This is a genomic window from Pseudomonas sp. MPDS (genome assembly GCF_013283895.1).
In the GTDB taxonomy this organism is placed as follows: Bacteria; Pseudomonadota; Gammaproteobacteria; order Pseudomonadales; family Pseudomonadaceae; genus Aquipseudomonas; species Aquipseudomonas rhizophila.
The window spans coordinates 115,343-229,477 of record NZ_CP054128.1; the positions used below are offsets into that span (position 1 = coordinate 115,343).

A 114,135-nucleotide genomic window follows, 5' to 3' on the forward strand; every position below is an offset into this window, starting at 1 on the left:
AAATGAATGATCCGTTCACAGGGTCAGACGCGAGGCACTCGTGGTTCGGGTTAACGACCACGATATTCTTTTAATACGCGAGCATGCCTAGCGGGACGGAATGGCCCGAAGGTCGTCGGCGATAAAGCCGCTCAAGTGGCCGGTGTAGAAGCCTTCGACATCCGAGTTACCTCTGTTGGTCAGAGCGCCCACCATGCTTCTCATGTTCTGGAATTGCCCGATCGCGCCGCCCGGCATCAGCCCCTGACGGGCCTGGGCAAAGTGCAAGACCTCGGCGCCGGCCTTCTTCACCTTGACCTGATAGCTGAAATCGACACTGGCGAGGAGCGTGCCATCGGCAACGATTTTGCTCATGAAGCCGCCTTGGGTGTCTTGAATACGTCGCGCGTAGACGCTGTTGACGTCCAGCAGATAGTCGGCAGCTTCCTTGCTGGAGGCATAGCGATTGTCCTCGAGCAGGCGGCCGATCAGGTCGGTGTGCAATTGCTCACGGACCTTTTCGTCAGACAAAAAGCGATCGTTCTTGCCTACGACTTCAACGTCGAAGGTGTCGATCCAGAAGGTGGCGGTTTTGGGAATCGTTACCGGAGTGGCGGAGACATAGTAATCGGGTTTGGAGGCACAGCCCGCCATAAGGCAGAGGGCCAGGAATATGGCAAAAACGCGCATGTCTGAATTCGTCCCTGAAAGGTAGTGGCATAGTGACAGCGGCATTCTACGGAGTTTGGACGGGTTCTCAAGTTTTGGCGGCAGCGGATGGCGGCAAAACCCCTGCCGTTGCAGACCGGGGCGATTTTATGGGTGCGGCTTCCGGATAACAGTTGCAGACCGCGTCACTCCCCCGCCATCTCTACCACCGTCTTCCCTTGCCCACGCCCCTGCGCTACTTGCGCAAACGCCTCATTCACGTCTCCCAGGCCAAACCGATGTGGGTCTACCTTGATGCGCAGTACCCCGGCCTCAACCAAAGCCGCCGCTTCGCGCAATATCCGACCATGGTGCTCGCGCCCCTTGCCGGTCAGCAACGGCATCAAGGTAAACACCCCGGAATAACTCGCCCCCTTGAACGACAACGGTGCCAGGCTGTGTTGTCCCCAGCCGAGACAACTGAGTACGTGGCCGGTATAGGTTTTCACTACGTTGAAGGACGCATCCAGTGTCGAGCCGCCGACGGTGTCGTAGACGATGTCGAAGCCTTCGCCGCCGGTGTGCTGGCGCACGTAACTGTCGGTGTCCTGCGCCCGGTAGTCGATAGGGGTCGCGCCCAGTTCACGGATGAAATCCAGGCTGGTGGCCGAGCCGGTGGCATAGACCTCGGCGCCGCGGGCCTTGGCAATTTGCACGGCCATTTGACCGACGCCGCCCGCGCCGCCGTGGATCAGCACTTGTTGGCCGGCCCGAACATTGGCCCGGTCTACCAACCCTTCCCAGGCGGTGATGAAGACCAATGGCAAGGCTGCCGCTTCGCGCATGCTCAACGAACCGGGCTTGAGCACAATCAGGTGAGCATCGACGGCAATGTATTCGGCCAGCGCACCCTGGGCGCCGCCGATGCCGCCGGCCATGCCGAACACGTCATCGCCGGGGGCGAAATCGTGCACGCCCTCTCCCAGCTCAACGACTGTTCCGGCCAGATCGATACCCAGTACGGCGGGCAGCGGCTGGCGGGCATGAGCGCCGCCACCTGCCGCGATCTTGGTATCCAGAGGATTGATCCCTGCGGCGTGAACCCTGATCAATACCTGTCCTTTGCCGGGAACAGGCCGGGGAATGTAGCGAACGACCAGCGGAGCCTGAGCGGTTTGGGCAATGGCGGCGAACATGGTGTTGTTCATGACAGTAAACCTCCAATGAGTGGGTGAGTACATGTTGCGGCCGTCGACGCATTCCGATAAGTAAGCAACTATGGATAGGATTTATTCCAACCAGAGGCCAAATCCCGATGGATCTATTCGACGCGATGCAGATGTTCGTGCGAGTGGTAGAGCGCGGTTCGTTCTCGGCGGTCGCCCGGGAGCTGAACCTGGGTCAACCAGCGGTCAGCAAGCAGATCCGCGCGCTGGAACAACACCTTGGCGGTGCGTTGTTTGCCCGCAGCACTCGCCATCTTGCGCTGACCGACCAAGGCCAGCGTTTCTATATCCACAGCAAGGAAATACTCAGCAGCCTCGACACGGCCCGGCTCAGTTTCACCCGTGGCCAGGAGCAGATCGCCGGCCCTTTGCGTGTGGCCGCCCCGGTGAGTTTCGGGCGGCTGTGCATTGCGCCCTTGATGAGGGAGTTTTTGGCGCGCCATCCACAGGTTCAAATCGACCTGAAACTGAACGACCAAAATGAAGATGTGCTGAAAGAAAACATCGACGTCGCCATTCGTATCGGCGTGGTGAAAAACGAAGGGCTGGTCGCGGTTTCCCTCGGCGATAGTCCGCGCCGGGTGTATGCCGCTCCCGCCTACCTGCAACAACACGGCACCCCGCTGGAGCCGGCGGATCTTGCCCGCCACAATTGCTTGGGCTTCACGCTGCTGGAGCATTACGACGTTTGGCGTTTCGACCAGCAGGACAAACAGCACCGCGTGACGATCAAGGGCAATGTCACCAGCAACAGCAGCGAGGCAATTCGCGAGATGGTTCTTAGCGGGCTGGGCATTTCGCTTTCACCGCAGTGGTTATTCGCCGCGGATGTTCGCCAGGGAACCGTGTCCAGCCTGCTGGAGGCTTATCAACCCGTAGCGCTGCCCATCAGCGCCGTGTTCAGCCAAGACCGGCGCCGCTCGGCAAGAACTCGCGCCTTTGTGGATTTTCTGCGCGAGCGTCTTTGAGCAGCCGGTTATGCGTAACGAACCTGACTGATATCAATCGCCACCAGCAATTCCCCCTCCACCGCCTGATCGTCCGCATCCCGCCGATACGCCCGGCGCTTGCTGGGCATGCACAGCCCATCGGCCTTGATGTAGTCCTCCACATACTGGGCCGCCGGCAGGCCACCGCTCACGTCCACGGTGTAATCATGCCGGCGCAGCAGATAGTCATCGCCAAAGTAGAAGTCCTGGACCGGGCAGTGAGTGGCGAGGGTGTCCGGGAAGTTCACCCGCAAGCGGCGCCAGACCTGGCCACCTTCCTTCCAGGGTTCCAGCTCCTGGCTGGTGACACCCGGAAAAGTAAACAGGAACGGCATGGTCAGGTAGGACCAGAGCGCATATCCATTGAAGTAGGCACGGTGAAGCGGATCCCACGGAGTGGTTTGCTCGTGCTTGAAGAACGAAGCCCTGGGGTCCGAACGCTCAGCGATCACTTTGCCCTCGGTGGTTTCGATGGCGATGCGATCAGGCGTGAAGGCGGTGCGCTGGTTCAGCGCACCGAACGGCATGACCGAGGCGCGCTGTTCATGCAGCCAGACAGTCATCTGCCGTGGAGCATTGTCTTGCGTTAACCCCTTCATGGCCCACAACGAACCGCCGGTCACAAGAGTGACCTGGACAGTGTTGAAAGTGTTCCAGCGCTCGAGACCGCCGTGGGCAATCAGGACTTGTTCCAGCAGGTCGTGCTTGTGCGCCTTCATGATGGCCGTCCTCCTCAAGTTGGAAACGGGGTCATTCATGAGTGTAGTCGTGCACCTGGGGCAGAGTCCTTACGATTCACAGGCCAACGAGGCCTGCGCGGTCTTCGAATGCCGGGCGGGAAAATACGCCGCCGCAGCCACACCCACCGCGCCCATCACCACGCAATACCCCACGCACACCCATGGGCTCCACGGCATCAGTGCGATCAGCACCAAAGGCGTCACGCTGGCCCACAAGGCATAGGCAATGTTGTAGGTGAACGAGATGCCGGACACGCGGATTTTCGGCGGAAACAGGCTGACCATCACCGATGGCACCGCACCGACCACGCCGCAACCCAGGCCCGCCACAGCGTAGGCCAGGCCCAGCCAGGCGCCGCCGCTGATCAGGCTGGCGTAGAGCACGGCGATGCCCATCGGCAACAGCAGGCTGTAGAGCATGACAGTGCGCCAGGCGCCGATGCGGTCGACGATGAGGCCGGCCAGAACGCAGCCGATGTTCAGGAAGACGATGCCCAGGCTGCTCAAAGCGAACGTGTGACTAGGGGTCATGCCGAAACTTTTTTGCATCACGGTCGGGGTGATGACCACGAACACCACCACGGCGGACGTCAGCACGCAGGTGAGGATGGCGGCGGGCAACAAGGCGTGGCGATGGTCCCGCAGCACGGTGCGTAGCGGCAGTTCCGTCGCGCCCTCGCGCTTGGCTTGCAGGGCCATGAAGATCGGCGTTTCGCTCAGCCAGCGGCGCAGCCAGACGCCGATTACACCGAAGACCCCGCCCAGCAGGAACGGCAAGCGCCAGGCGTAATCGAGAATTTCTGCTGCCGTGAATATCTGCGCCAGCGCCGTGGCGGTCAGGGCGCCCAGCAAATAGCCGAAGGTCAGACCAGCCTGGAGGAAACCCAGCGCGTAGCCGCGATGCTGCAGCGGTGCATGTTCGGCCACGAACACCCAGGCGCTCGGCACTTCGCCGCCCACCGCCGCGCCTTGCAGGATGCGCAGCGCCAGCAGCAGCAACGGGGCGAAATAGCCGATTTGCGCGTAGGTCGGCATCACGCCGATAAGCAGGCAAGGCAAGGCCATCATCAGGATGCTCAGGCTGAACACCCGCTTGCGCCCCAGGCGATCGGCGAAGTGCGCCATGAGGATGCCACCCAGGGGCCGTGCCAGGTAGCCGGTGGCGAAAATCCCGAAACTTTGCAACAGGCGTAGCCATTCGGGCATTTGCGGCGGGAAGAACAGTTGGCTGAGCACCAGGGCGAAGAAGACGAAGATGATGAAATCGTAGATTTCCAGCGCGCCACCCAGGGCGGCGAGGCCCAGGGTTTTGTAGTCGGATCGGCTGAATCGGGCGTCTGGCAGATGAGTTGTGGCAGTCATGGGCAGATTTAAACAAGAAAAGTTTTTGAGAAGGACGGTTCAGGCGTCTTGGCCGTCGTCCATGGGCTGTGCCGGTGGTTGGTCTGGCTCAGCGTCTTCGGCCTCTTCAGCAGGCAGGAAATCCTTGCGGCTCTGGGCGATGGCCCGGCGTATTTCGTCGCCTTTGGTGGGGCAGTTCTTGAGGCGGGCGATGCCGTCGGGTTTCTGCGTCATCGCCATCCTCCGGTATGAATGAACAGGGGCTCGATAGTGCTCGCTTTTGGCGCGTGATGCCAATTTTGTGGTTGAGGGTTGCTGCCCGACCCAGCGGGAGCAAGCTCCCTGGCCACAGGGAGCTGTTGCTTGGATTAGCGGTGGTAGCGACGCACTACGCTACTGTTGCGCAAGACGTGACCGTTGATTCTTTCCATCAGTTGAGGGCGTGTGAGGCCGGCTGGCAAGGCGTGCGGGGGCAGGTCGAGCGCGTATATCTGAATCAGGTAATGGTGAGCGCTGTCGCCGATAGGTGGGCAAGGGCCTATATAGCCGCGGGTGTTTTTACTGTTGGTACCGCTTACGCCTTCAAGGGCGGACTGGGTGCCCATGCCGGTCGGAATATGCCGCGTGCTGGCCTTGATGCCGTAATGAACCCAGTGGTCGACTCCCTGGCCTTTCTGGCCGTCCGGGTCGTGCATGACAATGGCGTAGCTGAGGGTGCCGGGCGGGCCCGCTGTCCAGCTCAAGGCCGGGGAAATGTTCTTACCGCCGCAGTTGTTGGCGTCACTGGCGGCCGCCGCGGTGAACAGCCGGTTATCCGACACACCTGGCATGCTGAGGGTGAAACGTTCCTGAGCCTGGGCCGCCCCTTGTGCGCACAGCACGAGGGCGATGGCCGCCAGCCAGGGAGTAAGGGAAGTCGATCGAGTCATACCGGGCACCTTATGCAGATCAGGCCATGGACGGCCTGCGAACTATAGCCGCAGCGCCTGCCAGGTTTCAGTGACAATTACGATGAACTTCGAATCCGCCACATCGATCTGCGTTGACCGTGATTCGCGACATCACCCATCCCCCTGTGGGAGCGAGCCTGCTCGCGATGGCGATGGTTCAGTTGGCATCCATGTTGACTGAAATACCGCTATCGCGAGCAGGCTCGCTCCCACATTTTGATTTGTGCTGACCGTACTCTGTGGGAGCGAACGCGGCGTTTTGAAGGAAATCTCCGAGGAACTGGAAAGCAACAAGATCAACAATCACAGCCTGCGGCAGCGCTTACACCGAGTGATCGACCGGCAGGTGAATCACCCGGGGCCTTTCCAGTGGTGCCAGTGGCGGCGGTTGCAGTTCCGGGCTCAGCAGATGGAAATGCGCCACGACGTGGCTGATATCACCGTCCTGGTTGTTATGGATGATCTTGGAGCCGGGCCGGCGCAACGTGTCCAGACGCGCGTCGGTCAATTTGAAGCTTTCGCTCAAGCTTTGATCGTCCACCACCGGCGCTGGCAGCCGACGCTGGGCGAAGCTGCGGCTTTTGCGCTGCTGATAGCGCGCCCAGGTAATCAGGATCACCGCATTGACCAAGGCGATCCAGCCATATATCTGCAACGTCCCGAGCGTGTCCATGAGCGAGCCACCGAGGCGCGGGCCTGCCTGGCTGTCAAACAGGGGCCAGAGCCCGTTGACCAACAGATACAACAGGCCCAGCCACGCCAGCACGGTAAAGAGCGCATCGATGACCACCAGAAAAGGTCTTTGTCGGGTCCTGATAATTTTCATCGGATCACTTCCTCTTCTTCGTCATCGAACGGTTTGATGCCGCGATCCGGGCTGACCCAGCGCGCGCGTTTCTGATGCTGCCCGAACAGCACTTTCGGGAAACTCACCAAGGTGGTGAACAGACTGATCAGCCAGAACACCAATGGGTACCACACCACCCAGAACATGATGTGCCACAAACCCTTTTCGTAACGGCGATCGATCAGGATGCTCACCGCGAACTGCATCAGGCACACCACCGCCAACAGCAACCCGGTGAAGGCCGGCGGCATGAGGTGATCGACCGCGATGGCCGCTGGCATTTCGACGAATTTACCGGCGCCCCAGAAGATCACCGACAGCAGGAACGTGAACGCCCAACCGGTGGACAGGCAGTATTCGAACAGCAGCGGCCACAGGTAGCGGTGGCGGTATTGCCAGATGCCGCGGATGTTCTTGAACAGCACTTCGGCCCCGCCCTGGGCCCAGCGCAGGCGCTGCCGCCACAGGCCGCGCAGGGTTTCGGGCATGAGGATCCAGCACAGGGCACGGGGTTCGTAGAAGATGCTCCAGTGGTCCAGTTGCAGCTTCCAGCTGATGTCGATGTCTTCGGTGATCATGTCCGGGCTCCAGTAGCCGACCCGGTGCAGGGCCGTACGACGGAAGGCGACGATCACACCGGAGACGGTGAAGATCCGCCCGAAGACGCGCTGGGTACGCTTGATCAAGCCAATGATCGAGGAGAACTCACCGACCTGCACCCGGCCGATCAAAGTCGAACGAGTACGGATACGCGGATTACCGGTCACTGCACCGAGGCGGGCATTGTCCAGCATCGGTGCCACCAGGTAGGCGCAAGTGTTGGGTGCCAACAGCGCATCACCGTCGATGCACACCAGGTATTCACTGCGCGCCGCGATGGCGCCCATGCGCAGGGCCACGGCCTTGCCCTGGTTTTCCGCCAGATGCAGCACGCGCAGGCGCGGGTCATCAGCCGCCAGTTGGTCGAGCACTTGGGCGGTGTTGTCTTTCGAGCCGTCGTTGATGGCGATGACCTCGATGTTCGGGTAATGCTGGCCCAGCGCGGCGTGTATGGTATCGGCGACGTTGTCGCCCTCGTTGAAGCACGGAATCAGAATGCTGATCAGCGGTTCCCCGGCCAGCGGCGGCGGCAGGGTGTCGTCCTTCCACGGCCAGTGACGCTCCCAGTGCAGCCAGAAATACAGGCCGCCGGCGATCCACAGCCCGGACATGAACAGCGGGTAAAAGAACACGAAGTCCATCAGGAATTGCCCGGTGACCAGGAAGATCAGGCCCAGGGGCACCCCAAGGACGATCGCCAGCACCAGCAGGGCGAGCAGTCTGTCGAGCATGTCAAGGATTCCACTTGTTGGAGAGCGCCGGCCGCACGGTTTTCACAGCGGGCTGGTCTTCGATGAAGTTGTCCGGGTAGTAGCCGAAACTGGTCACGCCTGAACGCTTGAGGCGTCCCATCCATTCGGCCAATTGTTCGCCGTCGATGTCGCTGACCGGTTTGCTGTGCCAGTCACGGGCCTGCAATTCGAACACCGTGCGCTTGAGCGCACCGGGGCGGGCCTTGACGGTCTCCACCAGGCGCTCAAGCCAGGGACCGGATTGCTCGCGGGTCTGCTTTTCCATCAACGGCATGGCCATCGGGGCCGTCCAGTTGTAGGCACCGAGGAAGTCGTCCAGGTTCTGGGCGAACCAGGCTTCGCTTTCGGGATTGAGCATCGGTTCGGCGAAAATATTGCGCGCTGTCAGCACCTGCGGACCACGAATCGCGCGGACCTTGGCAGTGAGCTCGTGGGTGAAGTCGATCAAGTAGCGGCTCTTGAAACGGGTCCAGCGCTGCATCGCCGCCGGGTCGTCCCGCAGGGCGGCGATGGACGTCGGCAGGCCGTTGGCGGCATAGACTTTCAGGGCAGCGGGGCCGGCGTCCTCGAAGTCAGAAAACACGGCATCGTCGTGGTACAGAACGCCGTCCACCGAACTCATCCGTGCCAGGTCTTCGTAGATTTCACCGATGACACGTCGCACGCTCGGATCGAAGGGCGACAAGCGTACGTACTGATCCGGGTCCACACCCGTGCGGCCGGTTTCCGGGTCCCAACGTTGTACGCGGGGCAGTTTCGAATCCAGGCCAAAACTGAGCACTGGCATCCAGGCGAAGACCTTGGCGTTGGCCCGGGTTTTCAGTTGCCACGCAACCCGATCGAACAGATCGGCCCGTACCGGCAGATGACGGTTGGGAAAGTACAGCGAATGCACCAGACCATCACCTTTCGGATCGGCAAAGGCTTGCAGGAAAACGGTGTTGGCGCCCAGGTCGTAGATGCGCTGGATCAGCTTGCCGACATTGGCTTCCTGCTGCACAGGATCCGGGTCATAGACGTAATCCAGGTCGACATGGACCACCCGCAGGGGGTCCATGGTCTGCACGCCGACGACGCTCTCGGCGAAGTGCGCACCATCCGGATCGGAGGCCACCAGAAAACGCGGGCCACTCATCAGGTTATTGAGGCTGTCCAGACCATCTTCCAGAGTCAGGGCCATTTGGTAGCCTTCGCTGCCAATCACCTGCAAGGCGGTGCCATCGGCGGCACCGTAGGGCCAGACCCACACGCGCGGACTGTAGCCGGTGACCTTGCGGATCTTCTCGGAAATGGCCACCACGTCCTTGCGCTGGCGAGCCTGGAAATCAGCTTCGCTTTCATAGCGACCGGTGGCGGGATCGTAGCGCCGGGTCGTCGCCGCCGGTTGCAGGTTGCCTTGCGGGTTGGCCAGTACCCCTTTGTGATTGGCGTCGGTGTGGGCGGCGATTTCCACCAGGCCCGATTTCGAGACCTCGCGAATTTGCTCCCAGGTCAAAAACTCGGAGCGCTTGCGCGGCACTCCAGCGAAGTCCACCGGCTGGTTCGACGGCGTGTCGATCCAACTACCGACCGGGGCCAATAGCGCCGGCCAGTTATAGGCGCGCAGGATCGGCATGACGCGGGTGTAAAAGCTTGAGTAACCGTCGTCAAAACTCAACAACACCGCCCGCGGCGGCAGTTCCGGGCCACCGTTGCGAGCGGTGATGATCTGGTCCACGGTTACCGGCTGGTAGTTGTTTTCCCGCAGCCAAGCCAATTGCTCGATCAGGCGCTCGGTACGCACGGCCACGAGCGCCTGGTCGGGGTCGCGGTCTTCCACGTCGTGATAGGCGATGCCGAGCACATGGTTTTTCGGCCATGGGGCGTCGTTGGCCGCCAGCGGGCGCTGTGAGGGCGCTGTGAACGCCGGGGCTTGCTGGGCACAAGCGCTGATCAGCAAGACCCCCAGCAGAAGGATGAATCGCGAAATGACAGGCATCTTCAAACTCTTCTAGAAGCGGTAGGTGAGGTCGACAAGCAGGCGCAGATCGCTTTCGCGGTCGCCGTCATAGGGGCGGTTGAGCCAACTCAGTGCAGCACCTGCCTCAAGCACGTCGTTCCAGATAAAACGCTGGCCGTAGCTGAGCAGGCCCATGGCACCGGTGCTGTGGTCGCGCTGGCTGTAGGTACCGGCGCCGGCCTGGAACTGCTGGCTCCACGTCGTTTCGTAGCGGCGGTACAACACATGATTGGCGCTGACGGTCGGCATGACGCTCAGATCTGACTTGGGGTTGAAGTAGGGGACTTCGTCAGAGCCGCTGTTGCGACTGGCACCCACTTCCAGGCCCAGCTCCACTTGCAGCCGCGGAGCGCTGTAAATGCCTTCGCGACCGGTGAGCAGGGTTTCGAGACGGTTGTTACCGTCACTGAAATGCGATGGGCTGACCGCCAGTTGCCACTCTCGGCTTTCGTGGGCACGCCAGCGAACGAAACCACTGCCGCCGTTGGCGCGAATACCGCTGTTGAGCGCCCGCAGCGGGGTGGCGGCCGAGAGGTAATCCAGGCTGCCACCGTACTGCCAGTGATCGTTGATGTCCCGGGCCACGGCCAGACGTGCCCCCTGCTTGTCACCGGAGCCGTACGAGTGGTTGGAGACTTCCGCTTCCAGCGTCATGTCACGGGTGCGGCGCTCCACACCCAGACGCTGCCAGCGATGGTGGCCGGTGCCTTCTTCGAAATCGCCGGTGGCGTAACCGACGCCACCGAATAGCCGCCAGTCTTCATTGATGGGTGGGCTGTAAAGCAGCGTTTCAATGCCGAAGTCGCGACTACCGGTGACTGCACCGGCATCGCCGCTGCCGCCGCCATAACTCTTGCCGGTGTAGGCTTCGATACGCAGTTCGGCCATGTCGTGCACTTCGCGCTGGCGTTGCAGGCGTTTGACGTGGGCGTTCTCCGGGTACCGGGCGACCACGTCATCGGTCAGCGCGTCCATCTGCCGCCACTCCTGCAGATCCATGGCGGCGCGGGCCTGGGCGACTTCCAGCTCACGGTTACGCGGGGTCGTGGTCTCGACTTCCTTGAGCAGGCTTTCAGAACGTCGCGGCCATTGCCGGGCCTGGTACAAATCAGCCTGGGCCAGTCGCAACCCGATGTTGCCGGGGCCTTGATTGACCAGGGTCGCCAGACGCGTCTCGGCGGTGGGCAGGTCGGCGCCATATGTGCCGGCCTGAGCGGCGAGTTGTTGTGCGTCCATCCATTCGTCATTGGGGTTGCCGATGGGCAGCCCCTTGAGCTCGACGCGTGGTTGCTGGGATTTGGCCAAGTCTTCAGCCAGGGCACGGGCCTCTTCGGATTTTTCACTTTCCAGCAGTGCGTAGTAGAGCGCGGTGCTGTCTTCGAAGCGGTCCGCCGGATCGGCGTCAGGTGCCGTCAGTACCCGGCGGTACAGGTCGACGGCAATCTCCGGTTCACGCTGCTCCAGATAGGAGGACGCCACCCAGCGCAAGGCATAAGTGGGAATGGCAACCCCTTCAGCGAGCAGCCTTTGGTATTCAGCAATCACTTCAGCTCGTCGAGCACGGGCGTTCAGGGCGCCGATACGGTCGATGCGCCAGCGCAGTACATCGTCATGAGCCTCGGCCACCGGAGTCCAGGTGGCGAGCAGCTTGTCGTAATCGGCCAGGGCGCGGTCTGCGATAACGAAGCGATCCTTCTCGCTGCGGCTCGCCATGTCCGCCAGGCGCACCCGTTCAGCCGCAACATCGCCCTCCAGTCGCCGCTGCACGCCCTGATCGATCAACCCGGGTTGCAGACGAGCCAGGCGCAAGGCCGGCTCAGGCAAGCGGGCACGTTGCAGCGCAATGATGTATTCGCGGGCGACCTCGAGATTGTTGCCGGCGCGAGTAAAGGCCTGGTCGTATTCGAACAGCGCCTCGTGTGGACTGTTGGCACGGGTCAGGGCATATCCCAAGGCCAGTCGACGCGTCGGGTCCTCAGGTTTGGCTGCGACCATAGTCCTGGCACGACTGACTGCTTCGTCGGGTTTACCGGCGTCGGCCTGGGTTAAGGCCAGACCCAGTTGCAGATGGGGATTCTGAGGTTCGACTATCAAAGCCTGGCGATAGAGCGCGGTGGCCGAGTCCCAACGCTTGAGATTGCGATAGGCACGTGCCGTTGCAGTCAGCGCCGCAACGGGCAGGTCGCGATAGCGGCCTTGGGCTTCATAGACTTTCACCACCTCGGCATCAAAACCGGCCCAGCTGGCAATCTGCAGATGGTCACTGATTTGCGCGGTGCTGGCCTGATCGGCCGGGACCTGGCGCAAGGCGGTCAATGCAGGCGTGTAATGGCCGGCGCGAGCGTCATGCACCATCTGGTCATAGGCGGTATCGGCAAACGCCAGCACCGGCCAGCACAATTGGCTGCACAGCGCGAGGCGAAACAACGGGCGCAAACCACATTGAATAAAGGGACCCACAGTACGCGGCATTCGTCAGCATCCTTACATGGCCAGCCGGGTCGCAGTGCCCCCTTGCCCATCAAACAGGAAGCCGGATCAAAGGAATCCAGCCAAGCTCTAATGGGCCTAGTTTTGCACTCTCGGGCCGCGCTTCTTCCAAAACGCCATAATTCTTCAGAATCGATGCAGATTTTCGCGGGCAAAAAAAACCGGCCTGTGCGCAATGCACAGGCCGGGCTTTGGATGTTGCTCCAGTCGATTACTGGATGGTTACGCCGCCACCCAACTTGTTCATCACAAACGCGGTGAATTGTTCGACTGTCATCTTCTGACCGTTGAAATCAACTTGATTGTTGGCGTAGTGCAGCTTGGTGACCACATCGTTGCCTTCAAGCGTTGCCAGCTCTGTGCCCACCGCCATCGCGCTGAACATATCGCTGGTGGCAGTGGCCTGATCGGCGATCAACTTGGCGTCGGTCTGGCCTTCCATTTGCGCCTGCACGGTCAACAGATCAACCAGCATCGGCTTGGAGACTTTCAAATTGAAATCCAGCAAGGCGAGCAACTGACGACCCAGTTGATCAGGCGGCAGGTCCATGGATTGCGGCTTGGTAAGGTCGATGACCAGCGTCGCGCGGCTTTCGCCATTGGCTGTAGTGAACGACAGATTTTCCAGTGCCACTTGCGGGCCGCCGGCCAGGAGTTTTTCCAGGTCGGCCTTGACCTGCGCCTCCTCAGCCTCGCTCAGCACCAGCTCTGGCGCTGGCTCACCGGCTGCTGCCGCTTCAGCCGCCGCCTGCTCGTAGGGTTGCAGCTTGGTTTGATAGACCTGCATGAGCGACATGGTGGCCGGGATGTCCAGGTTCTTCAGGCTGACCGCCATCTGCGCAGAACCGATAGCCTTATCGTTGAAGGACAACTCACCGACCTTGTAATCAGCACGCCCCGATGCGCTGGTGCCATTTTCGGTGCTGTTGTTCTTCATTTCGAAGTTCTTCAGGCCCAAGACCGACTTCTGCTCACCAAAAGTAGTCTTGCTGTTGCTGAGCATCAAAACGTTATCACCCATGTAATAACCATAAGTGCTCTTGCTCAGGTTGCTGGCGAGCGTCAGGCCGTTGAGCTCGACTTGCACCGGCGTCTGGTCTTCAGCAACAGTGGTCAGCTTGAAGCTGTCCATATAACCGTCAGCCTTGATTTTCTCTGCCTGGGCGCTGGAGGCCAGGTCGATCTTCAGACCAGAGAAACTGAGCTGGGACTGTTCATCCAGCTTGGTGTCCAGGGGCAGCAACTCGAACGTGCCGTGGGTCGACTGGTCGTAGCCCAAGTTGACCACACCTTTGAGCGGCGACTTGTCCTTGGCAGCGACGAACCATTTCTCGGTCAACGGCGTGCGTTCAAGTTCGGTGTGGCTGGTAGCCATGACCGGCAACCATTTGAGCGTCATCAGGCGCGAGAACGGCAGCGGGCCATGTTCGATGTTGTCGACGAACAGCAATTCAACCGGTTCATCACCAAACATCTCGCCTTCACCTTTGAGGCGATAATGGGCGGTGCTGCTGAAAGTCCCACGGTCCAATGACACCAGCTCGATCGAAGCCGTGCCATTTGACCCGGCCAGGGCCGTTTGCATTTGCTTGTTGCTGTCGGCTATGGCGGTTTGCAGCACTCCTTCGAGTTTCGTTCCGGTGTACCAGGCGCCACCCGCGCTGATTGCACCGACGACCACAACGATTCCCAGAAGTACGCTTGCTGATTTATTCATGAGTGATCCGATCAATATCCATGGTTGAAAAAGCCGTCGTCTTCCCTGACACCGCTAAGGGTGTGGCTCGACGCCGCGAAGTGGAGGGAGATTACCATCAGGCATGCCAGCGGGCCCAATGTTTAAAGGGGGGAAGCGTTTCTTGAGAGAGGGTCTACGAATATTGAACTTCAATCTCATCGAGTTGATGGTCGAACGTCTTCAGCCGTGCCGTCCAGGTGTACACCAACACTTCGAAATCACGATTGATCACCGTCGCGCCCGATGAGTCCGCGCGAGGATCGCAGAAGTCCAGTTGATAGCGCTCCCGCGCCATAGCGTTAGCGACGTCGCAGAGCTCACGAGCGTTGTTCAGCCAGTGCCAGTCGTCTTCGGCGACCTGTTTGTCCAATGCCGCACATTGGGTCTTCAAGGCCTCGAGACTTTTTTCCAATGGAGTACCGGTGAGTTCACCCATGACTTCCTGGAATGTGCGGCCAGGCTGCCAGTAACTGCCCCAGAAGTAACGATCGAAGACCGTTTCGACCCGGCGTAATGCAACCTTGGTATCCCAGATCAGCACCAGAGTCTTGCCCTGCTCAAGATGCTTTTTTTTGATGCGTTGGCCTTGGAGCGATGCCCAGGCCACGATTGCGATGGATATCACACCGATCAGCGCAGCCGCGCTATCGAGGAAGATCAGTGCTTTGTCGATCTGGTGAGTCAGCATGACGCCATAGAAATAAGTGGCCGAAAGCAACACCAACGCTGCGAGGGCGCACCAGAAGCCAGGAGCATAAGGGTTTTTCATTATTGGAATCCCCATGACCAGTGACGTCGCGGGCCATTTTTCAGATGCCCCGACTATCACAGCATAGCAATGGCCACAGGGTTTGCCGTGTGTGGACAGCAATCATGAGGGGCGATCCGATTACCGGCCCAAAACGACAGAACCCCTGTCTGCATCAGCAGACAGGGGTTCTGGGAATTCAATCTTGACGATGACCTACTCTCACATGGGGAAACCCCACACTACCATCGGCGATGCATCGTTTCACTGCTGAGTTCGGGATGGGATCAGGTGGTTCCAATGCTCTATGGTCGTCAAGAAATTCGGTAGCCAGCGCGTGCCTTGCGGTCACGTTCCAGCGAATGGGTATGCGATAGGTTTGTGTGTTGTGCGAACTTTCGGTTCATAGCGTCTTCACACACCGCAATCTGGTGCCCTGTATCGGGTCAGCAAATTGCTTGGGTGTTATATGGTCAAGCCTCACGGGCAATTAGTATGGGTTAGCTCAACGCCTCACAGCGCTTACACACCCCACCTATCAACGTCGTAGTCTTCGACGGCCCTTCAGGGGACTCAAGGTCCCAGTGAGATCTCATCTTGAGGCAAGTTTCCCGCTTAGATGCTTTCAGCGGTTATCTTTTCCGAACATAGCTACCCGGCAATGCCACTGGCGTGACAACCGGAACACCAGAGGTTCGTCCACTCCGGTCCTCTCGTACTAGGAGCAGCCCCTCTCAAATCTCAAACGTCCACGGCAGATAGGGACCGAACTGTCTCACGACGTTCTAAACCCAGCTCGCGTACCACTTTAAATGGCGAACAGCCATACCCTTGGGACCGGCTTCAGCCCCAGGATGTGATGAGCCGACATCGAGGTGCCAAACACCGCCGTCGATATGAACTCTTGGGCGGTATCAGCCTGTTATCCCCGGAGTACCTTTTATCCGTTGAGCGATGGCCCTTCCATACAGAACCACCGGATCACTAAGACCTACTTTCGTACCTGCTCGACGTGTCTGTCTCGCAGTCAAGCGCGCTTTTGCCTTTATACTCTACGACCGATTTCCGACCGGTCTGAGCGCACCTTCGTACTCCTCCGTTACTCTTTAGGAGGAGACCGCCCCAGTCAAACTACCCACCATACACTGTCCTCGATCCGGATAACGGACCTGAGTTAGAACCTCAAAGTTGCCAGGGTGGTATTTCAAGGATGGCTCCACGCGAACTGGCGTCCACGCTTCAAAGCCTCCCACCTATCCTACACAAGCAAATTCAAAGTCCAGTGCAAAGCTATAGTAAAGGTTCACGGGGTCTTTCCGTCTAGCCGCGGATACACTGCATCTTCACAGCGATTTCAATTTCACTGAGTCTCGGGTGGAGACAGCGCCGCCATCGTTACGCCATTCGTGCAGGTCGGAACTTACCCGACAAGGAATTTCGCTACCTTAGGACCGTTATAGTTACGGCCGCCGTTTACCGGGGCTTCGATCAAGAGCTTCGCGTTAGCTAACCCCATCAATTAACCTTCCGGCACCGGGCAGGCGTCACACCCTATACGTCCACTTTCGTGTTTGCAGAGTGCTGTGTTTTTAATAAACAGTCGCAGCGGCCTGGTATCTTCGACCGGCGTGGGCTTACGCAGCAAGTGCTTCACCCTCACCGGCGCACCTTCTCCCGAAGTTACGGTGCCATTTTGCCTAGTTCCTTCACCCGAGTTCTCTCAAGCGCCTTGGTATTCTCTACCCAACCACCTGTGTCGGTTTGGGGTACGGTTCCTGGTTACCTGAAGCTTAGAAGCTTTTCTTGGAAGCATGGCATCAACCACTTCGTCACCCAAAGGGTAACTCGTCATCAGCTCTCGGCCTTAGAATCCCGGATTTACCTAAGATTCCAGCCTACCACCTTAAACTTGGACAACCAACGCCAAGCTGGCCTAGCCTTCTCCGTCCCTCCATCGCAATAACCAGAAGTACAGGAATATTAACCTGTTTTCCATCGACTACGCTTTTCAGCCTCGCCTTAGGGACCGACTAACCCTGCGTCGATTAACGTTGCGCAGGAAACCTTGGTCTTTCGGCGTGGGTGTTTTTCACACCCATTGTCGTTACTCATGTCAGCATTCGCACTTCTGATACCTCCAGCAAGCTTCTCAACTCACCTTCACAGGCTTACAGAACGCTCCTCTACCGCATCACCTAAGTGATACCCGTAGCTTCGGTGTATGGTTTGAGCCCCGTTACATCTTCCGCGCAGGCCGACTCGACTAGTGAGCTATTACGCTTTCTTTAAAGGGTGGCTGCTTCTAAGCCAACCTCCTAGCTGTCTAAGCCTTCCCACATCGTTTCCCACTTAACCATAACTTTGGGACCTTAGCTGACGGTCTGGGTTGTTTCCCTTTTCACGACGGACGTTAGCACCCGCCGTGTGTCTCCCATGCTCGGCACTTGTAGGTATTCGGAGTTTGCATCGGTTTGGTAAGTCGGGATGACCCCCTAGCCGAAACAGTGCTCTACCCCCTACAGTGATACATGAGGCGCTACCTAAATAGCTTTCGAGGAGAACCAGCTATCTCCGAGCTTGATTAGCCTTTCACTCCGATCCACAGGTCATCCGCTAACTTTTCAACGGTAGTCGGTTCGGTCCTCCAGTTAGTGTTACCCAACCTTCAACCTGCCCATGGATAGATCGCCCGGTTTCGGGTCTATTCCCAGCGACTAGACGCCCTATTAAGACTCGCTTTCGCTACGCCTCCCCTATTCGGTTAAGCTCGCCACTGAAAATAAGTCGCTGACCCATTATACAAAAGGTACGCAGTCACCCAACAAAGTGGGCTCCCACTGCTTGTACGCATACGGTTTCAGGATCTATTTCACTCCCCTCTCCGGGGTTCTTTTCGCCTTTCCCTCACGGTACTAGTTCACTATCGGTCAGTCAGTAGTATTTAGCCTTGGAGGATGGTCCCCCCATATTCAGACAAAGTTTCTCGTGCTCCGTCCTACTCGATTTCATGACTAAGAGATTTTCGCGTACAGGGCTATCACCCACTATGGCCGCACTTTCCAGAGCGTTCCGCTAATCTCAAAGCCACTTAAGGGCTAGTCCCCGTTCGCTCGCCACTACTAAGGGAATCTCGGTTGATTTCTTTTCCTCAGGGTACTTAGATGTTTCAGTTCCCCTGGTTCGCCTCTTGCACCTATGTATTCAGTACAAGATAACCATCTTATGATGGCTGGGTTCCCCCATTCAGACATCTCCGGATCAAAGTCTGTTTGCCGACTCCCCGAAGCTTTTCGCAGGCTACCACGTCTTTCATCGCCTCTGACTGCCAAGGCATCCACCGTATGCGCTTCTTCACTTGACCATATAACCCCAAGCAATCTGGTTATACTGTGAAGACGACATTCGCCGAAAATTCGCATGCTCTAAGAGCAACTCACAAATTTTACCTTAGCCTGATCCGTTACCAGTGAAAGTAACGTTCAGTCTATCTTTCTATCACATACCCAAATTTTTAAAGAACGATCTAATCAAAAGACTAGAAATCAACATTCACCATCACATCGATGGAATGCTCATTTCTAAGCTTTCAGAAGCAGTTTATGGTGGAGCCAAGCGGGATCGAACCGCTGACCTCCTGCGTGCAAGGCAGGCGCTCTCCCAGCTGAGCTATGGCCCCATAACAAAATTGGTGGGTCTGGGCAGATTCGAACTGCCGACCTCACCCTTATCAGGGGTGCGCTCTAACCAACTGAGCTACAGACCCAATTTCGAGCGCGTAACTGTTAGCGTTGAGCTATCAGCTTGGAGCTTAAAGCTGCTTCTATCGTCTTCTTCAATGAATCAAGCAATTCGTGTGGGAGCTCATGAAGCAGCTGCGGTCGTCGATTAAGGAGGTGATCCAGCCGCAGGTTCCCCTACGGCTACCTTGTTACGACTTCACCCCAGTCATGAATCACACCGTGGTAACCGTCCCCCCGAAGGTTAGACTAGCTACTTCTGGTGCAACCCACTCCCATGGTGTGACGGGCGGTGTGTACAAGGCCCGGGAACGTATTCACCGCGACATTCTGATTCGCGATTACTAGCGATTCCGACTTCACGCAGTCGAGTTGCAGACTGCGATCCGGACTACGATCGGTTTTGTGGGATTAGCTCCACCTCGCGGCTTGGCAACCCTCTGTACCGACCATTGTAGCACGTGTGTAGCCCAGGCCGTAAGGGCCATGATGACTTGACGTCATCCCCACCTTCCTCCGGTTTGTCACCGGCAGTCTCCTTAGAGTGCCCACCATTACGTGCTGGTAACTAAGGACAAGGGTTGCGCTCGTTACGGGACTTAACCCAACATCTCACGACACGAGCTGACGACAGCCATGCAGCACCTGTCTCAATGTTCCCGAAGGCACCAATCCATCTCTGGAAAGTTCATTGGATGTCAAGGCCTGGTAAGGTTCTTCGCGTTGCTTCGAATTAAACCACATGCTCCACCGCTTGTGCGGGCCCCCGTCAATTCATTTGAGTTTTAACCTTGCGGCCGTACTCCCCAGGCGGTCAACTTAATGCGTTAGCTGCGCCACTAAGAGCTCAAGGCTCCCAACGGCTAGTTGACATCGTTTACGGCGTGGACTACCAGGGTATCTAATCCTGTTTGCTCCCCACGCTTTCGCACCTCAGTGTCAGTATCAGTCCAGGTGGTCGCCTTCGCCACTGGTGTTCCTTCCTATATCTACGCATTTCACCGCTACACAGGAAATTCCACCACCCTCTACCATACTCTAGCTCGACAGTTTTGAATGCAGTTCCCAGGTTGAGCCCGGGGATTTCACATCCAACTTAACGAACCACCTACGCGCGCTTTACGCCCAGTAATTCCGATTAACGCTTGCACCCTCTGTATTACCGCGGCTGCTGGCACAGAGTTAGCCGGTGCTTATTCTGTCGGTAACGTCAAAACACTAACGTATTAGGTTAATGCCCTTCCTCCCAACTTAAAGTGCTTTACAATCCGAAGACCTTCTTCACACACGCGGCATGGCTGGATCAGGCTTTCGCCCATTGTCCAATATTCCCCACTGCTGCCTCCCGTAGGAGTCTGGACCGTGTCTCAGTTCCAGTGTGACTGATCATCCTCTCAGACCAGTTACGGATCGTCGCCTTGGTGAGCCATTACCTCACCAACTAGCTAATCCGACCTAGGCTCATCTGATAGCGCAAGGCCCGAAGGTCCCCTGCTTTCTCCCGTAGGACGTATGCGGTATTAGCGTCCGTTTCCGAGCGTTATCCCCCACTACCAGGCAGATTCCTAGGCTTTACTCACCCGTCCGCCGCTCTCAAGAGGTGCAAGCACCTCTCTACCGCTCGACTTGCATGTGTTAGGCCTGCCGCCAGCGTTCAATCTGAGCCATGATCAAACTCTTCAGTTCAAACATCTTTGGGTTTTGAGAAAACCCTAAACTTGGCTCAGCAATCGTTGGTTACATCTTTGATTTCTCGCGGAGTAACTTGTGATGCTGATAATCTGTTGACTAGCAGTCTGACTCCACAAGCACCCACACGAATTGCTTGATTCAGTTGTTAAAGAGCGGTGGGTTGAGCCTTTCGTCTCAACCGAGGCGCGCATTCTACAGCGCCCAGTGTATCTGTCAAGCGGTTATTTTAAGAAGTTTTCAAAGTTTCCTCTGCAACTTCAACCACTTGCGCTTCCGATCTCTCGTTAGCGGGAGGCGAATTCTACAGCGTTACTCGCTGCTGTCAACACCTCTTTTTGACCGCTTTCGATCGAGAAGATCGAATCGTTAACGGAGCCAGGAAAACCGCCCCACCAACTGCTTCCCAAGCTTCGATGACCTGAAGCCCTGCGCTGCCGAAAATCGTTTAACTCATTGAAACTCAAGGAGTTTTTCGTTTCGACTGCGCCGGAAGTGGGGCGAATTATAGACTTCCAGAATTTGCCGTCAACCCTTAATTTCGTTTTTCTATCAATAAGTTGCAGGGCATTCGAAAAAGCCACCGCGCCCCTCAAAAAGCCTCTTCTATATAGAAGAGAGAATCAGAGCACCCCAGCCTCTCTCAACCCCGTCACCATCGCCTCATCCAACCCCAATACTCGCTGCAGGACATCCCGCGTGTGCTCCCCTAATAAAGGAGGCGCATTGCGATATTCCACCGGGGTCTCGGACAGCCGGATCGGGTTGGCAACCTGCGGCACTTTACCCGCCAGTGCATGAGGCAACTCCATCGCCAGCCCACGCGCCTGGACCTGAGGATCAGCAAACACCTGGGACAAATCGTTGATCGGCCCACAGGGCACACCAGCCTGCTCCAACTGAGCGACCCATTCGGCAGTGGTCTTGAATACCGTCGCCTGGCGAATCAAAGGTATCAATACTGCACGGTTCGCCACCCGCAACTTGTTTGTCGCAAAACGCGGGTCATCAGCCCACTGCGGCTGACCCGCGACCTCGGCGAACTTTCGGAACTGACCGTCATTGCCTACCGTAAGGATGAAGTCACCGTCAGCCGTAGGAAAGTCCTGATAAGGCACTATGTTCGGATGAGCGTTGCCCAACCGCTTCGGCGCGTTGCCCGTGGTCAGGTAATTCATCGCCTGGTTCGCCAGGCAAGCCACTTGAACGTCCAGCAAGGCCATGTCGATATGCTGCCCGCCGCCGGCATGATCGCGGTGAGCCAACGCTGCCAGGATGGCCACGGTCGAATAGACACCAGTCAGGATATCCGTCAGCGCCACCCCTACCTTCACCGGGCCCGCCCCCGCATCACCTTCAGGCCGGCCGGTGAGACTCATCAAGCCCCCCAACCCCTGGATCATGAAGTCATATCCGGCGCGCTTGGCGTAAGGACCGGTTTGACCAAACCCGGTAATCGAGCAATAGATCAGTTGCGGGTTGATCGCCTTCAGCGAGTCGTAGTCCAGGCCATAAGCCGCCAGCCCACCTACCTTGAAGTTCTCAATCAGAATGTCGGACTTGGCCGCCAACTCCCGCACCAACCTTTGCCCCTCGGGGTGCGTGAAATCGATGGTCACCGATTGCTTGTTGCGATTGGCCGACAAGTAATAGGCCGCCTCGGTGGTATTCTCGCCAGACGCATCCTTCAGGAACGGCGGTCCCCAGGCGCGCGTATCGTCGCCACCACCCGGCCGCTCGACCTTGATGACCTCAGCTCCCAGGTCCGCCAGGATCTGACCAGCCCACGGCCCGGCCAGCACCCTCGATAAATCCAGTACCCGCAGATGCGAAAGCGCGCCCATGCCGTTCCCCCTATTAATTGAACGCCTGGATACCGGTTTGCGCACGCCCCAGGATCAGTGCATGAACGTCATGAGTACCTTCGTAAGTGTTCACCACTTCCAGGTTGACGAGATGGCGAGCGATGCCGAACTCATCGGAGATGCCATTGCCACCCAGCATGTCCCGCGCCATGCGAGCAATATCCAGGGACTTGCCGCAGGAGTTGCGCTTCATGATCGATGTGATTTCAACAGCGGCCGTACCCTCATCCTTCATACGACCCAGACGCAGGCATCCTTGCAGGGCAAGGGTGATTTCAGTCTGCATGTCGGCCAGTTTTTTCTGGATCAACTGAGTGGCAGCCAAAGGACGACCAAACTGCTGCCGATCCAGGGTGTACTGGCGCGCGGTGTGCCAGCAGAATTCGGCAGCACCCAAGGCCCCCCAGGAGATGCCATAGCGAGCCGAGTTCAGACAGGTAAAAGGCCCTTTCAGCCCACGCACATCAGGAAAGATGTTTTCTTCTGGAACGAAGACGTTATCCATGACGATCTCGCCAGTGATCGAAGCGCGCAGACCGACCTTGCCGTGAATCGCCGGCGCACTCAGGCCTTTCCAGCCTTTCTCGAGAACAAAACCACGGATGTCACCGGCGTCGTCCTTACCCCAGACGACAAATACATCAGCAATCGGACTGTTGGTGATCCACATCTTGCTACCCGTGAGGCTGTAGCCGCCTTCCACTTTGCGCGCACGGGTAATCATCGCTCCCGGGTCGGAACCGTGGTTCGGCTCTGTCAGACCAAAGCAACCGATCCACTCGCCGGAAGCCAGCTTCGGCAGGTACTTCTGCTTTTGAGCTTCGGTACCGAACTCATTGATCGGCACCATGACCAACGAGGACTGCACGCTCATCATCGAGCGATAACCTGAATCAACGCGTTCCACTTCACGAGCGATCAAGCCATAGCTGACGTAGTTCAAGCCGCTGCCACCGTACTGTTCAGGAATGGTTGCGCCCAACAAGCCGACCTCACCCATCTCACGAAAAATCGCCGGGTCGGTTTTTTCATGACGGAACGCTTCCAACACCCGCGGCGCGAGCTTCTGTTGGGCGAACTGCTCGGCAGTGTCGCGAATCATGCGTTCTTCTTCGGTGAGTTGCTGGTCCAACAACAATGGATCAATCCAGTTGAAACTCGCTTTACCGGCCATGAAAGAATCCTCGCCAATCAGATTAAAAATCGTGGATTGATCCTAGGCGCGCTTTCCTATCAGAGCAAACGAGGATTACGCACGCTCTTGTGCTAATTTCTCACTCCGTAAACGCCCTGCACCCCGTTTACGACCCTGACGAGTGAGGTTGATGTACATGCGTAGAAAAATCCCCAGCACCGCCGCCCTGGTCAGCTTCGAGGCCGCCGCACGTCATGAGAGCTTCACCAAGGCCGCACAGGAGCTTTCCCTCACACAGGGTGCTATTTGTCGACAGATCGCCAGCCTGGAGGACTTCCTCGGTGTGGAGTTGTTCCGACGCTCACGGCGGGGAGTCAAACTGACAGAGGCCGGACTCTCCTACAGCCGCCGCGTTGCCACTCAACTGGACGCCGTGGAGCGCGATACTCTTTCAGTGATGGGGCATACCGGCGCCAACGTGATAGAGCTGGCAGTGGTTCCGACGTTTGGTACTCAATGGCTGCTACCGCGCCTCAAGGACTTCCAACAGCAGCATCCAGAAGTCACGGTCAATCTGACCAATCGCACGCGGCCGTTTCTCTTTGCGGATACGGATTTTGACGCAGCCATTTATTTCGGCGATGCGGACTGGTCCGGTACCGAATCCCACAAGCTGATGGGAGAAAACCCGATGCCCGTGTGCAGCCCTACCTTACTGGGCAACCGGAACAGCCTGACACCGCAAGCCATCGCCGAACTGCCCCTACTTCAGCAAACCACCCGCCCGTATGCGTGGCGCCAGTGGTTCAACTCACAAAACCTCAATATCGCGCGAGACCTGACAGGCCCGCGTTATGAACTATTCTCCATGCTTGCCCAAGCGGCGATGCATGACATGGGAATCGCCTTGATTCCACCTTTTTTGATCCAGCGCGAGCTGGCCGAGAAACGATTGGTCGTTGCCAATCGAAATGCCTTGTCGAGCATCAAGGCCTACTACCTGATGATCCCCGAACGAAAGGTCGAATCGGCCTCTCTGAGGGCTTTTCGCGATTGGCTGGTCAATCAAGCTAGTAGCTACAGCCTTGATTAACAAGGAAAAACTCTATATCCGACTCCGGTAGTAAGCTAATCAAAAGCGCTACAGATATAAATTTATGTCGCATACAGTCAATCTGTTACGAAATCAGTACCGTAGTCTCATAACCGTTCAAATACGTGGCTTTGAGCCACGTTACGCAGCTCATCAGGGTTCATTCACGTCGCCAATGGAAAAATCGTCAAATTTGGCCTGAAACCCTGGAAAGCCCAGCCTACAAGGGATATATGCCGATCATTGCGACATTCGGTCACAGGGTGACTTGTAGTTAATTTTCCGTCACCCGTCATAATCCCTTGAAGGGCTGAATTTTCGCCTGCAAAATGCCGCGCCCCGCCTGATTCGGCGGGATCGTGCTGATCGGCCGCCCCAGCCGCACCATCCGAAGTGCCTGGGTTTACTCAATAAGATCACGCAGGAGATTTGACGTGCACATTGGTGTTCCTCTCGAAACCCAGACGGGTGAAACGCGGGTTGCTGCAACCCCGGAAACCATCAAGAAGCTGATCGGCCAAGGCCATAAGGTCACTGTTCAAAGCGGCGCCGGCATCAAGGCCAGCGTTATCGACAGTGCCTATGAAGCAGCGGGCGCCACCATTGGCAGCGCCAGTGATGCTTTCGGGGCCGAACTGATTCTCAAGGTGGTCGCCCCCAGCGACAGCGAACTGACGCTGATCAAGAGCGGCACCGTTCTGGTGGGCATGCTCAATCCGTTCAATAACGAAACCATTGCCAAGCTGGCCGAACGCGGCATTACCGCTTTCGCCCTTGAGGCTGCACCACGTACCTCCCGTGCCCAGAGCCTGGATGTGCTGTCGTCTCAAGCGAACATTGCCGGCTACAAGGCCGTGCTGCTGGCCGCCCACCATTATCCACGCTTCATGCCGATGCTGATGACCGCCGCGGGTACCGTGAAAGCGGCGCGGGTGCTGATTCTCGGTGCTGGCGTGGCTGGGTTGCAGGCGATTGCCACGGCCAAGCGCCTGGGTGCGGTGATCGAGGCGTCGGACGTGCGTCCGGCAGTGAAGGAACAAATCGAATCCCTCGGCGCCAAGTTCGTCGATGTACCTTACGAAACCGACGAAGAGCGTGAATGCGCCGTCGGCGTTGGCGGCTACGCCCGGCCCATGCCTGCCAGCTGGATGCAGCGCCAGGCCCAGGCCGTGCACGAGCGCGCCAAGCAGGCTGACATCGTCATCACCACCGCATTGATTCCGGGCCGCAAGGCACCGACTTTGCTCAGTGCCGAAACCGTCGCACAGATGAAACCCGGCTCGGTGGTCATTGACCTCGCGGCAGCCCAGGGCGGTAACTGCCCGCTGACCGTGGCCGATCAGGTGGTGATCGAAAATGGCGTGACCATTTGCGGTCCGACCAACCTGGCCGGCGAAGTCGCGGCAGACGCTTCGGCGCTGTACGCCCGTAACCTGCTGGACTTCCTGAAGCTGGTCTTCACCAAGGAAGGTCAGTTCGACGTGAACCTGGAAGACGACATCGTCGCCGCGTGCCTGATGTGCCGCGACGGCCAAGTCATCCGCAAAAACGCCTAAGCAGGGATTCAGACAATGGAAGAGCTTATCTCCCCCGGTATCTACAACCTGATCATCTTTGTGCTGGCGATTTATGTCGGTTACCACGTGGTCTGGAACGTAACGCCCGCGCTGCACACACCGCTGATGGCGGTGACCAATGCCATTTCGGCCATCGTGATCGTCGGCGCCATGCTTGCCGCCGCACTGACCGTGACCCCGCTGGGCAAGACCATGGGCACCCTCGCCGTGGCCCTGGCCGCAGTGAACGTGTTCGGTGGCTTTCTGGTGACGCGCCGCATGCTTGAGATGTTCAAGAAAAAAGCCCCGAAAGCCGTAAAAGAAGAGGCGCCCAAGTAATGAGCATGAACCTGGTAACGACGCTCTACCTGATCGCGTCGATCTGCTTCATCCAGGCCCTCAAAGGCCTGTCGCACCCCACTACATCTCGCCGAGGCAACCTGTTCGGCATGCTCGGCATGGCGCTGGCGGTGCTCACTACCGTGGGTCTCATCTATAAGTTGGGCGCCGAGCTGGCTACCGCAGGCATCGGCTATGTGATCGTCGGTCTGCTGGTCGGCGGCACTGCCGGGTCGATCATGGCCAAGCGCGTCGAGATGACCAAGATGCCCGAGCTGGTGGCGTTCATGCACAGCATGATCGGCCTGGCCGCGGTATTTATCGCGATCGCCGCCGTGGTCGAGCCGCAGTCCCTGGGCATCGTCAAGCAACTGGGGGATTCAATTCCGGCCGGTAACCGTCTGGAGCTGTTCCTTGGCGCCGCCATCGGTGCAATCACCTTCTCCGGTTCGGTGATCGCCTTCGGCAAGCTGTCGGGCAAGTACAAGTTCCGCCTGTTCCAGGGCGCACCGGTACAGTTTGGCGGCCAGCACAAGCTCAACCTGATCCTGGGCCTGGCAACACTGGGTCTGGGCCTGATGTTCATGTTCACCGGCAACCTCGGGGCATTCGCCCTGATGCTGGCCCTGGCGTTTGTGCTGGGCGTGCTGATCATCATCCCGATCGGCGGTGCGGACATGCCGGTGGTGGTGTCGATGCTCAACAGCTATTCCGGCTGGGCTGCAGCGGGTATCGGCTTCTCGCTGAACAACTCGATGCTGATCATCGCCGGCTCCCTGGTGGGTTCCAGCGGTGCGATCCTCTCGTACATCATGTGCAAGGCGATGAACCGTTCGTTCTTCAACGTGCTGCTCGGCGGTTTCGGCAACACGGCGGATGCCGCTGGCCCGGCAGGCTCCAAAGAAGCCCGTCCGGTGAAATCCGGCTCGGCTGACGACGCCACCTTCCTGCTGACCAACGCCGATACCGTGATCATCGTGCCGGGCTATGGCCTGGCGGTGGCACGGGCGCAGCACGCGCTGAAAGAGCTGACCGAGAAGCTGACCCATCACGGCGTGACCGTCAAATACGCGATCCACCCAGTGGCCGGTCGTATGCCCGGGCACATGAACGTATTGCTGGCCGAGGCCGAAGTGCCTTACGACCAGGTGTTCGAGATGGAAGACATCAACTCCGAGTTCGGCCAGGCCGACGTGGTGCTGGTACTGGGTGCCAACGACGTGGTCAACCCGGCGGCGAAGAACGATCCGAAGTCGCCGATTGCCGGCATGCCGATCCTCGAAGCCTTCAAGGCCAAGACCATCATCGTCAACAAGCGCTCGATGGCCAGCGGTTACGCCGGCCTGGACAACGAGCTGTTCTATCTCGACAAGACCATGATGGTGTTCGGTGACGCCAAGAAGGTCATCGAAGACATGGTCAAAGCGGTGGAATAACGCTCACTGCTTCGCCACTAACGCCCCGACTTGTCGGGGCGTTTTGATTTGTATCAAGGCCGAACGTTACCGATCCGGTAATAATGTTTTGCCTGAAACGCCCGTAATAGACGCCTTAAATGCGACTTTTGTAGCGGGTCGGGCACGGCGCGAATTCACTAGACTGCGCATCCAGCTTCCAGCCCGAGATAACCACCCATGTACCGTGATCGCATCCGCCTGCCTTCGTTGTTGAACAAAGTGATGAGCGCTGCCGAAGCAGCCTTGCTGATTCAGGACGGCATGACCGTCGGCATGAGCGGTTTCACCCGCGCCGGAGAAGCGAAAGCAGTGCCCCACGCCCTGGCTGAGCGCGCCAAGGTCACGCCACTGAAAATCAGCCTGATGACCGGTGCGAGCTTGGGGAACGACCTCGACAAGGAACTCACCGAAGCCGGCGTACTGGCCCGGCGCATGCCATTCCAGGTCGACAGCACGTTGCGCAAGGCGATCAACGCTGGCGAGGTGATGTTCATCGACCAGCACCTGTCGGAAACCGTCGAGCAATTGCGTAACGCCCAGCTCAAGTTGCCGGACATTGCAGTGATCGAAGCCGTGGCCATTACCGAGCAAGGCCATATCGTGCCCACCACCTCGGTGGGCAACTCGGCCAGCTTCGCTATTTTCGCCAGGCAGGTCATTGTTGAAATCAACCTGGCCCACAACCCTGATCTGGAAGGGTTGCATGACATCTATATCCCGACCTATCGCCCGACCCGCACACCGATTCCCTTGGTGAAGGTCGACGACCGTATCGGCAGCACCGCCATCCCGATACCGCCGGAAAAAATCGCCGCCATTGTCATCACCAATCAGCCGGATTCGCCTTCGACAGTCATGCCGCCGGACAGCGACACCCAGGCCATTGCCGATCATTTGATCGGCTTCTTCAAACAGGAAGTCGCCGCCGGGCGCATGACCAATAAACTCGGTCCATTACAGGCCGGGATCGGCAACATCGCCAATGCCGTGATGTGCGGGCTGATCGACTCCCCATTCGAAGACTTGACCATGTATTCCGAGGTCCTGCAGGACTCCACATTCGACCTGATCGACGCCGGCAAACTGAGCTTCGCCTCTGGCAGCTCCATTACGCTGTCGGGCCGGCGCAATGCCGACGTATTCGGCAATCTGGAGAAGTACAAGGACAAGCTGGTCCTGCGCCCCCAGGAAATTTCCAACCACCCCGAGGTGGTACGCCGCCTTGGCATCATCGCCATCAATACGGCACTGGAGTTCGACCTCTACGGCAACGTCAACTCCACCCATGTCTGCGGCACGCGGATGATGAATGGGATAGGCGGCTCGGGGGACTTTGCGCGTAATGCGCATCTGGCGATTTTCGTGACCAAGTCGATCGCCAAGGGCGGCGCAATTTCCAGTGTCGTGCCGATGGTCAGCCACGTGGACCATACCGAGCACGATGTCGACATCCTGGTGACGGAGATTGGCCTGGCCGACCTGCGTGGCCTGGCGCCAAGGGAGCGGGCGCGGGTGGTCATCGACAATTGCGTGCATCCGTCCTATCGCCAGGCATTGAACGAGTATTTTGAAGCGGCGTGCGCCTTGGGCGGACATACACCGCACATCCTGCGCGATGCACTGAGTTGGCACCTGAATCTGGAAGAGACCGGGCAGATGCTGGCGGTTTAATACAGCTGGATCACCCTGGCAGCAAATACAGTTTTCACTGGCCATCGCTTTCAGCCCACAAACCACAAAAACTGTACTACTGTACCTGTGATTTCCTACAGCAAACTCCTACACATCTCCGCTTTCACAGCAAAAACGCACGAAAATAGTGCACACAGGTACAGTTGCCTCAATATTGACCAGTACACCACCGTTTAACAGTTAACTGGTCTCTCACATTACAGGTGAACTGTATCTAGAGAGACTGGCCAAACGAGAGGATCATGGGCACCAGTTAAACCACTACCTAATCCCGCCATAAGCGGAAGGATGTCAACCATGGAACGTACACTCAGTTCCGAGCTGTTCTTCGAAGACAAAGCTGAAAAAAACCAGGCTTCCCTGCCTCTTCGCGTTATCGCTAACCTGATGTTGTGGCAGCGCCGCATCGCCAGCCGCCACCAACTGGCCCGTCTGGATGCACGCCTGCTGGCTGACGCCGGTATCAGCGAAGCACAACGCTACGAAGAGCTGAGCAAGCCGTTCTGGCGCTAACTCAGCGTCGCTGGCCCTGACCCATCGGGTCCACCGCCAGCACCGAATTGAACAAACAAGACCCGTCGCGGGAAACCGCGACGGGTCTTGTCGTTTCAGAGGCCTGGTTTTGCCAAAAACCACGCACCTGCACAGTTAAGAATAGTTAGAAAATAACCAGTACAGTTTTATCGAGCTGTTGTAGAAGCGTGGAAATTGCCAATGGCCAAGCTGTCATCCACCTCGTTCTGACCTAATATCGAAACGAACGTGGCGAAGCGGGTCGAGCATGCGTCTTCTCTTCCAGCTACACGCACCGGCACCACTTCATTATTCAAGGAGTTTCATCATGATCCGTCTTCGTCTGCTCAGCGCCGCCGCCCTGCTGGCCGTAGCCGCCCACTCCAATGCCAGTAGTTTTATCGTCACCACCGACTCCCTCGTGGGTGCGCTCAAGGCCACTTCCGACGCAACGTCCGATATCACTTCGTCGTTTCGCGACGACAAAATTGTCCTGGCCGCTCGTGACGATGCTGCCAGTTTCGTCGCCACTAACGGCGCCATCCGTGGTGTGAAACTGGAAAGCGCTCTGGATTACATCCGTCAGCAGGCACCGCAGTTGAACGCCTCCGACGCACAGCTGGCCCAAGCCATCCTGGTGATCTGATTCCAGACATGAAACATCGGGACGCCAATGGTGTTCCGATGTTTCAGCGCTGGCTCTGGCGCAGTGGTTTGCGCTAGCCTTCGGACTCACCATCAACAGTCGAGTCCCATGCGTTTCTACTCAGATCTGTCCCTCGCTTTTTTCTTCAGCGCTTTATGCTGGTCCGTTCCGGCCCATGCTTTCGATGTCTCCACCCAGCAAGTCGTGATCAGCGGCTATGCCACGAGCATGGTGACCTCCGCGCCCTTCGACCATAAACTGATCGCCGCCGCCCACGATGACGCTGCGGCATTCGTTGCCAGCGATGGGCAGTTGAGAGGTGCGCAACTGGAGTCGGCCCTGGATTATCTACACCGGACCCAACCAAAACTTCACGTCAGCGACCTTGAACTGGCACAGGCAATTCTCGTCCAATAGTTATCTTTATTCTTCGGAGTCGTTCCATGCGTAGCCCGCTGATTGCTGCCACCCTAGGCCTGCTGGTGTTGGCCGATGTGGCCCAGGCACAAACCCTGGTAGCCACCAGTAACATCGTCGTTCGCGCCTCCCAGCGCACGATCGATTTCACCTCCGACACCACCACATCCATCCGTGACTCGAAAATCGTTCGTGAAGCCCATGACGATGCGGCCAGTTTCGTCGCCAGTAACGGGGAAATTCGTGGCGCTCACCTCGAGGCCGCCTTCGACACCTTGCGCACCCGCGTACCGGAAGCCCGCGACGCCAGTGACCAGGTTCTCGCCGAAGCCATCCTCGCATTGTGAGGCCGTTCGCCGTCTGGCTGACGGCCGGGGTCGTGCTGCTCTTGAGCAGCACCGCCCAGGCCGGCCTGCAACTGCACCTTAACGACGAAGGACTGACCCCGGCGCAACAGCAGGCCAGCCAGGCGCTGCTCGATGAAGCGATGCAGGCCCTGCCGCCGCGATTCATCGAACAGCTGGACCGACGCATCAATGTGGGCTGGACCGACCGGATGCCCACCAACGCCTACGGCCAGGCCTCGCTGGTGTCGCAGTTGGACCTCAATCGCAACCTGCTCGACAGCCTCACCGACGGCAGTGCCGCCGCGCAAAAGACCCATCGGCCCCACGGCACCGTGCGGCGGGAAATGCTCGCCACGGTCCTGCATGAACTGACCCACATTTATGATCGCTCGCGTTTATGGCCAAACGCCGAACGCGCGCTGATCCAACGCTGCACCCGACGCACCAGCAGCGCCGGGCTGATCGGCCTTCCCGATGAATGCCGGGGCCAGAACGACCGCCGCTTCACCCTCAGTGATGATCCCCGCTTGCTGGACCTCGCCGGCTGGCCGCAATACGTCGGCCGTCGTGGTGAACGGGAACAGCATAATCGCCAGGTCGCCCGCAGCCCGGACATCTACGAAACGAGCAGCCCCAAGGAGTTCGTCGCGGTCAACATGGAGTACTTTCTCCTGGACCCGAGTTATGCCTGCCGACGGCCAGCACTGTATCGCTATTATCAGGAACACTTTGGCTGGGCCCCCGCCGCCAAGAATACCTGCGCCCCGTCATTCGCGTTCCTCAACGCCGGCAACGACTTTGCCAAGACGCCACTGGGCAAGGTTGATCCAGAGCGGGTCTACGCCATCGATTACCTCTTGGCCGAAGCCAACCAGAACTGGGTCAGCCGCTGGGGCCACAGCATGCTGCGGCTGGTGATCTGCGCGCCGGACCGCCCCCGTGGGCCGGATTGCCGGCTGGATCTGGATCAACACCTGGTGCTGTCATACCGCGCCTTCGTGGGCGATGTGCAGCTGTCGAGCTGGGATGGCCTGGTGGGCAAATACCCGTCGCGCCTGTTCGTACTGCCGCTGGCCCAGGTCATCGATGAATACACCAAGACCGAACTGCGCAGCCTGGCCTCGGTGCCGCTGAACCTGACACGGTCCGAAATCGAGGACACGGTTGAACACGCCGCCGAAATGCACTGGAGCTATGACGGCAACTATTACTTCCTGTCCAACAACTGCGCGGTGGAAAGCCTGAAATTGCTGCGCAGCGGCAGCAACAATGCGCAGCTCAAGGGGCTGGACAGCATCATGCCCAACGGTTTGCTGGAAGTGCTCAAGGGGCGCGGCCTGGCGGATACCAGCGTGCTCAATGATCCCAAGGAGGCCTTGCGCCTGGGTTACCGCTTCGACTCTTTCCGCGAGCGGTACCAGGCCATGTTCGAGGTGTTGAAGAAACACTTGCCGATCAAGCAACAAAACGTGGAAGACTGGCTGGCCCTGAGCGCCGCAGAACGCCGGCCATGGTTTGAACGGGCCGACCTGCGCACCAGCGCGGCGTTACTCCTGCTGGAACAGGCCAGCTATCGCCGACAACTGTTATTGGCCCAGGATGAGGTCAAACAGCGTTACCTCGGTGCCCGGGAGTTGCAGAACGGCGGCATGGAAAGGGCCAACGCAACACTGCAACAGATCCTCGCCAACAGCGGTTTCCTGAGCCGTCCCGCCGAGTTGCTGGGCAGCAGCGGTTACGGGCTGCCGCAGCCCAGCGAATGGCAGCGACTGGAATCCGAAAGCAGCTTGCGTCAGAAACAGCTTCAAACACTGACAGGGGATTTGGATAAGGAAGTCAGGGCCTTGCTTGAGCCAAGCCGCGCGGCAGAAATCAGTGCCAGTGAGGCTAACGTCAAAGAGATAGGCGAGCATTTGCGTAAGCTGCACAAGGCGGGTGGCGGGTTGGAGTTGCCTTGAAGCCACAAAGGGGTTCAGAACCGAGTTCTGAACCCCTTTTTTATTACTGGCAGACTCAATCAGGCAATCAGCTAATCCGCGCCTTACGCACCCCATCAGCCAAGGCAGCACATAGGCTCAACACCCCATCGATCGCCTGCTCCGGCGTCTCAGCGCTGGCGATATGGTCGATCAGGGCCGAACCGACCACAACCCCGTCGGCCAACCGTGCGATGGCCGCAGCTTGTTCCGGCGTGCGAATGCCGAAACCAATGCTGATCGGCAGATCGGTGTGACGACGCAGGCGCGTCACGGCTTCTTCCACATGTTCCAGCGTCGCGGCGCCGGCGCCGGTCACGCCGGCCACCGAGACGTAATACACAAAGCCAGAACTGCCGTTGAGCACGGTCGGCAAACGCACATCATCGGTGGTCGGCGTGGTCAGGCGAATGAAGTCCAGACCGGCGGCCTGGGCCGGCTCGCACAACTCACTGTTGTGCTCAGGTGGCATGTCCACCACGATCAGCCCGTCGACGCCAGAGTCCAGCGCTTCGCCAATGAAACGCTGCACGCCGTAGCGATGGATCGGATTGAAGTACCCCATCAGCACCAGCGGCGTATCGCTATTGTCTTCACGGAACTCGCGAACCATCTGCAGGGTTTTCGCCAGATTCTGCTGTGCGCCCAAGGCGCGGATGTTCGCCAACTGGATCGCCGGGCCGTCGGCCATCGGGTCGGTGAACGGCATGCCCAGCTCAATCACGTCAGCACCCGCCGCCGGCAGGCCCTTGAGGATCGCCAGCGAGGTGTCGTAGTCCGGGTCGCCAGCGGTCACGAAAGTCACCAGGGCGGCGCGGTTCTGTTCTTTGAGTTCGGCAAAACGAGTTTGCAGGCGGCTCATCAGTGTTTCTCCTGCTGGGACTGTTCCATGTGGTGCATTACGGTTTGCATGTCTTTGTCGCCACGGCCGGACAGGTTGACCACCATCAGGTGATCCTTGGGCAGGTTCGGGGCACGCTTGAACACTTCAGCCAGGGCATGGGCGCTTTCCAGGGCAGGAATGATTCCCTCCAGGCGACAGCATTTGTGAAAGGCTTCCAGGGCTTCGGCGTCGGTGACAGAGGTGTACTGGACTCGACCAATGTCGTGCAACCAGGCGTGTTCAGGGCCAATACCCGGGTAATCGAGGCCAGCGGAAATCGAATGGGCATCGATGATCTGGCCGTCGTCGTCCTGCAACAGGAAAGTACGATTGCCGTGCAATACACCGGGGACGCCGCCGTTCAGGCTGGCAGCATGCTTGCCGGTCTCGATACCGTAGCCGGCGGCTTCGACGCCGATGATTTCCACGCTCTTGTCGTCCAGGAACGGATGGAACAGGCCCATGGCGTTGGAGCCCCCGCCGATGCACGCCACCAGGCTGTCGGGCAAACGACCTTCCTGGGCTTGCAACTGATCGCGGGTTTCCTTGCCAATCACTGCCTGGAAGTCGCGGACCATGGCCGGGTACGGGTGCGGGCCGGCCACGGTGCCGATCAGGTAGAACGTGCTGTCAACGTTGGTCACCCAGTCGCGCAGCGCCTCGTTCATAGCATCCTTGAGGGTACCGGTGCCGGCGACCACCGGGATGACTTCGGCACCGAGCAGCTTCATGCGGAACACGTTGGCCTGCTGGCGCTCGATGTCGGTGGTCCCCATGTAGATCACGCAATCCAGACCGAAACGTGCGGCCACGGTCGCCGTGGCCACGCCGTGCATGCCGGCGCCGGTCTCGGCAATGATGCGTTTCTTGCCCATGCGCCGCGCCAGCAGGATCTGGCCGATGCAGTTGTTGATCTTGTGCGCGCCAGTGTGGTTCAGCTCTTCGCGCTTGAGGTAGATCTTGGCGCCGCCGCAGTATTCGGTCAGGCGCTCAGCGAAATACAGCGGGCTTGGGCGTCCGACGTAGTCACGCTGGAAGTAGGCCAGTTCTTCAATGAACGCCGGATCTTCCTTCGCCGCTTCGTATTCGCGGGCCAGATCGAGGATCAGCGGCATCAGGGTTTCGGCCACATAACGACCGCCGAATGCACCGAACAGACCGTTGGCGTCCGGGCCACTGCGCAGGTTGAAAGGGGTTGTAGGCTGGGTCATCGGGCGCTCCAGGCGAATGCGTAGAAAGACAATGAGGTTCACTCTACCCCTGACATCTCGCGCTGAAAACCGATAAGATCGCTGCAACCTGTCAGGAAAACTCACAGATAAAATGAGCCATGACCTTCCTCCGCTCAACGCCTTGCGCGCCTTCGAAGCCACTGCCCGCCTGAACAGCGTCAGTCAGGCGGCCGAACAGCTGCATGTCACCCATGGTGCGGTTAGCCGACAGTTGAAGGTGCTGGAAGAACACTTGGGCGTCAGCCTGTTCATCAAGGAGGGGCGCGGCCTTAAACTCACAGACGCGGGCATGCGTCTGCGGGACGCCAGCGCCGAGGCGTTCGAGCGATTACGCACCGTCTGTGCGCAGCTGACGCAAAGCACGGCAGATGCACCATTCGTATTGGGCTGTTCCGGTAGTCTGCTGGCGCGCTGGTTCATTCCTCGCCTGGGCCGGCTCAACGCCGACCTGCCGGATCTGCGTTTGCATCTCTCCGCTGGCGAAGGCGACCTGGACCCGAGGCGACCGGGGCTTGACGCGTTGCTGGTATTCGCAGAACCGCCGTGGCCGGCAGACATGCAGGTCTATGAACTGGTCAGCGAGCGGATCGGCCCGGTCATGAGCCCTCATTACGCCGGTTTCGCCCGTCTGCAAAACGCCCCGCCAAGTGCAATCCTGGGCGAGGCGCTGCTGCATACCACCTCCCGTCCCCAGGCGTGGCCCACTTGGGCACGGCAAAACGCCCTTGAACCCAAGGCGCTGAAGTTCGGGCAGGGTTTCGAGCATTTGTATTACTTGCTGGAGGCGGCCGTGGCGGGGCTCGGGGTGGCCATCGCACCCGAACCGCTGGTCGCCGAGGATGTGCGCGCCGGGCGCCTGGTCGCGCCGTGGGGCTTTGACGAAACCCCGGCGCGACTGGCGTTGTGGCTACCCAAGCGCGCCGCGGACGGGCGCGCTCGGCAATTGGCGCAATGGCTCAGGCATGAGCTGAACCAGCCGACTCAGTCGCCGCGCTTGCACAGCAAATAAGCCGCCAACAAACCCAGGGCCCCGACCGCGACGCCAGCGGTGGTCCAAGGATGCTCCTGAGCGTAATCACGGGTGGCGATTCCGGTTTCACGGGTTTTCACCTTGACCTCTTCATACGCGTCGCTCAGCAGATGCCGGGAATGTTTCAGCGCGTTTTCGGCGTTTGCCTTCAGCGACTTGAGGGTCTTACGCGACTCGTCCGAAGCGTCGTCCTTCAGGCTTTCCAACGACTTGAGCAGACTCTCGATCTCCGCTTCCATGCTTTGCAACGAGGCTTTACGTAACGAATTGCTGGCCATGGTGGCTCTCTCCTGCAGTGGTTGAGTGGCGTGTGTGAATTGGGACTCCAGCCGTTTCTGAAAGTGCAGTAAATCTGAACTTTCACCCGGTAAAAGGCGACACACGTAAGGCGAAAATTCGCTGCTAGGCTGTTAAAGACAACCAAGGAGAACGTCATGAGTGATCATCACACGTACAAAAAAGTCGAGCTGGTCGGCTCCTCTCCCACCAGCATCGAAGACGCCATCAACAATGCGCTGGCCGAAGCCAGCAAAAGCCTCAAGCACCTGGAGTGGTTCGAAGTCACGGAAACCCGTGGACACATCGAAAATGGCCGGGCCGCGCACTTTCAGGTGACCATTAAAGTCGGCTTCCGCATTGCCAATAGCTGACGGGCTGTGAACTTGCACGCTGGCGGAGTGCCATAGGGAATGGCGATGCGCTATCTGGCAAGCGCGTCATGTCTGTTCGATCCCTGCCCTATTGATCCGACCAAGGAGTGCGAGCGATGAAAAATTTGATGTTGGCCCTGGGTTTGCTGAGCCTTGCGGGTACTGCGTTTGCCGCCGGCAAGCCATGCGAGGAGCTGAAAAGCGAGATCGCAGCGAAAATCGATGCCAAAGGTGCATCGGGTTATACGCTGGAAATTGTCGATAAAGGTACGGCTACTGACGGAGACGTCGTCGGCTCCTGCGAAGGCGGCACGAAGGAAATCGTCTACAAGAAGGGCTGATACTTCAGGAAGGTCAAAGCCGACGCATGCGTCGGCTTTTTTATGCGCGTGATCAGCCTTTCATGACCTGCGCCAGCAACTCATAGGAGTGCAGGCGATCAGCATGCTCATACAGGTCGCTGGTGAAGATCAATTCATCGGCCTGGGTTTGCTCGATCAGCACTTCGAGCTTGGCGCGAATTTTCTGCGGGCCGCCGACCATGGCCAGGCCCAGGAAGTCACCAACCGCCTCTTTCTCATGGGGCAACCAGAGACCGTTCATGGTTTCCACAGGCGGGCGCTGCACCAGGCTCTGGCCACGCATCAGGGCCAGGATCCGCTGATACACCGAGGTCGCCAGGTAATCAGCCTGTTCGTCCGTGTCGGCTGCCACCAAAGGCACGCCGAGCATCACGTAAGGCTTGTCGAGCACCGCCGACGGCTTGAAGTGATTGCGATAAATACGGATCGCCTCATGCATGTAGCGCGGTGCGAAATGGGAAGCGAAGGCGTAGGGCAAGCCGCGCTCGCCGGCCAGTTGCGCACTGAACAGGCTCGAGCCCAGCAGCCAGACCGGCACGTTGGTCCCGGTGCCGGGCATGGCGATGATGCGTTGATCCGGCGTACGTGGGCCGAGGTAGCGCATCAGTTCGGCCACGTCTTCAGGGAAATCGTCCGCGCTACCGGAGCGCTCGCGACGCAACGCCCGGGCAGTCATCTGATCGGACCCGGGGGCGCGCCCCAGGCCAAGATCAATACGGCCTGGATAGAGGCTTTCGAGCGTGCCGAACTGTTCGGCGATGATCAACGGCGCATGGTTGGGCAGCATCACGCCGCCGGAGCCGACCCGAATGGTCGAAGTGCCCCCCGCCAGATAGCCCAGCAGTACCGCCGTCGCGGAGCTGGCGATGCCATCCATGTTGTGGTGCTCGGCGACCCAGAAGCGGGTGTAGCCGTATTTTTCCACGTGCTGCGCCAGGTCCAGCGAGTTGCGCAAGGACTGGGCAGCGTTGCCATCAGCGCGCACAGGCACGAGGTCGAGGGTCGAGAACTTCACTTCGGACAGCTGTTTCATGGGCCGGCATCTCCAACGGCATGAGGGGCTTTTCCTACGGGCAAAAGCCTGCCGTTTCTATAGGTGTGTTCCATGCAATGTGGGCATATACCCGAGTTTCAATAGCTACCATGAAATTTCCTACTAAATCGGTCGGCTAATCGACAGGATGAACTTTATCGGGCGGTCTATCCTCACAACCCTGACAACGAAAAACACCCAGGCGCGAACCCTCGCGCCGGATATTGAGGAGGCAGACATGGCTATCATCAAGAAAGCATCGGCTCATTGGGAAGGTGACCTGAAAACCGGCATCGGCTCCATCTCCACGGAAACCGGCGTGCTGCGCGAAGCCCCCTATGGCTTCAAGGCGCGCTTCGAAGGCGGCAAGGGCACCAACCCGGAAGAACTGATCGGCGCGGCCCATGCGGGCTGCTTCTCCATGGCGTTTTCGATGATCCTTGGCGAGGCTGGGCTCACAGCCAGCAGTATCGATACCAACGCCGATGTCACCCTCGATCAGGTCGAGGGCGGCTTTGCGATTACGGCAGTGAAACTGACGCTTAAAGCGAAGATCCCCGGCGCCAGCCAGGAGCAATTCGAAGAGCTGAGCAACAAGGCCAAGGAAGGTTGCCCGGTTTCCAAAGTGCTGAACGCCAAGATTACGCTGGATGCGACGCTGGTGAGCTGATGCGATACCCATCACAGCCTTCAACTGCGGCTGAAGGCTGTGATCTGTTTACCCTGCAGCAATTGTGGTCGAATGCACACCTGCAGTTTCAGCGCACAGGCAGTGCGCGCTGTCATGAGGAATTCGAGCATGAAACGATTCGCCCTGGCGGTCATCAGTTGCGCATTGGCCACGTCGGCCCTCGCGGCCCCCAAATCCTGTGAAGAACTGAAAGCTGAAATCGAAGCGAAGATCCAGGCGAATAACGTGCCTTCCTACACATTGGAAATCGTGACCAATGATGAAGTGCATGATGAAAATATGGTCGTGGGCAGTTGCGAAAACGGCACCAAAAAGATCATCTACCAGAAGAACGATAGCTAAGCCGTCCTACGGAACGCAATTGACCTGCCGTTCTTCGGCCACGATTTCACGCTTGGCGTTATAGAGTCGGGCGCTGGGGGTAAACGCCAGATTGCGACCCTCCAGGCGATAACGCTGGCCCGCCTCGAAATGGTCGTAACGCACAAGCATGTAGCACAGCCGCTCTTGCGGCTCGGCTTGCATACCCAGCCCACCACCGCCAGGCACCTCGAAGTCGAAACGCACTTTCAGTTCGTGGCTGCCCGGAGAAACCTGGAAGAAACGTCCGTCCTGCAGTCGTTGGCCATCCAGGCTTTCAGCCATCAGCATCTTGCCGCCCGGCATGGGCGTGGCGAAGTCGATCCAGGCCATGTTCGGATCAACCTTGGGCGGTGGGCTGGTTGCACAGCCGCTCATGGAGACAAAGGCCAATAGCAGCAGAGGTAGGCGCATGATGATTTCCTGAAGTCAGACAATGAGAATAGCGCCGATCAGCTTTGCTGACAGCCTGCTGGCGTGCCTTGGCCCACGACTTTTCGCTGTTGATCATAGAGCTTGGCCCATGGACGGAAACCGATGTTGCCAGCCTGCAACTGATAACGCTGGCCTGCGTTGAAGTCCTTGAACTTCACATTCAACCGGCAATCGCGCCACAGTGGCTCGGCATTCGGGCCGATGTTGCCGGGCTCGACGGCAAATTGATAACGCACCGTCAGCTCATGGCTGCCCGGCTGCACTTCAAAATAACGTCGGTCGAGAGACGTCTTGTCATCGACTTCCAGCGCTTGCAGCGCCGTGTCCTGATGGCTTCCCAGGTCGATCCATGCCTGCGACGGATCGGGATCGGGCAAACCGGCGCAACCGCTCAGCAGCAACAGGCCACTCGTCAGCATCAATACGCGCATAGCGAAGCTCCAGGCAGGCGGGATAGTCTTGTGGGCAGACTTTCCCAGGGTGATTCCAATTGATCAGGCCGCATCCAAGCCATCGGTTACTCGACCGTGTTTTCCGGATTTTGTTTCCAGGCCTCCTGCTTTTGTTACTCAACGGTTGTGCAAGCGTGGGTTACTACAGTCAGCTCGCCAGTGGACAGCTACGGCTGTTGCAGGCCCGCGAGCCAATCGACCAAGTGATTGCCGACCCCGCCCGTGATCCCACATTGCGGGCTCATCTGGCCAAGGCGCGTGCGGCACGAACGTTTGCCAGTGCGCAGCTGCACCTGCCGGACAACAAAAGCTACCGCCTGTATGCGGACATTGGCCGCCCATTCGTGGTCTGGAATGTCTTCGCCACGCCAGAATTTTCCCTAGCCCCGCAAAACCACTGTTTCCCCATCGCCGGTTGCGTGGCCTATCGCGGCTACTACAGCCAGGGCGCCGCCCGTGGCGAGGCAGCCTTGCAACGCTTGCGGGGCATGGATGTGGCGATTGGTGGCGTAGAGGCCTACTCGACGCTGGGCTGGTTCAACGACCCGATCCTGAGCTCAATGATGCACTGGGGCGACGAACGCCTGGCGACGCTGATCTTTCATGAACTGGCGCACCAGCGCTTCTACGTAAAGGACGACACCGAATTCAATGAATCCTTTGCCACCTTCGTCGAACAGCAAGGCACCCGGCAATGGCGCGCCAGTCGCGGGCTGGCGCCGGACAATGGCAAACGGATGCGCCAGCGCGAGCAATTCATCCAACTGGTCCTGGACACGCGTCAGCGGCTGGAACAGCTCTATACCCAACCCCTGCCGGCCGAACAGATGCGCCAGCGCAAGGCCGAAGAGTTCCAGCGCCTGCGCAGCGACTATGAACAACTGCGCGATACCCAGTGGGCGGGCGACAAATACTTCGACGCCTGGGTCTATGCGCCGCTGAACAATGCACGGCTATTGCCGTTCGGGTTGTATAGCCAGTGGGTGCCAGCGTTTGCGGCGCTGTTTCAACAGGAAGGCGGAGACTGGGTTGCGTTTTATGCCGCAGTGGAAAAGCTTGGCAGTTTGCCGATTGATGAGCGCAAAGCGGCACTGAAAGCGTTGGCAGGATCGGAGACTTCCGGTGAATGAACCGGCCTCATCGCGAGCAAGCTTTGCTCCCACAGAGCAGTGCTCGGAATTATGTTCCCACAGGGCAGTATTCGGAATGAAGCGCTAAGGGGTGTCATCTGTGGGAGCAAGGCTTGCCCGCGATGACGTCTGCCCAGACACATCCTGCTCCAACATTCCAAGTCAGATCCGTTGCTGCTGTCCTAGCCTTGAGACAAAAGACAGATCAAGGAGGATCACTTATGACGACACTGCCTCACTCCAATCAGTTGCGTTTCGGGCGCTATTCGCAGTCTGGGCAAATCTATTTGCTGACAGTGAATACGCGCAACCGCGAGCCGCTTTTTGGCCGCTTCAAGACAGGACGCTTGGTGGTTGATGCCTTTCGCAAGGCTCAGGAAGAGCAATTTGCCCATTCGTTGGCCTGGGTGGTGATGCCGGACCATTTTCACTGGTTGATCGAGTTGCAGGGGATCGGACTTTCAAAGCTGATGGCGAGAACGAAGTCTCGGACCACGGTCACCTTCAATCGATTGATGCAGCGGGAAGGATCGCTTTGGCAGGAGGGATTCCATGACCGAGCCATTCGTAAGGAGGAAGACTTACAAGCAGTTGCACGGTATATCGTGGCGAATCCGCTACGGGCGGGTTTAGTCAGGAAAATTGGGGACTATTCATTGTGGGATGCTGTATGGGTATGAGTCGGTTCAGGCTGTGTCCATGAGGGCCTTATCGCGGGCAAGCCTTGCTCCCACAGAGCAGTACCAGAATGCCTGAGGACCAAGGCATGCCCCTGCCTGTGGGAGCAAGGCTTGCCCGCGATAGCAATATGGCTACCCCTGCAAAAATGCCCGATGCAACTCATCCAGGGTCTGAAAGTGATACGCCGGGCCCTCGGCATTCAGCTCCTCATAACTGCCAAACCCATAGCCCACCGCCGTGGCATCCAGCCCATTGCTACGAGCGCCAATCAAATCGTGTTTGCGGTCGCCAATCATCAAGGTATTCGCCGGGTCGAGCCCTTCTTCAGCCATCAGGTGAGCAATCAACTCAACTTTGTCGGTGCGCGTACCGTCCAGCTCACTGCCATAGATCACTTTGAAGTGCCGGGCGAAGTCAAAGTGGCGGGCGATTTCGCGGGCGAAGACCCAGGGTTTGGAGGTGGCGATGTACAACTGCCGGCCCTGCTCGCCCAGGGTTTCCAGCAGGGGCATCACACCGTCGAAGACGCGGTTTTCGTACAACCCGGTGACTTTGAAGCGTTCGCGATAGAGATTCACCGCCTCCCAGGCTTTCGCCTCATCGAAGTCATAAAACTGCATGAAGGCCTGCAACAGTGGCGGGCCGATAAAGTGTTCGAGACGGGTCAGGTCGGGTTCGTCGATGCCCAGTTGGCTCAAGGCAAACTGGATCGAACGGGTAATGCCCTCGCGGGGGTCGGTGAGGGTGCCGTCGAGGTCGAAGAGTACGGTCTGGTAATGCATGCAAATTCCTGGGTAAGGGCGGGACGATTCAGAGCCGGTCGTAGCCTTCGGCCAGATGCAGGTCCTTGAGCTTCACGTAGTTCGCCGCGCTGTAGGTGAAAAAGGCGCGTTCCTTGTCGGTCAGCGGCCGGGCCTGTTTTACCGGGCTGCCTACATACAGGAAGCCGCTCTCCAGGCGTTTGCCCGGCGGTACAAGGCTGCCGGCGCCGATGATTACGTCATCGTCCACGACTGCGCCGTCCATGACGATGCTGCCCATGCCGATCAGGACCCGGCTGCCCACCGAGCAGCCATGGAGCATGACCTTGTGGGCAATGGTCACGTCATCGCCGATCAGCAGCGGGAAGCCATCGGGATTGAAGGGGCCGGCGTGGGTGATGTGCAGCACGCAGCCATCCTGGACGCTGGTACGGGCACCGATACGGATGCGGTGCATGTCGCCGCGAATGACCGTCAGCGGCCAGACGGAGCTGTCTTCGCCGATTTCAACGTCGCCGATCACCACCGCGGTGCTGTCGACAAAAGCGCCGCGGGCAAGCCGTGGGCTGTGATTCTGGTACGTGCGAAGGGTCACGATAGGCTCTCTCTTATCCGGTGATAGGCGCTGCTAGCTGCGGTGAACGTCGATTGTAATTAAGATGGGTCCATGTTTCTTCCAGCCAAGGTGTCAACCGTGAGCGTGAACAACCCTCTTTTGCAATCCTACGACCTGCCGCCGTTCTCGGCGATCCGTGCCGAGCACGTGCAACCGGCCATCGAGCAGATCCTGGCTGACAACCGTGCCGCCATTGCCCAGATCCTCAAGACCCAGGGCACTCAACCTACCTGGGCCGGCCTGGTGCTGGCGATGGACGAGCTCAATGATCGCCTGGGCGCGGCCTGGAGCCCGGTGAGCCATTTGAACGCCGTGCGTAACAGCCCGGAACTGCGCGAAGCCTACGAGGCCTGCCTGCCGGCGCTGAGTGCTTACTCCACGGAGCTGGGCCAGAACCGCGAGCTGTTCCAGGCCTTCGAAGCCTTGGCGAGCAGCCCCGAAGCCGCCGGTTTCGACGTGGCGCAGAAAACCATCCTGGAACATTCCCTGCGGGACTTCCGTCTGTCGGGTATCGATCTGCCGCCCGAGCAGCAGCAACGCTATGCCGAAGTGCAAAGCAAACTGTCGGAACTGGGCAGCCGCTTCTCCAACCAATTGCTGGACGCGACCCAGGCCTGGACCAAACACATCACCTCTGAGGCCGCCCTCGCCGGCCTGACCGACTCGGCCAAGGCACAAATGGCCGCGGCCGCCCAGGCCAAAGAGCTGGACGGTTGGCTGATCAACCTGGAATTCCCCAGCTATTACGCGGTGATGACCTACGCCGAAGACCGCGCCCTGCGTGAAGAAGTCTATGCCGCGTACTGCACACGCGCGTCAGACCAGGGCCCCAACGCCGGTCAGAACGATAACACTCCAGTGATGGAAGAAATCCTCGACCTGCGCCAGGAATTGGCCCAACTGCTGGGCTTCGCCAACTTCGCCGAGTTGAGCCTGGCGACCAAAATGGCCGAATCCAGCGATCAGGTGCTCAGTTTCCTGCGCGACCTGGCCAAGCGCAGCAAACCATTCGCCGCCCTGGATCTGGAACAGCTGAAGGCGTTCGCCGCCGAACAGGGCTGCCCCGACCTGCAAAGCTGGGACAGCGGCTTCTACGGTGAAAAGCTGCGCCAGCAGCGTTACAGCGTGGCCCAGGAAGCCCTGCGCGCCTACTTCCCGATCGACAAGGTACTGAGCGGCCTGTTCGCCATCGTGCAGCGCCTCTACGGCATCGAGATCGCCGAACTGAAAGGTTTCGACAGCTGGCATCCGGACGTGCGCCTGTTCGAAATCAAGGAGAACGGCCAGCACGTCGGCCGCTTCTTCTTCGATCTCTACGCGCGCGCCAACAAGCGCGGCGGCGCCTGGATGGACGGCGCCCGCGACCGTCGGCGCACCTTCGATGGCGTGCTGCAAAGCCCGGTCGCCAACCTGGTGTGCAACTTCACCCCGGCCGACAGCGGCAAACCCGCGCTGCTGACCCACGACGAAGTCACCACCCTGTTCCACGAGTTCGGCCATGGCCTGCACCACCTGCTGACCCGCGTCGAACATGCCGGCGTGTCCGGCATCAACGGCGTGGCCTGGGATGCCGTGGAGCTGCCGAGCCAGTTCATGGAAAACTGGTGCTGGGAGCCCGAAGGCCTGGCGCTGATTTCCGGTCACTATGAAACCGGCGAACCGCTGCCCCAGGACCTGCTGGAAAAAATGCTCGCGGCGAAAAACTTCCAGTCCGGCCTGATGATGGTCCGCCAACTGGAATTCTCGCTGTTCGACTTCGAGCTGCACGCCACCCATGGCGATGGACGCAGCGTGCTGCAAGTGCTCGAAGGCGTGCGCGACGAAGTCTCGGTGATGCGTCCACCGGCCTACAACCGCTTCCCCAACAGCTTTGCCCACATCTTCGCCGGCGGTTATGCGGCGGGCTACTACAGCTATAAGTGGGCGGAAGTGTTGTCGGCCGATGCGTTCTCCAAGTTCGAAGAGGATGGCGTGCTCAACGCCGACACCGGTCGCGCCTTCCGTGAAGCGATCCTGGCCCGTGGCGGCTCCCAGGAGCCGATGGTGCTGTTCGTCGACTTCCGTGGCCGTGAGCCATCGATTGACGCACTCTTGCGCCACAGCGGCCTGACCGAGGACGCAGCAGCATGAGCGAGGGGCCTGTGATTACCAAAAGGCGCTTTATCGCCGGGGCAGTCTGCCCGGCGTGCAGCGAACCGGACAAGTTGATGATGTGGAACGAAGACGGCGTGCCGCACCGTGAATGTGTGGCCTGCGGATACTCCGACACGCTCAACGAACAAGGCCTGTCGGTGCCCAAGGAATTGGGCACCCGGGTCAACACATCGGCGCTCAAAGTCCCGGACGCCAAGGTCCAGGCGGTACAGTTTTTCCCCAATCCCAAGTTGAAGAAAAAAACCGACTGAAATCTTCGGCATCACCTTCCGGGCCGCCCGGCCCGGAAGCGATACATATATACCGCAACGCGTCACGCCTTCCTCTCCAGACTGTTCCCCAGTCCAGACAGACAGGAAGGCTGCCATGCCCGACAATGACAATCCGCTGTTGCAGGCCTATGACCTGCCCCCCTTTGCGCAGATCCAAGCCAAACATTTTTCACCGGCCCTCGACCGGATCCTTGCCGAGAGCCGCGATCAAGTGGCCGACATCATCAAGACTCAGACTCCTTTCCCCACCTGGGACGACCTGGTGTTGGCCATGGACGAGATTCACGCCCGCTTGAAGGGTTTCGACGACCTGCTGGATCTGCTGGCGTCCACCCGGCCAGGAGACGACTGGGCCCAGGCTTCGCTCGACTGCAGCGCACGGGTGCACGATTTCCAGAGCGCGCTGAGACACAATCGCCAATTGTTCCAACTCTATGAGCGCTTGGCCAACAGCGAGATTGCCAGGCACTTCGAACCGCCTCGTAAAAGAGTTCTGGAGAAGGCCCTGCGCCAGTTTCGCCAGCACGGGTTGGCCCATACCGCACCGTCAGATTTGAAAGTCCTGCAGCAACGCATTCAACAGGGCCGGGAATTGTTCCTCGATCAGTTGCACAAGGCCAACAAGGCCTGGAGCAAAGCGTTCGACGATGAGGCTCAGTTGAGCGGCCTGGCGCCGCAATTCAAACAACAGCTGGCCAAACAGGCCCGCGAGGCCGGGCGCACGGGATGGCTGCTGACCCTCAGTGATGCATCGTTTGGCATCGTCACCAGCTACGCGGACAATCGTCTCTTGCGCAAAGAGGTGTACCTGGCCTACAGCACACGCGCCTCGGACCAAGGCCCCGACGCTGGCCGGTTTGATAACAGCGAGGTGCTCAGACGCTTGCTGGAAGATCGTCGTCGGTATGCGACGTTACTGGGTTATTCGAATTTCGCTCAAATGGTCATCGAGCCTGAGCAAGCCGAGTCTCCCGAACAGGTGATGGGGTTCTTGCGCGATCAGCTTGAACAGCAACAAGGCCTCTTTGCCCGTGACGCTGAACAGCTCAGGGCATTTGCCCGGAAGCAAGGTTTCACCGAGCTTCAACCTTGGGATTACCCGTATCTGGTAGAAAAACTTCGTCAGCATACGGCCGGCATCTCGAAGCTGGCCCTCAGCGCCTGGTTCGAGCTGGAGTCCACCTTTTCACAGCTATTGCTGATCGCCAAGGATCTGTTTGGGGTGGACATTCTCGAGCGCGCTGACGCGGCCACCTGGCATCCGGACGTGCGTCTTTTCGAAGTCCGCGAGTGGGACCAGACCATCGGCTACATCTATTTCGATCCGTTCGAGGATGCGAACAGAGACGGTTACCCGAACACCACCACCCTGCGAAACCGCCGCATCACGGCCGAGGGCCGGCCCCGACATCCCATCGCCGTGTTGCACGGCTGGCTGGCGCGCAGTTCAGATGCATCGCCGGTCTTGCTCGACCATCTGCAACTGCGAATTCTCTTTCATGAGTTCGGCCATTGCTTGCACCATGTGTTGACCCGCGCCGAGTATCGCGACGTATCGGGCATCACCGAGCTCTCCCGGGACACCTCGGAATTTGCCGGGGTGCTACTGGAACAATGGTGCTTTACCCGGCAATGCCTGGTCCGTTTGTCAAAGCATTACCAGACCGGCGCGGCCATGCCCGGTGCCGTCGCCGATCAGTTGCTGACCTTCGCCAACACTCAAGCCAGCTGGGAAACCGCCTCGCTGCTGCGCAACGCGCTGTTTGACATGGAACTGCACCTGACCCACGGCGATGGGCGCACGGCTCAGCAGGTATTCGATCAAGTCAGCGCCCAAGTCGGGCATCTGCCCGCATGGGGGAGCGAACGCTGGCCCAATGGCCTGGATTACATGGTGACCGGTTATGCGGCCCGGATTTACGCCTATGCCTGGTCAAAAGCGTTGGCAATCACCGCGTTCCAAAGGTTTGAGCAGGAGGGGTTGTTCAACGGGACAACAGGCCGGGCGTTGCGTGAAACAATATTCGGCCCTGGCGATTCAAGGCCTCTGGCCGAGTCCGTGGCAGCCTTTGCAGGGATGTCAGCCGTCAGGGTGAAGGGCGAATAACCTGTGGGTCGGGCTGACGAGTCGTGATGACGGAACCGACCCAGCTTTGCAGCGAGCAAAGAGCAAAAACGCTGGTACTGCAGTCGCCGTTGGCCAGCGCAACACGGAGCTTCTCAACATCGGCCCGCATCATGTAACGAACCCCGTCCTTGAAGTGCGGGTTGTTGCCGAAGCCGCCTTCAGTCATCTCGTTCAAGGCCTCCTCTTTGCTCCAGCCCTGTACGACCACCCTGTACATGGCCGCCACCAACCCGGTGCGGTCCGAACCATGCTTGCAGTGCATCAATACCGGGCCATCGGTTTCGGCAGCCTGAATGGCGCGCAAGGCAGCGAGGATGTCGCTGTCGTCCACATGATTGGTGCGATAAGGCAACTGCACTTGCTTGACGCCGGGTGTGGATAACCAACTGGCGTCCGAATCCGGCAGAAATGTGATGACTGTGCCGATGTTGAGCCTCGTCAGCAGAGGCAAGGCATCAGCGTCCGGCAAGGCGCTGCGGTAAAGCGCCGGCGACATTTGATAAAGGTTGTAGCGCTTTTCCACCGGCTGGGCCCATTCGGAAGACCTTGCCTCGCCCAGATCGGCCGCCAGGGCTTGGGACTCGGCAAAGACCAGGAACAAGGACAGGAGGAGCAGCGAGCGGGAATAGAGTTTGAACATGCGTGGACGACCGAAACGAAGAAGAACGAGACGGTCAGTTTCGGCACGAGCCGGTTAAAGGCCTGTGAGCAAGACGTCAACACGACGTGAACACGATCCATAGCGGTGGGCTGCTGAACGGCGCTGGCCTAATTGAATTCCAGCGAATACTGTATGCACATACAGCAACGGAGCCTTCCAATGTCCATCTCTCTTCCGCCCCGTGGCCGTGGCACCGCCACCAACCCGCACAACCGCTTCGCCCCGAGTCGCTCGGTGGTCGAAGATGATGGCTGGTATCAGGAAGTACCGCCGACCCAAGGCACCGAAGTGCGGATCGAAACGGCCAAAACCATCATCACCCGCAACACCTCGCCGGATCTGCCTTTCGACCGCTCCATCAATCCATACCGGGGCTGTGAACATGGCTGTATCTACTGCTATGCGCGGCCCAGCCACGCTTACTGGGACATGTCGCCCGGGCTGGATTTCGAAACCAGACTGATCGCCAAGACCAATGCCGCCGACGTACTGGAGGAACAGCTGTCCAGGCGTGGCTATCAATGCGCCCCAATCAACCTGGGCTCCAATACCGACCCTTACCAGCCGATCGAACGCGAACATCGCATTACGCGCCGGATTCTCGAAGTGCTGCTGCGCTACCGTCATCCGGTGACCATCGTCACCAAAGGCTCGCTGATTCTGCGCGACCTGGACCTGCTGACCGAGCTGGCGCAACAGCGCCTGGTAAAGGTCATGATCAGCCTCACCACTCTGGACGATGAACTCAAGCGCATCCTCGAACCGCGCGCGGCGGCGCCCAAGGCGCGGTTGCGGGCGATCAAGGTCATGCGCGAGGCGGGCATTCCCGTGGGAGTGCTGTGTTCGCCGATGATCCCGATGATCAATGACTGCGAGATTGAAAATCTGCTGGCCGAGGCCCACGCCGCCGGCGCGCAGAGTGCTTCCTACATCATGTTGCGCCTGCCATTGGAGGTCGCGCCGCTGTTTGAAGAATGGCTGCAGGCGCACTACCCGCAACGCGCCGCTCATGTACTGAGCCTGGTTCGCCAGAGCCGTGGCGGCGAACTGTATGACAGCCGCTTCGGTTCTCGGATGCGTGGCGAAGGCCCGTTCGCCGACCTGCTGGCGCAGCGTTTCGCCAAGGCGCTCAAGCGTCTGGGGCTTGAGCGCCGGGAAGGTTACAATCTCGATTGCGACGCCTTTTGTCCGCCGGGCCGACAGATGTCCTTGATTTGATTAAAGTTGAACGTGGGGCATGGGCAGGCATGAGCGACGCTTGCTTCCCGGCCACACCTGTAATCGTTGTTCTAGAGCCTTTGATTCAGTTTGAGTTAAGTTTCGGTCGCTACCTTGTTCATCGAGTGACTGACAAGTCGAACATTTCGACCTGGATGTTTTTTAACCAGCCACTGGCGCTATACCGTCAAAGAGGATGAATCATGAGTGACAAGGATAAACAGCCGTTGGCTGCGTCGGCTTCAGCCCAACCCGAGGCGGAAACCGCCGATGCAGCGCTGCAGCATATTGTTGACGGCTTTTTGCATTTCCATCACGAAATCTTTCCCCAGCAGGAAGAGCTCTTCAAGAAACTCGCCACGGCGCAAGCGCCCAGGGCGATGTTCATCACCTGCGCCGATTCGCGCATCGTGCCCGAGCTGATTACCCATAGCTCCCCAGGCGACCTGTTCGTGACCCGCAACGTCGGCAACGTCGTTCCGCCGTACGGGCAGATGAACGGCGGCGTCTCCACCGCCATCGAATACGCCGTGCTGGCCCTGGGTGTGCAGCACATCATCGTCTGCGGTCACTCCGACTGCGGCGCCATGCGTGCGGTGTTGAATCCCGACACTCTGGAAAAAATGCCCACGGTCAAAGCCTGGTTGCGCCACGCCGAAGTGGCCAAGACCATGGTTCATGATAACTGCCCGTGCGGCGACGAAAAACAGATCATGCCCATCCTCACCGAGGAGAACGTGATCGCGCAGTTGCAGCATTTGCGAACGCATCCCTCGGTCGCCTCTCGCATGGCCAACGGCCAATTGTTCATCCATGGCTGGGTGTACAACATCGAGACCAGCGAGATCAAAGCCTACGACGCGGACCAGGGCTGTTTCCTGCCGCTCGATGGCAGCCATCCGATACCGGTGGCGACGCCTAAAGCGCGCTTCTAACCACTCCTAAACATCCTTGCGTGGTACAAGCCCAGCCTGCCATTTGAGCGGTCGGGCCTTGCCATGCCTGAAGAAAACTTCGGGAGAGTCGCCATGCGTGCTGCTCAATTAAAAGCTGTTCTGCCACGGGAGCTGTTGGCTTCCGTGGTGGTGTTTCTGGTGGCGCTGCCCTTGTGCATGGGCATTGCCATCGCGTCCGGCCTGCCACCGGCCAAAGGTCTGATCACCGGCATCATCGGTGGTCTGGTGGTGGGTTTTCTGGCCGGCTCCAAGTTGCAAGTCAGCGGCCCAGCCGCCGGGTTGGCGGTACTGGTCTTCGAACTGGTACGCCAGCACGGTGTCGCGATGCTCGGGCCGATTCTGCTGTTGGCCGGTCTCCTACAGTTACTGGCCGGGCGCTTTCGCCTGGGCTGCTGGTTCCGGGTAACCGCGCCCGCGGTGGTCTACGGCATGCTGGCGGGTATCGGTGTGCTGATCGTGTTGTCCCAGGTCCATGTGATGCTCGACGCGGTGCCTAAGCCGTCAGGGCTGGATAATCTGGCGGCGTTCCCTGCGGCAGTAGCCCAGGCGTTGCCGTCGTTCGGCTGGCAGGCGGGTCTGCTCGGTTTGTCGACGATTGCGGTGATGTGGTTGTGGGAAAAGTTTCGCCCTCACAGCTTGCGCTTTGTTCCCGGTGCCTTGCTCGGCGTGGGCCTGGCGACCATTGCCAGCCTGCTGTTGGCCTTGCAGGTCAAGCGCGTGGAGGTCCCGGAAAACCTTGCCGAAGCCATTGATTGGCTGCGCCCGGCGGACCTGCTGAACCTGGCCGACCCCACGTTGCTGATCGCCGCCTTCGCTGTCGCTTTCATCGCCAGTGCCGAAACGCTGCTCTCGGCCGCTGCCGTGGACCGCATGCACAGCGGCGAACGCGCAGACTTCGACCGGGAACTGTCCGCCCAGGGCATCGGTAATATGCTCTGCGGTCTGCTCGGCGCCCTGCCGATGACCGGCGTGATCGTGCGCAGTTCGGCCAACGTCCAGGCCGGGGCCACCACGCGGATGTCGACGATTTTCCATGGCCTGTGGCTGTTGCTCTTCGTGCTTCTGCTGTCCAGCGTGCTCCAGAGCATTCCGGTGGCGAGCCTGGCGGGTGTGTTGGTGTACACCGGTTTCAAACTGGTGGATCTCAAGGCGTTTCGCGGGCTGGGACGGTATGGCCGGATGCCGATGTTCACCTATGCCGCGACGGCGCTGGCGATCATCTTCACCGACCTGCTGACCGGCGTATTGATCGGTTTCGGCCTGACCCTGGCAAAACTGGCCTGGAAAGCTTCCCGACTGAAAATCAGCCTGATCGATCTGCCCCAGGAGGGTGAGATGGAATTGCGACTGGTGGGGGCGGCAACCTTCCTGAAGGTTCCGGCGCTGACCCAGGTGCTGGGCACCATTCCCACAGGCGCGACGGTGCATGTGCCGCTCAATAACCTGAGCTACATCGACCATTCGTGCCTGGAGCTTTTGGAAGAATGGGGCCGGGCGAATGCCAGCAAGGGCTCGAAGCTGTTGATCGAATCCCGTGGGCTCAAGCGCAGGCTGGAAGGGCGCTTGCGCACCACGGTGGGGGTGGGCGCAGCGGCAACCTGACACCTTGAGCAAAATGTGGGAGCGAGCCTGCTCGCGATAGCGGTGAATCAGTCGACATTAATGTTGCAGGTTCAACCGCTATCGCGAGCAGGCTGAACTGGCCTAATGATTTTGGACACTTCAATCGGGCGCTATGATGGCGCCCAAATCTGAGGTGTTTGGATATGCGCAAATCTTATTCCAGTGAGTTCAAGCTCAAGGCTGCCAGCATGGTGCTGGACGAGGGCCAGTCCGTTCCCGAAGTCTGTGCCAGCCTGGATATTGGCCCTACCGCCTTGCGCCGTTGGGTCGACCAGGTTCGCAAAGAGCGCTTGGGTTCGACCCCCGAGGGGGCTAAGGCGATTACCGCCGATCAGCGAGAGATTCAGCAGCTCAAAGCGTTGCTCAGGCAAAAAGACCTGGACATTGAAATCCTAAAAAAGGCCAGTGCTCTCCTGCTTTTGGACTCCAAAGATCATTCTCGTTGATCAACGAGCTGGACGAGCAGTACGGCGTTAACAATTGCTGTCGGGCGTTTGGGGTCAACCGCAGCAGCTTTTACGCCTGGCGTCAGCGCCAAGGCAAGGTGAAGCCTGAGCGGGAGAAACTCAAAGCCGTGCTGGTCGAGCATCACAAGGAATCCAGAGCATCCGCCGGGTCTCGCACCCTTTCCAAGGAACTGCAAGCAAAGGGGCATCGTGTCGGGCGACATCTGGCTCGCAGTTTGATGCGCGAAGCCGGTGTTGCCAGTCATCAGCGGCGGCGGCACAAGTACAAATCTTCCGGCGTGGAAGCGCTGGTAGCGCCGCATGTGCTCAAGCGCAAGTTTGATGTCACGGCGATCAACCAGGTGTGGTGTGGAGATGTGACGTACATCAAGGTGGGTAAGCGCTGGATGTATTTCGCGGCAGTGTTGGATTTGTTTGCTCGCCGGATCGTGGGGTGGTCGTTTTCAATGATTTCCGATGCCACGCTGACCTGCGAAGCGTTGCGAATGGCGGTTCAATTGCGAGGCTGTCCAAAAGAGGTGCTGTTTCATTCTGACCAAGGTTGCCAATACACCAGCCACAAATTCAGGAATGAGATGCGCAAGCATGGACTCCTGCACAGCATGAGTCGTAAAGGTGAGTGCTGGGACAACGCCCCGATGGAGCGTTTCTTTGGGAGCCTGAAATCAGAGTGGGTGCCAGACGATGGCTACAGCTCGGAGCATGAAGCCCGCGTGGATGTGCAACGTTATGTGATGCGATACAACAACGTCAGGCTCCATAGCTACAACGACTACCGGTCGCCGGTAGCCATGGAGAAACTGGCGGCGTGAAACCTTAACTGGTGTCCAGAATTACTTGACCAGTTCAGGCTCGCTCCCACAGGGATCTGTGGTGGACACAATTTCTGTGAACACCCACAAGGGGATGAGTGTTTCAGCCAGATCAAGCCGCCGGCTGATCCAGCTCCAGCCCTACTCCCAACTGCCGCGACAGGCACGGCCAGCGTTTCCAGGCAGCGCCCGTGTCCGGGTTGCTGAGTTTTTCCCGGTAAGACTCCACCGACTCCAGCGCAAAGCTGTCTTCGTCGAGCATTTCATCGACCGCGTGATGCACCGCTTCATCCAGTTGATTGGCAAAGGGTTCGCCGATCAAATGGTGAGCGATCAGGTTGGCCACCGTCATATCCAACGGAATCAGCGGCTGGCCGAAGTGCTTGATGTACAGGTCGTTGACCTCCTCCACCAGCCGATGGGCCAAGTAGGCTTCGTCCAGCAGGCTGTCCAGGCCAACGTGACCCTCCATGACCTTGGGTGGCTGGAGGAAAAACTGCTCGGCGATTTTCAGCACCGGTTTGATCTGCGATTCGATGCCGGCTTCGCGGGCCACCTCGTTGGCTGCGTCCAGCAGGTCGGGCACTTGCTCGATATACGCGGTGACAAAGCGGGTCATCACGCCCTTGGCGTCGATGTCCGGCAGTTGGATCGCGGCGTGCAGGTTCGGCAGCTGGGCTTCCAGCTGACGCGTCAGTTGGCCGGTCTCGGCCTCATGTTGTTGGGCTTTTTGGATCTGCTCGCGCAATGCGGCGGTGTTCATGACAACTCCAGGGAACAAGGCAATGAAATAAGGAAGACATAACTTAGCTGGCGCAAAAACACTCCTAAGACCTATTTTTCATAAACCTACTCATCCTTGATACGTCGCAGTTATATCGGTTTGCCATCACTCAGGTTCGCATCCTTCTCCATTCGTGGGCTCTAGCGCAAGCCCTGCCTGTTTCAAACGATTTACGCCATCGCGTTGCGAGGTTGCAGTCGCTGTCTATACTCGGTTTGGAATGGAGTTAGCTGATGACACCCGATTGCATGTGCAGCAAGGCGCGGCGAGTCAAGTTGGTAGTCTGAAGTAGCCGATCCCTTGCCGCTGGCGTTACGCCGACGGGATAACAAGAACGATAAGGGGAACCCGCAATGACGCGACATCCACACGTATGGATGGGCCTCCTGTTGTGGTCGATTTTCAGCCAGGCGCAAGCGGCCTGGACTGTGAATATGGCGCCTGGAGCGACACAGATCAGCAATGCAGTGTTCGACCTGCACATGACCATCTTCTGGATCTGTGTAGTGATCGGCATCATCGTCTTCGGCGCCATGTTCTGGTCGATGATGATGCACCGCCGCTCAACCGGCCAGAACGCGGCCAATTTCCACGAAAACACCCGCGTCGAAATCCTCTGGACCATCGTGCCTTTCCTGATCCTGGTTGCCATGGCGGTTCCCGCCACCGCGACCCTGATCAAGATGTACGACTCCAGCGAGTCGGACATCGATATCCAGGTCACCGGCTATCAGTGGAAGTGGCACTACAAGTACCTGGGGCAGGACGTCGAGTTCTTCAGCAACCTGGCCACCCCCGCCGAACAAATCAATAACCAGAGCGCCAAGGGCGAACATTACCTGCTGGAAGTCGACAAGCCGCTGGTGCTGCCGGTCGATGCCAAGGTGCGCTTTCTGGTCACCTCCGCCGACGTGATCCACTCCTGGTGGGTGCCAGCGTTCGCGGTCAAACGCGATGCGATTCCCGGCTTCGTCAACGAAGCCTGGACCCGCGTCGACAAGCCCGGCCTGTATCGCGGCCAATGCGCCGAACTGTGCGGCAAGGACCACGGGTTCATGCCCATCGTTGTCGAGGTCAAGAGCAAGCCCGACTACGAAGCATGGCTGGCCGAGCGCAAGGCCGAAGCGGCGCAACTCAAAGAGCTGACCAGCAAGGAATGGACCCTGCAAGAGCTCATCGAACGTGGCGACAAGGTCTATCACACCACCTGCGTGGCCTGTCACCAGGCCGAAGGCCAGGGCCTGCCGCCGATGTTCCCGGCGCTCAAGGGCTCGAAAATCGCCACTGGCCCTGTGGCTGATCACCTAAACATTGTCTTCCACGGCAAACCGGGCACCTCCATGGCGGCGTTCGGCAAACAGTTGTCGGAAGTCGATATCGCGGCGGTCGTGACCTATGAACGTAACGCCTGGGGCAACAACAAGGGCGACATGGTTACGCCTAAACAAGTGCTGGAACTCAAACAGGCAGAAAGCCAATGAGCCGGCCTGACGTTTGTTCCCGCAACCGGTCGCAGCTCATCGCCGCGCGCCGCCCAGCCCACTCGTTCGAAGGAGACAGGACATGAGTGCTGTGATCGATGACCACGGTCATGCCGACCACGCCCACGGCCCCGCCAAAGGGCTGATGCGCTGGGTACTGACCACCAACCACAAGGATATCGGCACGCTGTACCTGTGGTTCGCCTTCTCCATGTTCCTGCTGGGCGGCTCGTTCGCCATGGTGATCCGTGCCGAGCTGTTCCAGCCCGGCCTGCAGATCGTGCAGCCGGAGTTCTTCAATCAGATGACCACCATGCATGGCCTGGTGATGGTCTTCGGCGCGGTGATGCCGGCCTTCGTCGGTCTGGCCAACTGGATGATCCCGCTGATGATCGGGGCGCCGGACATGGCCCTGCCACGGATGAACAACTTCAGTTTCTGGTTGTTGCCGGCGGCGTTCCTGATGCTGGTGTCGACCCTGTTCACCCCTGGCGGCGGGCCGAACTTCGGCTGGACCTTCTACGCGCCGCTGTCCACCACCTATGCGCCGGAAAGCGTGACGTTCTTTATCTTTGCCATCCACCTGATGGGCATCAGCTCGATCATGGGCGCGATCAACGTGGTCGCCACCATCCTCAACCTGCGCGCCCCCGGCATGACCCTGATGAAGATGCCGCTGTTCGTCTGGACCTGGCTGATCACCGCGTTCCTGCTGATCGCGGTGATGCCGGTGCTGGCCGGCTGCGTGACGATGATGCTGATGGACATCCACTTCGGCACCAGCTTCTTCAGTGCTGCCGGCGGCGGTGACCCGGTGCTGTTCCAGCACGTGTTCTGGTTCTTCGGCCATCCCGAGGTGTACATCATGATCCTGCCGGCCTTCGGTGCCGTCAGCTCGATCATCCCGGCCTTCTCCCGCAAACCGTTGTTTGGCTACACCTCCATGGTCTACGCCACGGCCGCCATTGCGTTCCTGTCGTTCATCGTCTGGGCGCACCACATGTTCGTGGTGGGCATTCCGCTGGTGGGCGAGCTGTTCTTCATGTACGCCACCCTGCTGATCGCCGTGCCCACCGGGGTGAAGGTGTTCAACTGGGCCAGCACCATGTGGCAAGGCTCGCTGACCTTCGAGACGCCGATGCTGTTTGCCGTGGCGTTCGTGATCCTGTTTTCCATCGGCGGCTTCTCCGGACTGATGCTGGCCATCGCCCCGGCGGACTTCCAGTACCAGGACACCTACTTCGTGGTCGCGCACTTCCACTATGTGCTGGTGCCCGGCGCGATCTTCGGGATCTTCGCCTCGGCCTACTACTGGCTGCCGAAATGGACCGGCCACATGTACGACGAAACCCTCGGCAAGCTGCACTTCTGGCTGTCGTTCGTCGGCATGAACCTGGCGTTCTTCCCGATGCACTTCGTAGGCCTGGCGGGCATGCCCCGGCGGATCCCGGACTACAACCTGCAGTTCGCCGACTTCAACATGGTCTCGTCCATCGGCGCGTTCATGTTCGGCACCACGCAGTTGTTCTTCCTGTTCATCGTGATCAAGACCATCCGCGGCGGCGAGCCGGCTCCGGCCAAGCCGTGGGATGGGGCCGAAGGGTTGGAGTGGAGCGTGCCTTCACCGGCGCCGTATCACACCTTCACTACGCCGCCGGAAGTGAAATGAACATGCAAGCTTTTGTGGGAGCGAGCCTGCTCGCGATAGGCCCGACGCGGTGTGCCAGGCCTACAGCTATCGCGAGCAGGCTCGCTCCCACAGGGTTATGTGCAAGGAGCAGGAGTCATGGCTGACTCGATTTCGCTGAAGAAACTGGTCACGCGCCTGCTAGTGGTAGTGGTGGCCATGTTTGCCTTCGGGTTTGCCCTGGTGCCGATCTACGACGTGATGTGCCGGGTATTCGGCATCAACGGCAAAACCGCAGGGCAGTACGAAGGTGAACAAATCGTCGATCAATCGCGCCAGGTTCGCGTGCAGTTCCTGTCGACCAACTCCGTGGACATGGTCTGGGATTTCTATCCTAAAGCCGACCAATTGGTGGTTCAGCCCGGGGCCGTGAACGAGATGGTGTTCATTGCCCACAACCCCACCGATCGGCCGATGAGCGCCCAGGCAGTCCCCAGCATCGCGCCGAGCAACGCGGCGGCCTATTTCCACAAGACCGAATGCTTTTGTTTTACCCAGCAAGTGCTGCAACCCGGCGAACGTATCGAAATGCCCATGCGCTTCATCGTTGACCGGGACATGCCCAAGGAAGTGAAGCACCTGACGCTGTCCTACACGCTGTTCGATATCACCGCTCGTCATCCACCGGTGGCTGTAAACACTGACCGATAGCGTGCCCGATAAGGAGAACAATAAATGGCAACTCACGAACACTATTACGTTCCGGCCCAGAGTAAATGGCCGATCATCGCCACCGTCGGGATGTTCGTCACGGTGTACGGCCTGGCGACCTGGTTCAACGACCTGAAGGCTGACCGGCCCGACTCCAACGGCCCGCTGATCTTTTTTGTCGGCGGCCTGTTGCTAGCCTACATGCTGTTCGGCTGGTTCGGCGCGGTCATCAAGGAAAGCCGCGCCGGGCTCTACAGTGCGCAGCTCGACCGCTCGTTTCGCTGGGGCATGAGCTGGTTCATCTTCTCTGAAGTGATGTTTTTCATCGCCTTCTTCGGCGCGCTGTTCTATGTGCGCATGATCTCGGCGCCGGGCCTGGCCGGTGAAGGCAGCAAGGGCCTGTCGGAGATGCTTTGGCCGAACTTCGAATACGTCTGGCCGTTGCTGAACAACCCCGACCCCAAGCTCTTCCCTCCGCCCAAGGATGTGATCAGCCCTTGGGGCTTGCCGCTGCTCAACACCATCCTGCTGGTCAGTTCCAGCGTTACCGTGACCATCGCCCACCATGCCCTGAAAAAAGGCCATCGCGGCGCGCTGAAAATCTGGCTGGCGATCACCGTGCTGCTGGGTTGCGCCTTCCTGGGCTTCCAGGCCGAGGAATACATCCACGCCTATAAAGAGCTGGGCCTGACGCTGGGCTCGGGAATCTATGGCGCAACGTTCTTCATGCTCACCGGTTTCCACGGCGCTCACGTCACCATCGGCACGATCATTTTGTTCGTGATGCTGATGCGCATCATGCGCGGGCATTTCGACAACGAGCATCAGTTCGGCTTCGAGGCCGCGAGCTGGTACTGGCACTTCGTCGATGTGGTGTGGATCGGCTTGTTCTTCTTCGTCTACATCCTCTGAGGCAGCCGTTACCAAGGCGGCTCTTTACCAAGGAGCATGCGACACCAACTGGCCGCTGAAAAAACCCCAGGCAATCAAGCCGACGGTGGCGGCGGCCAGACTGACCCGAATCGCCAGGGCGATGACCAGGCGATTGGAACTGCTGTCGTCCTTGACCAGAAAAAACAGGCCGCTGAACAGGCTCGCAATCGTGGCAATCAGCATCAGGACGATGGCTGCTTTTAGCATTAGGGACACTCCGGGGGGACGCGATGCACGTGAGTATAGCTATCTCGTTCGACAGCTTTGGAACGGCGCCATGAAAGGCTTCCGGCCAGGCATCGTGCCGTCACTGGTGGTAGCCGTGCTGTTGCCGGTGATGGTGTGCCTGGGGTTCTGGCAATTGAGCCGGGGCGAACAAAAGCGCGTGCTCATGGACAGTTACGCCGAACGCCGCGTGGCGCAGCCGATGGCAAGCGTGGAGTTGCAACACACGGCGGACCCGGCCTTTCGACCGGTCAGCCTGCGGGGCCAGTTCGACGCCGAACACAGCATCCTGCTGGATAACCGCCAGCACGACGGCAAGGTCGGCGTGGAGTTGCTCCAACCCTTTCTCGACCAGGCGACCGGGCTCTGGCTGCTGGTCAATCGTGGCTGGTTGCCCTGGCCTGACCGGCGCACTCCGCCGGCCTTCAGCACCCCCGAACAAGCGGTGAACCTTCAAGCCTGGGTCTACGTTGCTCCGGGCACCACGTTCCAGCTCCACGCCGACCCAGCCGACGCGCCGTGGCCGCGACTGGTGACCGCGGTCGAGCCGGACAAGCTCTGGGCCGAACTGGGCCGCAACGGTTTCGCCTACCAATTACGCCAGCAAAGTGGCCCCGGCGCCTATCGGACCGATTGGCCGGTAGTGGCCATGGGGCCGGAAAAACACCTCGGCTATGCCGTGCAGTGGTTCGCCATGGCGGCGGCGCTGTTCGGCCTCTTTCTTTATCTCGGATGGCATAACGCAGGGAGACAGCATGGGAACCACCATGAATCCAACCAACACGTCTGAGGCACCTACGGCGCGCAACCGTCGCAAGGGGCGCCTACAACTGCTGCTGATCGTGCTCGGGGTGATCGGCCCGATGATCCTGGCCACCGGCATGTACAAATTCCAGTTCTGGGTCCCGGAAAGCCGCAGCTACCACGGCGAACTGATCGGCAACGGCCAGACCCGCGCCGAGATCGGCGTACAAGCCGATGAGCAGCGCTGGCAGATCCTGGTCACGGCGCCGCAGGAATGTTCGGCTGATTGCCGGCAACTGGTCTACCTGGCCCGTCAGGTGCAGATCGGCCTGGGTCGCGACGCCTCCCGCGCCAGCCATGCCCTGGCCATCGCCCAGCCGCTGGACGCGCAATACGACGCCCAACTGCAACGCGAATACCCCCAACTGCAACGCTACCCGCTGGACCTGCCGGCCTATCAGAAAGGCGCCCAAGGCAGCGGCGAAGCGCAGCTGTGGATCATCGATCCCCATAGCAACCTGGTGCTGCGCTATGACGCCCGGGTCAAGGGCAAGGCACTGCTCAACGACCTGCGACATCTGTTGAAACTGTCGAACATCGGATGAGGGCAACGACATGGCCAAACCTGGATTTCGCCTCGCGCTGTTTGCCACGTTGCTGGCACTGATCGTCGTACTGCTGGGCGCCTACACCCGGCTCACCCACGCCGGCCTGGGCTGCCCGGACTGGCCCGGTTGCTACGGCTTCATCAGCGTACCCAAGAGCGAAGCCCAGCTGGCACATGCCGAACTGCACTTTCCCGACGCCCCGGTGGAAGCCCACAAGGGCTGGAACGAGATGGTCCACCGCTACTTCGCCGGCCTGCTGGGGCTGATGATTACCGTGCTGGCTGCCCGGGCCTGGATGAACCGGCGTCACCCAGGCCTGCCCTTGAAGCTGCCCCTGTTTCTGCTGGCGGTGGTCTTTGCCCAGGCGGCGTTCGGCATGTGGACCGTGACCCTCAAGCTGTGGCCGCAAGTGGTGACCGGGCATTTGCTGGGCGGGTTCGCGACCCTCAGCCTGCTGTTTCTGCTTACGTTGAGATTGTCTGGTGTGTTGCCGGCGCTGACCGTGCCCAAGCGTCTGCAACATTGGGCCACCGCCGGGTTACTGCTGGTGATCGGCCAGATCGCCCTCGGCGGTTGGGTCAGCTCCAATTACGCCGCCGTAGCCTGCGTTGATTTCCCGACCTGCCACGGCCAATGGCTGCCACCGGCGGATTTTGCCAACGGCTTTCATCTGACCCAGCACATCGGCCCCAACTACCTGGGTGGCCAGCTCGACAGCGATGCGCGCACCGCCATTCACTTGACCCACCGTATCGGCGCGTTGCTGGTGACGGTGGTGCTGTTGGGGCTGGCCTGGCAATTGAAGACCGTCGGCATGACACGCCTGGCGGCGCTGGTGTTGATAGCCCTGGCGGCCCAGATCAGCCTGGGCATCAGCAACGTGCTGTTCCACCTGCCGCTGCCGGTCGCCGTGGCCCACAACGCCGGAGGCGCCGCGCTGTTGTTGAGCCTGGTGCTGGTCAATTATCACGCCCGTACCAGTCTGGTCCGGGTCAAGCATCAAGTCCCGCTGCGCTGGCGCTTCAACCCGCATAAACACGGCCCCAGCCCCATAACAATAAAAGGAGAGATGCCATGGCAACCTTGACCGGTGAACGCCACAGCCAAGCGATCTGGCGCGATTATCTGGAGCTGACCAAGCCCAAAGTGGTGGTGCTGATGCTGATCACCTCGCTGGTGGGCATGTTCCTCGCCACCCGCGCCGGGGTGCCGTGGACGGTGCTGGTGTTCGGCAACCTGGGCATCGCCCTGTGTGCCGGCGGCGCGGCGGCGGTCAACCATGTGGTGGACCGGCGCATCGATGCGGTGATGGCCCGTACCCATAAACGCCCGCTGGCCGAAGGCCGAGTCTCACCGGCCGCAGCACTGACCTTCGCCCTGGCACTGGCGGTGGCCGGCCAAGCGCTGTTGCTGGCGTTCACCAACCCGCTGACCGCCTGGCTGACCCTGGCCTCCTTGCTCGGTTATGCGGTGATCTACACCGGTTTCCTCAAACGGGCGACGCCGCAGAACATCGTCATCGGCGGCCTGGCCGGCGCGGCACCACCGTTGCTGGGCTGGGTGGCCGCCACCGGTCATGTCAGCGCCGAACCGCTGCTGCTGGTGCTGATCATCTTCGCCTGGACCCCGCCGCATTTCTGGGCCCTGGCGATTCATCGCAAGGAGGAATACGCCAAGGCCGATATCCCGATGCTGCCGGTGACCCACGGCGAGCACTACACCAAGGTGCATATCCTGCTGTACACCCTGGCGCTGCTGGCAGTGAGCCTGATGCCCTTTGTGATCCAGATGAGCGGCTTGCTGTACCTGGTTTGCGCCCTCGTGCTGGGTGCCCGGTTTCTGCAATGGGCCGTGGTGTTGTACCGTGGCAGTCGGCCGCACGCGGCGATCAACACGTTCAAGTACTCTATCTGGTACTTGTTCCTGCTGTTCATTGCCCTGCTTGTAGATCACTACTTACTGTTGAGCCTATGACTCGAACCCAGAAAACCGTCTTCATTCTCGTGGCCGTGATCGCGCTGATCCTCGGCCTTACCATCAATAAAGTGCTGACCGGCAAAGGCGAAGGCGACCCCACGGCGCTGATCGACGCCGGCATCATCCTGCTGCCTCAAAGCCGCAACCTGCCGGACGTGAAAATGACCGATCAGGACGGTCAGCCAGTGACGATGGACGGATTGAAAGACAAATGGAGCCTGCTGTTCTTCGGCTACACCTTCTGCCCGGACATCTGCCCGACCACCCTCGCCCAACTACGCCAGATCAAAAGCGAACTGCCGCCCGAGGCTGTGGATAAATTGCAGATCGTACTGGTGAGCGTCGACCCGAACCGCGACACGCCCAAGCAACTCAAGCAGTACCTGGGCTACTTCGACCCGCAGTTCATCGGCCTGACCCCGTCATCGATCGAAGACCTGCAGAAGCTGGCCAACGCGGTGAGCATTCCATTCATCCCGGCCGACACCAGCAAACCCAACTACACCGTCGATCACAGCGGCAACCTCGCCGTGATTGGCCCGGATGGCACCCAACGCGGGTTCATCCGCGCACCGCTGAACAACCAGAAACTGGTGGCGCAGTTGCCGGAGATGCTCAAGCGTAAATAAGGCCAAGGCGAGGCCCCCACGGGAATACAGTATCTGCAACACTCCGATCCCCTGTGGGAGCGAGCTTGCTCGCGATGACGCCCGCCCAGACACCCCCATGACGAGGGCGCTTGCTCCCGCTCGGCTGCGCAGCAGTCGCAAAACCGGACGATGCGGTTTGCCTGAAGAAATGCAGGGGTCCGCTGCGCAGGCCAGCGGGAGCAAGCTCCCTCGCCACAGGTGGTTTGTGTCGAACCGAATATCCAGCCCAACGCAGCCCCCTGTGGGAGCGAGCCTGCTCGCGATGAAATCGACGCGGTTCCAGACCAAAACAAGTCACCCGCATCGCCGGCAAACCCCGCTCCTACAGAACCTGCCTACACACCTTCACCAAGCCACGCATCCTTGCGCCTTTGCCTACAACTACGCCAGAATCCGCCCGCTTGTGCGCCTTGTCCCGGGGTTCTATTGTCTTCCTGCCACTGCCCATCAGTGGTCGGGTTTAGTAGCCCGGGTCCCACTTCGGTTGTACAAGTCTCATCAGTCAGGCATTTGCCTGTTCTCGATGGTGGCTGTGCGCATGGCGCCCTCGGGCGCGCCGGGTTTGGTGTGGGTTACCGGTCTACTAACTTGCGCACAGCCGCCACCCTTTCGTTTAGTAGCGAGATGGTGCGGCCTAATATGAGGCCCACACCTATGTTCAAAATAACCCCGAATCCGCCAGAGGCAGATTCCACTTCTACATCCGCAAAATCGAAAGCCAAGCAGCAAGACGAAACCACCAAACGCGTGCTCGATCACTACTTGCTACCGAAACCGGATAAATCCCAAGACGCCCCCAAACCGGGCCAGCTATTCACCGTCGTGAAAGACCTCGATAACGAATGCTTGCTTGCCAACCTCAGCGAAACCCTGGCTTCGGCTGATGCCATGGTGAGTGATCTGGCGTTTGATCTGGATGGATCGAGGCGCCATGTGGCGCAGGGTATCCAGCAGTTGATTGAACTGAGTTCGTTGCTGGCGAATCGGGTGTTGGATAACGTCGACCCACGTTAACCGCAACACCATCAAGCTGTGTGGCGAGGAGATATTCCCCTCGCCACACAGGCCCTCATTCCTGGCGACGCATGAATTCTGCGAAAAGAGGAACTGTAAAATTCAGATATCCAAAAAGGGGACAGATTTATTTCCAGCAAATTCTATCCCCTTTCGTGCACTGTCCCCTTTTCAGTCAACGCAGGATGCGCCGACCGCTGTCGCCCGGCGTAACTGCGACATGACGCTCCCCGCCGTAATCACTGCAGTAGGCGACATTGGGCAACCGCTCGCGGCCAGCGCCTCTGCGACCCAGGTATTGCAGGTATAAAACAGCGAATAGCGACCCTCGGCCTGGTAGAACCGGCTCTCTCCATACAGGCCGGGCCCGAGCACCACCAAGGTGCCCGTCGCTGAGCGGGTGAAGGTCCCGGCCACGAACGCGAGCAGTCGTCGGTAGCCGTCCTCCGTCACCCGCACCTCGATGACCTCGCTTGCGGAGAAACGCCGCCTGGGGTCCCCGTCAATCTTGACCGCATGTAGCACGGTTGCCGTCGACCCGAACAAGGCTCGCAGGGCGAGGCTCAAGGTGGCCTGTGGGGCTCGGTAAAAATCCTCGTCGCCCCAACCGAACTCAACGAAGTCGCCGTCGCTGAACTCTTCAGCCAGTGCGGGAAGCACCTGAAGTAGATCGGGGCGCGCAATGACCAACCCGGTATGCAGGCCATGATTCACTACATAGAAGGACCGCCAATCGCCACCCGCACTCCTCGGCGGGTCCGACGCGGTAGCGCAGCCGAACAGCGTGAGGACCAGGGTCAGCACTACAATGCGCATACACAAGGGCTTGGAGGCTCGCTAACGAAACGTGGGAAAACCCCGGCGGGGGTTGGCGCTATATCTCGACCAGAAGCAACCAGGGCGCTTAGACACCCAAAGCAGCGATACGCCACAAGATATCTCAGAGACCAAGCCTAGCATTCAAAGCTTGGGGCACTCGCCAACGCTTTCCCCTTTTCAAATCCCCTTTTCACTCAGAAATCGATAGTCCCCGAAAACTTCACCAAGCGCGGATCACCCTGCGAGAGGTAGCCGCCGTTTGCCGAGGCCCAGTAGTTCTTATCGGTAATGTTTTCCACATTGACGCGCAACGTCAGGTCCTTCTCCACAAATTTCATTCTGTAACGTGCGCCGGCGTCGAAACGGTTCCAGGTAGGCAAGCTCAGGTTGTTAGCCTGATCAGCGTACTGTCCACCAGTGCGCAACATCCTTGCGCTGAGCGCGGCCCCTTCGATACCCGGAACATCCCAATCTACGCTGGCATTGAGTTGAAACGTTGGCACGCCAATGGCGTGATTGCCATCGTTGAGACCGCCAGCGGTTTTTTTCAGCTCAGACGTCATGCGGGTACCGCCGGCCATCAACCGGAGGCCTTCGATGGGTTCGCCGAAAACGCTGAGCTCCAGCCCCTTGTTGACCTGCTCACCATCACGCACATAGAGCCTCTGCGCGTTGTCGACGTACCCATCGGAAGGTTTCTCGATACGGAAAACACCCAGGTTGGCACCGAAGGTTTGCAGGTCCAACTTGATGCCCGCTTCCAACTGTTTGGTGCGGCCAGGGGGGAAGGCTTCGCCCAGGTTCGTGATGCCTGTACCGGACGCCACTGGTCCTTTTGCAAGGCCTTCGATTCGGTTGGCGTAAAGCGACACGCTCTCCACAGGCTTGTAGACGATGCCATACACAGGCGTGGTAATGGCTTCATCATAGAGCGCGCTACGACTGCCATCGTTTGCTGGATTGGCTACACCGTTTGAAGTGGTGCCATCGTACTTATAGTTTTCGACACGCAACTGCTGACGACGGACACCATAAGTGACCAGCAATGTGTCATCGAACAAGCCCAACGTGTCGGAAATCGCCAGACTACGGTTGCGGGTTTTGCCGGTCACCCCGGGATCCCCCATTTCACCGCCCGTGCTGGATACCGCAGTCGGCTTAGGAAGCTTCGGGGTGTTGTAGATATTGCTGTTCCCGGTAACGGAACGATAGAACGTGTAGGCGTTTTCCTGCTCGGTCCAAATCGTTGAGCCCCCGATCGCAACTTGGTGGGAAACAGGGCCCGTGTTAAAGCGCCCGTTCAACCCGCCACTGAACGACGTATTGTCTTCATTGTGAGGAATTTCTGAGCCACCGATCGTGGCGACGCCGTTATTGCCGACCAGTGTCGGTGTGGCGTATACCCCGGTTTCTCGGGTGTGCTTTACACCACCAGCCAGGTAGGCGGTCCAGTTTTCGTTCAGATCCCAATCGCCCCGAACCATGCCGAAGGTGTCTTCTGTTTCGGAGTAAGTCCAGTCCTGCCCATAATTGTGGCTGGCGTGCGGAGCAGTGGGAATGCGGGTGGCGCTCCCGATATTCACCGAATTACGCAGTCCATTGATACGTTGTTTCTGATACCCGAAATCGGTGGAAACGCGGAAGTTATCACCTTGATAGTCCAAGCCCGCAACGAACAACTTTGTGCGCTGATCCTGGTTGTCGATCGCTGTTTCACCTTCCCGCTGGCTCAGATTCAACCTGGCGCCAAACCGATTGTCCTCGCCGAATCGCTGCCCGATATCCAAATGCTCGCCAATGCGACCATCGGTGCTGATGTCCTGGGTATAACGACGCGTCGGGACATCCTCTGCGCGTTTGGGCTGCAAGTTGACGCCACCCCCAAGACCCGAGCCCGTCGGACTGACACCGTTGATAAACGCGTTGGGGCCTTTGAACACCTCGACACGCTCGATAGCATCCGTCGACAGAATCTGACGCGGTAAGACGCCATACAGCCCATTGTAGGAAATGTCGTCACTGTTAAGCGGCAAGCCTCGAATCACGAACACTTGGGATTGGTTACCAAACCCATAGGATTGACGCACCGACGGATCATTGAGAAGCACATCCCCCACGTCTTCAGCTTGTTGATCTTCAATCAACTGCGAGGTGTAACTGGTCATCACGAACGGGACATCCATGTTGTCCTGATTCCCCAGCACCCCCATCTGGCCTCCCCTCGCCACCTGACCACCCGCATAGGGCGTTGGTAGCGTGTTGGAGTTGGGTTTGATCGCACTGGCAGTAACGTCGGTCGCTCCCAATTCAATAGGCTCTGCCGCTTGGGCAAGAAAACTGACTGAGCAACATGCAGCCAGCAGCGTAAGGCGAGATGGAAATAGCATGGAGTGAGTACCTGCGGGGAAACGGGAAACCAATGCAGGCAATGCTAATGATTCGCAGATAGATTATCTATAACGAATGGCAAGCTGCCATAAAAGATTTGGAAAGCGGTTTAGTCAGCCCCCATGGCGAGGGAGCTTGCTCCCGCTCGGCTGCGCAGCAGACGCAAAACCGAACGATGCGGTTTGCCTGAAGAAATACAGGGGCCTGCTGCACAGGCCAGCGGGAGCAAGCTCCCTCCCACACAGGTGTGAACACAGTATCTGCAACAACCCCAATCCCCTGTGGGAGCGAGCTTGCTCGCGATGAAATCGCCCCAGTTCCAGAGCCGAACACCCCACCTGCATCACCAAAAAAACTTCCTCCTACAGCCCCCACCTACACCCCTCTATCAAGCCACGCATCCTTGCGCCTTTGCCTACAACTACGCCAGAATCCGCCCGCTTGTGCGCCTTGTCCCTGGGTTCTATTGTCTTCCTGCCACTGCCCATCAGTGGTCGGGTTTAGTAGCCCGGATGACATCCGGTTGCATGAGTCTCATCAGTTAGGCATTCGCCTGCACTCGATGGTGGCTGTGCGCATGGCGCCCTCGGGCGCGCCGGTTTTAGGTATGTCACCGGTCTACTAACCTGCGCACAGCCGCCACCCTATCGTTTAGTAGCGAAATGGTTGCGGCCTAACTGAGAAGACATACCTATGTTCAAAATAACGCCGAATCCGCCAGAAGCAGATTCCACTTCCAAATCCGCAAAATCCAAAGCCAAGCAGCAAGACGAAACCACCAAACGGGTGCTCGATCACTACTTGCTACCGAAACCGGATAAATCCCAAGACAACCCCAAACCGGGGCAGCTATACACCGTCGTGAAAGGCCTCGATAACGAATGCCTGCTCGCCAACCTCAGCGAAACCCTGGCTTCGGCTGATGCCATGGTGAGTGATCTGGCGTTTGATCTGGATGGATCGAGGCGTCATGTGGCGCAGGGGATTCAGCAGTTGATTGAGCTGAGTTCGTTGCTGGCGAATCGGGTGTTGGATAACGTGGAGCCGCGGCAATAGGTAAGCGTTTGCCAATGAAAAAACCCGGCGTCCTGCGTCGGGTTTCTTTTTGCCTCCCGCCCTCCAAGAGTGACCGAAAACGGCCAGGAGCGGTCAATCAGCATCAATACCATGCCCCCGTTACTTTGCCTCGGGCTTCATCCTGATTCGCAGTCACCCGCGACACCCTTGCCTCTAGCTAACACTTCCTCTTGCCGGGCGCACGAAAAGAAAGAGGGCGACCTAAGCCGCCCTTTCTTCACTATTTGGTGAGTCTCCAATATATTCCATTATTCGCTTCCACCGCTGTTAAACGATTTCTCTGAGGAGGCCGGTTGCCGGAAAACAAAGAAACGATGTCGGAAAGAACAGTATCTGAGCCAATCCCATACGAATGATTTAGAAAATCAGTCTTCACGTCGCTGGCATCTATAAAATCTACACCTTTCCACACATCCACAACTGCAGGAACACCGCCTAACCGATCGTATGTTTTCAGTTTATAAGAAAGTTTTAGCGCCCTATCGTTTTTTGAACCGTACACAGTAACTGGATAATTCTCGTTGAGAATAATTGGTGCGATGGTATCAGTAAAGAGCTCTCGCCCCACATCAGGCGCCGCCAAAACCACTTCCTTCAACTTGCCCCTTAGCTCAGGACGAGTCGCGCTGATCCTCTTCAGTGCCTCTAAGACACCACGCCCACCCATGCTGTGAGCTATCAAAAACGCCTGCTTCAATTCGGGGTTTGAAAGATAATCTACCAGAAAGCTGTATATAGCATCTTCAGACCAGATGATGCTTTCCTCATCACCGTTGTAAGTCAACACCTTGCCATTGGAAGGCCAGCTAAAGAAAACTGGCACTCCTTTAAAACTCAGATCATAAGCTAATTGAGCAGTTCGTCTCGCAGCATCTTCAAAACTAACATTAAATCCATGAACAAATATCAGCGATGCTCCATCTCCATTATTCAAACCGCGCCGCACTACCTCCTTGAATTCAGCTTCATTTATCGTACCACCCCCCAAAATGGAAACATGCTTGTTAGGATCTTCGACTAGTTGATACCAGCGTCGCAATTCAATCTCGCCTACTTCATGCCCCACTGGAATACTTACCATGCAATGACCATAGTTTAGCCTGCCATACACCCCTCTTTTACCGGAGTATGCTCCCAGGCAACGATTTTTGACCAGGAGCTCACGATTAGTTGCAAACAGCACTCGCACTAATCCATGATTATTCCCGTCAACCACTTTAACAACACCGGGATCAATTTCATCTGATGTTGGCGAAGCACCTGCTAACGGATCTGATGCTTGATAATTATCTTGCTGAGAAGCACACCCTGACACTAACAGCGCAATAATCAGCACGCCAAAGCCACATTTAAGTTTCATCCCTGCCTCCGTACTCCGTAATAAAAGTACTACAACAATTAAGGCTAGAAAACTCGATATGTCAAATTGCCATGACCCTTTGTCAGCTTTTTCAAGGCAGGTCCTAGAATGTCCGTGCTGGATCAGGCGAACCAATCAGCTCTGGCAAAAGTCAGCTAGGACGGGAGTTGACGACAGGCAGAAACCGACCCGAAGCGGTCGTAACGCAGCTTACAAATCAGGGCTTGAATGGATCAATCCAGCCAGGCCGAAGTCCTGCCTCGTATTCTTTGCGTACGTAGGCGAGCGACTCTGCGCATCCCATTTCCGCCTCGATAGCGCCTATGCATCCCCAGCAATCTCCGCCGCAATTGCCTGATAGCGGATCTGCTGGGTTGTCGAGTAAGCGTCTGCAGATCGTGCAGTATTTCGGCTTATTGCTGTTCGTCATAATCCCGCTTTCCAAACGTCCGGTCTTGGCCGACTGCTGTCGTTCGCAACCGGCGTTTCGGCCAAAGCAGACATCTAGATTAAGACTCTGTAGTTCTCGGTATATCAGACAGACCGCGTTGACTGTTTGGAGCTGCTGCGCAGCCCAGCGGGGATAAATCCCCTCGCCACAGGGTTGTATGTGTCAGCTGCTTGGCGGACAGGTAATGAAAACGCGGTGGGCTTTTTGTGAGTGCTTCGCACTCAAGCGGGAGCAAGCTCCCTCGCCACAAAAGCTGTTTTGTGTGAGTTCAGCGCTGACGATCCAGCTTCTTCAGGAACACCATCATCTCCTTCTCGGCCTGCTTGTCGCCGTGGGCCCGGGCGGCTTGGCGTGCTGCTGGTAGATCGCCTTGGTTTGCGTTTTACACCCAGACGTCGTTAGCCACTCCAATCAATTGAATAGCCTCCTCTTCCGAAGGCTCGGCAAAGACAATGTTCAAATCACGGTAACCGGAATGGTCCCCTACCAAGCTCAACTCGAATCGCCCCCCCGATGCGTCAGCTTCGTAGCTCTTCAAATAAGTGAGGTTCTTGGCTTCATTGAAAATCACGTCCAACGTGCCGTCGTAACCATTCCCCAGCCGGGTAAAGCCCAAGGCGGACAAGTCGATCGTGTCTTCACCCGCGGTATAGTCCATCAGGCGATCAGTATGGTTTTCGGTGGCGGTGCGGTAGCTGTCGCTCAGTCCGTCGAAGCGGAACACATCGTTGTTACCACCACCCACCAACAGGTCCCGGCCCTCTCCGCCAACCAATACATCATTCCCGAGCGCGCCATAAAGGCGATCATCGCCCGCGAACCCTTCGATGCTTTCACCTCGAGCGTTGCCTTGTAAACGATCATCCCCTTCGGTGCCCATCAACCTGGCTTGCTGAAACAGGAGGTTGGTTTCATTCAGCGTTTGGCCCAAGTTACCGTCGAAGACCACTTCGAAGCGTTCCCCATCGGCGTTGGTCTCGAAACTCTTGAGGTAGGTCCGCGTCCCGCTTTCATTGACGCGTATCGCCAGCGTTCCGTCATGGCCATTACCCAGCCCGAGGAAGCCCAGGGAGGAGAGGTCGAGGGTATCGCTGCTGGGGTCGAAGTCGGTGATGCGGTCGCTATGGGCCGCGGTTGCGGTTCGGTAGCTGTCTGTGACTGACTGGTAACGGAACGTGTCGGCCCCGGCACCGCCCGTCAGCAGGTCGCGACCTTGCTGGCCATCGAGCAGATCGTTACCGGCCCCGCCAAGGATCGCATCGTCGAACGAGGCGGTCCCGAGCAAGAAGTCATCGTCGCGGCCACCGTCAAGGTGGTAATAGCCGTCGTCGGGATTGCCAAAGCTGTGGTCCAAGCGACCGTCGGGGTTCAACTGGACCAAGGCGGCCAGATAGCCGTCCGCGCTAGTACCTTGGCTTCCGCCAATCAATAGCCTGCCGTCGGCCAGCACGATCATGTCGGCGACTGCGAAAGGAGCGCTTTCCGAGCCCCAACGTACTTGACCCTGATCGCCGAAACCGGTGTCGAGTGAGCCGTCGGCATTGAGTCGGATTACGCTCGCCACGCCGCCCGTGGCGCCCGCCAGCAGGATTTTGCCGTCATCCTGGATGACGAGGGCGTCTGCATGGACATCCAGGGCCAGGCTGCCGCCGTTCGCAAAGCTGCTATCCAGCGTACCGTCCGGGTTGAGGCGGGTCAGGGTGTCTTGCCCCGTGACCAATACCTTCCCGTCTCCCTGCAATGAAACGTCGAGCGTGCCGCTGGGGTGAATGCCGATGGACGCGGGTAGGTGCAGGACCCCGGCCTCTCCAAAAGACGAAATCAAGGCCCCCGTCGCGTCGAAGCGGGCGATATAGATCTCCCCAGAGGGATATCCAGCGCTGGCGAAAAAGCTGCCGTCGCGTTGCACGGAGAACGACGCTTGCTGGCCTAGATCTTCATTCCAATAGAAAGGCACTGTCACGGTGCCGCCGTTCCCGAAACTCGTGTCGAGGCTGCCGTCCGCCAAGTTACGACTGACGCCCGACACCCAGGCGTCGCCTACTTTCACGTAGCGCGCCACCAGGTAGCCCCCGCCCGGCTGCACGGCGGCATTGCCGCCGTCTTCGATGTCGAGCGACACCGGGAGAAGGGATTTACCGTCGCCGCTGAAGTCGCGGTCCAGGCTACCGTTGGCATTGAACCGGACCAGGCTGCCGGTGAAGCCTGAATCCTCTTCACCTCCTAACCCCAGGCGACTATAAGCGCCAAGCCAGATAGCACCGTCCGGATCGACCGCGATACCTGCGATTTTGTCCGAGCCCCATAAGGTCGTGGCGACCATGCCTGTTTTTTGCACAAGTGAAGCGGCGGGCGAAATGCTCTGGCTCATGTCCATGCCTCCGGTAGCTGTCTAGCGCCAAAGACTATAGGCAGGGGTCAGTCAGGTTGCCACTTTACGAGACGAAGGGAGATTCTTGGGCGACCTTCTGCTATCGATGCAACCGGTCTCCGGCAACTGCGCAAGATAACGCTAGGCTGGCTGAAGTTGCGTGTTGGCTGTTTGGCGGACTGGTATTGAGAACGCGATGGGCTTTTCTGTGAGTGCTTTGCACTCAAGCGGGAGCAAGCTCCCTCGCCACGGGGGGCGAGCCTTCAAGACTTGAGAGCGGTGTCAGGGGTGAAGAAACGTGAAGAAACGGGACAGATTTATTTTCATAAATGCCCCTGCTTCCTTTTCCCCTGACCCAGTAGCAACAAGTCCCCCGCTCACCCGCAGGCCAGATGTCTCTCGATCAACTTTGCCACCTCATCTGCATGCGTACAGCCCAGACTGTGATCGGCGCCAGGGAAAACGTGTAGCTGCGCACGGGGTAACAGTTCAGCAAGGCACTGGCCGACGCGAACGGGGCTGATCGGGTCAGCATCTCCCCAGAGGAGCAGGACCGGCATACGCAACTCGGCCAACCGGAGCGTGAGGTCGGTGCGATCGTCGAGAAACCACCTCGGCAGTGTCGGGTTGGCGGCAGCAAAATCCGGGCGCCAGTCCTGCGCATCCAGATCAGACATATTCATCCCGCCAGAGGTGACGGTCAGCGTCAGGTGCGTGATCAACTCAGGGCGTTCAAGCGCTGCAAGCACAGCAACGATACCGCCCATGGACTGCGCCACCAGCGCTGTCGGCCGGTCGATCTCGGCCAGCACGCACGTCGCCAGATCTTCCATGCCGGTTATGCCAGGCATGGGCGGCGTGTCTCCAAAGCCAGGCCAGCCGATATGGACCTGCTGCGCCGGGTAGGCCAGGCGCTCGGCAACCGGGTGCCAGAACTGGGTGTTACCAGAGGCACCGGGTAGGAAGAGCAGTTTGGTGGGGGATGCAATCACGGGTTCGGTCCTTGAAGGTGGGATTGAAAGAGTCAGCAGGAGGACAAATGGATGCCGCAAGCTTCGGCAACCACTTCGCAACGAGAGCCGCCGGTAGCGAAGGGTCGGTCTTGGCCAATGACGATCAGTTAAGCCGCAAACCTGTGGGAGCAAAGCTTGCTCGCGATTGGGGCAGGTCAGTCGACATCTGGTTTGGCTGGTCTATCGCTATCGCGAGCAAGCTTTGCTCCCACAGATTTTGCGCCGGCTGAGCTTTTAGCGGATCGGCAGTGGATTGGGAGGGCTTTTTTGTGAGCGCTGCGCACTCAAGCGGGAGCAAGCTCCCTCGCCACAAAAAGCTGTTTTGTGTGAATTCAGGGATGACGATCCAGCTTCTTCAGAAACACGGTCATTTCTTTTTCGGCTTGTTTGTCGCCGTGGGCGCGGGCAGCTTCCAGGCCTTGTTCCCAAGCTTGGCGGGCGGCTGGTAGGTCGCCTTGGCCTTGGTGGGCTTTGCCCAGTAGTTTCCATGCAGCCGAATACTTGGGATCGAGTTCGACGCAGCGTTGGAAGTGTTCGGCGGCCCGGGCGAATTCGCCGAGGTCCAGGTAGCCCTTGCCCAGGCCGAAGCGCAGCAATGAGTTATCCACACCTTTGGCGAGCATTTTTTCCAGGGAGTCGAGCATGGCGGCGTCCTTATCGGTTGTGTCAGGGGTTGATCCGTTGGCTGCTAGATAGCTATCGCGAGCAGGCTCGCTCCCACAGGGGTTGGGGTTGCCCACGATATTTGTGAGCAATGGAGATCCTCTGTGGGAGCGAGCCTGCTCGCGATGAGGCCCGGTCCATCACCGCAAATTCTGGATCAGAAGAAACTCAACCCCACATGGAACAGCTTCTCGACATCGCGAATATGCTTTTTATCCACTAGGAACAGGATCACATGGTCGCCGGTCTGGATCATGGTGTCGTCATGGGCGATGAGCACTTGTTCGTCGCGGATGATGGCGCCGATGGTGGTGCCTGGCGGCAGGCCGAGGTCGCGGATGGCCTTGCCAATGACTTTGCTGGACTTGGCATCGCCATGGGCAATCGCCTCGATGGCTTCGGCCGCGCCACGGCGCAGGGAGTGCACGCTGACGATGTCGCCGCGCCGCACGTGGGCCAGCAAGGTGCCGATTGTTGCCAGTTGCGGGCTGATGGCGATGTCGATCTCGCCACCCTGGATCAGGTCGACGTAGGCCGGGTTGTTGATGATGGTCATCACCTTCTTCGCCCCTAGGCGCTTGGCCAGCAGCGAGGACATGATGTTGGCTTCGTCGTCGTTGGTCAGGGCCAGGAAGATGTCGGCGTCGGCGATGTTTTCTTCCAGGAGCAAGTCACGGTCCGAGGCGCTGCCCTGCAACACCACGGTGCTGTCGAGGTTATCCGAGAGGTAACGGCAGCGCGCCGGGTTCATCTCGATGATCTTGACCTGATAGCGGCTTTCGATGGCTTCGGCCAGACGCTCGCCGATCTGCCCGCCGCCGGCAATCACGATGCGCTTGTTGTTTTCGTCGAGACGGCGCATTTCGCTCATCACCGCGCGAATATTGGCCTTGGCGGCGATGAAAAAAACCTCGTCGTCCGCTTCGATCACGGTATCGCCCTGGGGCAGGATCGGCCGGTCACGTCGGAAAATCGCCGCGACCCGCGTCTCCACATTCGGCATGTGCTCGCGCAGCTGGCGCAGTTGCTGGCCCACCAGCGGTCCACCGTAGTAGGCCTTGACCGCGACCAATTGCGCCTTGCCTTCGGCAAAGTCGATCACCTGCAAAGCGCCCGGGTGTTCGATCAGGCGCTTGATGTAGTTGGTCACCACTTGCTCGGGGCTGATCAGTACATCCACCGGGATCGCTTCGTTGTCGAACAGGTCGGCGCGGGTCAGGTAGGCCGCCTCGCGCACCCGGGCGATCTTGGTCGGGGTGTGGAACAGCGTGTGAGCGACCTGGCAGGCCACCATGTTGGTTTCATCGCTGTTGGTGACAGCCACCAGCATGTCGGCGTCGTCGGCACCGGCCTGACGCAGCACCGTAGGCAAGGAGCCACGGCCCTGTACGGTACGGATGTCGAGGCGGTCACCGAGATCGCGCAGGCGGTCACCGTCGGTGTCGACCACGGTGATGTCGTTGGCTTCACTGGCCAGATGTTCAGCCAGCGAACCGCCGACCTGCCCTGCGCCGAGGATGATGATTTTCATCCGGTCACTCCTATCGAATCGGTTTTAACCGCGTGCGGCGGCGATCTTGATCAGTTTGGCGTAGTAGAACCCGTCGTGGCCGCCCTCTTGGGCCAGCAACTGCCGACCATGGGGCTGCTTCACCCCGGCCTGGCTGGCAATGTCCAGCTCCCGGGCACCGGGGGTACGGGCGAGGAATGCTTCGATCACTTCGGTGTTCTCGGTCGGCAACGTCGAACACGTGGCATACAGCAGCATGCCGCCGACTTCCAGGGTTATCCACAACGCATCGAGCAATTGCCCCTGCAACACCGCCAGTGCGGCGATATCGTCCGGCTGGCGGGTGAGCTTGATGTCGGGATGACGGCGGATCACGCCGGTGGCCGAACACGGTGCGTCCAGCAGGATGCGTTGAAATGGCTTGCCATCCCACCAACTGGCGGTGTCGCGGCCATCGGCGGCAATCAGTTCGGCGTCCAGGCCAAGGCGTTCGAGGTTTTCCTTCACGCGCACCAGGCGCTTGGCTTCCAGGTCCACCGCCACCACGCCGGCCAGTTTCGGCTCGGCCTCGAGGATGTGGCAGGTCTTGCCACCCGGTGCGCAGCAGGCATCCAGCACGCGTTGGCCGGGCGCTAGCTCCAGCAGGTCGGCAGCCAGTTGCGCGGCTTCGTCCTGGACGCTGATCCAACCGTCGGCAAAGCCCGGCAGCGCGCGTACATCGCCGGGGGTTTCCAGCACGATGCCGTCGCGGCTGTACTGGCACGGGATGGCCGGGATACCAGCCTCGCCCAGTAACGCCAGGTAGGCATCGCGCGTATGGTGGCGACGGTTGACCCGCAGGATCATCGGCGGATGGGCATTGTTGGCCGCGCAGATGGCCTCCCACTGCTCGGGCCAGAAGGCTTTCAGGGATTTTTGCAACCAGCGCGGATGGGCAGTGCGCACCACCGGGTCGTGTTCCAGCTCGGCCAACAGGGTTTCGCTTTCCCGTTGGGCGCGGCGCAGCACGGCATTGAGCAGGGCCTTGGCCCACGGCTTTTTCAGTTTGTCGGCGCAGCCCACGGTTTCACCGATGGCGGCGTGGGCAGGCACGCGGGTGTAGAGCAATTGATAGAGCCCCACCAGCAGCAGCGCTTCGACGTCGGCATCGGCGGCCTTGAACGGTTTCTGCAGCAGCTTCGCCGCCAGGGCCGACAGCCGTGGCTGCCAACGGGCGGTGCCGAATGCCAGGTCCTGGGTGAAACCGCGATCACGGTCTTCAACCTTGTCCAGTTGGGTCGGCAGGGAACTGTTGAGTGAGGCTTTTCCGCTCAGGACCGCAGCAAGCGCCTTGGCGGCGGCCAGACGCGGGTTCATGAAGCGTCCGCCGCTTGGCCCAGCACCGTGCCGACGGCAAATTTCTCACGACGGCTGTTGTACAAATCGCTGAAGTTCAGCGCCTTGCCACCGGGTAATTGCAGACGTGTCAGACACAGGGCCTGCTCGCCACAGGCGACAACGAGGCCGTCCTTGCTGGCACCAAGGATTTCACCCGGCGCGCCCTGCCCCTCGGCGTGGCTTGCAGCCAGCACTTTCAGGGCCTCGCCGCTCAAGGTGCTGTGGCAGATCGGCCACGGGTTGAAGGCACGCACCAGGCGCTCCAGTTCGACGGCCGGGCGGCTCCAGTCGATGCGCGCCTCGTCCTTGTTCAGTTTGTGGGCGTAGGTGGCGAGGCTGTCATCCTGCACTTCGCCTTCCAGCGTGCCGGCGGCGAGGCCGGCGATGGCCTGGACCACGGCGGGCGGGCCGATCAGTGCGAGGCGGTCGTGCAGGCTGCCGCCGGTGTCTTCGGCGCTGATGGGCGTGCTGACCTTGAGCAGCATCGGCCCGGTGTCCAGACCGGCTTCCATGCGCATCACGGTGACGCCGCTCTCGGAATCACCGGCTTGCACGGCGCGCTGGATCGGCGCCGCACCGCGCCAGCGCGGCAGCAGCGAGGCGTGGCTGTTGATGCAACCCAGGCGCGGAATGTCCAGCACCACTTGGGGCAGGATCAGGCCGTAGGCGACCACCACCATCAAGTCGGGTTTGAGCGCGGCCAATTCGGCCTGGGCCTGAGCGTCGCGCAGGGTCGGCGGCTGCAAGACCTGCAAACCGTTCTCCAAGGCCAGTTGCTTGACTGGGCTGGGCATCAGTTTTTGTCCGCGACCGGCCGGCCGATCCGGCTGGGTGTAGACCGCGATGATTTCATGGGGGCTGGCCAGCAGGGCCTTGAGGTGTTCGGCGGCGAACTCGGGAGTGCCGGCAAAGACGATGCGCAGTGGCTCAGTCATGGGAAGCTCTCATTTACAAAGCAGTCGCAAAAGAAAAAGGCTTGCCGCGGCAAGCCTTTGAAGGGGGCGTCAAGCATTCTGGCGATGAAGTTTTTCCAGTTTTTTCTTGATCCGGTCACGCTTGAGGGTAGACAGGTAGTCCACGAACAGCTTGCCGTTGAGGTGGTCGCACTCATGCTGGATGCACACCGCCAGCAACCCTTCGGCGATCAGCTCGTAAGGCTGGCCGTCACGGTCCAGGGCTTTGATCTTGACCTTCTGCGGGCGGTCGACGTTTTCGTAGAAGCCGGGCACCGAGAGGCAGCCTTCCTGGTATTGGTCCATCTCGTCGGTCAGGGTTTCGAACTCGGGATTGATGAACACCCGGGGCTCGCTGCGGTCTTCGGAAAGGTCCATCACGACGATACGCTTGTGCACGTTGACCTGGGTCGCGGCGAGGCCGATGCCTGGCGCCTCATACATTGTTTCAAACATGTCATCGACCAACTGACGCACTTCGTCGTCCACTACGGCCACCGGTTTGGCGATAGTGCGCAGGCGCGGGTCCGGAAATTCGAGAATGTTCAAAATGGCCATAAGCTTGATAAATGCACGTGTGAAGTAAAGTCGGGTGGCTGGCCTGGCGTGTCTTGGGATGCAGGCTACCGTTGTAAAACGTTGCTCCTCAATCACGGAGCGAGCCACGGGGGCTCTGGCGTTTTACGCGAACGCACATAATAAAGGGATTCACCGCATGAGGAAATCACTACTCGCCCTGCTGCTTCTGGCCTCGGCCGGTATCGCGCACGGGCAAGTGCAACTTCGGGAAGGTTTTCCCCAGCAATACACAGTGGTGACGGGGGACACGCTGTGGGACATCTCCGGCAAATACTTGCGTGAACCGTGGAAATGGCCCGAACTCTGGCAAGCCAACCCACAGATCGAGAACCCCAACCTGATTTATCCCGGCGACACCCTGTCGCTGGTCTACGTCAACGGCCAACCGCGCCTGACCCTCAATCGCGGCGCTTCGCGGGGCACCATCAAGCTGTCACCGCGCATTCGCAGTTCGCCGGTGGCCGACGCGATCCCGAGCATCCCGCTGCAGGCCATCAACAGCTTTTTGCTGAGCAACCGCATCGTCGACACGGCCGAGGATTTCGACAAGGCGCCCTACATCGTTGCCGGCGATGCCGAACGGGTCCTCAGCGGCACGGGAGACCGGATCTTTGCCCGCGGCCCCTTCGACGCAAACCAGTCGGCGTATGGCATCTTCCGGCAGGGCAAGGTCTACACCGATCCCGAAACCAAGGAGTTCCTGGGCATCAACGCCGATGACATCGGCAGCGGTGAAGTCGTGGCGAGCGAAGGCGACATCACAACCCTGGCCCTGCAACGCACGACCCAGGAGGTGCGCCTGGGCGATCGCCTGTTCAGTGGGGAAGAACGCTCGATCAACTCGACGTTCATGCCCAGCGCACCGAAATCGGAGATCAACGGGCTGATCCTCGATGTACCCCGCGGCGTCACCCAGATCGGCGCCCTGGATGTAGTGACCCTGAACAAGGGCCGTCGCGACGGGCTGGCCGAAGGCAATGTGCTGGCGGTGATGAAGACCGGCGAGACCGTGCGCGACCGCATCACCGGCGAGCAGGTGAAAATTCCCGATGAACGTGCTGGCCTGCTGATGGTTTTTCGCACCTACGACAAGCTCAGCTATGGCTTGGTGCTATACGCCTCGCGCTCGCTGGCGGTACTCGACAAAGTGCGCAATCCATAACGGGTCTCACAAGTTACCAACAGAGTTATCCACAGCTTGTTCCCGTTTCGACGGGGCTTATAACGATCAAGGATGATCCATGTCATTGCCTGAATCTGCTTCGGTTTCCCCTGCGGAACTGGAGGCCCGTCTGCGCCTGCACCGCTTGCCGGAACTGGGCCCCAAACGTTTCATGACCCTGATGGAGGCCTTTGGCTCGGCCTCCAAAGCCATCAGCGCACCGGCCAGCGCCTGGCGAGCGCTGAGGTTGCCCGCGGCGTGTGCCGAGGCTCGGCGCAACCCGGATGTGCGTGACGGCGCCGCCCATGCATTGGCCTGGCTGGAGGGTTCGGCCCAGCGTTTACTGATGTGGGACCAGCCTGACTACCCCGCGCTGCTGGCGCAGATCAGCGATGCGCCACCGCTGTTGTTCGTCGCCGGCGACGCGACCATTCTGGAAAAACCACAGCTGGCGATGGTCGGTAGCCGCCGGGCATCGCGACCGGGCATGGACACCGCCGCGGCGTTTTCCCGAAGCCTGGCCGGTGCCGGTTTTGTCATCACCAGCGGCCTGGCCCTGGGCATCGACGCGGCGGCACATCAAGCGGCGCTGGATGTGGGCGGGCAAACAATTGGCGTGTTGGGCACCGGGCTGGAAAATTTTTATCCACAGCGCAATCGTCGGCTGGCGGACGCGATGATCGCCCAAGGCAGCGCGGTGCTGTCGGAGTTCCCGCTGGACGCGCCGCCCCACGCCAGCAACTTTCCTCGTCGCAACCGGATCATCAGCGGTCTGTCCCTCGGCGTGCTGGTGGTGGAGGCCAGTGTCGCCAGCGGTTCGCTGATCACCGCACGCTTGGCGGCCGAACAAGGCCGCGAGGTGTACGCCATTCCGGGGTCGATCCATCACCCCGGCGCGAAGGGCTGCCATCAGTTGATCCGCGACGGCGCGGCGCTGGTGGAAACCGTCGAGCACATCCTTGAAGCATTGCGGGGCTGGCAGCAGTTGCCGCTGTCCATGGAACCGACGCCCGTCACCCATCCGCTGTTGCGCTTGCTCCATGCCGCGCCGCTTGGCAGCGAAGCGCTGGCCGCCGCCAGCGGCTGGAGCTTGCCCAAAGTCCTGGCGGCGCTGACTGAGCTGGAAATGGAGGGACGGGCGGTCTGTGACAACGGGCGCTGGTTTGCGCGCTAGGTTTTATGGGGAAGATCGGTAAACTGCGCACAGCCTTATTTGCGTTGTGGAGAGTCTTTCATGGTCAACAGTTGGCGTGTGCAACAAGCCGCGCGAGAAATTCGCGCCGGGGCGGTGATTGCCTATCCAACCGAAGCGGTCTGGGGCCTGGGCTGCGACCCGTGGAACGAAGACGCGGTGGAGCGCCTGCTGGCGATCAAGTCGCGACTGCCCGATAAGGGTTTGATCCTGGTGGCTGACAACATCCACCAGTTCGACTTTCTGTTCGAAGATTTCCCTGAAACCTGGATGGATCGAATGGCCAGCACCTGGCCTGGGCCTAATACCTGGCTGGTGCCGCACCAGAATCTGCTGCCGCAATGGATTACCGGTGTGCACGACACGGTTGCGCTGCGGGTCAGCGATCACCCCACCGTGCGCGACTTGTGCTCACTGGTGGGGCCGCTGGTGTCCACCTCGGCCAACCCTCAGGGCCGCCCGGCGGCGCGCACGCGAATTCGCGTCGAGCAATATTTCCGTGGGCAGATCGACCTGGTGCTGGGCGGTAACCTGGGTGGGCGCAAGAACCCCAGCGTGATTCGCGACCTAGCGACCGGCAACGTGGTGCGGCCGGACTGAGCCCGAACACACCTTCCGGATCTTGCGTCAAACCCTGTGGGAGCGAGCCTGCTCGCGATAGCGTCGGATCAGTTGGCATAGATGTTGGCTGATACTCCGCTATCGCGAGCAGGCTCGCTCCCACAGGTTCTTTAGCACCCTCTAAATCAGGGCAAAAGAATCGTCGACCCGGTTGTGCGCCGCGCCGACAACTCGGCCTGGGCCTTGGCCGCTTCGGCCAGTGGATAACGCTGGTTGATATCCACTTTGATCTTGCCGCTGCTGATCATGCCGAACAGCTCATCGGCCATGCGCTGCAGGTTCTCGGCGTTATTGGCGTAAGTGGCCAGGGTCGGACGGGTGACGTACAGCGAGCCTTTGGCCGCGAGTATCCCCAGGTTCACGCCGTCCACCGCACCGGAAGCATTGCCGAAACTCACCAGCAAGCCACGGGGCGCTACGCAGTCCAGGGAGGTCAACCAGGTGTCCTTGCCGACACCGTCATAGACCACCGGGACTTTCTTGCCGTCGGTCAGCTCCAGCACACGCTGTACGACGTTTTCCTTGCTGTAGTCGATGGTTTCCCAAGCGCCGTGGGATTTGGCGATGGCGGCTTTTTCCGCTGAGCTGACGGTGCCGATCAATCGCACGCCCAGGGCCTTGGCCCACTGGCAGGCCAAAGAGCCCACGCCACCGGCGGCGGCATGGAACAGGATGGTTTCCCCCCCTTTGAGCTCATAGGTCTGACGCAGCAGGTATTGCACGGTCAGGCCCTTGAGCATCACGCCGGCTGCTTGTTCGAAACTGATGGACTCGGGCAAATGCACCAGATTGGCCTCGGGCAACACATGCACGTCGCTGTAGGCTCCCAGCGGACCGCTGCCATAAGCTACCCGGTCACCGACCTTGAACCGCGTGACGTCTGAACCGACGGCCTCGACCACACCCGCCCCCTCGGCCCCCAAGCCTGACGGCAAGGCCGGTGGCGGGTAAAGACCGCTGCGATAATAGGTATCGATGAAGTTCAGGCCGATCGCCTTGTTGCTGACCCGCACCTGCTGCGGGCCCGGTTCGGCAGGCTGGTAGCCCACGTACTCGAGCACTTCGGGGCCGCCGTGGGAACTGAACTGAATACGTTTGGCCATCTTCACTTTCTCCTTGTCGTGGACTTTTTACCAAGCCTGCTATCGGACTCCTAAGCTTGACCTTCGTCAACTGTGGCGTAGGCAAGTGCGGTGGTATCCTGTGCGCCCATTTGCCACCGGCCCGCTGCAAGCCGCGTAGCGTAGCCCTGATCAAGGTGATGTCATGACCACTCGCACCGAGGCCGTGAAAGCCTACCTGCTCGACCTGCAAGACCGCATCTGTGCGGCCCTGGAAACCGAAGACGGCGGCACTCGTTTCGTCGAAGATGCCTGGACCCGCCCCGCCGGTGGTGGCGGTCGCACGCGAGTGATTGAAAACGGTACGGTGATCGAAAAGGGCGGCGTCAACTTTTCCCACGTCTTCGGCAGCGGTCTCCCCCCCTCGGCCAGCGCCCATCGGCCGGAACTGGCCGGGCGCGGCTTCGAAGCGCTGGGCGTGTCATTGGTCATCCATCCCCACAACCCTCATGTGCCTACGTCCCACGCCAATGTGCGTTTTTTCATCGCTGAAAAGGAAGGCGAAGAGCCGGTCTGGTGGTTCGGCGGCGGCTTCGACCTGACACCGTACTACGGCGTGGCAGAAGACTGCGTGCATTGGCACCGCGTTGCCCAACAGGCCTGTGCCCCGTTCGGCCCCGACGTGTATTCGCGCTACAAAGCCTGGTGCGACAGCTATTTCCATATCAAGCATCGCAACGAGCCCCGTGGCATTGGCGGCCTGTTTTTCGACGACCTGAACGAGTGGGATTTCGACACTAGCTTCGCCTTCATGCGCGCCATCGGCGATGCCTACATCGAGGCTTACCTGCCTATCGTGCGCCGCCGCAAGCAGGACCCGTTCACCGCCAAACAAAGGGAATTCCAGGAGTTTCGCCGCGGACGCTACGTGGAGTTCAACCTGGTCTACGACCGCGGCACCCTGTTCGGGCTGCAATCGGGCGGGCGTACCGAGTCGATCCTGATGTCCCTACCGCCGCAAGTGCGCTGGGGCTATGACTGGAAAGCCGAACCGGGCAGCGAAGAGGCGCGGCTGACCGAGTATTTCCTGCAGGATCGCGATTGGCTGGCGACGGCCTGAACGAGGATTATCCATGGACCGCTACGTTGTAATGGGTAACCCGATCGGCCACAGCAAATCGCCGCTGATCCACCGTCTCTTCGCCGAGCAGACCGGGCAAACACTGGACTACAGCACGCTGCTCGCGCCTTTGGACGATTTCGCCGGCTGCGCGCGGGAATTCTTCCGCGAGGGGCGTGGGGCGAATGTCACCGTGCCGTTCAAGGAAGACGCCTTCCGCCTGGCCGACAGCCTGACCGAGCGGGCCCAGCGGGCCGGGGCGGTGAACACTTTGAGCAAGCTGGCCGATGGCCGTCTGTTGGGTGACAACACCGATGGCGCCGGACTGGTACGGGACCTGACCGTCAACGCAGGTTTAAACCTCAAGGGCAAACGCATCCTGTTGCTGGGCGCCGGCGGTGCTGTGCGCGGTGCCTTGGAACCGCTGCTGGCCGAAGCGCCGGCCTCGGTGATCATCGCCAACCGCACGGTGGAAAAAGCCGAGTTGCTGGCCGAGTTGTTCGCGGACCTGGGCCCGGTCTCGGCCAGCGGTTTCGACTGGCTGCAAGAGCCGGTGGACCTGATTATCAACGCCACATCGGCGAGCCTGTCCGGTGATGTACCGCCGATTGCCGCAAGTTTGATCGAGCCCGGCATGACGTTCTGCTACGACATGATGTATGGCAAGGAGCCCACTTCGTTCTGTCGTTGGGCCAGCGAACACGGCGCGGCGGTGGCGATGGATGGCTTGGGCATGCTGGCCGAGCAGGCGGGCGAAGCGTTCTACCTGTGGCGCGGGGTACGCCCGGACACCGCGCCAGTGCTGGCCGAATTGCGGCGCCAGCTCGCACTGTAGGCTACAGACTGTTGTGGCGAGGGGATTTATCCCCGTTGGACTGCGAAGCAGTCCCAAAAAACCAGGGCCGCTGCGCGCCCCAGCGGGGATAAATCCCCTCGCCACAGGGTGCGTCTACCTTAAGCCCTAGTCTTCGAAATGGATCGGACAGTGCTCCGGCCCTTCCAGCTTCTTCAACTCTTCCACCACATGGGGCCTGGCCCTGCGCAACGTCAGGCTGCGCCCTTGGGTGCGCAAGCGCCGGGCTTCCTGGTGCAGCATTTCCACGCCGGAGTAGTCGATGAAGTTGATCTGCTGGGCATCGATCACCACCCGTTGTGCCTGCAACCGTTGCAGACGCACTTGCAGGTAATGGCTGGCACCAAAAAAGATCGAACCGCCAACCCGCAGGATGTCAGCTTCACCCTCACGGGCGTGTTGCACCCGCGGTTGCGAGGTGCGCTTGAGGTAGAAGAACAGCGACGCCAGCACGCCGGCATAGATAGCGGTTTGCAGCTCCAGCAGCAGCGTGGCCAGGCAAGTGAGGCTCATCACCACGAATTCGGCGCGACTCACGCGAAACAACGCCCGGACGCCGCGATAATCCACCAGCCCCCAGGCGATCAACAGGATGCTGCCGGCCATGGCCGGTATCGGAATGTGCGAAATCAGCTTGGCACCGGTTACCGCAAACAAGGCCACCCACAGTGCCGAGAAAACCCCGGCCAGGGGCGAGCAAGCGCCGGCTTCATAGCTGAGGCCGGAACGGGTAAAGGAACCCGCTGACAAGGATCCGGAAAAGAACCCTCCCACAATATTGGAAAGCCCCTGCGCCCTGACCTCTTGGTTCGCATCCAGCAATTGCCCCGAGCGTACCGATAACGAGCGAGCAATGGACAGGCTGGTCACCAACCCGAGCATGCCCACCGCAACCGCGCCGGGCAGCAGGCGCAGGATCAGATCCAGGTCCAGCGGCAGCGCAGAGAACGGCGGCAAGCGCCCGGCAAAGGCGCTGACCAGCGCGACATGCCCGAACATCCCCGGCCACAGCCAGACCACCAGGCTGCTGATGACCAAAGTTATCAACAGGCTCGGCCAGCGCGGCAGCAGCCGTTTGAGCACCACGCCCAGCACCAGCGTGCCCAAACCGAGAAACAGAGAAGGCTTATCCACAGCCTCGATATGACTGACCAACATCAGCAGCCCTTTCAACGCCGTGGCTTCGTTGGGCAGATCAAGACCCACCAGGTTGGGCAACTGCCCCAGGGCGATCACCACCGCCGCGCCCAGGGTGAAACCCAGCACCACCGAGTGTGAGACGAAGTTCACCAGCGCGCCGAAACGCAACAACCCCAGCAGCCACTGGAAAACCCCCGCCAGCACCGTCAGCAACAGGATCAAGGTGACGTAGTCCTGGGTGGCCGGCATGGCCAGGGGACTGACGCTGGCATACAGGACAATGGAAATCGCCGCCGTAGGACCGCAGATCAGGTGCCACGACGAACCCCACAAGCAGGCGATCAGCACCGGCACAATCGCCGCATACAAGCCGTATTCCGGCGGCAGTCCGGCAATCAGGGCGTAGGCAATCGACTGCGGCAACGCGAGAATCGCACCGCTCAGGCCGACGATCAGGTCACGGCCGACACTGGCGCGGGTCTGCCGCGGCAGCCAGCTCAGGAACGGAAAGAGTGAATGGCGGGTGGGCAATGCCATGGGGCCTCAAGGGTGGGGTTTGGCGCAAGAGTATCAGGACAAGGCACCGTTCTCCCTGTGGCGAGGAGATTAATGTGGGAGCAAAGCTTGCTCGCGAAACAGGCAGCTCGGTCTCTGAAAGACCGAGTCGTCTTCATCGCGGGCAAGCCTTGCTCCCACATAGATTCCCTCGCCACATGATTGTCAGAGCTTGGCCTTCACCGCCGCCAACGCATCCTTGCCATCCAGCGTCTTCACACCATCCAGCCATTTATCCAGCACCGCCGGATTCGCCTTGATCCAGGCCTTGGCCGCATCGGCATTGCTGACCTTGTTGTTCACCACCTCGGCCATGATGCTGTTTTCCATTTCCTGGGTGAAACTCAGGTTGGTCAACAGCTTGCCTACGTTCGGGCAGGCCTGTGCATAACCTTTGCGAGTCAATGTATAGACACTGCCCGTGTCGCCAAAATACTTCTCGCCGCCCTTGAGGTAGCGCATTTTCAGTTGCACGTTCATAGGGTGTGGCGTCCAGCCAAGGAAGGTCACGAACTTCTGTTTCCTCACCGCCCGGGAGACTTCCGCGAGCATGGCCTGCTCACTCGATTCCACCAGTTTCCACTCGCCCATGCCGAAATCGTTGGTCTTGATGATTTCCTTCAGGGAGAGGTTGGCCGGGGCGCCGGAGCCGATCCCGTATATCTTCTTGTCGAACTTATCGGCGAACTTGTTCAGGTCAGCGAAGTTATGCACACCGGCATCCCACACGTAATCCGGGACCGCCAGGGTGAATTCGGTGCCGTCCAGGTTCTTGGCCAACTGCGTGACATCGCCAGTGGCCACGAACTTGTCGTAGAACCCTTGCTGCGCCGGCATCCAGTTACCCAGAAATACATCAACCTGGCCGTCCTTGAGGCCGCCGAAGGTGATCGGCACCGCGAGGGTGTCGACCTTGGCCTTGTAGCCCATGCCATCGAGCAGAAAACCCGTGATCGCGTTGGTCGCAGCGATGTCACTCCAACCGGGGTCGGCCATCTTTACCGTCTCGCAGCCTTGCTCGGCCCACGCCGAACTGCTAAGCGCCAACAGCCCAGCGGTCAGTACTGTGGATAACTTTTGCATGTGCTTCCCCTTACGTTATTGGTTTTGGCAGGGTTGTGGATAACGGGCCTTGCGTTCCAGATCGTCGAGGTCAATGTGGTTACGCATGTACTGCTGGCTGGCGTCCACCAGCGGCTGGTGATCCCAGCTCTTGAGTTTGCCCAGGGTCAACGCGTGGGCGACGAAACGTCGACGTCGCTGACTGGCGAGCACCTGTTGGTGAATGGTTGGGATATCCCATTTAGCTCGCGCTTCGGCGAGAAAATCCGCGCACAGGGACTGATGCTCAGCCGATTGGCTAAGGTCCTCCAGTTCTTTGGGGTCATTGCGCAGATCGAACAGCAGGCATGGATCGTCTTCGCTGTAGATGAATTTCCAGGGTCCACGACGGATCATCATCAACGGGCTGATGGTGCCTTCGGCCATGTATTCACCAAAGACCTCGTCATGACCGCCCTGCCCCTGCAGATGGGGCACCAGCGACCGGCCATCCAGCGGCAGTCCGGGCTCAAGCCGGCCACCGGCCAACTCCACCAGGGTCGGCAGCAAGTCGGCAGTGGACACCGCCGCCCCGACCCGCCCGCTGGCGAACTGGCCCGGTGCGCTGATCAGCAAGGGAACGCGAGCCGCCATCTCGAACCAGTGCATTTTGTACCAGAGGCCTTTTTCACCGAGCATGTCTCCATGATCGCCGGAGAACACGATGATCGTGTCGTCCATCAAGCCGGTGTCTTCCAGGGTTTGCAGTAACTTGCCGACGTTGCTGTCAATGTAGCTGCACGCACCGAAGTACGCGCGGCGCGCATCGCGGATCTTATCCACAGGCAGTGGCTTGTCCCACAGGTCATAGACTTTCAACAGGCGCTGGGAATGCGGGTCCAGCTCTGTTTGCCCCGGGGTTTGCGGCAGCGGGATGTCCTTGTCGTCATACATATCCCAAAAGGTCTTGGGAATGGTGTACGGGTCGTGTGGGTGGGTCATGGACACCGTCAGGCAGAACGGCTGGTCGCCATCCTCGCGGATGTGGTCGAACAGATACTGCTGGGCCTTGAACACCACTTCTTCGTCAAAATCCAACTGGTTGGTGCGCACGCACGGACCAGCCTGCAACACCGAAGACATGTTGTGATACCAGCTTGGCCGCACGTCGGGCTCGTCCCAGTTCACGGCCCAGCCGTAATCGGCCGGGTAAATGTCACTGGTCAGGCGTTCTTCGTAGCCATGCAACTGGTCCGGCCCGCAAAAATGCATCTTGCCGGACAGCGCCGTGCGATAACCCAGACGCCGCAGGTAGTGGGCGTACGTCGGGACGTCCGCAGGAAAATCCGCCGCGTTATCGTAGGCGCCGATCTTGCTGGGCAACTGACCGCTCACCAGGGTAAAGCGCGACGGTGCGCAGAGTGGGCTGTTGCAATACGCGGCGTCGAACACCACGCCCTGCTCGGCCAGGCGCGACAGGTTCGGCAGCTTGATCGGCGAAGGACCGTAGATCGGCAACATTGGCGCGGCCATTTGATCGGCCATGATGAAAAGAATGTTCTTGCGCTTCATGTATTCGCGGCATTCCATAGTAAACAGTTATGCGAAATTGCTGCGATTGAGCATGTAGCCCCCGCCTTTATGGGTAAAGCCCACGCAAGGCAATGACTAGGATAAGCACAGCTTATGTATGAAGCCCTGGGTGACCTGTCCCTTGACCTGTTCCGCGCCTTTGAAGCCGCGGCCCGCCACCGCAGCTTTACGGCAGCGGCGATCGAACTGGGCACCACGCAACCGGCCATCAGCCAGCAGATCAAGCGCCTGGAAGAACAACTGGGTACACGGTTGTTCGATCGCATCTATCGCGGCATCGAGCTGACCGAGGCCGGAACAATCCTGTTCGAGCAGGTGCAGGCCGGTTTGCAGAATATCGACGCAGGATTGAGCGCGATCACCGCCCATGACCAGCATGAGGTGCTGCAAGTGGCCACCGATTTTGCGTTTGCCGCCTATTGGCTGATGCCCCGCTTGCATCGGTTTCACGCCGCCAACCCAAAGGTGGACGTCAGCCTGGTGACCAGCGAACGCAATCACAACATGCTGCGCACGGATATCGACGTTGCGGTGCTATTTGGAGACGGTCGCTTCAAACAAGGCGAAAGTCGCTGGCTTTTCAGCGAAGAAGTCTTTCCCGTGTGCAGCCCGCTGTTGCTCAAGGAACGCTCCCTGCCCTTGTCGGCTCAAGCCTTGTCGGAGTTCCCGCTCCTGCATTTGCGCGGGGAAAACAGTAGCCATTGGTTCGATTGGAGTGGCGTTTTCCGTGAGCTGGGCATTACCTCACCCCCGGCGCCCGGGCAGTTGCGGTTCGACAACTACACCTTGCTCATCCAGGCGGCGATTGGCGGTCAGGGCGTTGCCATCGGTTGGCGATACCTTGTGGATAACTTATTGGCCCAAGGGCTGCTGTGCCGTCCGGTCGCTGAAACAGTGTTGTCGCGGTCAGGGTATTACGTGGTCTTGCCCCAGCGTAAACGGCGCGGGGTATTGATCAGGCAGTTTGTGGACTGGTTGATGGAGGAGCAGGCCAACAGCGCCGAATCGCTCACGGGGTTGGCCTTGCCTTCCATTGCGGTGTAACCAGCCCTCCCCTGCGCCAACTCGGGAGACGGCGACCGCACAGGCTAATCGGCGGCGACAAAACTGACATGCTGGCCCACATGCAGGTTCAAGCGCAGCTCATCGGCAATGCCGACGGCCACACGGCCAAGCCGCTCCAGTGATTCGGCCATGCCGGCCTCCAGGCTGGTGCTGACCTGGCTGAAGTGCTCGATGCTCAAACCGGGCGTTGCGTAGGGTGAGTCAATCAGGGTCCATTGCAACGTGCTGTTGTTCAGGGCGTCGAGGACTTCTTCGGCGGCATGGCGCTGCAATACATCGTCTGCCGGCTCCTCGTCGAGCACGGCGAAATCGCCCACCAGAAACAGCCGGGAAATACTCGCCGCCTCCATCCCGGCGATCAGCGCATCCACCGCCAACACCTGCTCCACGGGACCGGGAATGAGCGTGCGCTCCACGTGCTCGCTGTTCATCGGCAACCCTGGAGCGTTCAACAGACACACCACGGCATTGGCGCCGGCCACGCTTTGCTTGACCCGCTGGGGATCGTAGAGGTCGCCGGTCTTGGCCCGCAGGCCGGGGCGCGGCGCCAGGGCCGTAAGGTCGTCGAGAACAGCGATGACTTCGTGCTGGCGCCGCAGCATTTCAGCCATCAACGCACTGCCGAGGCTACTCATGGCACCATAGAGCACCACTTTGGTGACCGGGGTTTCGGCATTTTTCATGGCTGTTTTTCCTTTTTTGTCCCGCATGTAAAGGCTCTGACCCGCGGGAGACAACCTCGGTTCGGCCAGTTTTCGAGGAGAAGCACATGCAGCGGATCAAGGGCTACCACGCCCATGTCTATTTCGACGCCAACACCATCGACCAGGCGCGGGCACTGTGCGAGGAAGCAACGCGACTGTTTGGGCTGAAAATGGGCCGTATCCACCAACGCCCAGTCGGGCCGCACCCGGACTGGAGCTGCCAATTGGCGTTCGATCCACAGCACATCGGCGTGGTCTTGCCGTGGCTGGCGCTCAATCGCAAAGGCCTGGTGATATTTCTTCACCCGGACACCGGCGACGACCTGACGGACCACACCGAGCATGCGATCTGGATGGGCGCGGTGCGGCCGTTGGATCTTTCGGTGTTTTGATTTATCGGTGGAGCGCAGATTGTCTGTGGGAACAAAGCTTGCTCCTACAGGTAAGCCTTGCCCTACAGAAAAACTCCATTACAGCGGCGAAAGGTGGCTGAAAGCTTGCGCGATTAGGATCGCCCCCACTACCGGCAACAGACCGGTGGCCAGAAGCGAGCGGCTAAGGCTCGTTAGGCCCTTTTAACAACAACAATGGTGATTCTGATGTCCGCTGCTACCCGCCCCGCTGAACCCACTCCCTCCGTCCGTCCCGTGCTTTGCATTCTGCGCTGACCTGTTCGGTCTGCCTTTGCCCGTCGCGCCACGCCTGGAGTATTTCCTATGCTGACTTTCCTTGGCTTTGCCATGGTCATCACGTTCATGTTCCTGATCATGACCAAGCGCCTGTCCGCGCTGATTGCCCTGATCATCATCCCGATCCTGTTCGCTCTGTTCGGTGGTTTTGCACCGAAGATCGGTCCGATGATGCTCGAAGGCATCACCAAGCTTGCCCCGACCGGGGTGATGCTGATGTTCGCGATTCTTTATTTTGCCCTGATGATCGACTCCGGCCTGTTCGACCCGGCCGTGCGCAAGATCCTCAAGCTGGTCAAGGGCGACCCGTTGAAAGTTTCGGTCGGCACCGCCGTTCTGGCGCTCGTCGTTTCCCTCGATGGTGACGGCGCGACCACTTATATGATCTGCGTGGCCGCCATGCTGCCGCTCTACAGCCGCATCGGCATGAGCCCACGGATCATGGCCGGCCTGATCATTCTCGCCGGTGGCGTGATGAACATGACCCCCTGGGGCGGCCCGACGGCCCGTGCAGCCAGCGCGCTGCATGTCGATCCGTCCGACATCTTCGTTCCGATGATTCCTGCGATGCTCGCGGGTGTAGCGGCGATCCTGGCGATTTCCTACATGTACGGTAAACGCGAGCGCGCCCGTCTGGGTGAATTGCACCTCGCCGGTGATGACATCGACCACAGCGAAATCAGCGTTTCCCAGTTCCCGGACGCCCGTCGTCCGAAGCTGATCTGGTTCAACGGTGCGTTGACCCTGGGCCTGATGTGCACGCTGATCGCCGGCCTGTTACCGCTGCCGGTGCTGTTCATGGTGGCGTTCAGTATCGCGATGATCGTCAACTACCCTTGCCTGCAACAGCAGAAAGACCGCGTTGCGGCCCATGCCGGCAGCGTATTGGCGGTGGTCGGTTTGATTTTCGCGGCGGGTATCTTCACCGGCATCCTGTCCGGGACCGGCATGGTCGACGCCATGTCCAAGAGCCTGCTGGCGGTGATCCCGGATTTCCTGGGCCCATACCTGGCAGTGATTACCGCGCTGGCGAGCATGCCGTTCACCTTCTTCATGTCGAACGATGCGTTTTATTACGGGGTGTTACCGGTCATGGCCGAAGCGGCCAGCCATTACGGCATCACTGCCGTTGAAATGGCCCGCGCCTCGATTGTTGGCCAGCCCGTCCACCTGCTGAGCCCACTGGTTCCATCGACTTACCTGCTGGTGGCCCTGGCGGGGATCGAGTTTGGCGATCACCAACGCTTCACCTTGAAGTGGGCAGTATTGGTTTGCCTGTGCATAATGTTTGCCGCCTTGCTGATGGGGATTTTTCCGCTGTTCAGCACTCTATAAAAGCAATGCCCGCTGCGTCGCCCCTTTGGATAATCGAAGGCGCGGCGCGGCCCAACACTCGCTAAAGGAACTCACATGGAATGGCTGACCAACCCGGAAATCTGGGTTGCCTTCTTCACCCTGACCGCCCTGGAAATTGTCCTGGGCATCGATAACATCATCATGATCTCGATCCTGGTCAGCCGCATGCCCAAGCACATGCAGGCACGCACCCGGATCTTCGGTCTGGCCCTGGCCATGATCACGCGGATCCTGTTGCTGCTGTCCATCACCTGGGTCATGCGCCTGACCGCCGACCTGTTCGAAGTGTTCGGCCAGGGCATTTCCGGTCGTGACCTGATCCTGTTCTTCGGTGGCTTGTTCCTGCTGTGGAAAAGCTCCCAGGAGATGTACCACGCGCTGGAAGGCGAAGACGAAACCGGCGAGACGCCTGCGGGCACGGGCGGCAGCTTCATCTACACCATCGTCCAGATCGCGATCATCGACATCGTGTTCTCCCTGGATTCGGTGATCACCGCCGTGGGCATGGTCTCCCATGTACCGGTGATGGTCGCGGCAATCGTCGTGGCGGTGCTGGTGATGATGCTGGCGGCGGGCACCATCAGCTCGTTCATCGACAAGCACCCGTCGCTGAAGATGCTGGCGCTGTCGTTCCTGCTGGTGGTCGGTACCGTGCTGATCGCTGAGTCCCTGGACGTGCACGTGCCAAAAGGCTACGTCTACTTCGCCATGGCCTTCTCTCTGGCGGTCGAAGCGTTCAACATCAAGATGCGCACTGCCATGGCGCGCAAGCGCAAGCAGCAGGATCCGGTAAAACTGCGTAAGGATATGCCAGGCCAGTAAGCGGCACAGGGCAATGAACGAAGGGGCTTTCGAGCCCCTTTTTCATGCCTGCCGGAAAGTAACTGGATGCAAAACCTGTGGGAGCGAGCCTGCTCGCGATGAGGCCACAACATTCAACATCTTCATTGGCTAACAGACCGCTATCGCGAGCAGGCTCGCTCCCACTGGGTTTCGTGGGGTCTTTGGTCAATGGCTTTTTATGACAGTTTTGTTTCAAACCCGTCTTTAGCTGTGCAATGCTGGCGCTCGAACCGTTGGCCAACTACAGCTTAAGTACAACGAAGAAAAATGTGGCACCGTCAATTGGTCCCTTTGGGACGCTAACAGGGGGCTTCTCATGCTGACCCTGCTGAACTTGCTCTCCGCCGTGGCCCTGCTGATCTGGGGCACGCACATCGTCCGTACCGGCATTCTGCGGGTCTATGGCACGAACCTGCGCCATGTCATTGGCCAAAACATGTCCAAGCGCTGGCTGGCGTTCGTCGCAGGCATCATGGTCACTGCCATGGTCCAGAGCAGCAACGCCACAGCCATGCTCGTCACCTCATTCGTCGGCCAGGGCCTGATGGCACTGACCCCTGCCCTGGCGACCATGCTCGGCGCCGATGTCGGCACGGCGCTGATGGCGCGGGTACTGACCCTGGATCTGTCCTGGTTATCGCCCCTGCTGATTTTCCTCGGGGTGATTTTTTTCCTGTCGCGCAAACAGACCCGCCTGGGGCAAATGGGCCGGGTCGGCATCGGCTTGGGCTTGATCATCCTGGCGCTGCAATTGATTGTCGAAGCCGCCGCGCCCATCACCCAGGCCCAGGGCGTGAAAGTTATCTTTGCCTCGCTGACCGGCGACATCCTGCTCGATGCGCTGGTGGGTGCGCTGTTCGCGATGATCTCCTATTCCAGCCTCGCCGCCGTGCTGTTGACCGCGACACTGGCCGGCGCAGCGGTAATCAGTCTGCCGGTGGCCATCGGCCTGGTGATCGGCGCCAACATCGGCAGCGGCGTGCTGGCCTTTCTCAGCACCAGCATGCAGAACGCCGCCGGCCGCCAGGTGGCGCTGGGCAGCCTGCTGTACAAGTTGATCGGCCTGTTGTTGATCATTCCAGTGCTCGATCCGTTGGTGGGCTGGTTGGACGGCCTGGATTTCAGCCACCAGGAAACGGTGATCGGTTTTCACCTGCTCTACAACACCGTGCGCTGCCTGGTGCTGCTGCCCAGCGTCGGGCCGATGGCCAGGCTGTGTGCCTGGCTGCTGCCGGAGCGTCCTGACACCAACGGCACGGCCAAGCCACGCCACCTGGACCTCACCGCCCTCGCCACGCCGAGCCTGGCCCTGGCGAATGCTGCCCGGGAAACCCTGCGCATCGGTGATCTGATCGAAACCATGCTCGAAGCCATGCTCGACGTACTGCGCGGCGGGCAGACCGCAGTCACCCAACAAGTACGGAGCATGGGCGATGACGTCGAGGCGCTGTGCAGCGCCATCAAGCTGTATATGGCCCAAATGCCCCGTGAGGACCTCAGTGAACAGGACAGCCGCCGCTGGGCGGAAATCATTGAGCTGGCGATCAACCTGAAGCTGGCCAGCGACCTCATCGAACGCATGTTGCGCAAGGTCCAGCAACAGAAAACCGCGCAACGTCGGTCCTTTTCCGAGGTTGGCCTGGAAGAGTTGGCGACACTGCACAGCCAGTTGATCGCCAATCTGCGGCTGGGATTGTCGGTGTTCCTCAGTGCCGATCCCGAGAGCGCCCGTCAGCTGTTGCGTGAGAAACGTCGCTTTCGAGCGCAGGAAAGACGACTGGCCCACGCACACGTCAGCCGTCTACAGCGAAAAATCGTACAAAGCATCGAGACCAGTTCCCTGCACTTAGAACTGATCGCCGACATGAAACGCCTCAACTCGCTGTTCTGCGGCAGCGCCTACGTGGTGCTGGGGACTTCCGAGACAGGTGCGCTCGCGGTTGATGAAATTTCCGACGTCACCCATTCGCCTTGAACGACTGGCGCATTGCTCAGTCAGTAAGATTGGCCTGGGCTTAAACCATTCGCACGCAAGCCGGCCCCACGTCGCCATGGAGATCCATTGGGTTCGAGGTGGGGCGCGAAGTTGCCTGCGATGACGGCCTGCCCGGCACATGGACCTCCAATCAGCCGCCAGGAAGCTCGCTATGCGTTGTCTGTTGCTCGCCGTTCTTTTGCTCGGTTCACTGCCGTCGGTCGCGCTGGATCGATTCCAGGTCGAGGGGTATGTGCTGCCCAACGGTATGCAACTGCTGCTCAAGCCGGGCAGCGAGCGCGGGCATGTGGCGATCCGGCTGGTAGTGGGCGTGGGACTGGACGACTTCAACTGCGCCGACAAGGAACTGCCCCACCTGCTTGAGCATTTGCTGTTCAGCGGTGTCGATGACGGCGGCGAAGGCGGGCTGGAAGAGCGTATGCAGGCGCTGGGCGGCGAGTGGAACGCCTTCACGAGCAACGCCGACACCACGTTCGTCATCGAGGCACCGGCGCGCAATCAACGCAAGGTCCTGGACCTGTTGATCGCCCTGCTGACTCGTACCCGCATCGACGACAACGCCCTGCAGGCGGCCAAACGTGTGGTGGAACGCGAGGATGGCGGCCACTACACCCATCTGCAACGCTGGCTCGATCATCAGGACCTGGGCCACAAGGCGGGCAATCAATTGGCAGTGGAATTGGGTCTGCGCTGTGCCGAACGCGCCGAAGTCGGGCACCTCACCCTTGCCAGGATCGAGCAGGCACGCAAGGCCTGGTATGCACCGAACAACATGACGCTGATCGTGGTCGGCGACCTGGACCGGTTGCTACCGGCCTATCTGGAGCGGACCTTCGGCGAACTGGAGCCGGTCGAGCCCAGCGCTCACGCAGCGTTACCGCAGATCCGCTACAGCGCGGTCACCAAGCGCAACCTGATGCGCGGCCTGGTGGGCAATAGCGCCAAGCTTCATTGGCTGTTTCCGGAGCCGGTGCTGGAACAGCAACACGACGAAACCTTCGACCTGCTCAAGGACTATCTGGACTGGGCGCTCTATCGCCAGCTGCGCCTGGCCCGCAGCCTGTCCTACGGGCCGTGGGTGGAGCGAGAGGTGTTTGGCGGCGTTGGCTTCTTCAGCCTGAACGCGGACCTGGCCCGTGATGACCTGCCCCAGGCCGAGCAGGCGCTGGAGCAAATGCGCACCACGTTGCTCAAGGATGGCCTCGACCCGGAGAGTTTCGTGCGCATCAAACGCGCCGCCATCGCCCATCAGTCGTGGGCGGTTCAAGGCAACAGCGCACTGGCCGATTACTATTGGGGTGCCCTTGGCGATTACGACGACGGCCGCTTCACCAATCCGGCCGTGCGCCTTCAGGCGGTGAGCCTGGAACAGGCCAACCAGGCCCTGCGTGAACTGCTCAAGGACCCGGGCTACCTGCGCATCGAGAAACCCATGCTCGGCGACGATGAGCTGGTTTGGGGCGTGGCCGGGCTGCTGGGGTTGCTGTTGGTCCTGGTCGGGTGGAGATTGCGTCGCAGGGCTTAGAGCGCTCGTCACATCGATGTCCTGGCGATACTCTGTCAGGGATATTTCCTACGACTCACTGTGAACTGCCGAATGCCGAACCTGACTCACTACATCCAGCGCCTTCTCGAATTGATGAAGCGCTATCCAGGGGTCATCGCACTCGGTGGCTTCATCTCTGGAGTCGGCAGTTTCATGCTGGTGGACCGCCAGCAGGGTCTTGCGACCTGGATCACCATCATCATGCTGGTGAGCTGGCTCTGGCTGATGCTGGAGAACAGCCTGACCCGGCTTTTTACCCGCATATTCAAACGGGAAATCCCCCAGCCGCTGCTGCGTTACGCCACGCAGATGATTCACCAGGAAAGCCTGTTTTTCGTCTTGCCGTTCTTTTTCATCACCACCACCTGGAACAGCAGCCAAGTGATTTTCACCGGCCTACTGGCGGCCTCGGCACTGGTCTCGATCATTGATCCGCTGTACTACAAATGGCTGGCGCCCCGGCGCTGGGCGTTCCTGGCGCTGCACACCCTGACGCTGTTTGCCGCCCTGCTCACCGCACTGCCGATCATCCTGCACCTGACCACCGACCAGAGCTTCAAGCTGGCGCTGGGCACTGCCATGCTGTTGTCGTTCCCCAGCCTGGCTTCGATCTTTCCGATCCGCACCGTGCGCAACGCCCTGGCGATTCTGTGCATCACGGTGGGGATCGGCGCGGCCGGGTGGGTGCTGCGCTCCTGGGTGCCGCCGGCAACCTTGTGGATGACCGAGGTGGCGATCAGCACCCAGCTGGAGGACCGCACGCCGGGCGCCAGCCTGAAGGAAGTCACCGCTGACCAGATACGCGGCAACGGTCTGTATGCCTACACCGCTATCAATGCGCCGCGAGGGCTCGATGAGCGGATTTATCACGTCTGGCAATTCAACGGCAAAGAAGTGGACCGTATCGCCCTGGACATTCATGGCGGGCGCAAGGAAGGCTATCGCGCCTGGACCCACAAGCAGAACTTCCCGGAAGACCCCACCGGTAAATGGCAGGTGCGGGTGCTGACGGAAAATGGCCAGGTGATTGGTGTATTGCGCTTCAAGGTCAGCGCTGCGCTCGAGCCTGGGACAAAATAATGCCGGGCGTGCTATTAGGTAACACTTTTCGAGCCGAACGAGCATGGCGCTTATGACCCCTGGCACTCTGGCTGGCAGTGCCCGACTGGATCGCTCTCACTCCCCGGCGCAGCTATGGATCAGCGGGGACTGGACACTGGCTCACTACACGCAGCTCAAGCGTTTGAGCGACTCGCTGCGCGGCCAGTACGACGACAACACCCTGATCGACCTCAATGGCTTGGGTGCCCTCGACACCGCTGGCGCCTCGTTGCTGGTGGAACTGCTGGGCGCCGAGCGGCTGGGCAAGACCGCCGAGCACCGCGACTGCACGTTGTCGTCCGCCGATCGGGCACTGTTGCAGACGGTCTATTGCTCGCTGACCGACTTCTGCGTGCCGGTCAAAGAGCCGACGGTGAGTGTCGTGACCCAGTTGTTGACACGCATCGGTCGAGCCGTGGACAAGGTCTGGCAAGATACCCTGCAATTGCTGGGCTTTGTCGGCTTGATCCTAGAAACGCTGGCCCGGGGCCTGTTTCGCCCGAAACGCTGGCGCATTACCCCGATGGTTGTTCACATCGAACAGACGGGGCTGGACGCGGCCCCTATCGTCGCCCTGCTGACTTTTCTGGTGGGCGCGGTGGTGGCGTTTCTCGGGGCGACGGTGCTGGCCGATTTCGGCGCCAGTATTTTTACCGTGGACCTGGTGGCGTTCTCGTTTCTGCGCGAATTCGGCGTGTTGCTGACTGCGATTCTTATGGCAGGTCGCACCGCCAGCGCCTTCACCGCCCAGATCGGCTCGATGAAGGCCAACGAAGAAATCGACGCGATTCGTACCCTGGGCCTCGATCCCATCGAGTTGCTGGTGGTGCCGCGAGTGCTGGCCCTGTTGGTGGCGTTGCCGATGCTGACCTTTGTGGCCATGCTCTCGGGCATTGTCGGCGGCGGTGTGGTGTGTGCCCTGTCGCTGGATATTTCTCCGGCGATGTTCCTGACGCTGTTGCAGTCGGACATCGGCGTCCAGCATTTCGTGGTGGGAATGGTCAAGGCGCCGATCTTTGCCTTCCTGATTGCTGCGGTGGGATGCCTGGAAGGCTTCAAAGTCAGCGGCAGCGCCGAGTCTGTCGGGGCTCACACCACCTCGAGCGTGGTGCAGTCGATTTTTGTGGTGATCGTGCTCGATGCGGTAGCCGCGCTGTTTTTCATGGAGATGCAATGGTGAGTCGACCTTCCAGGCCGCCCACCGAGGCGGTGATACAGGTACGTGGCTTGTGCAATCGCTTTGGCCTGCAGAGCGTGCACGAAAACCTCGACCTGGACGTATACAAGGGCGAGATCCTCGCGGTGGTCGGCGGCTCCGGCAGTGGCAAATCGGTGCTGTTGCGCAGCATTGTCGGCTTGAACCGGCCCAGTGAAGGGGCCGTGCGAGTGTTCGGCCAGGATCTGCCGAGCCTGCCCCAGCAACAGCGTTCGCAAGTGGAACGACGCTTTGGGGTGCTGTTTCAGAAAGGCGCGCTGTTTTCTTCGCTGACTGTGACAGAGAATGTCGCCCTGCCCCTGATCGAACACGCCGGGCTCAGCCGGGCCGATGCCGAACATCTGGCGGCGGTGAAACTGGCGTTGGCCGGACTGCCGCTATCGGCAGCGGACAAATACCCCGCCTCGCTGTCCGGCGGCATGATCAAGCGTGCAGCCCTGGCCCGGGCGCTAGCCCTGGACCCGGACATTCTGTTTCTCGACGAACCCACCGCCGGCCTCGACCCCATCGGCGCGGCAGCGTTCGACCAATTGATCCTGACGCTTCGCGACGCCTTGGGCTTGAGCGTATTTCTGGTCACCCATGACCTGGACACCCTCTACACCATCACCGACCGGGTGGCGGTGCTGGCCCAGAAAAAAGTGCTGGTGGCCGATGTCATCGACAAAGTGTCGGAAACCGACGATGCCTGGATCCATGAATACTTCCACGGCCCTCGCGGCCGCGCGGCCTTGACGGCCGCTACACAATTGAACGAGGTCTGACATGGAAACCCGAGCCCATCATGTATTGATCGGCCTGTTCACCGTGATCGTGGTGGTCGGCGCCCTGCTGTTTGGGTTGTGGCTGGCCAAGTCCAGCGTGGACAGCGAATTCAAGGATTACGAAGTGGTGTTCAACGAAGCGGTCAGCGGCTTGTCCAGAGGCAGCTCGGTGGAGTACAGCGGCATCAAGGTCGGAGACGTGGTCAATCTGCGCCTGGACCCGAATGACCCGCGCCGGGTACTGGCGCGGGTACGCTTGAGTGCTGAAACACCGGTCAAGCAGGACACCCAGGCCAAACTGGCACTGACCGGCATCACCGGCACCTCGATTATCCAACTCAGTGGCGGCACCCCCAATAGCCCGCCACTGACCGGGCACGATGGCGAGCCGCCAGTGATCATCGCAGCGCCCTCGCCCATCGCCCGCCTGCTGAACAACAGCGATGACCTGATGACCAGCATCAACCTGCTGCTGCATAACGCCAACGCGGTGTTTTCCTCGGACAATGTCCAGCGGTTGGGCAAGACCCTTGAACACTTGGAGCAAACCACCGGGGTCATCGCCGATCAACGCGGCGATATTCGCCAGGCCATGCAGCAACTGGCTTCTGTCGGCAAACAGGCCAGCGCCACCCTGGAGCAGACTACGGCATTGATGCGCAGCGCCAACGGTCTGCTCAACGATCAGGGCAAAGAGGTCATGAGCAGCGCAGACCAGGCCATGCAATCGCTGGCCCGCAGCACCGCAACCCTCGACAAACTGCTCAACGACAATCGCGACGCGCTGAACAATGGCATGCAGGGGCTCAATGCCCTGTCGCCGGCGGTGCGGGAACTGCGCGACACCCTGAGCGCGCTGCGGGGTATTTCCCGGCGCCTGGATGCCAACCCCAGCGGCTATTTGCTGGGCAATGACAAGAACAAGGAATTCACGCCATGAAGCCGTTTGTTCGGTTCGTCCGCCCTATCCTCTTGCTGGCAGGATGTGTCCTGGTGGGCGGTTGCTCGATTCTGCCCCAGGCCGAGCCCGCGGACGTCTATCGCTTACCCGCGACTCAGGCGCCCGCAGCCCCGGGCACGCCCGTGAAGTGGTCGTTGCGCCTGGCCAGCCCGCAGGCCAGCGAAGTGCTCAACAGCCCTAAAATCGCGGTCATTCCCCACGGCAATCTGTTGAGCAGCTACGCAGCCTCACGCTGGAGCGACCCGGCACCGGTGTTGCTGCGCAATCGCTTGCTCGATGGCTTCGCACAGGATGGACGTGTCGGGCTATTGAGTGTCGCCGACAGCAACTTGCAAACGGATTTGGAGTTGGGTGGCCAATTGCAGGCCTTCCAGACCGAATATCACGGCGCGGGGGCCAGCGTGGTGATTCGCCTGGACGCATTGCTGGTGCGGGGATTTGACCAACGCATCCTTGCCAGTCATCGTTTTGAAGTCCGCCAGCCCTTGAGCGACGTGCAAGTGCCAGCAGTGGTGCAAGGTTTCGGCCAGGCCAGCGATCGACTGACCGCCGAGGTTGTGAACTGGACGGTAGAACAAGGCCAGCGCTTGGCGATACCCGCACGCCCCTAAAGGCCCGTGACTGCAATCCGGGCCTGTGGCAAGGGGATATGGTTCAGCCAAAGAACCAGTAGCAAACCCCGATCGCCGCCACGACGCCGCTGAACTCGGCCAGCAGCGCGCAGCCCACCGCATGCCGCGCCCGCTGGATACCGACGGCGCCGAAGTACACCGCCAGCACATAGAAGGTGGTTTCGGTGCTGCCCTGAATGGTCGCGGCCACCAGCGCGGGGAAGCTGTCCACGCCGGAAGTCTTCATGGTTTCGATCAGCATCGCCCGGGCGGCGCTGCCGGAGAATGGCTTGACCATGGCAGTCGGCAAGGCGTCGACGAAACGGGTGTCCCAGCCGGCCCACTGCACCAGGTGCCGGATGCCGTCCAGGCCGAAGTCCAGCGCACCCGAGGCCCGCAGCACGCCGACGGCGCATAACATGGCCACCAGGTATGGCAGCAACGTCTTGGCGACGTCAAAGCCCTCTTTGGCACCTTCAATGAAGGCTTCATAAACCTTGACCTTGCGCAGCGCGCCCACCACCAGAAACATCATGATCAAGCCGAACAGCGTCAGGTTGCCGAGAATCGAAGACAGCCCGGCCAGCGCCGTGGCTGAGAGCGTCGCCAGCAGCGCCATGAAACCGCCCAGTACCAACGCACCCGGAATCAGATAAGCCAGCACTACCGGGTCCCACAGGCGCAGGCGCTGCATGAACGCCACTGACAGTAGCCCCGCCAGGGTTGAGGCGCTGGTGGCGAGCAGGATCGGCAGGAATACCAGGGTCGGGTCCGGCGCCCCTTGCTGGGCGCGATACATGAAAATGGTCACCGGCAACAGTGTCAGCGATGAGGCGTTGAGCACCAGGAACAGGATTTGTGCATTGCTGGCGATGGTCGGGCTGGGGTTCAAGTCCTGCAGGGCTCGCATGGCCTTCAGGCCGATTGGGGTCGCCGCGTTATCCAGCCCCAGGCCGTTTGCCGCAAAGTTGAGGGTAATCAGGCCAATCGCCGGATGGCCCGCCGGCACCTCCGGCATCAGCCGCAAAAACAATGGCCCGAGCGCCTTGGCCAGCCAGTCGACAATACCGGCCTTTTCGGCGATCCGCAGAAACCCCAGCCACAGGGTCAAGGTGCCGAACAGAAGGACCATCACCTCCACCGACAGCTTGGCCATGGCGAAAATGCTTTCCACCATGGCGGCGAAGATCCCGGCGTTACCGCCGATCAGCCACTGCGCCAGCGCCGATACGGCTGCCACGATAAAGAAGCCAAGCCACAGGCCATTGAGCATCGTTTAAGTCCCCCGGAAGATGCCGCGAATGATAGCGGGGCTGGCAGAAACGACAAACCCCGGATTTCTCCGGGGTTTGTTTGGCGTTGCGCAGGGGCTACAAAAATCCTATGGCAGATCCTGTGGGAGCCGAGCTTGCTCGCGATGGAGCCGGATCAGTCAGCATTGATGTTGGCTGACACACCGCAATCGCGAGCAAGCTCGGCTCCCACAGGGATCATGCGCCTCAACGGCTGGCAGTTTCTCCCGCCGGCATCGGCTCTTTGCTGCGCCAGTGGGGCAGGGAATTCCAGTAGCGCTGGCCCTTGGCATCGTCGTACATGCCTTCCCAGCGGGAAATGACCAGCACGGCCAGGGCATTGCCGATCACGTTCAGCGCGGTGCGGGCCATGTCCATGATGCGGTCGACACCGGCAATGAACGCCAGACCTTCCAGCGGAATACCGACACTGCCGAGGGTCGCCAACAGCACCACGAAAGAGACACCCGGTACGCCGGCGATGCCTTTGGAGGTCACCATCAAGGTCAGCACCAACAGCAATTGCTGGCTGATGGACAGATCGATGCCGTACAACTGAGCGATGAAAATCGCCGCGATGCTCTGGTAAAGGGTCGAACCGTCGAGGTTGAACGAATAACCGGTCGGCACCACGAAGCTGCAAATCGCCTTGGGTGCACCGTAGGCTTCCATCTTCTCGATCACGCGTGGCAACACGGTTTCGGAGCTGGCGGTGGAGTAGGCCAGCACCAGCTCATCCTTGAAGATGCGCATCAGTTTGACCACGGAGAAGCCGAACAGACGTGCAATCAGCCCCAGCACCACGAAGGCGAAGAACGCGATGGCGACGTAAACTAGGATCACCAGCTTCGCCAATGGCAACAGCGAAGCGAAGCCGAAGTTGGCAACCGTCACCGCGATCAGGGCGAACACGCCGATCGGGGCGTATTGCATGATCATGTGGGTGACCTTGAACATGCTTTCCGAGACGCCCTGGAACATTTTCACCAGGGGGTCGCGCAGATCCGATTGCAGGCTGGACAGACCCAGGCCAAACAATACGGAGAAGAAAATGATCGGCAGCATCTCGCCACGCGCCACCGCCGCGAAGATGTTCGACGGGATCAGATTGAGAATGGTCTGGATGAACGCATGTTCATGCTGAACCTCGGCGGCCGTGGCCTGGTACTTGGAAATATCCACCGTACCCAAGGTGCTCATGTCGATGCCGCTGCCCGGCTGGAAGAAATTGGCCAACAGCAAACCGACGACGATGGCGACAGTGGTGACGATTTCGAAGTAGAGGATGGTCTTGAGGCCGATACGCCCGAGTTTCTTGGCGTCACCGACCCCGGCAATACCGACGATCAGCGAAGAAATCACGATCGGGATCACGATCATCTTGATCAGACGGATAAAGATATCGCCTGCCGGTTGCAGCACGTTGCTGATCCACCAGGCCTTCTCGGTACTGAAATGGTTGAGCAGCGCGCCAATTGCAATCCCGAGCACCAGACCGATGAGGATCTGCCAGGCGAGGCTTAGTCTTGCCTTCTTCATATCTTTACCCTTACTTCAGTTGGACTCGGGCAACTGCCACAAACCGAACCACCCGATGGCGATACGAATGCGTGCCGCTGCCCCCATATAAGGTCACCCCGAGTACGCGCCAAAGGCGCACTGGCAGGCGAAAAAAGGCGCAACTATTGCGATGCAAAGGAGGGGCGTCTAATGCCGTAAACGCCTACCCTATGCCGAATCGGCATGATGTCTTTGAAATAAAACGTGCGTACCCATCGGTTCGAATACGCCATTTCGGCAGGCAAAAATGCCGTGAACCGGCCATTTTCCGCGCAACGGGGTTTTTGTCCGGCCTCGTAAAAAGCGCTCAAAGGACGGAAGAATGAAGCACACTTGAAAGAGCGGACCGGGCGGATAAATCTCCGATATACGGTCGGATGCGGGGGAGTGGAGCAGCGTGGAAAAACGATGGTGGTACGCAGGGGTGGCGCAGACGCCAGGATAGCCAACCGCTCTGGCATGAACTTTACAACGCACGAAGCTCCACGCAAGTTCGCCAGTCGTCATGACTGTGCGAACCTGCGTGGAAGCTTTTTCCTGACCCGGCCCTTTCGCAGGCACCCCTTGTGCCCGTAGGTCACTGCGCCCTTAGACGGGCAGAGCGTCCCGGCCCCCTGGTCATGCATCGGCCCTCTTCGGACTGTGCAGAGGAGAAAAACAACGTGCTTTTCTCGCTTTCAGAATCAGTACCAGTTCGGATCTTTCTTGAGTTGCTCCATTAACAGTTCTTGCATACCTTCATCAGGATTGCCGAGGAACCGGTAATCAGCATGACGTGTCGGCGACTTGTCGGCCGGAAGTCCGGCAGGGACTTCAACCAGCAATGCATAAGCCTCGTCCTTGTCGAAACTGAAAGCGACGAACAAGCGCTTGCTGCGGCATGTCGCCTGGGTTTCGCACAACGGACCGACCAGGTATTTGTCGCCATCTTCCTCGACAGCATTCATCTGCTGCGAATCGCCTGACAGGTTCATCACCCATTCCGGCAGGCGTTCTTCCTTTTTAACCACTTGCTGCCAAGTCTCGACATATTGCGGGTCGGCCTTGAGCAACTGATTGACCCGCATCTGTCCGTCGTTGGCAGCCATGGCCATGGTGCCGCCGCCCAGCAGCAGGGCAGCGACCAATCCTTTGAGTGCGACGCTCATGGTCAGCCTCGGCCACGGCGGCCAAAGAAGAAGGAAGCGATGAACATCACCAGGAACACGACAAAGAGAATCTTGGCGATGCCCGTGGCGGTGCCTGCGATACCACCGAAGCCCAGTACTGCGGCGATGATGGCAATGATCAGGAAAGTAATTGCCCAGCTCAACATGGTGATTCTCCTTACGCTTTTCTATTTAGTTAGGGTCTTGCAGTGATGGTTCCGGCGCAGTGGACGACCGGTTCATCGAGTTAAAACACCCAGCGCTCCTGGTGGGGCATGCCGTTCACAGACTGATCGACTTCCATCATTCGCATCGAGGCGGAAATATCCGAGAGGCTGCTGACAGCGCTGAAATGAGTTTGCGGGGCGCGCTGAATTGACAACAGAGGCGCTTCAGGCTGTTGGCTCTGATGCCAAAGCATCAACTGCTGGCCAGCCACAAGCGTGATCAGCAGGGCCACTGCTGCCCACAAACCCTGCTGAACATGCAGGGCAGAGATTCGAAACTGAGCGGCACGTTGACGATTCATCCTGAAATTCCTCCCCACCCCGAGTGGTGACCTGGTTGAGGCGCCTTGACGCCACGTTGAGCTAACCATTGCACTCGGCATGCCAGAATTTTTGGCGATATAAATATCTTTAAAATCAATTAGTTATGGATGACTTGCGAGCCAGCCGGAGCGCATCCTGCACGATGGCCACGACAAAGGTCGTGCGTAATGCACGAACGGCGGAGATAGACGCGATAGAATCTTTTTGAATTGCCCGTCGGAAATAGATGTCGGAATGGGCAAGCCATACCGTACGAGGCGGCCGCGGGCGCAAAAAAGGGACCTAAATCAACCTTTTAGGAGTCAGACACTCGCAAGTACGCTGTCGGTGGGTAATATCCCCTCAGAAACGACCATGCAACTTGCCCGATTTTTCTGACACTAACCAACATCATTCATTAAAGGAGCGTAGGAAAAATGGAATCCGCCACTGAGCATCAAGGCCGCATTCTGCTGGTAGACGACGAGTCCGCCATCCTGCGTACATTCCGTTATTGCCTGGAAGACGAAGGCTACAGCGTCGCCACCGCCAACAGCGCTGCCCAGGCGGACACCCTGCTGCAGCGGCAGGTGTTTGACCTGTGCTTTCTGGACTTGCGCCTGGGAGAAGACAACGGCCTTGATGTCCTGGCGCAAATGCGCATCCAGGCACCCTGGATGCGGGTGGTGATTGTCACCGCCCACTCGGCGGTCGACACCGCCGTTGATGCGATCCAGGCGGGCGCCGCCGATTATCTGGTCAAGCCTTGCAGCCCCGATCAACTGCGCCTGGCGACCGCCAAACAGTTAGAGGTGCGCCAGTTATCGGCGCGACTGGAAGCCCTGGAAGGGGAAGTGCGCAAACCCAATGACGGCCTCGACTCCCACAGCCCGGCGATGAAAGTCGTGCTCGAAACCGCTCGCCAGGTCGCCAGCACTGACGCCAACATTCTGATCCTTGGCGAGTCCGGCACCGGTAAGGGCGAACTGGCCCGAGCCATCCATGGCTGGAGCAAACGCGCGAAGAAGTCCTGCGTCACGATCAACTGCCCGTCGTTGACCGCTGAGTTGATGGAAAGCGAACTGTTCGGCCACAGCCGCGGTGCATTTACCGGCGCCAGTGAAAGCACGCTGGGACGGGTCAACCAGGCCGACGGCGGTACGCTTTTTCTCGACGAAATCGGCGATTTTCCCCTGACATTGCAGCCCAAGTTGCTGCGTTTCATTCAGGACAAGGAATACGAACGGGTCGGCGATCCGGTGACCCGTCGTGCCGATGTGCGAATCCTCGCGGCGACCAACCTCAACCTTGAGGACATGGTGCGCGACGGGCGCTTTCGCGAAGACCTGCTGTACCGCCTGAATGTGATTACCCTGCATCTGCCACCACTGCGCGAGCGGGCCGAAGACATTCTGACGTTGGCCGACCGCTTCCTGGCGCGCTTCGTCAAGGAATACGCCCGCCCGGCGCGCGGCTTCAGCGACGAGGCTCGTGAAGCGCTGCTAGGCTATCGCTGGCCTGGCAACATCCGGGAGCTGCGCAACGTGGTCGAGCGCGCCAGCATCATCTGCGCGCAGGAAAAAGTCGAAATCAGCCACTTGGGCATGGCCGAGCAACCCGTCAACAATGCACCGCGAATCGGGGCTGCGCTAAGCCTCGACGAATTGGAAAAGGCGCATATTGGCGCAGTGCTGGCCACGGCCGACACGCTGGATCAGGCCGCCAAGACTCTGGGAATCGATGCCTCCACGCTGTATCGCAAACGCAAGCAGTACAACCTGTGAGCGTCATCTTATGAAACTGGCGATGAAGCTGCGCACACGGCTGTTTCTGAGTATCTCGGCGCTGATTACCGTGGCATTGCTGGGGCTGTTGCTTGGCCTGGTCAGCGTGGTGCAGATGGCCAATACCCAAGAACAATCGGTGCGCGACAACTTCATCCTGCTCGACCTGGGCCTCAAGCTGCGTCAGACCCTGGGCGACCAGTTGATGATCATGCTCGATGAGAAGCCCGACCTGGTGGCTCTGGAAGCATCCAAACGGCAATACTTCGAGTTGCTCGACGAGGGCATCGCCCACGAACAGGTGCTGGACGATTCAGCCGACAGCTTCAGCAAGGCCAAAGCCGATTACATCAGTTTTCTGGAGGCTTTTTCAGCCTCTCGCCAGCTACCGGCCCAACTGTCCGGTATCCAGAACCTCACCGAAAAATTCAACGTGCTGCGCACGGGCTTGATCGACGCGTATCGGCAGGCGCTGAACAACATCAGCGACACCCAGAACAAAGCTCGCGAGCGCGCGTTGCTGATTTCCGGATTACTGGGGCTGGTAGGGTTGGCAGTGCTGATCATCGGCTTCATCACAGCCCACGGTATCGCCCGACGTTTCGGGGCGCCGATCGAGGCGCTGGCGGCGGCGGCGGATAATATCGGTCAGGGCAACTTCGAGGTGACGCTGCCGATCTCCTCGGCCTCGGAATTGAACTTGCTGACCCGACGCTTCGGCATCATGGCCCAGGCTCTGCGCGAGCATCAGGCCACCAACGTCGATGAGCTGCTCGCCGGCCAGCAACGCTTGCAAGCGGTACTCGACAGCATCGACGACGGCTTGCTGATGATCGATCGCCAGGGTCGCCTGGAGCACCTCAACCCGGTGGCCCAGCGTCAATTGGGCTGGGACGAGGAGCGCCTGGGCCAGGGATTGGGCGAGGCGCTGGAACGCAAGGATCTGGATGAGGAACTGCAACTGGTGCTGCGCGGGGGAACGCTGGAGCGGGCGCCGGACGACTTGAGCATCGAAGTGGATGGCGAGTCGCGGTTGCTGACGTATAGCCTCACCCCCGTCAGCCATACCCAGGGGCACATCCTCGGGGCGGTGATGGTGTTGCACGATGTCACCGAACAACGCGCTTTCGAACGGGTGCGCAGTGAGTTCGTGTTGCGCGCGTCCCACGAGCTGCGTACCCCAGTGACCGGCATGCACATGGCGTTCGGCCTGTTGCAGGAGCGCGTGCATTTTCCTGAGGAATCGCGCGAAGCCGATCTGCTCAACACCGTCAACGAAGAAATGCAGCGCCTGATGCAGCTCATCAATGACCTGCTGAACTTCTCCCGCTACCAGAACGGCCTGCAAAAGCTGACGCTGGCACCTTGTTCCATCGAAGAACTGCTGGAGTCGGCCCGGCTGCGGTTTGCCGCACAGGCCCAGGCCAAGGGCATCCAATTGCTCGTGGCGATCCAGGGACCCTTACCGCGCCTGCATGCCGACGCTGCGCAACTGGACCGGGTGCTGGATAACCTGATCGACAATGCCATGCGTCACACGGGCGACCACGGTCAGATCCGCCTGCAGGCCCGTCGTCACGGCGAGCGGGTGATCATCAGCGTCGAGGACAATGGAGAGGGCATTCCCTACGGCCAGCAGGGACGGATCTTCGAACCTTTCGTCCAGGTCGGTCGCAAAAAGGGCGGCGCAGGGCTGGGGCTGGCGCTGTGCAAGGAAATCGTCCAGCTCCACGGTGGGCGCATGGGCGTTTATTCACGGCCGGGGCAGGGCACCCAGTTCTATATGGCGCTGGCGGTCTGAGTCGGCTCAGGCCTCATCGTCCAGGCGTCGCCCCAACAGGCGCCGGCCGCGGGTAATCAGCTCGATCAACTGCACGGCACTGAGCGCATGGGCAAACAGCCAACCCTGCCCGAAAGTCACGCCTTCGCTGCTCAGGTAAGACGCCTGGGCTTCATGCTCGATGCCCTCGGCAATCACCTTGAGCTCTAACGCGTGGGCCATGCGGATAATATGCGGGGCCACACCGCTGCTGGCGGCATCGTGCCCCAGGGCGTCAATGAAGGCTTTGTCGATTTTCAAGCAGTCCACCGGCAAGGTTTGCAGATAGGCGAGGCTGCAATAGCCCGTGCCAAAATCATCGATCAACACCTGATGCCCGACATCGCGCAGCGATTGCAGATTATCCCGGGCGACCAGGACATCGACCAATCCGCGTTCGGTCACTTCAAAGGCTATCTGGTGCGCCGACACCCGATGCAACGCCAGCAGGCGGGCGATCACTTCGCCGATACGTGGCACCATGACGTCGCACGCTGCCAGGTTCACCGAGATGTAGAGCTGCGGATTGGCCCGCAGCAGCTGACCCAACTGGTCGAACAGGCGTTGCAGCACGAAGTCTGTGATCTGACGGATCTGCCCGGTGTTCTCTGCCATCGGAATGAACAGATCCGGGCTGGTGAGGGTGCCGTCCGGGCGCCGCCAGCGCAACAGGGCTTCAGCACCGACGCAATTGCGACTGCGCAGGTCGAAGATCGGCTGGTACAGCACCTGCAATTCCCCGCGCCGGATGGCCCCGTGCAGCTCGGCGTCCATCGATTGGCGCTGACGCGCCAGCAGGAATACCTGGAAACCAATCCCCAGGCCCAGCATCAGGCTGATGGGCAGCAACCACCAGGCGTTGGAGGGAATATTGAAACCATTGCGTTGAGCAATCAGCACCAGTTGATATTCCGGGCTGTCGGTCTGCATCCGATAGATCAGGCGGTTCTGCGTCACTTGCAATGCATTGCGGCTTTTCGAGGGCCAAGGCTCCGTGGGCGGCCAGTATTGATCGGTGCCCAGCACCGGTATCGCCCGCTCGCCATGATCGAGCACCACAAGCAGGCTACTGCCGGGGGGCAGGTCGACCACGTCGGTCAGATGCCCGCGGGAAGTCGCAACGCGAAAATTGCCACGCCCCAGCATCAATGCAGCACGGTTTTCATCCGGCTCGGTGGTGGTATTGAGCCAGTAGCTGTAGGTCGGGCCCCGGATGTCAGGCGGTCGGATCACCGATAACCCGCTGCGGCGTGGACGATTGGAACAAACCCCGCTGCTATCGATATACGCCGCTTCGTAGACGAAACGGTAGTTGAAGCTGACCTGCTGCAACGTCGCGATCATGTCGTCGTCGCATCTGCGCAACGGCTGGTTTTGCAGATCGTCGAGGCTTTCGCGCAACTGTCCGAAAAGCTGCTCGAGTCGCTGCAGAAAGCGCTCGCCCTGAGCATTCATCTGGTCGCTTTCGCGCTGCTGGATTTGCTGCATCACCACGAACAGACTGGCGCCCAGCAATAGCACGGTACTCAGGACAGCCGCCATCATCGCCAGGAGAAACGGGCGATGGAGCCAGCTTTGCAGAGTTTCGCGGGCAGGCGTCATCATTGGTAATCCGAAAGTTACCAATGAGTTATAGCTTCTGATTTGGATTTAGCCCTGACCGTCGGACGGGCGTCATTATTTTGTCTGGTTGAGCACCTGCAGGATAGCCGCACTTTGCGCATCCGGCATGCCGTCGAACCGGGTCGGCCGGAAGCGCATCTGGAAGGCAGCGAGCACATGATGAGTGGCCACATCCCATTCGCCGGTGCGGGGCGTCGGGTAACCGAAACGGGCCAGCTCGGCCTGGAACCAACTGGCGTTCGGTACCTGCGCCGCGAAAACCGCCTGCTGGCGGATTACCGCCTGCTCGTCTGGCCAAATCCCCACCCCAGCTTGCGCCAGGCGCTTCCAGGGAAACAGCGGCCCAGGGTCAAGCTTGCGCATCGGGGCAATATCGCTATGCCCAATGATGTTGCGCGGGTTGATCCCATTACGCTGGGAGATGTCCTTGAGCAAGGCGATCAAGGTTTGGACCTGAGCTTCGCTGTAGGGATACCAGAGGCGCCCGTTGGGCGTATCGACGAAACCGGGATTGACGATCTCAATGCCGATGGAGCTGGAATTGAGCCAGGTCCGGCCATCCCATTCACTGTCTCCGGCGTGCCAGGCGCGCCGGCCTTCATCTACCAGCTTGTAGACGGTCGCGCTTTTATCATCGCCGATCAGGTAATGCGCACTGACTTCGCCGTGGGTGAGCAGAGCCAGGGACCGCTCCAGGGAAGCGGAAGTGTAATGCAGCACCACGAACTGGATACGGTTGTCATGATTGACTGAAGGGTGGCTGGTATCGAGCCTGGGGCCGCTGGCGCAACCGGCCAGAACCAGTAAGAAGGCAATGAGCGAAAAAAATTTCATGGCAGGTGCATTACGCGCTGGGGTAATGCAACAGTGTAACGTATCGCGTTGCGATGATCTGGCTCGTATAGCGGGATTCACAAAATGGAACAATTGCCTTCAGCCCCATTCCACTCGGTTGCGCCCGGCATTTTTGGCTCTATATAGCGCCTGATCGGCTCTTTTAAGCACCGAATCGCTGTGCTCCCCGCTTTTGAACGCGGTCATGCCCACGGACACGGTGATTGTGACCGGCTCACCCTTGAAGTGAAACGGGCAGGCCTCGATGGCTGCGCGCAGGGACTCGGCCAGTCTTGCCCCGGCCGCCAGCGGTGTGTCGGGCACCAGCAGGACAAATTCCTCACCGCCAAAGCGGGCGATGAAATCGCTGCCACGCAGACGTCTACGCAGCACCGAAGCGATGATCTTCAGCACCCGATCACCTGCCAGGTGGCCGTAGTTATCGTTGATGCGCTTGAAGTGATCCAGATCGAGCATGGCCAGCAGCAGACTGTTGCCGTGCCGCTGCCATTGGGCAACTTCCTGTTCGAGACGCTCGGACCAGGCGGCGCGGTTAGGCAGCCCGGTGAGCGGATCGATAAGCGCTTTTTGCCGCTGCTCTTCAAGATTATCCCGGACAACCTGGGCATCCTGCTCCATCAGCGCGACGCGCTCGGCCAGGCTTTTGAGGCGAGCCGACACTTCCTGCTCGCGCTGATCGCGCTGCTTCTGGTGCTGGTCCATCGTGCCAAGCAGGCCTTCAAGATGGTTCTCCAGCACTTGCTTGAGACCTTCCAGGTCATCAGCTTCCTGCACGCTGCTTTGCAAGCCATCCACCTGCTCGCGAATCTGCGTGTCCATTTCCCGGGAGGCCGACTGGTTATCGGCATGGTCTTCACTGGCTGCCCGTAAACTGCTCTGGAAGGACTCAAGCCGATCATTGAG

General features: G+C 59.6%; 103 protein-coding genes, 2 tRNA genes, 3 rRNA genes and 1 pseudogene (1 of these 109 running past the window's edge). 55 read left to right on the top strand and 54 right to left on the bottom strand.

Features of this window, described 5'->3' with window-relative positions; translation table 11 throughout:
- Positions 1–87: 87 nt before the first annotated feature.
- Both HQ912_RS00435 and HQ912_RS00440 read right to left on the bottom strand, forming a co-directional pair.
- Positions 88–669, bottom strand: coding sequence for a hypothetical protein (locus tag HQ912_RS00435; protein ID WP_173406331.1), 582 nt, complete (start codon positions 667–669; stop codon positions 88–90).
- Between the two features lie 164 nt (positions 670–833).
- Positions 834–1,835 (bottom strand): zinc-dependent alcohol dehydrogenase family protein, encoded by a 1,002-nt coding sequence (locus tag HQ912_RS00440; protein ID WP_107321443.1) that lies wholly within the window; start codon positions 1,833–1,835, stop codon positions 834–836.
- A 107-nt stretch (positions 1,836–1,942) separates the two neighbouring features.
- Here HQ912_RS00440 and HQ912_RS00445 point away from each other — a divergent pair, with 107 nt between their 5' ends.
- On the top strand, positions 1,943–2,821 hold the full coding sequence (locus HQ912_RS00445; protein WP_107321442.1) for a LysR family transcriptional regulator: 879 nt from the start codon (positions 1,943–1,945) through the stop codon (positions 2,819–2,821).
- Positions 2,822–2,829: 8 nt separating this feature from the next.
- On the opposite strand, the gene HQ912_RS00450 is transcribed toward HQ912_RS00445, so the two are convergent.
- The 17 genes from HQ912_RS00450 to HQ912_RS00530 form a co-directional block, all read right to left on the bottom strand.
- On the bottom strand, positions 2,830–3,561 hold the full coding sequence (locus HQ912_RS00450; RefSeq protein ID WP_047230319.1) for a hypothetical protein: 732 nt from the start codon (positions 3,559–3,561) through the stop codon (positions 2,830–2,832).
- Positions 3,562–3,630: 69 nt separating this feature from the next.
- Positions 3,631–4,944, bottom strand: coding sequence for an MFS transporter (locus HQ912_RS00455; protein WP_107321441.1), 1,314 nt, complete (start codon positions 4,942–4,944; stop codon positions 3,631–3,633).
- 39 nt (positions 4,945–4,983) lie between these two features.
- Complete coding sequence (locus HQ912_RS00460) at positions 4,984–5,157, bottom strand: hypothetical protein (RefSeq protein WP_171061296.1); 174 nt, start codon at positions 5,155–5,157, stop codon at positions 4,984–4,986.
- 134 nt (positions 5,158–5,291) lie between these two features.
- Positions 5,292–5,852 carry a YbhB/YbcL family Raf kinase inhibitor-like protein gene (locus tag HQ912_RS00465; protein WP_047230321.1) on the bottom strand — a complete coding sequence of 187 codons (561 nt, stop codon included), beginning with the start codon at positions 5,850–5,852 and terminating at the stop codon, positions 5,292–5,294.
- Positions 5,853–6,195: 343 nt separating this feature from the next.
- Positions 6,196–6,699 (bottom strand): poly-beta-1,6-N-acetyl-D-glucosamine biosynthesis protein PgaD, encoded by a 504-nt coding sequence (gene pgaD / locus HQ912_RS00470; protein ID WP_047230322.1) that lies wholly within the window; start codon positions 6,697–6,699, stop codon positions 6,196–6,198.
- On the bottom strand, positions 6,696–8,051 hold the full coding sequence (pgaC, locus tag HQ912_RS00475) for a poly-beta-1,6-N-acetyl-D-glucosamine synthase (RefSeq protein WP_076383117.1): 1,356 nt from the start codon (positions 8,049–8,051) through the stop codon (positions 6,696–6,698). Before pgaC ends, pgaD begins: the two co-directional genes overlap by 4 nt.
- A 1-nt stretch (position 8,052) precedes the next feature.
- Positions 8,053–10,050: a poly-beta-1,6-N-acetyl-D-glucosamine N-deacetylase PgaB gene (pgaB, locus tag HQ912_RS00480; RefSeq protein ID WP_047230324.1), complete on the bottom strand. Its 1,998-nt coding sequence runs from the start codon at positions 10,048–10,050 to the stop codon at positions 8,053–8,055.
- Positions 10,051–10,062: 12 nt separating this feature from the next.
- The gene (gene pgaA, locus HQ912_RS00485; protein ID WP_047230325.1) at positions 10,063–12,543 is read right to left on the bottom strand and encodes a poly-beta-1,6 N-acetyl-D-glucosamine export porin PgaA; all 2,481 of its coding nucleotides are present in this window, start codon (positions 12,541–12,543) and stop codon (positions 10,063–10,065) included.
- A gap of 229 nt (positions 12,544–12,772) precedes the next feature.
- Complete coding sequence (locus HQ912_RS00490) at positions 12,773–14,278, bottom strand: YdgA family protein (protein ID WP_047230326.1); 1,506 nt, start codon at positions 14,276–14,278, stop codon at positions 12,773–12,775.
- A 154-nt stretch (positions 14,279–14,432) separates the two neighbouring features.
- Positions 14,433–15,068: a hypothetical protein gene (locus HQ912_RS00495; protein ID WP_047230327.1), complete on the bottom strand. Its 636-nt coding sequence runs from the start codon at positions 15,066–15,068 to the stop codon at positions 14,433–14,435.
- A gap of 182 nt (positions 15,069–15,250) precedes the next feature.
- Positions 15,251–15,366 (bottom strand): 5S ribosomal RNA (rrf, locus tag HQ912_RS00500).
- A gap of 150 nt (positions 15,367–15,516) precedes the next feature.
- Positions 15,517–18,408: ribosomal RNA gene (locus tag HQ912_RS00505) — 23S ribosomal RNA — on the bottom strand.
- Positions 18,409–18,647: 239 nt separating this feature from the next.
- Positions 18,648–18,723, bottom strand: a tRNA-Ala gene (locus tag HQ912_RS00510).
- Between the two features lie 10 nt (positions 18,724–18,733).
- Positions 18,734–18,810: transfer RNA gene (locus HQ912_RS00515), tRNA-Ile, on the bottom strand.
- A 123-nt stretch (positions 18,811–18,933) separates the two neighbouring features.
- Positions 18,934–20,470: ribosomal RNA gene (locus HQ912_RS00520) — 16S ribosomal RNA — on the bottom strand.
- The 16S, 23S and 5S rRNA genes sit together here with 2 tRNA genes alongside, the layout of an rRNA operon.
- 626 nt (positions 20,471–21,096) lie before the next feature.
- Entirely contained in the window at positions 21,097–22,317 is a 1,221-nt protein-coding gene (locus HQ912_RS00525; RefSeq protein ID WP_076383120.1) for a CaiB/BaiF CoA transferase family protein, read from the bottom strand.
- Positions 22,318–22,330: 13 nt separating this feature from the next.
- Complete coding sequence (locus tag HQ912_RS00530) at positions 22,331–23,512, bottom strand: acyl-CoA dehydrogenase (RefSeq protein WP_173406332.1); 1,182 nt, start codon at positions 23,510–23,512, stop codon at positions 22,331–22,333.
- A 157-nt stretch (positions 23,513–23,669) separates the two neighbouring features.
- On the opposite strand from HQ912_RS00530, the gene HQ912_RS00535 reads away from it, so the two are divergent.
- From HQ912_RS00535 to HQ912_RS00580, 10 genes are all read left to right on the top strand, one after another.
- Positions 23,670–24,566, top strand: a complete 897-nt coding sequence (locus HQ912_RS00535) for a LysR family transcriptional regulator (protein WP_047230087.1) — start codon at positions 23,670–23,672, stop codon at positions 24,564–24,566.
- Positions 24,567–25,000: 434 nt separating this feature from the next.
- Positions 25,001–26,122, top strand: coding sequence for a Re/Si-specific NAD(P)(+) transhydrogenase subunit alpha (locus tag HQ912_RS00540; protein ID WP_047230082.1), 1,122 nt, complete (start codon positions 25,001–25,003; stop codon positions 26,120–26,122).
- Positions 26,123–26,137: 15 nt separating this feature from the next.
- The gene (locus HQ912_RS00545; RefSeq protein WP_003187010.1) at positions 26,138–26,461 is read left to right on the top strand and encodes an NAD(P) transhydrogenase subunit alpha; all 324 of its coding nucleotides are present in this window, start codon (positions 26,138–26,140) and stop codon (positions 26,459–26,461) included.
- Positions 26,461–27,897, top strand: a complete 1,437-nt coding sequence (locus tag HQ912_RS00550) for an NAD(P)(+) transhydrogenase (Re/Si-specific) subunit beta (protein WP_047230081.1) — start codon at positions 26,461–26,463, stop codon at positions 27,895–27,897. The genes HQ912_RS00545 and HQ912_RS00550 overlap by 1 nt, the downstream gene beginning before the upstream one ends.
- Positions 27,898–28,095: 198 nt before the next feature.
- A complete protein-coding gene (locus tag HQ912_RS00555; protein WP_047230080.1) occupies positions 28,096–29,589 on the top strand; it encodes an acetyl-CoA hydrolase/transferase family protein in 1,494 nt (497 codons plus the stop codon).
- A gap of 318 nt (positions 29,590–29,907) precedes the next feature.
- Positions 29,908–30,123 (top strand): DUF1127 domain-containing protein, encoded by a 216-nt coding sequence (locus HQ912_RS00560; protein WP_047230079.1) that lies wholly within the window; start codon positions 29,908–29,910, stop codon positions 30,121–30,123.
- Between the two features lie 328 nt (positions 30,124–30,451).
- Positions 30,452–30,769: a DUF2388 domain-containing protein gene (locus HQ912_RS00565; protein WP_139048752.1), complete on the top strand. Its 318-nt coding sequence runs from the start codon at positions 30,452–30,454 to the stop codon at positions 30,767–30,769.
- 108 nt (positions 30,770–30,877) lie between these two features.
- Positions 30,878–31,186 (top strand): DUF2388 domain-containing protein, encoded by a 309-nt coding sequence (locus HQ912_RS00570; RefSeq protein WP_047230077.1) that lies wholly within the window; start codon positions 30,878–30,880, stop codon positions 31,184–31,186.
- Between the two features lie 26 nt (positions 31,187–31,212).
- Positions 31,213–31,533, top strand: a complete 321-nt coding sequence (locus HQ912_RS00575; protein WP_047230076.1) for a DUF2388 domain-containing protein — start codon at positions 31,213–31,215, stop codon at positions 31,531–31,533.
- Positions 31,530–33,491 carry a DUF4105 domain-containing protein gene (locus HQ912_RS00580; protein WP_173406333.1) on the top strand — a complete coding sequence of 654 codons (1,962 nt, stop codon included), beginning with the start codon at positions 31,530–31,532 and terminating at the stop codon, positions 33,489–33,491. The genes HQ912_RS00575 and HQ912_RS00580 overlap by 4 nt, the downstream gene beginning before the upstream one ends.
- Positions 33,492–33,558: 67 nt before the next feature.
- On the opposite strand, the gene trpA is transcribed toward HQ912_RS00580, so the two are convergent.
- Together trpA and trpB are read right to left on the bottom strand one after the other, a co-directional pair.
- Positions 33,559–34,371, bottom strand: a complete 813-nt coding sequence (gene trpA, locus HQ912_RS00585) for a tryptophan synthase subunit alpha (protein ID WP_047230074.1) — start codon at positions 34,369–34,371, stop codon at positions 33,559–33,561.
- Positions 34,371–35,603 carry a tryptophan synthase subunit beta gene (gene trpB, locus HQ912_RS00590; protein ID WP_047230073.1) on the bottom strand — a complete coding sequence of 411 codons (1,233 nt, stop codon included), beginning with the start codon at positions 35,601–35,603 and terminating at the stop codon, positions 34,371–34,373. The genes trpA and trpB overlap by 1 nt, the downstream gene beginning before the upstream one ends.
- A gap of 112 nt (positions 35,604–35,715) precedes the next feature.
- Between trpB and HQ912_RS00595 the strand changes: the two genes are divergently transcribed.
- Positions 35,716–36,633, top strand: coding sequence for a LysR family transcriptional regulator (locus tag HQ912_RS00595; protein WP_047230072.1), 918 nt, complete (start codon positions 35,716–35,718; stop codon positions 36,631–36,633).
- On the opposite strand, the gene HQ912_RS00600 is transcribed toward HQ912_RS00595, so the two are convergent.
- Positions 36,606–36,932, bottom strand: a complete 327-nt coding sequence (locus tag HQ912_RS00600) for a YqjD family protein (protein ID WP_003196426.1) — start codon at positions 36,930–36,932, stop codon at positions 36,606–36,608. The two genes, HQ912_RS00595 and HQ912_RS00600, sit on opposite strands and share 28 nt — an antisense overlap.
- 156 nt (positions 36,933–37,088) lie before the next feature.
- Here HQ912_RS00600 and HQ912_RS00605 point away from each other — a divergent pair, with 156 nt between their 5' ends.
- Complete coding sequence (locus HQ912_RS00605) at positions 37,089–37,304, top strand: dodecin (protein ID WP_003177209.1); 216 nt, start codon at positions 37,089–37,091, stop codon at positions 37,302–37,304.
- A gap of 116 nt (positions 37,305–37,420) precedes the next feature.
- Positions 37,421–37,645 (top strand): DUF1161 domain-containing protein, encoded by a 225-nt coding sequence (locus HQ912_RS00610; RefSeq protein WP_047230071.1) that lies wholly within the window; start codon positions 37,421–37,423, stop codon positions 37,643–37,645.
- 52 nt (positions 37,646–37,697) lie between these two features.
- Here the strand turns inward: HQ912_RS00610 and HQ912_RS00615 are convergent, their stop codons facing one another.
- Entirely contained in the window at positions 37,698–38,699 is a 1,002-nt protein-coding gene (locus tag HQ912_RS00615; protein WP_058544936.1) for an LLM class flavin-dependent oxidoreductase, read from the bottom strand.
- A 238-nt stretch (positions 38,700–38,937) separates the two neighbouring features.
- Between HQ912_RS00615 and HQ912_RS00620 the strand changes: the two genes are divergently transcribed.
- Together HQ912_RS00620 and HQ912_RS00625 are read left to right on the top strand one after the other, a co-directional pair.
- Entirely contained in the window at positions 38,938–39,369 is a 432-nt protein-coding gene (locus tag HQ912_RS00620) for an OsmC family protein (RefSeq protein WP_047230069.1), read from the top strand.
- Positions 39,370–39,498: 129 nt separating this feature from the next.
- Positions 39,499–39,732, top strand: coding sequence for a DUF1161 domain-containing protein (locus HQ912_RS00625; protein ID WP_092399797.1), 234 nt, complete (start codon positions 39,499–39,501; stop codon positions 39,730–39,732).
- Between the two features lie 6 nt (positions 39,733–39,738).
- Here the strand turns inward: HQ912_RS00625 and HQ912_RS00630 are convergent, their stop codons facing one another.
- Entirely contained in the window at positions 39,739–40,164 is a 426-nt protein-coding gene (locus HQ912_RS00630; RefSeq protein ID WP_047230067.1) for a hypothetical protein, read from the bottom strand.
- Positions 40,165–40,202: 38 nt separating this feature from the next.
- On the bottom strand, positions 40,203–40,616 hold the full coding sequence (locus HQ912_RS00635) for a hypothetical protein (protein WP_047230066.1): 414 nt from the start codon (positions 40,614–40,616) through the stop codon (positions 40,203–40,205).
- Between the two features lie 59 nt (positions 40,617–40,675).
- Between HQ912_RS00635 and HQ912_RS00640 the strand changes: the two genes are divergently transcribed.
- Entirely contained in the window at positions 40,676–41,767 is a 1,092-nt protein-coding gene (locus HQ912_RS00640; RefSeq protein WP_173406334.1) for an aminopeptidase, read from the top strand.
- A gap of 221 nt (positions 41,768–41,988) precedes the next feature.
- Positions 41,989–42,447, top strand: a complete 459-nt coding sequence (locus HQ912_RS00645; RefSeq protein ID WP_047230064.1) for an REP-associated tyrosine transposase — start codon at positions 41,989–41,991, stop codon at positions 42,445–42,447.
- Positions 42,448–42,579: 132 nt separating this feature from the next.
- Here the strand turns inward: HQ912_RS00645 and HQ912_RS00650 are convergent, their stop codons facing one another.
- Positions 42,580–43,230: an HAD family hydrolase gene (locus tag HQ912_RS00650; RefSeq protein ID WP_173406335.1), complete on the bottom strand. Its 651-nt coding sequence runs from the start codon at positions 43,228–43,230 to the stop codon at positions 42,580–42,582.
- A gap of 28 nt (positions 43,231–43,258) precedes the next feature.
- Positions 43,259–43,804, bottom strand: coding sequence for a gamma carbonic anhydrase family protein (locus HQ912_RS00655; RefSeq protein ID WP_173406336.1), 546 nt, complete (start codon positions 43,802–43,804; stop codon positions 43,259–43,261).
- A gap of 72 nt (positions 43,805–43,876) precedes the next feature.
- Between HQ912_RS00655 and prlC the strand changes: the two genes are divergently transcribed.
- From prlC to HQ912_RS00670, 3 genes are all read left to right on the top strand, one after another.
- Positions 43,877–45,955 carry an oligopeptidase A gene (gene prlC, locus HQ912_RS00660; protein WP_173406337.1) on the top strand — a complete coding sequence of 693 codons (2,079 nt, stop codon included), beginning with the start codon at positions 43,877–43,879 and terminating at the stop codon, positions 45,953–45,955.
- Positions 45,952–46,230: a YheV family putative zinc ribbon protein gene (locus tag HQ912_RS00665; protein WP_047230061.1), complete on the top strand. Its 279-nt coding sequence runs from the start codon at positions 45,952–45,954 to the stop codon at positions 46,228–46,230. The genes prlC and HQ912_RS00665 overlap by 4 nt, the downstream gene beginning before the upstream one ends.
- Positions 46,231–46,345: 115 nt before the next feature.
- On the top strand, positions 46,346–48,358 hold the full coding sequence (locus HQ912_RS00670; RefSeq protein WP_173406338.1) for a M3 family metallopeptidase: 2,013 nt from the start codon (positions 46,346–46,348) through the stop codon (positions 48,356–48,358).
- Here the strand turns inward: HQ912_RS00670 and HQ912_RS00675 are convergent.
- Complete coding sequence (locus tag HQ912_RS00675; RefSeq protein WP_173406339.1) at positions 48,339–49,019, bottom strand: tyrosine-protein phosphatase; 681 nt, start codon at positions 49,017–49,019, stop codon at positions 48,339–48,341. The two genes, HQ912_RS00670 and HQ912_RS00675, sit on opposite strands and share 20 nt — an antisense overlap.
- A gap of 180 nt (positions 49,020–49,199) precedes the next feature.
- Here HQ912_RS00675 and HQ912_RS00680 point away from each other — a divergent pair, with 180 nt between their 5' ends.
- The 5 genes from HQ912_RS00680 to HQ912_RS00695 all read left to right on the top strand — a co-directional run bounded on the left by HQ912_RS00680 (position 49,200) and on the right by HQ912_RS00695 (position 54,116).
- Positions 49,200–50,258, top strand: a complete 1,059-nt coding sequence (locus HQ912_RS00680; RefSeq protein ID WP_173406340.1) for a PA0069 family radical SAM protein — start codon at positions 49,200–49,202, stop codon at positions 50,256–50,258.
- Positions 50,259–50,461: 203 nt separating this feature from the next.
- The gene (locus HQ912_RS00685) at positions 50,462–51,193 is read left to right on the top strand and encodes a carbonic anhydrase (protein ID WP_047230057.1); all 732 of its coding nucleotides are present in this window, start codon (positions 50,462–50,464) and stop codon (positions 51,191–51,193) included.
- Positions 51,194–51,286: 93 nt separating this feature from the next.
- Positions 51,287–52,816, top strand: a complete 1,530-nt coding sequence (locus HQ912_RS00690) for a SulP family inorganic anion transporter (RefSeq protein WP_047230056.1) — start codon at positions 51,287–51,289, stop codon at positions 52,814–52,816.
- Positions 52,817–52,980: 164 nt separating this feature from the next.
- Entirely contained in the window at positions 52,981–53,283 is a 303-nt protein-coding gene (locus tag HQ912_RS27680; protein WP_047230570.1) for an IS3 family transposase, read from the top strand.
- Complete coding sequence (locus HQ912_RS00695) at positions 53,280–54,116, top strand: IS3 family transposase (protein ID WP_047230569.1); 837 nt, start codon at positions 53,280–53,282, stop codon at positions 54,114–54,116. Before HQ912_RS27680 ends, HQ912_RS00695 begins: the two co-directional genes overlap by 4 nt.
- A gap of 112 nt (positions 54,117–54,228) precedes the next feature.
- Here the strand turns inward: HQ912_RS00695 and HQ912_RS00700 are convergent, their stop codons facing one another.
- The gene (locus HQ912_RS00700; RefSeq protein ID WP_047230055.1) at positions 54,229–54,879 is read right to left on the bottom strand and encodes a hypothetical protein; all 651 of its coding nucleotides are present in this window, start codon (positions 54,877–54,879) and stop codon (positions 54,229–54,231) included.
- A gap of 374 nt (positions 54,880–55,253) precedes the next feature.
- On the opposite strand from HQ912_RS00700, the gene coxB reads away from it, so the two are divergent.
- The 4 genes from coxB (at position 55,254) to HQ912_RS00720 (ending at position 59,631) form a co-directional block, all read left to right on the top strand.
- Complete coding sequence (gene coxB, locus HQ912_RS00705; RefSeq protein ID WP_047230054.1) at positions 55,254–56,381, top strand: cytochrome c oxidase subunit II; 1,128 nt, start codon at positions 55,254–55,256, stop codon at positions 56,379–56,381.
- Positions 56,382–56,463: 82 nt separating this feature from the next.
- Positions 56,464–58,050, top strand: a complete 1,587-nt coding sequence (gene ctaD, locus HQ912_RS00710; protein ID WP_047230053.1) for a cytochrome c oxidase subunit I — start codon at positions 56,464–56,466, stop codon at positions 58,048–58,050.
- Positions 58,051–58,167: 117 nt separating this feature from the next.
- On the top strand, positions 58,168–58,719 hold the full coding sequence (locus HQ912_RS00715) for a cytochrome c oxidase assembly protein (RefSeq protein WP_047230052.1): 552 nt from the start codon (positions 58,168–58,170) through the stop codon (positions 58,717–58,719).
- A gap of 24 nt (positions 58,720–58,743) precedes the next feature.
- Positions 58,744–59,631 carry a cytochrome c oxidase subunit 3 gene (locus tag HQ912_RS00720; RefSeq protein ID WP_047230051.1) on the top strand — a complete coding sequence of 296 codons (888 nt, stop codon included), beginning with the start codon at positions 58,744–58,746 and terminating at the stop codon, positions 59,629–59,631.
- A gap of 24 nt (positions 59,632–59,655) precedes the next feature.
- Here the strand turns inward: HQ912_RS00720 and HQ912_RS00725 are convergent, their stop codons facing one another.
- On the bottom strand, positions 59,656–59,859 hold the full coding sequence (locus HQ912_RS00725) for a twin transmembrane helix small protein (RefSeq protein ID WP_014335867.1): 204 nt from the start codon (positions 59,857–59,859) through the stop codon (positions 59,656–59,658).
- A 70-nt stretch (positions 59,860–59,929) separates the two neighbouring features.
- Here HQ912_RS00725 and HQ912_RS00730 point away from each other — a divergent pair, with 70 nt between their 5' ends.
- From HQ912_RS00730 to HQ912_RS00755, 6 genes are all read left to right on the top strand, one after another.
- On the top strand, positions 59,930–60,667 hold the full coding sequence (locus HQ912_RS00730; RefSeq protein WP_047230050.1) for an SURF1 family protein: 738 nt from the start codon (positions 59,930–59,932) through the stop codon (positions 60,665–60,667).
- Positions 60,633–61,226, top strand: a complete 594-nt coding sequence (locus HQ912_RS00735) for a hypothetical protein (protein WP_047230049.1) — start codon at positions 60,633–60,635, stop codon at positions 61,224–61,226. The genes HQ912_RS00730 and HQ912_RS00735 overlap by 35 nt, the downstream gene beginning before the upstream one ends.
- Before the next feature lie 10 nt (positions 61,227–61,236).
- Complete coding sequence (locus tag HQ912_RS00740) at positions 61,237–62,316, top strand: COX15/CtaA family protein (protein WP_173406341.1); 1,080 nt, start codon at positions 61,237–61,239, stop codon at positions 62,314–62,316.
- Entirely contained in the window at positions 62,304–63,203 is a 900-nt protein-coding gene (gene cyoE / locus HQ912_RS00745) for a heme o synthase (protein ID WP_047230047.1), read from the top strand. The genes HQ912_RS00740 and cyoE overlap by 13 nt, the downstream gene beginning before the upstream one ends.
- Positions 63,200–63,835, top strand: coding sequence for an SCO family protein (locus tag HQ912_RS00750; protein WP_076383131.1), 636 nt, complete (start codon positions 63,200–63,202; stop codon positions 63,833–63,835). Before cyoE ends, HQ912_RS00750 begins: the two co-directional genes overlap by 4 nt.
- A gap of 675 nt (positions 63,836–64,510) precedes the next feature.
- Complete coding sequence (locus HQ912_RS00755; RefSeq protein WP_047230045.1) at positions 64,511–64,870, top strand: DUF6124 family protein; 360 nt, start codon at positions 64,511–64,513, stop codon at positions 64,868–64,870.
- A gap of 171 nt (positions 64,871–65,041) precedes the next feature.
- Here HQ912_RS00755 and HQ912_RS00760 read toward each other — a convergent pair whose 3' ends face one another.
- Positions 65,042–65,686 carry a DUF2459 domain-containing protein gene (locus HQ912_RS00760; RefSeq protein WP_173406342.1) on the bottom strand — a complete coding sequence of 215 codons (645 nt, stop codon included), beginning with the start codon at positions 65,684–65,686 and terminating at the stop codon, positions 65,042–65,044.
- Positions 65,687–65,883: 197 nt separating this feature from the next.
- The gene (locus tag HQ912_RS00765) at positions 65,884–68,076 is read right to left on the bottom strand and encodes a TonB-dependent receptor (protein WP_173406343.1); all 2,193 of its coding nucleotides are present in this window, start codon (positions 68,074–68,076) and stop codon (positions 65,884–65,886) included.
- Between the two features lie 694 nt (positions 68,077–68,770).
- On the opposite strand from HQ912_RS00765, the gene HQ912_RS00770 reads away from it, so the two are divergent.
- Positions 68,771–69,133 (top strand): DUF6124 family protein, encoded by a 363-nt coding sequence (locus HQ912_RS00770; protein ID WP_047230042.1) that lies wholly within the window; start codon positions 68,771–68,773, stop codon positions 69,131–69,133.
- A gap of 241 nt (positions 69,134–69,374) precedes the next feature.
- On the opposite strand, the gene HQ912_RS00775 is transcribed toward HQ912_RS00770, so the two are convergent.
- The 9 genes and pseudogenes from HQ912_RS00775 to def all read right to left on the bottom strand — a co-directional run bounded on the left by HQ912_RS00775 (position 69,375) and on the right by def (position 79,410).
- A complete protein-coding gene (locus tag HQ912_RS00775) occupies positions 69,375–70,514 on the bottom strand; it encodes an alpha/beta hydrolase (RefSeq protein WP_080962941.1) in 1,140 nt (379 codons plus the stop codon).
- A gap of 719 nt (positions 70,515–71,233) precedes the next feature.
- Positions 71,234–71,335: pseudogene (locus tag HQ912_RS28035) on the bottom strand (hypothetical protein); the annotation flags it as partial.
- 12 nt (positions 71,336–71,347) lie between these two features.
- Entirely contained in the window at positions 71,348–73,336 is a 1,989-nt protein-coding gene (locus HQ912_RS00780; protein WP_173406344.1) for a M10 family metallopeptidase C-terminal domain-containing protein, read from the bottom strand.
- A 377-nt stretch (positions 73,337–73,713) separates the two neighbouring features.
- Positions 73,714–74,328 (bottom strand): alpha/beta fold hydrolase, encoded by a 615-nt coding sequence (locus HQ912_RS00785; protein ID WP_107323194.1) that lies wholly within the window; start codon positions 74,326–74,328, stop codon positions 73,714–73,716.
- Positions 74,329–74,681: 353 nt separating this feature from the next.
- On the bottom strand, positions 74,682–74,993 hold the full coding sequence (locus HQ912_RS00790) for a tetratricopeptide repeat protein (RefSeq protein WP_047229821.1): 312 nt from the start codon (positions 74,991–74,993) through the stop codon (positions 74,682–74,684).
- Positions 74,994–75,169: 176 nt separating this feature from the next.
- Complete coding sequence (gene trkA, locus HQ912_RS00795) at positions 75,170–76,543, bottom strand: Trk system potassium transporter TrkA (protein ID WP_047229820.1); 1,374 nt, start codon at positions 76,541–76,543, stop codon at positions 75,170–75,172.
- 24 nt (positions 76,544–76,567) lie between these two features.
- A complete protein-coding gene (gene rsmB, locus HQ912_RS00800) occupies positions 76,568–77,878 on the bottom strand; it encodes a 16S rRNA (cytosine(967)-C(5))-methyltransferase RsmB (protein ID WP_107323191.1) in 1,311 nt (436 codons plus the stop codon).
- Positions 77,875–78,834, bottom strand: a complete 960-nt coding sequence (gene fmt / locus HQ912_RS00805; RefSeq protein ID WP_173406345.1) for a methionyl-tRNA formyltransferase — start codon at positions 78,832–78,834, stop codon at positions 77,875–77,877. Before fmt ends, rsmB begins: the two co-directional genes overlap by 4 nt.
- 69 nt (positions 78,835–78,903) lie before the next feature.
- A complete protein-coding gene (def, locus tag HQ912_RS00810; RefSeq protein WP_003196300.1) occupies positions 78,904–79,410 on the bottom strand; it encodes a peptide deformylase in 507 nt (168 codons plus the stop codon).
- 157 nt (positions 79,411–79,567) lie between these two features.
- On the opposite strand from def, the gene HQ912_RS00815 reads away from it, so the two are divergent.
- The 3 genes from HQ912_RS00815 (at position 79,568) to HQ912_RS00825 (ending at position 82,385) form a co-directional block, all read left to right on the top strand.
- Positions 79,568–80,593 (top strand): LysM peptidoglycan-binding domain-containing protein, encoded by a 1,026-nt coding sequence (locus HQ912_RS00815; protein WP_107323189.1) that lies wholly within the window; start codon positions 79,568–79,570, stop codon positions 80,591–80,593.
- Positions 80,594–80,672: 79 nt separating this feature from the next.
- The gene (gene dprA, locus HQ912_RS00820; RefSeq protein ID WP_047229816.1) at positions 80,673–81,767 is read left to right on the top strand and encodes a DNA-processing protein DprA; all 1,095 of its coding nucleotides are present in this window, start codon (positions 80,673–80,675) and stop codon (positions 81,765–81,767) included.
- 60 nt (positions 81,768–81,827) lie between these two features.
- The gene (locus HQ912_RS00825) at positions 81,828–82,385 is read left to right on the top strand and encodes an L-threonylcarbamoyladenylate synthase (protein WP_047229815.1); all 558 of its coding nucleotides are present in this window, start codon (positions 81,828–81,830) and stop codon (positions 82,383–82,385) included.
- A 146-nt stretch (positions 82,386–82,531) separates the two neighbouring features.
- Here the strand turns inward: HQ912_RS00825 and HQ912_RS00830 are convergent, their stop codons facing one another.
- The gene (locus tag HQ912_RS00830; RefSeq protein ID WP_047229814.1) at positions 82,532–83,509 is read right to left on the bottom strand and encodes an NADPH:quinone reductase; all 978 of its coding nucleotides are present in this window, start codon (positions 83,507–83,509) and stop codon (positions 82,532–82,534) included.
- 163 nt (positions 83,510–83,672) lie between these two features.
- Here HQ912_RS00830 and hemF point away from each other — a divergent pair, with 163 nt between their 5' ends.
- Together hemF and aroE are read left to right on the top strand one after the other, a co-directional pair.
- Positions 83,673–84,587: an oxygen-dependent coproporphyrinogen oxidase gene (gene hemF, locus HQ912_RS00835; protein WP_047229813.1), complete on the top strand. Its 915-nt coding sequence runs from the start codon at positions 83,673–83,675 to the stop codon at positions 84,585–84,587.
- A 13-nt stretch (positions 84,588–84,600) separates the two neighbouring features.
- A complete protein-coding gene (gene aroE / locus HQ912_RS00840; RefSeq protein ID WP_107323188.1) occupies positions 84,601–85,422 on the top strand; it encodes a shikimate dehydrogenase in 822 nt (273 codons plus the stop codon).
- Between the two features lie 126 nt (positions 85,423–85,548).
- Here the strand turns inward: aroE and HQ912_RS00845 are convergent, their stop codons facing one another.
- The 3 genes from HQ912_RS00845 to betC form a co-directional block, all read right to left on the bottom strand.
- Positions 85,549–87,117, bottom strand: coding sequence for a SulP family inorganic anion transporter (locus HQ912_RS00845; RefSeq protein ID WP_047229811.1), 1,569 nt, complete (start codon positions 87,115–87,117; stop codon positions 85,549–85,551).
- Between the two features lie 183 nt (positions 87,118–87,300).
- Positions 87,301–88,218: a choline ABC transporter substrate-binding protein gene (gene choX / locus HQ912_RS00850; RefSeq protein WP_173406346.1), complete on the bottom strand. Its 918-nt coding sequence runs from the start codon at positions 88,216–88,218 to the stop codon at positions 87,301–87,303.
- A gap of 15 nt (positions 88,219–88,233) precedes the next feature.
- The gene (gene betC / locus HQ912_RS00855; RefSeq protein ID WP_047229809.1) at positions 88,234–89,748 is read right to left on the bottom strand and encodes a choline-sulfatase; all 1,515 of its coding nucleotides are present in this window, start codon (positions 89,746–89,748) and stop codon (positions 88,234–88,236) included.
- A 114-nt stretch (positions 89,749–89,862) separates the two neighbouring features.
- Here betC and HQ912_RS00860 point away from each other — a divergent pair, with 114 nt between their 5' ends.
- A complete protein-coding gene (locus HQ912_RS00860; RefSeq protein WP_173406347.1) occupies positions 89,863–90,813 on the top strand; it encodes a choline sulfate utilization transcriptional regulator in 951 nt (316 codons plus the stop codon).
- Between the two features lie 44 nt (positions 90,814–90,857).
- Here the strand turns inward: HQ912_RS00860 and HQ912_RS00865 are convergent, their stop codons facing one another.
- Positions 90,858–91,517 carry an NAD(P)-dependent oxidoreductase gene (locus HQ912_RS00865; RefSeq protein ID WP_047229807.1) on the bottom strand — a complete coding sequence of 220 codons (660 nt, stop codon included), beginning with the start codon at positions 91,515–91,517 and terminating at the stop codon, positions 90,858–90,860.
- Positions 91,518–91,603: 86 nt separating this feature from the next.
- On the opposite strand from HQ912_RS00865, the gene HQ912_RS00870 reads away from it, so the two are divergent.
- From HQ912_RS00870 to HQ912_RS00915, 10 genes are all read left to right on the top strand, one after another.
- On the top strand, positions 91,604–91,930 hold the full coding sequence (locus HQ912_RS00870; RefSeq protein ID WP_160891468.1) for a DOPA 4,5-dioxygenase family protein: 327 nt from the start codon (positions 91,604–91,606) through the stop codon (positions 91,928–91,930).
- Between the two features lie 324 nt (positions 91,931–92,254).
- The gene (locus tag HQ912_RS00875; protein WP_047229805.1) at positions 92,255–93,562 is read left to right on the top strand and encodes a CitMHS family transporter; all 1,308 of its coding nucleotides are present in this window, start codon (positions 92,255–92,257) and stop codon (positions 93,560–93,562) included.
- Between the two features lie 75 nt (positions 93,563–93,637).
- A complete protein-coding gene (locus HQ912_RS00880) occupies positions 93,638–94,405 on the top strand; it encodes a TerC family protein (RefSeq protein WP_076383142.1) in 768 nt (255 codons plus the stop codon).
- A gap of 337 nt (positions 94,406–94,742) precedes the next feature.
- On the top strand, positions 94,743–96,401 hold the full coding sequence (locus HQ912_RS00885; RefSeq protein WP_047229803.1) for a Na/Pi cotransporter family protein: 1,659 nt from the start codon (positions 94,743–94,745) through the stop codon (positions 96,399–96,401).
- A gap of 172 nt (positions 96,402–96,573) precedes the next feature.
- Positions 96,574–97,947: a M16 family metallopeptidase gene (locus HQ912_RS00890; RefSeq protein ID WP_047229802.1), complete on the top strand. Its 1,374-nt coding sequence runs from the start codon at positions 96,574–96,576 to the stop codon at positions 97,945–97,947.
- 72 nt (positions 97,948–98,019) lie between these two features.
- Complete coding sequence (locus tag HQ912_RS00895; protein ID WP_047229801.1) at positions 98,020–99,048, top strand: DUF5924 family protein; 1,029 nt, start codon at positions 98,020–98,022, stop codon at positions 99,046–99,048.
- Between the two features lie 52 nt (positions 99,049–99,100).
- Positions 99,101–100,249, top strand: coding sequence for an ABC transporter permease (locus HQ912_RS00900; protein ID WP_047229800.1), 1,149 nt, complete (start codon positions 99,101–99,103; stop codon positions 100,247–100,249).
- Positions 100,243–101,049: an ABC transporter ATP-binding protein gene (locus HQ912_RS00905; RefSeq protein WP_171061294.1), complete on the top strand. Its 807-nt coding sequence runs from the start codon at positions 100,243–100,245 to the stop codon at positions 101,047–101,049. The genes HQ912_RS00900 and HQ912_RS00905 overlap by 7 nt, the downstream gene beginning before the upstream one ends.
- Position 101,050: 1 nt before the next feature.
- The gene (locus HQ912_RS00910) at positions 101,051–101,989 is read left to right on the top strand and encodes an MlaD family protein (RefSeq protein ID WP_047229799.1); all 939 of its coding nucleotides are present in this window, start codon (positions 101,051–101,053) and stop codon (positions 101,987–101,989) included.
- The gene (locus tag HQ912_RS00915; protein ID WP_173406348.1) at positions 101,986–102,621 is read left to right on the top strand and encodes an ABC-type transport auxiliary lipoprotein family protein; all 636 of its coding nucleotides are present in this window, start codon (positions 101,986–101,988) and stop codon (positions 102,619–102,621) included. The genes HQ912_RS00910 and HQ912_RS00915 overlap by 4 nt, the downstream gene beginning before the upstream one ends.
- Positions 102,622–102,664: 43 nt before the next feature.
- Here HQ912_RS00915 and HQ912_RS00920 read toward each other — a convergent pair whose 3' ends face one another.
- The 5 genes from HQ912_RS00920 to HQ912_RS00940 all read right to left on the bottom strand — a co-directional run bounded on the left by HQ912_RS00920 (position 102,665) and on the right by HQ912_RS00940 (position 107,150).
- Positions 102,665–103,894 (bottom strand): nucleoside recognition domain-containing protein, encoded by a 1,230-nt coding sequence (locus HQ912_RS00920; RefSeq protein WP_047229797.1) that lies wholly within the window; start codon positions 103,892–103,894, stop codon positions 102,665–102,667.
- A 226-nt stretch (positions 103,895–104,120) separates the two neighbouring features.
- Positions 104,121–105,452, bottom strand: a complete 1,332-nt coding sequence (gene gltP / locus HQ912_RS00925; RefSeq protein ID WP_047229796.1) for a glutamate/aspartate:proton symporter GltP — start codon at positions 105,450–105,452, stop codon at positions 104,121–104,123.
- Between the two features lie 704 nt (positions 105,453–106,156).
- Complete coding sequence (locus tag HQ912_RS00930; RefSeq protein ID WP_047229795.1) at positions 106,157–106,621, bottom strand: inhibitor of vertebrate lysozyme family protein; 465 nt, start codon at positions 106,619–106,621, stop codon at positions 106,157–106,159.
- A gap of 2 nt (positions 106,622–106,623) precedes the next feature.
- Positions 106,624–106,788 (bottom strand): DUF1328 domain-containing protein, encoded by a 165-nt coding sequence (locus tag HQ912_RS00935; protein WP_003177151.1) that lies wholly within the window; start codon positions 106,786–106,788, stop codon positions 106,624–106,626.
- Positions 106,789–106,868: 80 nt separating this feature from the next.
- The gene (locus HQ912_RS00940; RefSeq protein ID WP_047229794.1) at positions 106,869–107,150 is read right to left on the bottom strand and encodes a hypothetical protein; all 282 of its coding nucleotides are present in this window, start codon (positions 107,148–107,150) and stop codon (positions 106,869–106,871) included.
- A gap of 438 nt (positions 107,151–107,588) precedes the next feature.
- Between HQ912_RS00940 and algB the strand changes: the two genes are divergently transcribed.
- Both algB and HQ912_RS00950 read left to right on the top strand, forming a co-directional pair.
- Entirely contained in the window at positions 107,589–108,935 is a 1,347-nt protein-coding gene (algB, locus tag HQ912_RS00945; protein ID WP_047229793.1) for a sigma-54-dependent response regulator transcription factor AlgB, read from the top strand.
- Between the two features lie 10 nt (positions 108,936–108,945).
- Positions 108,946–110,736, top strand: coding sequence for an ATP-binding protein (locus tag HQ912_RS00950; RefSeq protein ID WP_047229792.1), 1,791 nt, complete (start codon positions 108,946–108,948; stop codon positions 110,734–110,736).
- A 6-nt stretch (positions 110,737–110,742) separates the two neighbouring features.
- On the opposite strand, the gene HQ912_RS00955 is transcribed toward HQ912_RS00950, so the two are convergent.
- The 3 genes from HQ912_RS00955 to HQ912_RS00965 form a co-directional block, all read right to left on the bottom strand.
- Positions 110,743–112,356, bottom strand: a complete 1,614-nt coding sequence (locus tag HQ912_RS00955; protein ID WP_076386507.1) for an EAL domain-containing protein — start codon at positions 112,354–112,356, stop codon at positions 110,743–110,745.
- A gap of 75 nt (positions 112,357–112,431) precedes the next feature.
- Complete coding sequence (locus HQ912_RS00960) at positions 112,432–113,211, bottom strand: N-acetylmuramoyl-L-alanine amidase (protein ID WP_173406349.1); 780 nt, start codon at positions 113,209–113,211, stop codon at positions 112,432–112,434.
- Positions 113,212–113,310: 99 nt separating this feature from the next.
- A protein-coding gene (locus HQ912_RS00965) for a GGDEF domain-containing protein (protein ID WP_173406350.1) crosses the window boundary here: on the bottom strand, positions 113,311–114,135 show its final stretch. Its footprint extends 1,248 nt past the window's final position; only the last 825 of its 2,073 coding nucleotides appear in the window; the start codon falls outside the window, past its right edge; its stop codon occupies positions 113,311–113,313.

What these genes read in the sequence shown, in the direction of transcription:
- HQ912_RS00435 (WP_173406331.1), bottom strand. Translation starts at nt 669, where the DNA reads ATGCGCGTTTTTGCCATATTCCTGGCCCTCTGCCTTATGGCGGGCTGT.
- HQ912_RS00440 (WP_107321443.1), bottom strand. Translation starts at nt 1,835, where the DNA reads ATGAACAACACCATGTTCGCCGCCATTGCCCAAACCGCTCAGGCTCCG.
- HQ912_RS00445 (WP_107321442.1), top strand. Translation starts at nt 1,943, where the DNA reads ATGGATCTATTCGACGCGATGCAGATGTTCGTGCGAGTGGTAGAGCGC.
- HQ912_RS00450 (WP_047230319.1), bottom strand. Translation starts at nt 3,561, where the DNA reads ATGAAGGCGCACAAGCACGACCTGCTGGAACAAGTCCTGATTGCCCAC.
- HQ912_RS00455 (WP_107321441.1), bottom strand. Translation starts at nt 4,944, where the DNA reads ATGACTGCCACAACTCATCTGCCAGACGCCCGATTCAGCCGATCCGAC.
- HQ912_RS00460 (WP_171061296.1), bottom strand. Translation starts at nt 5,157, where the DNA reads ATGACGCAGAAACCCGACGGCATCGCCCGCCTCAAGAACTGCCCCACC.
- HQ912_RS00465 (WP_047230321.1), bottom strand. Translation starts at nt 5,852, where the DNA reads ATGACTCGATCGACTTCCCTTACTCCCTGGCTGGCGGCCATCGCCCTC.
- pgaD (WP_047230322.1), bottom strand. Translation starts at nt 6,699, where the DNA reads ATGAAAATTATCAGGACCCGACAAAGACCTTTTCTGGTGGTCATCGAT.
- pgaC (WP_076383117.1), bottom strand. Translation starts at nt 8,051, where the DNA reads ATGCTCGACAGACTGCTCGCCCTGCTGGTGCTGGCGATCGTCCTTGGG.
- pgaB (WP_047230324.1), bottom strand. Translation starts at nt 10,050, where the DNA reads ATGCCTGTCATTTCGCGATTCATCCTTCTGCTGGGGGTCTTGCTGATC.
- pgaA (WP_047230325.1), bottom strand. Translation starts at nt 12,543, where the DNA reads ATGCCGCGTACTGTGGGTCCCTTTATTCAATGTGGTTTGCGCCCGTTG.
- HQ912_RS00490 (WP_047230326.1), bottom strand. Translation starts at nt 14,278, where the DNA reads ATGAATAAATCAGCAAGCGTACTTCTGGGAATCGTTGTGGTCGTCGGT.
- HQ912_RS00495 (WP_047230327.1), bottom strand. Translation starts at nt 15,068, where the DNA reads ATGAAAAACCCTTATGCTCCTGGCTTCTGGTGCGCCCTCGCAGCGTTG.
- HQ912_RS00525 (WP_076383120.1), bottom strand. Translation starts at nt 22,317, where the DNA reads ATGGGCGCGCTTTCGCATCTGCGGGTACTGGATTTATCGAGGGTGCTG.
- HQ912_RS00530 (WP_173406332.1), bottom strand. Translation starts at nt 23,512, where the DNA reads ATGGCCGGTAAAGCGAGTTTCAACTGGATTGATCCATTGTTGTTGGAC.
- HQ912_RS00535 (WP_047230087.1), top strand. Translation starts at nt 23,670, where the DNA reads ATGCGTAGAAAAATCCCCAGCACCGCCGCCCTGGTCAGCTTCGAGGCC.
- HQ912_RS00545 (WP_003187010.1), top strand. Translation starts at nt 26,138, where the DNA reads ATGGAAGAGCTTATCTCCCCCGGTATCTACAACCTGATCATCTTTGTG.
- HQ912_RS00550 (WP_047230081.1), top strand. Translation starts at nt 26,461, where the DNA reads ATGAGCATGAACCTGGTAACGACGCTCTACCTGATCGCGTCGATCTGC.
- HQ912_RS00555 (WP_047230080.1), top strand. Translation starts at nt 28,096, where the DNA reads ATGTACCGTGATCGCATCCGCCTGCCTTCGTTGTTGAACAAAGTGATG.
- HQ912_RS00560 (WP_047230079.1), top strand. Translation starts at nt 29,908, where the DNA reads ATGGAACGTACACTCAGTTCCGAGCTGTTCTTCGAAGACAAAGCTGAA.
- HQ912_RS00565 (WP_139048752.1), top strand. Translation starts at nt 30,452, where the DNA reads ATGATCCGTCTTCGTCTGCTCAGCGCCGCCGCCCTGCTGGCCGTAGCC.
- HQ912_RS00570 (WP_047230077.1), top strand. Translation starts at nt 30,878, where the DNA reads ATGCGTTTCTACTCAGATCTGTCCCTCGCTTTTTTCTTCAGCGCTTTA.
- HQ912_RS00575 (WP_047230076.1), top strand. Translation starts at nt 31,213, where the DNA reads ATGCGTAGCCCGCTGATTGCTGCCACCCTAGGCCTGCTGGTGTTGGCC.
- trpA (WP_047230074.1), bottom strand. Translation starts at nt 34,371, where the DNA reads ATGAGCCGCCTGCAAACTCGTTTTGCCGAACTCAAAGAACAGAACCGC.
- trpB (WP_047230073.1), bottom strand. Translation starts at nt 35,603, where the DNA reads ATGACCCAGCCTACAACCCCTTTCAACCTGCGCAGTGGCCCGGACGCC.
- HQ912_RS00595 (WP_047230072.1), top strand. Translation starts at nt 35,716, where the DNA reads ATGAGCCATGACCTTCCTCCGCTCAACGCCTTGCGCGCCTTCGAAGCC.
- HQ912_RS00600 (WP_003196426.1), bottom strand. Translation starts at nt 36,932, where the DNA reads ATGGCCAGCAATTCGTTACGTAAAGCCTCGTTGCAAAGCATGGAAGCG.
- HQ912_RS00605 (WP_003177209.1), top strand. Translation starts at nt 37,089, where the DNA reads ATGAGTGATCATCACACGTACAAAAAAGTCGAGCTGGTCGGCTCCTCT.
- HQ912_RS00610 (WP_047230071.1), top strand. Translation starts at nt 37,421, where the DNA reads ATGAAAAATTTGATGTTGGCCCTGGGTTTGCTGAGCCTTGCGGGTACT.
- HQ912_RS00615 (WP_058544936.1), bottom strand. Translation starts at nt 38,699, where the DNA reads ATGAAACAGCTGTCCGAAGTGAAGTTCTCGACCCTCGACCTCGTGCCT.
- HQ912_RS00620 (WP_047230069.1), top strand. Translation starts at nt 38,938, where the DNA reads ATGGCTATCATCAAGAAAGCATCGGCTCATTGGGAAGGTGACCTGAAA.
- HQ912_RS00625 (WP_092399797.1), top strand. Translation starts at nt 39,499, where the DNA reads ATGAAACGATTCGCCCTGGCGGTCATCAGTTGCGCATTGGCCACGTCG.
- HQ912_RS00630 (WP_047230067.1), bottom strand. Translation starts at nt 40,164, where the DNA reads ATGCGCCTACCTCTGCTGCTATTGGCCTTTGTCTCCATGAGCGGCTGT.
- HQ912_RS00635 (WP_047230066.1), bottom strand. Translation starts at nt 40,616, where the DNA reads ATGCGCGTATTGATGCTGACGAGTGGCCTGTTGCTGCTGAGCGGTTGC.
- HQ912_RS00645 (WP_047230064.1), top strand. Translation starts at nt 41,989, where the DNA reads ATGACGACACTGCCTCACTCCAATCAGTTGCGTTTCGGGCGCTATTCG.
- HQ912_RS00650 (WP_173406335.1), bottom strand. Translation starts at nt 43,230, where the DNA reads ATGCATTACCAGACCGTACTCTTCGACCTCGACGGCACCCTCACCGAC.
- prlC (WP_173406337.1), top strand. Translation starts at nt 43,877, where the DNA reads ATGTTTCTTCCAGCCAAGGTGTCAACCGTGAGCGTGAACAACCCTCTT.
- HQ912_RS00665 (WP_047230061.1), top strand. Translation starts at nt 45,952, where the DNA reads ATGAGCGAGGGGCCTGTGATTACCAAAAGGCGCTTTATCGCCGGGGCA.
- HQ912_RS00670 (WP_173406338.1), top strand. Translation starts at nt 46,346, where the DNA reads ATGCCCGACAATGACAATCCGCTGTTGCAGGCCTATGACCTGCCCCCC.
- HQ912_RS00675 (WP_173406339.1), bottom strand. Translation starts at nt 49,019, where the DNA reads ATGTTCAAACTCTATTCCCGCTCGCTGCTCCTCCTGTCCTTGTTCCTG.
- HQ912_RS00680 (WP_173406340.1), top strand. Translation starts at nt 49,200, where the DNA reads ATGTCCATCTCTCTTCCGCCCCGTGGCCGTGGCACCGCCACCAACCCG.
- HQ912_RS00685 (WP_047230057.1), top strand. Translation starts at nt 50,462, where the DNA reads ATGAGTGACAAGGATAAACAGCCGTTGGCTGCGTCGGCTTCAGCCCAA.
- HQ912_RS00690 (WP_047230056.1), top strand. Translation starts at nt 51,287, where the DNA reads ATGCGTGCTGCTCAATTAAAAGCTGTTCTGCCACGGGAGCTGTTGGCT.
- HQ912_RS27680 (WP_047230570.1), top strand. Translation starts at nt 52,981, where the DNA reads ATGCGCAAATCTTATTCCAGTGAGTTCAAGCTCAAGGCTGCCAGCATG.
- HQ912_RS00700 (WP_047230055.1), bottom strand. Translation starts at nt 54,879, where the DNA reads ATGAACACCGCCGCATTGCGCGAGCAGATCCAAAAAGCCCAACAACAT.
- coxB (WP_047230054.1), top strand. Translation starts at nt 55,254, where the DNA reads ATGACGCGACATCCACACGTATGGATGGGCCTCCTGTTGTGGTCGATT.
- ctaD (WP_047230053.1), top strand. Translation starts at nt 56,464, where the DNA reads ATGAGTGCTGTGATCGATGACCACGGTCATGCCGACCACGCCCACGGC.
- HQ912_RS00715 (WP_047230052.1), top strand. Translation starts at nt 58,168, where the DNA reads ATGGCTGACTCGATTTCGCTGAAGAAACTGGTCACGCGCCTGCTAGTG.
- HQ912_RS00720 (WP_047230051.1), top strand. Translation starts at nt 58,744, where the DNA reads ATGGCAACTCACGAACACTATTACGTTCCGGCCCAGAGTAAATGGCCG.
- HQ912_RS00725 (WP_014335867.1), bottom strand. Translation starts at nt 59,859, where the DNA reads ATGCTAAAAGCAGCCATCGTCCTGATGCTGATTGCCACGATTGCGAGC.
- HQ912_RS00730 (WP_047230050.1), top strand. Translation starts at nt 59,930, where the DNA reads ATGAAAGGCTTCCGGCCAGGCATCGTGCCGTCACTGGTGGTAGCCGTG.
- HQ912_RS00735 (WP_047230049.1), top strand. Translation starts at nt 60,633, where the DNA reads ATGGGAACCACCATGAATCCAACCAACACGTCTGAGGCACCTACGGCG.
- HQ912_RS00740 (WP_173406341.1), top strand. Translation starts at nt 61,237, where the DNA reads ATGGCCAAACCTGGATTTCGCCTCGCGCTGTTTGCCACGTTGCTGGCA.
- cyoE (WP_047230047.1), top strand. Translation starts at nt 62,304, where the DNA reads ATGGCAACCTTGACCGGTGAACGCCACAGCCAAGCGATCTGGCGCGAT.
- HQ912_RS00750 (WP_076383131.1), top strand. Translation starts at nt 63,200, where the DNA reads ATGACTCGAACCCAGAAAACCGTCTTCATTCTCGTGGCCGTGATCGCG.
- HQ912_RS00755 (WP_047230045.1), top strand. Translation starts at nt 64,511, where the DNA reads ATGTTCAAAATAACCCCGAATCCGCCAGAGGCAGATTCCACTTCTACA.
- HQ912_RS00760 (WP_173406342.1), bottom strand. Translation starts at nt 65,686, where the DNA reads ATGCGCATTGTAGTGCTGACCCTGGTCCTCACGCTGTTCGGCTGCGCT.
- HQ912_RS00765 (WP_173406343.1), bottom strand. Translation starts at nt 68,076, where the DNA reads ATGCTATTTCCATCTCGCCTTACGCTGCTGGCTGCATGTTGCTCAGTC.
- HQ912_RS00770 (WP_047230042.1), top strand. Translation starts at nt 68,771, where the DNA reads ATGTTCAAAATAACGCCGAATCCGCCAGAAGCAGATTCCACTTCCAAA.
- HQ912_RS00775 (WP_080962941.1), bottom strand. Translation starts at nt 70,514, where the DNA reads ATGAAACTTAAATGTGGCTTTGGCGTGCTGATTATTGCGCTGTTAGTG.
- HQ912_RS00780 (WP_173406344.1), bottom strand. Translation starts at nt 73,336, where the DNA reads ATGAGCCAGAGCATTTCGCCCGCCGCTTCACTTGTGCAAAAAACAGGC.
- HQ912_RS00790 (WP_047229821.1), bottom strand. Translation starts at nt 74,993, where the DNA reads ATGCTCGACTCCCTGGAAAAAATGCTCGCCAAAGGTGTGGATAACTCA.
- trkA (WP_047229820.1), bottom strand. Translation starts at nt 76,543, where the DNA reads ATGAAAATCATCATCCTCGGCGCAGGGCAGGTCGGCGGTTCGCTGGCT.
- rsmB (WP_107323191.1), bottom strand. Translation starts at nt 77,878, where the DNA reads ATGAACCCGCGTCTGGCCGCCGCCAAGGCGCTTGCTGCGGTCCTGAGC.
- fmt (WP_173406345.1), bottom strand. Translation starts at nt 78,834, where the DNA reads ATGACTGAGCCACTGCGCATCGTCTTTGCCGGCACTCCCGAGTTCGCC.
- def (WP_003196300.1), bottom strand. Translation starts at nt 79,410, where the DNA reads ATGGCCATTTTGAACATTCTCGAATTTCCGGACCCGCGCCTGCGCACT.
- HQ912_RS00815 (WP_107323189.1), top strand. Translation starts at nt 79,568, where the DNA reads ATGAGGAAATCACTACTCGCCCTGCTGCTTCTGGCCTCGGCCGGTATC.
- dprA (WP_047229816.1), top strand. Translation starts at nt 80,673, where the DNA reads ATGTCATTGCCTGAATCTGCTTCGGTTTCCCCTGCGGAACTGGAGGCC.
- HQ912_RS00825 (WP_047229815.1), top strand. Translation starts at nt 81,828, where the DNA reads ATGGTCAACAGTTGGCGTGTGCAACAAGCCGCGCGAGAAATTCGCGCC.
- HQ912_RS00830 (WP_047229814.1), bottom strand. Translation starts at nt 83,509, where the DNA reads ATGGCCAAACGTATTCAGTTCAGTTCCCACGGCGGCCCCGAAGTGCTC.
- hemF (WP_047229813.1), top strand. Translation starts at nt 83,673, where the DNA reads ATGACCACTCGCACCGAGGCCGTGAAAGCCTACCTGCTCGACCTGCAA.
- aroE (WP_107323188.1), top strand. Translation starts at nt 84,601, where the DNA reads ATGGACCGCTACGTTGTAATGGGTAACCCGATCGGCCACAGCAAATCG.
- HQ912_RS00845 (WP_047229811.1), bottom strand. Translation starts at nt 87,117, where the DNA reads ATGGCATTGCCCACCCGCCATTCACTCTTTCCGTTCCTGAGCTGGCTG.
- choX (WP_173406346.1), bottom strand. Translation starts at nt 88,218, where the DNA reads ATGCAAAAGTTATCCACAGTACTGACCGCTGGGCTGTTGGCGCTTAGC.
- betC (WP_047229809.1), bottom strand. Translation starts at nt 89,748, where the DNA reads ATGAAGCGCAAGAACATTCTTTTCATCATGGCCGATCAAATGGCCGCG.
- HQ912_RS00860 (WP_173406347.1), top strand. Translation starts at nt 89,863, where the DNA reads ATGTATGAAGCCCTGGGTGACCTGTCCCTTGACCTGTTCCGCGCCTTT.
- HQ912_RS00865 (WP_047229807.1), bottom strand. Translation starts at nt 91,517, where the DNA reads ATGAAAAATGCCGAAACCCCGGTCACCAAAGTGGTGCTCTATGGTGCC.
- HQ912_RS00870 (WP_160891468.1), top strand. Translation starts at nt 91,604, where the DNA reads ATGCAGCGGATCAAGGGCTACCACGCCCATGTCTATTTCGACGCCAAC.
- HQ912_RS00875 (WP_047229805.1), top strand. Translation starts at nt 92,255, where the DNA reads ATGCTGACTTTCCTTGGCTTTGCCATGGTCATCACGTTCATGTTCCTG.
- HQ912_RS00880 (WP_076383142.1), top strand. Translation starts at nt 93,638, where the DNA reads ATGGAATGGCTGACCAACCCGGAAATCTGGGTTGCCTTCTTCACCCTG.
- HQ912_RS00885 (WP_047229803.1), top strand. Translation starts at nt 94,743, where the DNA reads ATGCTGACCCTGCTGAACTTGCTCTCCGCCGTGGCCCTGCTGATCTGG.
- HQ912_RS00890 (WP_047229802.1), top strand. Translation starts at nt 96,574, where the DNA reads ATGCGTTGTCTGTTGCTCGCCGTTCTTTTGCTCGGTTCACTGCCGTCG.
- HQ912_RS00895 (WP_047229801.1), top strand. Translation starts at nt 98,020, where the DNA reads ATGCCGAACCTGACTCACTACATCCAGCGCCTTCTCGAATTGATGAAG.
- HQ912_RS00900 (WP_047229800.1), top strand. Translation starts at nt 99,101, where the DNA reads ATGACCCCTGGCACTCTGGCTGGCAGTGCCCGACTGGATCGCTCTCAC.
- HQ912_RS00905 (WP_171061294.1), top strand. Translation starts at nt 100,243, where the DNA reads ATGGTGAGTCGACCTTCCAGGCCGCCCACCGAGGCGGTGATACAGGTA.
- HQ912_RS00910 (WP_047229799.1), top strand. Translation starts at nt 101,051, where the DNA reads ATGGAAACCCGAGCCCATCATGTATTGATCGGCCTGTTCACCGTGATC.
- HQ912_RS00915 (WP_173406348.1), top strand. Translation starts at nt 101,986, where the DNA reads ATGAAGCCGTTTGTTCGGTTCGTCCGCCCTATCCTCTTGCTGGCAGGA.
- HQ912_RS00920 (WP_047229797.1), bottom strand. Translation starts at nt 103,894, where the DNA reads ATGCTCAATGGCCTGTGGCTTGGCTTCTTTATCGTGGCAGCCGTATCG.
- gltP (WP_047229796.1), bottom strand. Translation starts at nt 105,452, where the DNA reads ATGAAGAAGGCAAGACTAAGCCTCGCCTGGCAGATCCTCATCGGTCTG.
- HQ912_RS00930 (WP_047229795.1), bottom strand. Translation starts at nt 106,621, where the DNA reads ATGAGCGTCGCACTCAAAGGATTGGTCGCTGCCCTGCTGCTGGGCGGC.
- HQ912_RS00935 (WP_003177151.1), bottom strand. Translation starts at nt 106,788, where the DNA reads ATGTTGAGCTGGGCAATTACTTTCCTGATCATTGCCATCATCGCCGCA.
- HQ912_RS00940 (WP_047229794.1), bottom strand. Translation starts at nt 107,150, where the DNA reads ATGAATCGTCAACGTGCCGCTCAGTTTCGAATCTCTGCCCTGCATGTT.
- algB (WP_047229793.1), top strand. Translation starts at nt 107,589, where the DNA reads ATGGAATCCGCCACTGAGCATCAAGGCCGCATTCTGCTGGTAGACGAC.
- HQ912_RS00950 (WP_047229792.1), top strand. Translation starts at nt 108,946, where the DNA reads ATGAAACTGGCGATGAAGCTGCGCACACGGCTGTTTCTGAGTATCTCG.
- HQ912_RS00955 (WP_076386507.1), bottom strand. Translation starts at nt 112,356, where the DNA reads ATGACGCCTGCCCGCGAAACTCTGCAAAGCTGGCTCCATCGCCCGTTT.
- HQ912_RS00960 (WP_173406349.1), bottom strand. Translation starts at nt 113,211, where the DNA reads ATGAAATTTTTTTCGCTCATTGCCTTCTTACTGGTTCTGGCCGGTTGC.